Genomic DNA, 115,343 nt, shown 5'->3' with positions numbered 1-115,343 from the left:
AGGGAAGCAAGGCGTTTATGGGGTTCTTCAAGTCATTGCTCCAAATACGCTCGTATTTCCAAAAAATGAAGTTGAATTTATCACGCTGCTTGCGAATACGGCAGGAAGTGCCCTTGAAAACGCTCAGTTATATCAGCAGTCGAAACGGTTAATATCTGATTTGCAGCTGATTAATGAAACTTCCCATCGATTAAATTCAAATTTACGATTAACCGAAACAATGACTTATATGGCAGAGCAAATTTGCTCATCTTTTGGTGCAGAAGAAGTAGGATTCATCTTGATTTCTCAAGAGCATAGAAAGGTAAGTGTAATAAAAGGAAGCACTAGTTTCTTTCATACGGAGGACTCTACGGTCTATGTGTCCTATATTCGAGATAAAATTGTGAAAGAAAAGGATGCTCTTTTTATAGGGGACCTAAGCTTGAAGGATCAACAACCTGAAGTTATCTTTAAGTCGATTATGGCAGTACCGATGGTTCAAACAGGTACATTAAAGGGATTTGCATTAGTCATGCACAAACAACCCTATCATTTTTCCTTTGAAGCCTTTAAATTACTACAATCCTTAATTCATCACTCTACTCTAGCATTTACAAATTCTATGCTACGTGAAGAACTAGAAACAATGGTTGTTACGGATCATTTAACTAAACTCTATTCGCGAAATTTCTTAGATGAGAGAGTTCATCGCTCAATGGAAGCGGATTCTCAAGGGACATTTATCCTGCTTGATATCGATAATTTTAAATCAGTCAACGATACATATGGACATCAAGTAGGTGACGATGTTCTAATCCAAGTAGCAGAGTTAATTAAAGGGAGTATTCGCGGAACTGATATTGGAGCTAGGTGGGGGGGAGAAGAACTAGCAGTGTATCTCCCAAAGGTGCCGTTGGATGTTGGTGTAACAATTGCTAAAAGAATTGTTAAGAAAGTAGCAGAACATACTAACCCAAGAGTAACGATATCCTGTGGAGTTTCTTACTGGGAAAAAACAGATAATGATACGTTCTTAGGATTATTTAAACGAGCGGACCAAGCGTTATATGTAGCAAAAGAAACAGGGAAAAATAAAGTAATTATCCAAAAGGATTTAGAACCACCCATTTCTTGACTTATAAAACTTGCATAATTAGCTTACGGTTGTAAGCTATGGGAAAAGAAGAGACTATACACTATTATGTGTAGTCTCTTCTTTTTTTGCATTAGAAAGAAAACCTCCACTTTCTAGAAGGAGTATTAAATAGATCAATTGTTGATAAGCCCTTCGACATCCAGCAACAGTGTCAAACCCAATCCCTCAAAGTCAAAAGAAAATATAATATGGAAGTCAAAGAATGTCTTCTATTCTAAACTGTCGTATGCTTGCTTTAGCCTAACCAAGGTGCGAAACGCTTTTGTTCATCTGTTTGATTACACATTATTTCTGCTAGTTTATGAGGAATCTTGCAATAAAGTAAAACAAATAGGTTTCAATCTATTCAGAATTATCATATTCTATAGATGTAAGCGTTTGCAATTTTGCTCTGTTATTTCAGTTTCAGAGCCGTTATCTCAAAGGGGGAGAAAAAATGAAAGAGAATAAACAGTTTAGATTTGAAACGGAAGTCATTCATAAAGGCTATTCTTCGAGCGACTACCAAGGTAGCTTAACTCCGCCAATCTTTCAAACATCAACTTTTACTTTTGCCAATGCAGAACAAGGGGAAAAACGATTTGCAGGGGAAGAGAATGGGTATATTTATTCTCGATTAGGGAATCCAACCGTACGTATGCTAGAAGAACGTATGGCTAGCCTTGAAAAAGGAGAAGCAGCATTAGCGTTTGGCTCGGGAATGGCAGCAGTCTCAGCTATTCTTTTCGCTTTGACTAAAACAGGCGACCATATTGTTTGTTCACAGGGTGTATATGGATGTACATTTGGATTGCTTCAAATGATGGAAGAAAAATATCATATCTCACATGATTTCTCCGCGATGGCATCGAAAGAAGATCTTATTGAAGCAATTCGTCCAGAAACAACGTGTATATATGTTGAAACACCTATAAACCCTACGATGAAACTCGTAGATCTAGAAATGGTCGTTGAAGTTGCTAAAGAAAAAGGGATTACTGTTGTAGTGGACAACACATTCTGTTCTCCTTATTTGCAAAATCCTCTAGCTATTGGATGTGATGTTGTCATTCATAGTGCAACCAAATATATTTGTGGACATGGAGATGTGATTGCAGGAATGGCAGTAGGAAAGAAGGATTTTATGGAAGAAGTAGCCATGACCACACAAAAAGATATAGGAGGCGTTATGTCTCCATTTGATGCATGGCTATTATTAAGAGGCTTAAAAACACTCTCGGTACGTATGGATCGACATTGTGATAACGCCCAAAAACTAGTTTCATTTCTTGCAAACCATCCAATGGTTGATGAAGTATACTACCCTGGAGATGAAAAAAATCGTGATTATGAAATCTGTAAGAAACAGATGAAACAGCCAGGCGGGCTAATATCCTTTAGCATTAAAGGGACAAAAGAAACGGCGCAACAATTTATGAACGAACTACAGTTAGTAAAAATTGCGGTTAGCTTAGGAGACGCTGAAACGCTAATTCAACATCCAGCCACAATGACCCATGCAGTCGTTCCACAGGAATCACGTGAAAAGATGGGAATCAGTGATACGTTACTTAGATTATCGGTCGGTCTTGAGGCATGGCAGGACATTCAAGATGATCTAAAATACGCTTTAGATAAGCTATAAAAGAAAGGCGTCTCTACTATGAGGCGCCTAGGTCTTTCTATAAGAACGGAACAAGTGCTTTCACAAAATCCTCTAGCTTTTGTTGATCTAGTTCATCAAACCGATTCTTTTCAGGTGAGTCAATGTCTAACACTCCAAGAAGGACGCCATCTTTTATCAGTGGAATGACAATCTCCGATTGGGAGGCTGCATCACAAGCAATGTGCCCAGGGAATTGATGAACATCCTCAACACGAATGGTTTTCTGTTCTTTTGCAGAAGTTCCACAAACACCTCTACCTAATGGAATTCTTACACAAGCTGGCAATCCTTGAAATGGACCAAGAACGAGCTCGCTATCTTCCATCAAGTAAAAACCTACCCAATTGACGCGATCTAGGAACTGGTTTAATAATGCAGAAGCATTGCTTAGATTTGCAATTTGATTGGATTCCCCTTCTAATAAGGCCTTGATCTGTTTAATGACTAATTCATAATTTTTTTCTCGAGATTGGTTGTATGATTCGACTTGAAACAAGATAATTCCCCCTAATAATGTATAATTTTCATAAATCCTAGCAAATAGAGCAGAAAAAGTAGAGACTTTGTCGATATTTTTATAAAGGAAAATCGTCCCCAAGCAAAGAAGCTTAATTCATACGCTTGCTTTCCATGAAAGAAGAAGCAAATAAGGAGGCGATGTCCATGAGAAAAAACGCAAAGGAAGCTATTGTTGAAGCGGCGATTTCCCTGTTTAATACAAAGGGATTCAATGGTACCTCAATCCGAGATATTGCTTCAAAGGCAAATGTTAATATTGCTAATATAGCTTATTATTTTCAGAATAAGAACGGCCTGCTTGAATATTGCTTAACCACCTTTTACGAGAGCTATATAAAAGCTATTGAGGATGGAATATCCTTTTTAGACAAAGGAGCAACCTTCACGCTGCATCGGATTGTTGAGAATATTTTAGTCTATCAATGTGATCATCTTCAACTCACAAGATTTATCCTTCGCGAAATGTCTTTAGATTCTCAAATCGTTCGCGAAATTATGTCTACTTACTTTGTAAAAGAACGTTATTATTTACGAAAGGTATTTGAGCATGGAATGCAGACGGGTGAATTTAAGAAATTATCAATTAATTATGTGATTTTGCAACTAAAGAGTCTTCTATCCATGCCATTTCTTAATGCCCAATATATGACCGAGGTTCTTTATATTTTCCCAAGTGAACGTTATTTTGTTGACAAGTATTTACAAGAGCTACAGGATTGGTTTGAGCAAATCAATCAAGTTCAAAATCAATCTATTTTAATATAAGCTAAGACCTTTATCATTGATTAAATAACAATTGTTTGCCTTGGTTTAATTCTTTTGCTTGGTGTGCATCTGAACCATAAATAATAGGAATCCCTAATTGGATGGCTTTTTCGATAATATCATTAGGAGGATATGGCTCTTTGCATAGCGGTTTTGCAATGCCTGCTCCATTATAATCAAGCTCATAACCGTACATTTTGACAGCTCCAAGAATAGCCATCATCTCGTTGTTGAAACGATCCTCTATAGGGAATTTTTTTTGGAATTTTCTAACTAACGTCATGTGACCAATTCTTTTTGGTTTGAACGTTCCTAAATCGGATTGTATAGACAATAAGACGGTTTCGAAGTATCTCTGATAAACCTGATGAATGGAACCATACCTCTTTACCATGGCTTCAAATTGATCTGGGCTATAATCTAAGCAATCATATTTTTCATCGTACTTTAAAAAATGGACGGAAAGAATGGAATCATCTAATCGAGAACCTACTAAATCAAGGATTTTCTTCGTTTCTTCTTCAAACCCTTCAATATAATCTACTTCGAGGCCTGCATTTATCTTAATCGTATTCCCATATTCAGTTTTCAGTTCATTAATATCAGCAAAATAAGCTTCAAGTTGAGATGAATCCATGCAGCTATCTTTACTTGGAGTTGTGTCGATAAACCCGTTTGGAAGGGGGGCATGTTCAGTAAAAGATATTTCCTTATAACCAAGCTCAATGGCTCTTTCGACATATTGGTAAAAAGAGTCTTTTGTTCCGTGTGGACAATAGGGAGTATGAATATGTCCATCTCTAATCAATGAAAACACCTCCAAATTAAAGCGTTATAGATATTTTAGGTACAAAGACATACAAAACGTTATTTTTCAATTATTTCTATAAAAATATTGAATTTAATAGTCAAAAAATGTCGTTTACATGGTATCATAAATACATTGAAAAGAACATTTTAAACGTTTTTTGTATAGGCAGAGTTAATACATAGAAGTTGATTAGGAACGATGCCAGTGAAAGGGAAATTTCTACTGATATTGAATAACTAATCGAGAAACTTATGAGAAATTTAACAGAGCCTTTTCATAATAAAATAAATTCAGCTCGGTTTTTGAACAGGGGGCTTACGATGGAATACATAATTGCAGGAATTGCTTTACTCATAGTCTTGTTTCTAACAGGATATGTACTAAAGAAGAAACACTATAAAGAAATAGATCGATTAGAAGCTTGGAAGATCGATATTACCAATCGTCCAGTACTCGATGAAATGTCAAAGGTCAAGCAGCTAAATATGACTGGACAAACAGAGGAACTATTTGAGCGCTGGCGAAATGAATGGGACGAAATTGTAACCGTGCAATTACCAGACCTTGAAGAGCTCCTATTTGATGCTGAAGAGTGTATTGATAAATATCGTTTTTCTAAAGCAAAGCAAGTTCAGCTTGCTTTAGAAAAACAGTTAACCGAAACGGAAGAGAAAATAAAAAATATCATACTAGAACTGAATGAGTTAGTCGGAAGTGAAGAAAAAAACCGCACTGAAATTGAAGAGCTGAAAGAAGCTTATCGAGAGTTGAAAAAGACCTTGCTTGCCCATCGTCATTCCTTTGGAAAAGCAGAAGCAAGGATTGAGGCGGAGTTAGAGCAAGTTGCGACTAAATTTCAAGCTTTCGAGGATCATACAGCGAATGGAAATTATTTAGAGGCGAGAGAAATTGTTTTCTCTATTCAGGAGCTTCTTGGGAAAATTGAAGACAAAATGGATACCATTCCAGAATTTTTAGTGGAATGCCAATCGAAAATTCCAAATCAAATTAATGAGCTGAAAGATGGCTATCGGGAAATGCTAGACCAAGGCTATCTATTAGACCACATACAACTAGAAAAAGAGATCGAACAATTAGAGAAAGAGCTTTCCACATATCTGGACTATGTGGAAAAGGCGATACTCGATGATGTTAGCAAAGGGTTAGAAGACATCAAAGAAAGTGTCGAATTACTCTATGACCTACTTGAGAAAGAAGTTCATGCTAAACACTATGTTAACAAGCATGAGGAGCAAGCGATATCCAATCTTCACTTAACGAAAGTGGAAAATGAAAAGCTAAAACATGAGATCTATGACGTTCAACAAGGGTATCATTTGCCTGACAGTGAACTAGAAGGTCAAAAGCAACTAGATAAAAAGATTACACAGCTTTCGAAAAGGTTTGAACTGTTGCAGCACAAGGTTGTGAATGAAGGCTCTGCTCATACGCTTCTAAGTGAAGAGTTACAAGAAATTGAAGGAGAGATTCAAACGATTCAAAATGAGCAAATGAATCTTTCTGAGAAACTGCAAGCGTTAAGAAAGGATGAGCTTACGGCTCGAGAATCCATTCAAGATCTTTCAAAGCAGATTACTGAAACGATCCGACTTGTGTCAAAAAGTAATATACCTGGACTTCCAAAAGATTATAAGTATTTGATGGATGATGCAAGGGAAAGTATTCAAAACGTAAAAGCACGTCTTGATGAAAAGCCAATCGACATCCCATCGGTTCAAAAATATTTAGAAATCGCAGAGATGACGGTAGAAAAAGTAGTCACCCTAACAACGGAAATGATTGAAAATGTAGTTCTAGCTGAAAAATTGATTCAATACGGAAATCGTTACCGTAGCAAATATACGAGTATTGATGAAGGCTTAAGAGAAGCAGAGCAAGCATTTAGAAGTTATGATTATCATACAGCTCTAGAACAAGCAGCAAGTGCGATTGAACAAGTAGAGCCTGGAGCGCTAAAGAAAATAGAGTCGATGCTTTGATATATTTGATTGGAATAGCCGTTTTTCAATTACAGATAGTCGACAAATGGGTTCGGAGTAATCTTATTCCGAACCCATTTTTTTTCTTTAGAAAGGAACAATTAATTATTTGTGGCTAAGCGCTTCGAGATCATAAGCCAATTAAGAATGAAGGAAAAGAACTGCTTCTATTCTAAATTGGCGTATGCTTGCCCAAAACTGACCAAGTCACACTAAGTTTTTGTTCACATAAAGTGTGGGGTGCTACTATTGATTGGGGTAGAAATCGAGTACCTTTTAGGAAATGACCCGACCTTCGTGTTGTTATTACGAACATTCTCATAAAAAAGACAGTAGACAAACTGATACGTTCAAGTTTGTCTACTGTCTTTCGATTTCGTTTCTTTCAAATGGATTTTGTTCTAATTAATCTCAACTGGCTTTTTTGCAAAACCAAATGCAGATGCGATCACATATCCAATGAGCGCTCCAAGTAAAGCAGGTACAATCCAGCCAATCCCCTTATCGAATAATGGTAAGAAATTTAGCGCATTTGTGACCGCCTCTACATTAACCCCTGCTACTTTTAATCCATCAATGAAGCTAATAATTCCAGTTGGAATTAATGCTCCAATATAAACAACTGAATATCCTCCGAATTGATTATGGAAGAATGATACTAGAATCAACACAATTGCTAATGGATAGATCATAATTAAGATTGGTAGAGAAACCGTAATTAATTGAGTTAACCCTACATTTGCAATTACCATACTGAAAATAGATAAAATTACTACAATCTTTTTATATGACAATGCTGGAATTAATTTAGAGAAATACTGTGCACAAGATGAAACAAGTCCAACAGATGTAGTTAAACATGCAAAAGTAATAGCAAGCCCTAAAATAACAGCACCAGAAGATCCGTATAGGAAATTAGCAGCAGCCGATAAAAGAGCTCCTCCATTTGCATGCTCACCAATCGAATCAAACCCAGTCGCTCCAATGAATGCAAGCGAGAGGTACACAAGAGCTAATCCTGCTGCAGCGATAACCCCAGCGTATATACACGCTTTTGTAATTACTGATTTGCTCGTAATTCCACGATCCTGAATGGCACTAATTACAACAATTCCGAAAACAAGTGCTGCAATGGTGTCCATTGTTAAATAACCTTCAATGAATCCTTTAAAGAATGCCCCATCTATATACTCACCTTTAGGAGCTTGAGTTTCTCCCATAGGAGTAATAAAGCTTTTTACTACTAATACAGTTAAAATAATTAATAAAGCAGGTGTGAATATTTTGCCAATTCGGTCTACAAGTTTCGATGGATTCATGGAAAGCCAGATGGTTATTCCAAAGAATACAATCGTATATAGGAATAACGGAAGACCATACTTGGAAACGTTTTCAGGAAGGAACGGAGTAACCCCTATTTCATAAGCAACCGTCCCTGTTCTTGGAATTCCGAAAAATGGTCCAATAGCAAGATACATAATAATCGTAAAAATAACTCCATATACAGGATGAACTCGACTTGCTAGTGTCTGTAAGTCACCGTTTCTTGCAATCGCAATTACCCCTAATAACGGAAGCCCTACGCCTGTAATTAAGAATCCAATTACAGCAATCCATACATTATGTCCAGCCTCTTGACCTAAGAATGGTGGGAAGATCATGTTCCCAGCACCTAAAAATAGAGCAAAGAGCATTAGTCCGATGGCTAATATTTCTTTTCCTTGTAGATTTTTCTTTACCATATTTATCCCCCTGGTGTAAATCAAAATGTTTAGAACATTTAACATATTACCACAGATGTTAAAAAAATTGTCGAATTTTTTAAAAGTCGAAATTTTCAATATTCTAATATAGTTATAATGTAAAAATCCACTGTGATAATGGTGTTATTTAAGGTTATTATAAGAGGATTTGTATAAGTTAAACATATTAAAATCAAGTAATTTATGATAATATTTATAGCTAGCAAAATGGGTAAATACGGAGGGATAAGAAATGATTTATTTTGATAATAGTGCAACAACCAAACCATATACGGAAGTATTAGATTCATTTTTAAAAGTCGCATCTGATTACTTTGGAAACCCATCATCACTGCATGAAATTGGTGGTCAAGCAGAGAGATTGTTAACTCAAGCACGCATGCAAATGGCACAATTACTCCAAGTAAGATCGAATGAAATATATTTTACTTCAGGTGGAACAGAAAGCAATAATTTAGCGATTAAAGGGGCAGCACTTCAACATAAAGGTAGAGGTAGACATATTCTTACATCCTCCGTTGAGCACGCGTCTGTCAGACAATCAATGGAACAATTGGCTGAGCTTGGTTTTCGAATAACGTATGTTCCGGTCGATTCAAATGGGCGAATTGATCCTAAGAATTTAGAAGCTTTAATAGAGGAAGATACCATTTTAGTATCCTTGATACATGTAAATAATGAGGTTGGTACGATTCAACCGATACAAGAAATTGGAGAAATCCTGCAAAAATATCCAAAGATTCTTTTCCATGTTGACCATGTCCAAGGAATCGGAAAGGTTCCATTAAACTTCAAAGAAGCTCATGTTGATCTTTGCTCCATTTCCGCACATAAATTTCATGGATTAAAAGGAACTGGTGCCTTATATATAAGAGAAGGCACTGCTTTATCTCCAATAATGACCGGAGGAAACCAAGAGCTAAAGCTTAGAAGTGGTACAGAAAATGTAGCTGGTATGGTTTCGATGGCTAAAGCTTTAAGGTTGACACTGGAAAAAAGAGAATTAGAATTAACAAAGTTGGAACAAATTAAACAATATATTAGGGATGAATTAGAAAGAATAGATGAAATTGTAATTCACACACCAAAGAGTCAGGCTGCACCACATATACTAAATTTTTCGGTTAAAGGGTTTAAATCAGAAGTATTCGTTCATGCTCTTGAAGAAAACAAAGTATATGTGTCGACGACTAGTGCTTGTTCTTCGAAAAAGAGTGCAACAAGCCAGTCACTTCTCTCAATGGGAGTCCCGCATGAACTAGCTCAAAGTGCGATTCGAATGAGTTTTTCTTTTGAAAATACGATGATAGAAGCTGAGACAGCTCTAAATGTAATGAAAGAAAAAATAACCGAGTTAAGAAAGGTAATGAAATGATGAAGTATGATCGTATATTAATCCGCTACGGAGAAATCTCTACAAAAGGAAGAAATCGAAAACTGTTTGTCGATAAGCTTAGACGAAGCATCATAAAAGCAATCGCGGATTTTCCACAAGCAAAAGTTGATGGCCAACGTGATCGGATGTACGTGCTACTAAATGGAGAAAACGGACATGCAATTGTGGAAAGGTTAAAGGGGATATTTGGTATTCAATCCTTTAGCCCTGCCGTTAAAGTAGCTAAAGAAATTGACAGCGTAAAGGAAGCGGCGCTAAGTCTTTTTCAAAAGGTATATCATGAAGGAAATACATTTAAAATTACTGCAAAAAGAGCAGATAAAGACTACCATCTTGATACAGGAGAGATCAATTATACACTTGGTTCCCATTTGCTTCAAAATGTACCGAACTTGAAGGTAGATGTGAAAAAACCGGACATAAATCTATCTGTTGAAGTGAGAAAAGAAGCAGTCTATTTATCTTGTGAGACAATTCCTGGAGCAGGGGGATTACCAGTAGGTTCAAGTGGAAAGGCGATGCTGATGTTATCTGGAGGAATTGATAGCCCTGTAGCAGGATATTTAGCTATGAAACGTGGAGTTGCGGTTGAAGCCGTACATTTTTACAGTCCTCCATTCACTAGTGAACGCTCAAAACAAAAGGTAATTGACTTAGCGGAAAAGCTTGCTGGTATGGTAGGTTCAATTGTCCTCCACATTGTCCCTTTTACAGAGGTTCAACAGCTGGTTCATAAACAGGTTCCAGAAAATTATACAATGACAACTACTAGACGTATGATGCTACGGATAACAGACGCAATTAGAGAAAAAAATGAAGGTCTGGCAATTGTTACAGGGGAAAGTCTGGGTCAGGTAGCTAGTCAAACCCTTGAGAGTATGTACGCCATCAATGATGTAACGAACACACCAATTCTCCGACCACTGATTACAATGGATAAGTCTGATATCATTGAAATTGCACAAGAAATTGATACGCATGATATTTCCATACGTCCTTTTGAGGATTGCTGTACGGTATTTGTCCCAGCTTCTCCAAAAACAAAACCGAAACGGGACAAAGTTCGACATTTTGAAAGCTATGTTGATTTCGAACCTTACATTCAAAAGGCAGTTGAAGGGGTAGAAACATTAATTATTGATGCTTATCAATCAAAGAAAGCAAATGAATTAACAGATTTATTTTAAGTGATGCTGTCGATTGACTGCTACGTGTAAGTGCATGCTCAATAAATAAAAAGGCTGTGAACAATTACCATTTTGATTTTTGCATGAACCTTGTGAGGTCTACACATTATATACTCACAAGGAGGTGATATCACATGGCAAACAACAACAGCTCAAATCAAATTTTAGTTGCAGGTGCTCAACAAGCTATCGACCAAATGAAATATGAAATCGCTAACGAGTTTGGCGTAAATCTTGGTGGAGAAACTACTTCTCGTGCTAACGGTTCAGTTGGTGGTGAGATCACTAAGCGTTTAGTTTCATTAGCTCAACAACAAATGGGCGGAATGCAACAGTACTAAAAAAACTATATAAAAATGGCTATAAGGGTGGGAATTTTCCCACCCTTTTTCTTTTGAATGAATAATAATTTCGTACAATATTTAACCAGCCAGAATGAAGAGACCGGGATGTAACAAGGAAAAAGGAACGAATATGGAAATAAAATAAAAAACAATAAAAATAAACAATTTAAAATTTTTGGATAATTTAGTATAATAATTATATGAACAACTAGAAGCCACAACCGAAAGCATCTATCATATTCGAGGGGGAATCTAGATGAAACGAGAAGATCTTATTGCACCAAAAAGCTATAACTTAGTATCTGAAATGGAAAAGTTCGCAAAAGATACAAGCAAAGTAGCGATTAAATGGGAAAATGAAGCGGGGGAAACGAAAGAGATTACATATTCTTCATTATTGAGAAATGCGAACCGTATTGGAAACGTATTCATGAATAAGGGTCTTCAAAAGGGAGATGTAGTCCTAATTATTATCCCTCGTCTTATTGAAGCATATCAAGTATATTTAGCTGCACTTAAAGCGGGACTAGTTGTCATTCCAAGTTCAGAGATGCTTCGAACGAAAGATCTTCAATATCGGATTACTCATGGAGATGTAAAAGGTGTTATTAGCTATGCTCCTTATGTCAATCAATTTGAACAAGTAAGTGAGATAGATGCCCTTCCAAAGTTTGTTATAGGAGAAGCAGCTGACGGCTGGCTTCATCTAGATGAAGAAATGAAAACCGTCTCGGATATAATGGAAGTTGCGGATACTGACAGTGAGGCTATGGCTTTTCTTTCGTATACATCAGGAACGACTGGTAATCCAAAAGGAGTTGTACACACTCATGGATGGGCTTACGCTCATCTACGAACTGCTGCTCCGAATTGGCTATGTATTGAAGAAGGGGATACGGTCTGGGCAACAGCAGGTCCTGGTTGGCAAAAATGGATTTGGAGTCCTTTCCTATCTGTTCTTGGATCAGGTGCAACAGGTTTTGTATATCAAGGGAAATTTGAACCAGAAAAATATCTACAGCTCCTGCAAAAATACAATGTGAACGTCCTGTGCTGCACTCCTACAGAATACCGCTTGATGGCAAAGGTAGATCATATTCATGAATATCACCTGCCGAATCTGCATAGTGCTGTATCTGCTGGAGAGCCATTAAATAGGGAAGTGATTGATGTATTTAAGAAACATTTCCAGGTGGATGTTAGAGATGGATATGGTCAAACAGAAAATACGTTACTCGTTGGGGTTACAAAAGGAATGGAGCTAAAAGCAGGCTCGATGGGGAAACCTACTCCAGGCAATCGTGTTGAAATAATAGATGAAGATGGAAAGCCTTGTAAAGTCGGCGAAGTCGGCGATATTGCTGTTCACGTAGAAACCCCAGCCTTATTTAAAAACTATTATAAAGATCCAGAGAGAACGGCTATGCAGTTCCGTGGTGACTATTATATTACTGGTGATAAAGCGAAGAAGGACGAAGAAGGTTATTTTTGGTTTGAGGGACGTGGAGATGACATTATCATAAGCTCTGGTTATACGATTGGGCCATTCGAAGTTGAAGATGCGCTTGTAAAACATTCTGCCGTTAAAGAATGTGCAGTTGTTGGTAGTCCTGATGAAATAAGAGGCTTCGTTGTAAAAGCCTTCATCGTTTTACGAGACGATGTTAACGTTGACCAAGATCTTATAAAGAACATTCAAGAGCATGTGAAAGAGCTAACGGCTCCATATAAATATCCTAGAAAAATTGAATTTGTAGAGGAATTACCGAAAACAACGTCTGGTAAAATTAGACGCATAGAGTTAAGAAAAATGGAAATGGCAAAGCAAAAATAAGGACTATAAACAAATGCAGGCACCTGAGCCTGCATTTGTTCTGTTACTAGCTATTTCTTGTAAGGCTTTAACAGGTAAAGAGGCTTTGCATTTGTTATACTGAGTGAAATCAATCGTTTAAAAGGAGTAAGTGGAATGGGAACATTATGGTTTGGAGGAACTATTTACACCTTACAGTATGAAGGTCACCATGTAGAAGCGGTGCTATCAGAAGAGCAAAAAATTATCGACGTTGGGACGGTCGAAGAGCTAGAGAGAAAATATCCTACGATCATTACCGAAAAGAGAGACCTAAAAGGTAATACAATGATTCCTGGCTTTGTAGATAGTCACTTGCACCTAATTGGCCACGGCGAAAAATTAATTCGGCTTGATTTGTCGCAAATGACTTCAAAACATGAGGCACTAGATGCAGTAGAGAAGTATGCTTCTACTTTTCCGAAAGGAGAGTGGATTATAGGTGAGGGGTGGAATGAAAATCTTTGGGACGAACCAGTACCTATCACTAGAAAGGAGCTAGATCAAGTAGTAAAGGACCATCCCGTATTATTGAAGCGAGTGTGTCGTCATGCCATAGTTGCTAATACATATGCTTTAGAGCTAGCGGGTATTACAAATGAGGTAGTGAGTCCTCCAGGTGGTGTAATTGAAACGTACGAAGATGGAAGCTTAAGTGGGCTGTTAAAGGACCAAGCACAAGAGCTATTGTTGTCCGTAGTTCCTGGAGTGTCTGCTGAGTATTTAAAAACCGCTTTGCGAGCTGCTATTCAAAATGCTTATGAGCTAGGCTTAACGGGTGCTCATTCTGAAGACTTAAATTACTATGGAGGCTTTGAACAGACTTACAACACCTTTAAGGAGGTAATTGAGGGGGAAGGCTACAAATTTCGAGCACACTTGCTTGTTCATCATGGGGTATCGAAGGATTTTACGAAATCAGGAGGAGCCTATCAATCAGGTTCAGAATGGATTGAGTTTGGTGCAATCAAGATTTTTGCAGATGGAGCATTAGGAGGAAGAACAGCCCTTTTAAGTCATCCTTATAACGATGATCCTTCAACAAATGGAGTAGCCATTTTTACACAAAAGCAGTTAGACGATCTTATTCAAAATGCAAGAACTATAGGGATGCCCGTTGCGATTCATACAATCGGGGACTTAGCCTTTGAAATGGCCCTAACCTCAATTGAAGATCATCCGTTAAATGGTCCAGGTAGAGACCGCCTTATTCATGCTCAAATATTAAGAAAAGAACTGATTGATCGTGCTAAAAAACTTCCGCTTATTCTAGATATTCAGCCACGGTTTTTAGCTGCCGATTTTCCTTGGGTCATTGATCGAGTGGGAGAAGAGAATATGACCTATTGTTATGCTTGGAGGACGCTGTTAAATGAGGGGATTCCGTGTGCTGGGGGATCTGACGCACCTATTGAACCTCTAGACCCTCTATTAGGTATACATGCTGCTGTAACGAGATCAAACTTGGATGATCCTGATCAAATCATTTATAAACCTGAAGAAGCATTATCTATATATGAAGCCACCTCCTTATTTACAAAGGGCAGTGCATATGCGATTTGCCACGAGCATGATAGAGGACTTATACAACCTGGTTTTTTGGCTGATTTTACGATATTAGATCAAGATATTTTCCAGATAAAAGAAGAGCTAATTCCGCAAATAAAGGTCAATCAAACTGTAATTGGTGGAACAACTGTATTTGAAAGGGAAATATTGAATCAATAAACTTCTAATCCTGTGAGGCTGGGGCATAACTAAATGACTCTTTCTCAAAGACGAACAATGACTTTATTCAAATAGTTAGGTTGTAAAAACAAGTTCGTTCCATCTGCACTGCAGACACTCGCTTTTCGCGGGGAGGAATCTGAGCCTCCTCGCTGCGCTTTGGTGTCTTAGCCTTTCCTCTATTTCCCTAAGTAGTCGGGTGTCTTCCGCTCCATTCCACTATATTAAAAAAATTGTTTTCCGAATAAACAAAAACCCAAACTAGTAAAAGGAGATCACTCCTGATCGTTCGGATATACCATTGACTGAAATACGTATGTCCCAGCTTATCTTTTTTATTGCTTCGGAAGGTATAAAATTTATCAATTATTGATATGCGCTTCTACCTCCAGCTCATAGCCCTTGGAAATGAGCTGGCACTAGTATGCCAAATCGTCTGACCTTTGTTCTGGCTCGATTAATAGCTGAATTTGTCACTTTAAAATAAATATATGGCGGCATGATTGATTCCCTATTATAATGAAATTATTTCGAAAACAGAAAGAATTGGGGAAAAGACATGAATGAAAAAAATGAGATTCGGCTAGGTGCGTTGTCTGCTGGGTTTGCCTATTTTATTTGGGGACTGTTACCGATCTATTGGAAATGGCTTGGACACGTTGAAGCGGATGAAATATTAGCAAATCGTGTGTTCTGGTCATTTATCTTTATGTTGATTGTTTTGTTTTCAACTAAGAAGATGGGGGTGTTTTTTCAAACACTGAAACAGCTCAAAGAGCGGAAGAAGCAGCTTGCAGCACTAACAATTGCTTCGCTATTAGTGACAAGTAATTGGTTTATCTATATTTTTGCTGTTAATAGCAATCAAATGGTAGAAGCAAGCTTAGGATATTATATTAACCCACTTGTAAGTGTTCTTTTAGGAATGCTCGTTTTAAAAGAAAAGCTGACAACTGCACAGTATATTTCTTTTGGATTTGCAACAGCTGGAGTCCTAATCTTGACGCTATCATACGGACAATTCCCATGGATTGCTCTGGCACTCGCGTTTTCTTTTGGTTTATATGGGTTAGCAAAAAAATTAATTAAAGTCGATTCTGCGATTGGCTTAACATTAGAAACAATGGTTGTTACTCCAGTTGCTCTAGGCTATATGATCGTGCTCTTCCTGCGAGGGGACCATGCCTTCTTAGCAAGCACAATAAATTCAGATCTATTATTGGTTGGAGCAGGTGCTGCCACTGCGATTCCCCTTCTTTATTTTGCCAAAGGGGCACAGATAATACCTTTATCCATGCTAGGGTTCCTGCAGTATATCGCACCAACATTAACTTTAATATTAGGTGTATTTGTCTACGGAGAAGAATTCTCCTCCGTTCATCTCCTATCCTTTATGTTTATTTGGCTAGCGCTTACGATATATTCGATTTCGCGAACGAAACTGTTTGCGAAATGGGAATTGCAGTGGAAAAGAAGAAAAGGATTTGAAATGTAGAAAAAAGCGATTCGCTTTCTTGCTAGCGAATCGCTTTTTGTTTTGGCTATTTCCTATAATAATGTTGTTTTATACTAGGTAAGTTTCCCTTCTTTATACGTAGGCTAGCAGCTAGGAGCGGAAGGTAAGACCCCGCAGGCGGAGACGAGGAGGCTCACCGCCCTGCCCGCGGCAAGCGAGTATCCTGGTACGGAAAGTTGCCCTAGTTCAAAAGCAACAATGTATATAAATAAAGCCTAGTTTTTTTAAAAAATCAATTGGAATCTATAAAAAAGTTCTCTTTACCTTATCCCAAAAGGCATTATCTTTTAGTTTAACCGTTTTGATTTTACCAGCACTAAGCTTGATGTTAACCTTACTTACATGCTGAATACTAAGTGCTTCATTGTCCATTCCCATTGTTGGATAATCATTTCCATCTGCTATGACATGTAACGTTAATTGACGTTCACCACTTAAAATAAACGATGTACCAAGTGTACGATAGGAATTGTTATTTAATGAAGCAAGCTCTGAAACCTGCATACATGGAAGCATTGGATCAACAACAGCTCCGCGAACCGATTTATTGTATGCAGTACTGCCGGTTGGCGTAGATACAATCATTCCGTCCCCTCTAAATGTTTCAAACAATGTATCATCAATCTGAACGTCCATCACAAATGTCTTAATAATATTGGAACGGATGCTAAACTCATTTAAACACTTAAAGGAGACTTGGTCATCAATTGTCACCTCAATCGTAGGATAGCGGCGAACCTCAATATTTTCAGTCAGCATTGCTTGAATCATTTTATTTACATCATCTAAGTGAAAATCACAATACATATTTAAATTACCTGTTATAGAGATACCGCAATATAAGGAATCGTCTCTAAAGCCTGTTTTACGTACAGCTTGAAGAAAAGTTCCATCATCTCCGATACTGACGATGATATTTGCTTTTTTATAATCTGTAACAATGGAAAAGTCGTTCGACTTTGCAAGTTCATATAGTGGTGCAACCTTTTCTAGCATTTCCTGATCTTTTTTATGAAAGAAGTACAAGTTTTTACGAGTAGCCATATACGATTCCTCCAAACGATTTTTTTAGCCCTTCAATAGATTTCCCTAAATACTTGATAATTTGCTAAAATGTTGTAGTGGGTTTAAGGTGTTTTCTTTAAGAAATAATTGAAGTTTAATAATGAGGAATGTACCTAGCATTTTAAACATTGCGAAAACACCCATTTGAATAGCCCATTTTTGGTCACGTTTAACGGTTTCTAAGTAGAGAGGTGTTATATAGTCCAAGGATTGATAGAGCGTCACGGATGTGCCCCTTATTAATTATTCTACATGTTTATGAAACATTTTAAAAGTTCGACCGTATTAAAAGAGGGACTAGAAAAAGGAGGATTACACAATGAATGGTAAACGCTGGGCAGCACTTGGAATTGCTGCAGGATTATTTGTTTGTTCAATCATTATGAATTTCGCGACTTCTTTCATGTTTAATGATATGGAGTCGACATTTACTGACATGCTTGATGTAGGTGACGAAATGTTTATGGAAGAAGTAATTGAAGAAGGAAGCAATCTAAAGAAAATTGCTGTACTTGAAGTGAATGGTGTGATTCAAGATTCAGGAGACGTTGGCTCATTCTTCGAGAGTGCTGGCTATAATCATAAACTATTTATGGAGAATTTGGAGTATGTCAAAGAGGATGACGCGGTAAAAGGAATTGTCATTCGGGTAAATACACCAGGTGGAGGTGTTGTTGAAAGCGCTGAAATTCATGACAAGATTATCGAAATACAAAAGGAAGCGAAGAAGCCAGTTTACATTTCAATGGGTTCGATGGCGGCTTCTGGAGGTTATTATATATCCGCACCAGCAGACAAGGTGTTTGCTAGTCCAGAAACACTTACAGGCTCTTTAGGTGTTATTATGCAAGGTTATAATTATGCCGAGCTTGCTGAAAAATATGGTGTTAAATTTAACACAATCAAAAGTGGCCCATATAAGGATATTATGAGTCCTACTCGCGAGATGACTGAAGAGGAACGAAATATTTTACAATCAATGATTAATAACTCATATGAGGGATTTGTAAAGGTAATATCTGAAGGTAGGAATATTCCGGCAGACCAAGTAAGAAAGATTGCTGATGGTAGAATATATGATGGTCGTCAAGCAAAGGAATTAAATTTAATAGACGGATTTGGCTATTTAGATGACGTGACTAGTCAAATGAAGAAGGATCATGACCTTAAGGGAGCCCAAGTGGTTAGCTATTCCGAAAATTACGGATTTGGTTCACTCTTTAGCATGGGGGCTCAAAAAATCATGATGGGGAAAGATTTTGAAATGGCGGGTATGATGAAGCTATTGTCTCAGCCAAACTCACCACGCTTAATGTATCTATATGCTGAATAAGGAGGTGCACTTAAATGAATACAAATGATTCTTTGCAACATGATCAGAATGAACAGCAAGGAACGATTGAAACACAAGAAATTCATGAACATGTGCTCACACCTTCTGAACCAATCGAAGAAAAGGAAGAACCTGTTGTTCCTTTGAGATTTGCAGGATTTTGGATGCGTTTTTGGGCATATTTAGTAGATTTGATTGTCATTGGTAGTATCGACCGATTAATTATTAATCCAATTTTCAGGGCACTTGATATTCCTTTATTTGAAACTGATTTCTTTGCACCAATCTCGATTGCTACTGCTATTACTTTCTATGGTTACTTTGTGCTAATGACAAAGTTCATGGGGCAAACATTAGGAAAAATGGTGTTTGGTTTAAAAGTAGTTCATTTAAAAGGAGATCAACTCTCATGGGGAACCGTCCTCTTTAGAGAGTGGATTGGAAGATTCATATCAGCAACTGTTGTCGTTGGTTATATCATCGTTGGTTTTTTGCCAAAGAAACAAGGATTGCATGATCTGTTTACAGATACAACGGTTGTTCATGAAAAATAACAGCAAACCCGCCATTGGCGGGTTTATTTTTTTGTGTTTTTGTCGATAATGAGGGGCTGAAGGGTGTGAACGAATGATGAAATGGCTCCTTGTCGTAGGAATTGTTTTACTAGTATTACTATTCATCTTAGTCCTATCGAAATTGAAAATTTCGGTTGATTACTTTCATGGCCAAGATAATGACCATTTACATATTGTTTTTAAGATTTGGTTTGGGTTGATTCGATATAAAATAGATGTGCCCGTGATTAAAGTAGATGAGGATTCTCCAAGTATAGTTGTGAAAGAAGAAACGGAGACAGAGGCTGGTACAGAGGGCACAACGAAAAAGAAGGATACTAAAAAGTTCACCCCTGAAGAATTATTAAAGAGTTTTAGTGATATGAACCAATTACTCAAGCATGTAATCGGGTTACATCGGATTATTCGATCTTTTTTAGGAAAGGTACAAATTACAGAACTTGAATGGCATAGTGTCATAGGGATAGGAGATGCTGCATATACGGGAATGCTAACAGGGGCATTTTGGGCGGTTAAGGGATCTATAATTGGTGCTCTAAGTCACTATATGAAACTGAAAAAAAGTCCAAAGCTTTCAATTACTCCACACTTTCAGCTTCCAATCTCGCAAACGAGATTAACATGTATGATTCAATTTCGAATCGGGCATGCTATGTTAGCAGGAATTAAGTTAGTTAAATTTTGGAAAGGTGGTCGTCCTAAATTTAAGTCACAACCGCTTTCCCAATTATCTAATAGCAAAACAAAATCTCTATAGAGGAGGAAGAACAACATGTCTGATCATCCAATACAAGGTTTAATGACAACTGCGATGGAAAGTCTGAAGGAAATGATTGATGTAAATACAATTATTGGTGATCCTGTTGAAACTCCAGATGGGAGTGTCATATTAACCGTTTCAAAGGTTGGGTTCGGATTCGCCGCAGGTGGAAGTGAGTTTGTCACAGACAGCGGACATTCATCTGGAGAGCAGCAAAATCAAAGCTCTAAACATCCTTTTGGAGGAGGTAGTGGTGGTGGAGTATCCATTACACCAATCGCTTTTCTAATTGTGAATTCGCAAGGTGTGAAAATGATCCACTTAGATGAAAGCACTCACTTATATGAAAAGCTACTAGACTTAGCTCCACAAGCAGTAGATAAAATTCAGCAAATGTTTTCAAAGAAAAATGAAGAAAAATCCCAACCAAGTGATCAGAAAAAAGCAGAAGAATACAATGGCCCAAAGCAAGACCTAGATATTTAATAGGCAAGAACAAGTTAACTTTCATCTATAGGAAGTTAGCTTTTTTCTTGCTTCATAAGAGGGAATGAAATTTATCAATTGTTGATAAGCGCTTCGACCTCCTGCTGCTACCCTTCGTGGTCATAAGCCCATTTAGAATAGGGGTAAAGAATGCCTTCTATTCTAACCTGTCAAACTTGTCCTAGCCTGATTAAGGCACTTTGCGCTTTTTATAGCCAAATTCCGTACAGACTAGCAAATTTAATTTAATAGTTCAGTTTAAAAAGTAGTAAATAATTGCAAAAAAGATTCTGAAAAGATAAGATTACACTGTACATATAAGGTTAAAGGAGGAAGTTCAGATGGCATCAATTACGTTTAAAGGAAACCCTGTTACTTTACTTGGAAAAGAGGTAAAGGTTGGAGACCATGCTCCTGATTTTACCGTACTAGCAAACGATTTATCTCAAGTAACACTTGCTGACTCAAAAGGAAGCGTACGCTTAATTAGTGTAGTACCATCTATTGATACAGGTGTATGTGATGCACAAACACGACGTTTTAATGAAGAAGCTGCTAAGTTAGACAATGTGAAAATTCTAACAGTAAGTGTAGATTTACCATTTGCACAAAAGCGCTGGTGTGCAGCTGCAGGAATCGAACAAGTTCAAACTTTATCAGATCATCGCGACCTTTCATTTGGTGAAGCTTATGGAGTTGCAATTAAAGAACTTCGTCTATTAGCTCGCGCAGTATTCGTTGTAGACTCGAATGATCAAGTAACATATGTGGAATATGTTAGTGAAGCAACTGATCATCCAAACTATGAAGCGGCAATTGAAGCCATTCAGCAAGCGAAATAAATAAAAATTAACGGGGCCTGGCTATATGCTGTGGCCTCTTTTCTAGTCGAATGTCTCCTCAAATCGTCTCCTCCTTTTTGTGTTCTTTGTGTTTCCCCATACCTATTACTTGTGCATGTGAACAAACCTCGTTACAATAGGAAAATAGAATAATGTTCGGGAGGAAAATAATGGTGAATATCTCTCCGGTCGAGGATTTATTTACAGTTTTTAATGAAACAGCAGTTCTTTTACAGGAAGAACTTGGGTGTACATATTTAGAGGCTTTAGCAGAAACTGGTGAAAACATCTTTCAGCAATCAATTCTGCAAAAGGAACTTAGTGAACTGACCGTAAGGCGACTAAAAAAAAGCTATGAGGCAAATCAATTAACCCACCATACGAAAGAACAAATTCGTAAAGCTTTTCAGCTGGCGATTTTGAAAGGGATGAAGGAGCATACACAACCAAATCATCAAATGACTCCAGATTCTGTGGGGATGTTAATTGGTTATTTAGTTAATAAATTTGTTCCTGCTGATCATTATCGGTTGCTGGACCCAGCTGTAGGGACAGGGAATTTACTGACTACTGTTTTAAACCAGCAAGAGAATAAACGTGTTGAAGCAATAGGCTCAGAGGTGGATGATCTGCTGATTAAGCTCGCTTATATTAATGCAAATCTTCAAGAGCATCCCATTCAGTTTTATAATCAGGATAGCTTAGAGCCTTTGTTTATTGAGCCTGTTGATGTCGTGGTAAGTGATTTGCCAGTGGGGTATTATCCAAATGATCTAAGAGCTGCAGATTATGAAATGAAAGCAGACGAAGGTCACTCTTATGCTCATCACTTATTTATTGAACAAAGCATGCGACATGTGCGTGATGGGGGGTATTTATTTTTGATGGTACCGAATGGGTTATTCGAAAGTACTGAAGCTCCCAAACTAAATGAATATTTGAAAAATCATGCAGTTATCCAAGGCTTATTGCAATTACCACTCACAATGTTTAAAAATAGTAGTACAGCAAAAAGCATTTTCATCATTCAGAAAAAAGGAAAAAATGTAGTTCCGCCAAAGCAAGTACTCTTAGCTGAATTACCTAGTTTGTCCAAAGCGGTAGAACTTGAAAAAATTCTTATGAAAATTGATAACTGGATCTCAGAGAATAAAAAATAATCGGATATATTATTTATAGAAGAGTGTGTTTGGGTGATTTCATCCAAGCACTTTTTTTATGAAGAAGGCGTTCTTGTGAAAAATGAATAGAAACTGAAAAATCGGAAAATATTTAATTTAAGCTGAAAGCGATATCATTATAAGATGCGTCTTGATAATTGATGTATTCAGTGATTAAATGGGGAATTGAGAGATAGAATTGATGGCGGTTGTACAAAATAATGTTATGTCATGCTACAACAACCATTATGAGCGTTTTTAATATATTAGTTGGTATCTGAAATGAATAAGCAGATTACATAAAAAGGAGCGGAACACATTATGGCAAAAATGATCGCAATCAATGCGGGTAGTTCATCATTGAAATTCCAATTATTCGAAATGCCAAGTGAAGATGTTATTACAAAGGGGCTAATTGAGCGAATTGGATTGGAAGATTCAGTTTTCAACATTTCCTTTAATGGTGAAAAAATTAAAGAAATTTCAAATATCCCAAACCATTCAGTAGCAGTGAAAATGCTATTAGATAAGCTAATTAGCCTAGGGGTTATCAAGTCTTTTGATGAAATTGAAGGAGTTGGTCACCGTGTCGTTCATGGCGGAGAAGCTTTCAATGATTCGATCGTCATTACGGATGAGGTAATTGAAAAAATTGATGAGTTATCAGAACTTGCTCCATTGCATAACCCAGCTAATATTACAGGGATTAAGGCTTTCCAAGAAATCATGCCAAATGTTCCAGCAGTTGCTGTATTTGACACAGCGTTTCATCAAACAATGCCAGAAAGCTCGTTTCTATATAGCTTACCTTATGAATATTATGAGAAGTATGGAATTCGTAAATATGGTTTCCATGGAACATCCCATAAGTATGTTTCAGAACGTGCAGCAGAAATGCTTGGTCGCCCATTAGAGCAGCTTCGTCTGATTTCTTGCCACTTAGGAAATGGAGCAAGTATTGCTGCAATCGAAGGCGGAAAGTCTATTGATACATCAATGGGCTTTACACCGCTTGCAGGAGTTACAATGGGGACTCGCTCTGGGAACATTGATCCAGCACTTATTCCATTTATTATGGAAAAAACAGATAAGAGTGCAGATGAAGTATTAGACGTTCTTAATAAGAAAAGTGGAATGCTAGGTGTGTCTGGCTTCTCAAGTGACCTTCGTGACATTGAGGTACAGGCAGAAGAGGGAAATGAGAGAGCTGAGCTAGCTTTAGAGGTATTTGCTAATCGTATTCATAAGTATATCGGTTCTTATGCATCTCGTATGTTCGGGGTTGATGCGATTATCTTCACAGCTGGAATTGGTGAAAACAGTGACGTCATTCGTGAGCGTGTATTAAAAGGCTTAGAGTTCATGGGCGTATACTGGGATCCTTCATTAAATAAAGTGCGCGGAGAGGAAGCATTTATTAGCCACCCACACTCACCAGTTAAGGTTATGATTATTCCAACAAATGAAGAAGTCATGATTGCAAGAGATATCGTACGTTTAACAAAATAATAAATGTAGTTCATATAAAAAAGGGATTCAGAAGATTTTTTCTGATCCCTTTTTTTGTTGCTAGTTCATTCCTTCTACAGCATCCTTTTCCTCTATGCAAGATTTGGCAATGTGTATGTGCTATACTGAAAGTAAATGAAGACGAAGCAGGAGGATTTCTACAATGCCATTAACTGAGCGTGAAAAAAGTGCATTTCTGAAATTGAAAGAGTGGGAAAATCATCTCTACGATTACGAACCGAATGATTTACAGTTGACCTTCGATAAATATCTAGATCGTTCCTTTTCACTTTTACCTGAAGAAACGCAGCAACAGTTTTTTTCTGTTCTAGATAATTGGTTGTTTTACCTTCATGCCTTAATTCAAGGTTCACAGCTACAAATGGATGCAAAAGATCGGATTATAACCGCAGGTAGAGTCTTCAATCCAGAAATTGAAGAAATTGAAAATTTAGGTTCTTTATCCATTGAGCAATTACAATATATCGCACAGCAACAAATTGCACGTCATCGTTTATATTCATTTGCACAAGGTGGAATGGCTGGAACCGGTGAAGCCTTATTAATCGGTTCAGATATTCCTGCGATGGCTGTTATTAATTTACGTGTTGTTCAATTAATTGCCATGACTTACGGCTTTGAAGTAAACACCCCCTTCGAAATGATGACATCCTTAAAGGTATTTCATTGCGCTACGATGCCATCACGCATGCAGGCAATCGGATGGAATGAGCTAATGGAAGAGCTAAAGGATACAAACGAACGGTATTTTTATGAAGGGAACGAAGATCTAACAGACATAACCTGGTTAGAACAGCCAATAAAACAACTTTTTAAAGCAATGGTAATAGTGCTTCTTAAAAGAAAATCAATACAAGGGATCCCGCTATTTAGCATGGCTGTAGGTGCTGGTTCTAACTACCAACTAACAAAGAAAGTAACAAATTTTACTCATAATTATTATCAGTATCGATATTTATTAGAGAAGAAAGGTGAACATTCGTGAGTACAATTGAACACAAGAAAGCCTCACCACGAGTAATACATTGTAAGATTATTACCGTTAGCGATACAAGGAATCAAGACACAGATAAAAGTGGGAAAATGATGATTGAATTACTTCAAGAAGCAGGACATATCGTATCGGACTATGTCATTGTAAAAGATGACAAAGAGCCTATTCGTCATGAAATAATAAAAGGAAGCGAAGATCCAGCTATTGATGTGATTCTTACAAATGGTGGGACAGGGATTGCTTTAAGAGATGTGACAATAGAAACTGCAAGGGAAATATTTCAAAAGGAAATGAGTGGATTCGGAGAACTCTTTCGGTTTCTGAGCTATCAAGAGGATATTGGCTCTGCTGCAATTTTATCGAGAGCGATAGCGGGTGTGATAAATAACAAAGCTGTCTTCTGTACCCCAGGCTCAACAGGGGCTGTTAAACTAGCTATGAACAAGCTTATCTTACCAGAAATCGGCCATGTAGTCAGAGAATTAAGAAAAGACTTGCCATAATATATAAAAAACTCGCTAATGAGCGAGTTTTTTAATTGTGCATCTTCCCTGCCATTTCTTGATTGGAACGATACCATAACCAAAGGTCATTAATGATTGAAGCGAGGTCCGCAATTTCACTATTTAGTTGACATGAACGAGCGAAATCACTTTCGTCAGATAGCTGAGCCTGCTTTTGATTAATGACTTCTTCAAGGTCTGTAATTCGATCAGGAATTTTCCCCCGTACTTTTTCCCAATAAAGGAGAATGGCTTGCTGAGTATATTTAGAATATTCATCCCATTCTTTTTTTAAGTCGGGGATAGGTATTCCTAGTCTAGTATCAATTGAGAAATGTTCCTCCATGCTTCTGCCCCCAAATGCCATATTACTCTCATTCTACTATATCCTATATAATGCTGCTATTGAAAGTAAAATACTGTCATTAAACAATAATTTATTTTTATACATTTTTGTTAATAAGTATTGAAAAATTTTAATTGAATTGGTAAAGTGATAATTGTATAAAAAAACTATGTATTGTATTTTTATTCAGATATATTGGAGGAGTTCAAATGGATAATCAAAAGGTTGTATTGGCATACTCTGGTGGATTAGATACATCAGTTGCAATTAAATGGCTACAGGAGCAAGGTTACTCAGTAGTAGCTTGTTGCTTAGATGTAGGAGAGGGAAAAGATCTGGAATTTATTCAACAAAAAGCGTTACTAGTCGGAGCTGCTGAATCAATTGTAATTGATGCAAAAGAGGAGTTTGCTCAAGATTATGCACGATTAGCTATGCAGGCTCATGCGCTATATGAAGGGAAATATCCCCTTGTATCTGCATTATCTCGTCCCTTAATCGCTCAAAAACTTGTAGAAGTAGCTGAGAAGGTAGGAGCCATTGCCGTTGCACATGGTTGTACAGGGAAAGGGAATGACCAGGTGCGTTTCGAAGTATCTATCCAAGCCTTAAATCCTGGGCTTCAAGTGTTAGCTCCTGTACGGGAATGGAGCTGGTCACGTGAAGAGGAAATACAATATGCGAAAGAAAAAGGGATTCCGATTCCTATCAATGTAGATAGTCCGTTTTCAATTGATCAAAATTTATGGGGACGCAGCAATGAATGTGGTGTGCTAGAGGACCCTTGGGCGGCACCACCTGAAGAAGCATATGATTTAACAGTGAGTATTGAAAAGGCACCAGACACACCAGATGTTGTTGAAATTGAATTTAAGGAAGGGGTTCCTGTAAAGCTAGATGGTCAGTCTTACTCATTATCAAATCTGATTTTAAAGCTGAATGAAACGGCTGGAAAGCATGGGGTTGGCCGAATTGATCACGTTGAAAACAGACTAGTTGGAATAAAATCTCGCGAGGTATACGAGTGTCCTGGTGCGATCACATTAATTAAGGCACATAAAGAATTAGAAGATATTACACTTGTAAAAGAGGTTGCTCATTTTAAACCAGTCATTGAGAAGAAATTAACTGAACTGATCTATGAAGGTCTTTGGTTCTCTCCATTGAAACTTGCTCTTACTGCATTTCTAAGTGAAACTCAAAAGCATGTAACTGGGACTGTAAGAGTGAAGCTATTTAAAGGTCATGCCATTGTTGAAGGAAGAAAATCTCCAAATTCTTTATATGACGAAAAACTAGCCACCTATACATCAGAGGATGAATTCGATCACTCGGCTGCAATTGGGTTTATTCAATTATGGGGACTACCGACAAAGGTTCATAGCATGGTTCAAAATAAGAAGGTGAATGTGTGAATAAGCTTTGGAGCGGACGTTTTACAAAAACATCAGAAGAATGGGTAGATGAATTTGGAGCATCTATCTCATTTGATCAAGAGTTAGTTCTTGAGGATTTGCAGGGAAGTGTTGCACACGTAGATATGCTTGGCAAGTGCCAAATAATTAGCGAGGAAGAGGCGCAAAGGATTCTAGAAGGTCTAGAAATACTAAAGAAGAAGGCGACCAACGATGAACTCTCTTTTTCGGTAAAGCTCGAAGATATCCATTTGAATTTAGAAAGCAAGCTAACGGAATTAATTGGTCCAGTTGGTGGGAAGCTTCATACAGGCCGTAGCCGAAATGATCAAGTGGCAACAGATATGCATCTATATTTACGCACCCATGTGAAGGAAATCATTCTACTAATAGAGGAATTACAAACGGCGATTCTCAAGAAAGCAGAACAGAATATTGAAACCATTATGCCAGGATATACACATTTGCAAAGAGCACAGCCGATCTCTTTTGCCCATCATTTTATGGCTTATTTTTGGATGCTAGAAAGAGATAAACAAAGGTTTATAGAAAGCTTAAAAAGAATTAACCTTTCCCCTTTAGGTTCAGGTGCTTTAGCTGGAACTACTTTTCCGATTGATCGCTCATTAACTGCGGATCTTTTAGGATTTGAGGGAATCTATGAAAATAGTATGGATGCAGTTAGCGATCGTGATTTTATTCTTGAGTTTCTATCTGGCAGTTCTATCTTGATGATGCATTTATCCAGACTGAGTGAGGAAATTATCCTTTGGTCTAGTCATGAATTTCAATTTATTGAGCTAGATGATTGCTATGCGACAGGCAGTAGTATCATGCCTCAGAAAAAAAATCCTGATATGGCAGAGCTAATTAGAGGGAAAACAGGACGAGTGTATGGAAACTTAATGGGTCTATTAACCGTTCTAAAGGGATTGCCATTAGCCTACAATAAAGATATGCAAGAAGACAAAGAGGGCATGTTCGATACAGTGAAGACGGTGACAGGATCTGTGAAAATATTTGCTGGTATGATTGAATCGATGAAGGTAAATCAAGAGCGTATGGAAAATTCAACCAAACAAGATTTCTCCAATGCAACAGAACTGGCAGATTATTTATCCAGTAAAGGAGTTCCATTTCGAGAAGCACATGAAGTGGTTGGGAAGCTTGTCCTTAAATGCATTCAACATCGTTGCTATCTAATGGATTTAAGCTTAGAAGAATATAAAAAAGCGAATGAAAAGTTTGAAGAAGATATATATAAGTATCTAGACCCACGGACAGCTGTGAAAAGGCGTACGAGCGCTGGTGGAACGGGCTTTGAACAAGTCGAGCTCGCCATTAAGAAAGCAAAGCTTCTGTTAGGTAAGGATATAGTGAAAAGCACGCTATAAATAGCGTGCTTCTTTGCTAATTATTCATCTTTTTCAGTGCGAACGACTAATACGTCACAAGGAGCATAACGAGTAATGTGCTCAGAAACACTTCCAATAAAGAAGCGTTCAACTGCGTTTAAGCCTGTTGCCCCGCAGATAATTAAGTCGATATCATGTTTAATGGCGATATCCTTAGGCACCTTTACTTTTGGAGATCCGTAATCAATATCATATTTTACTTCTGTAACGCCTGCTTCTTCTGCTTGCTTCTTATAGTTTTCCATCAGCTCTTCGGCAAATCGGTTAGCTCTTTCAGCTATTGTACGGTCATACGCTTCCACTGTCGCGAAAGTACGAGTATCAATAATATGAGCTAACACAAGCTTAGCATGATTTCTCTTAGCGATTTCAATTGCCTTCTTAAATGCCCATTCAGCTTCCTTCGAACCATCTACAGCTACCAAAATGTTCTGATAAGTGAGTCCCATGTTATATCTCCTCCTTTACCTATATTATACATTTTAATATCGTGAATATCTGTAACAGAATTTCGAAAAATTAAGAAGGTGGTAAAAACTAAAAAGGAGTTGATCGAAAGTGAAAAAGAAAGAGCCAAAAGGGCAGTCTCACTATGAGTATGACCAATCAGGTGAAAGTGAAGTTAGTCAGCAAATCATGAATGCCTATAACAGTGGGGTGATTGATCAACAAAATGGTCAATATCAGAATGTAGAGGAGCCAACAGAAGGTCAAATCGATTAATCAACTGATTGGAGGAGGCTCCTAAAAGAAGGAGTCTCCTCTAGTCATTTTATGAATTTTGATAAACGAACAAGCGCTAGGTACATTCCCAGCGTCACTATAAAGGAAAAGAAGCCAGGTGATAGCGGATCTGGCAAGACCGAATAGATACTAGCACCAAAACACAGAGCAGTGAAACCAACCTGATTCCATTTGTATTTATTTTGAATAATATCCTCCATATGACGCTCATCTAAATTCAACTTTTTCACAAATAGAAAATCTGCTACGATTACTGCAGAAATCGGAATGATTAATGTTCCGAGTAGCGATATATAGCTTTTCGCCTGGTCTACAATGGTTGGAAAGCAGCTTAATGTAATGGCGGTTATTCCAAAGAAAATGGAGCTTTTTACACGTCCAATAGACGGTAAGATGTTTAATAAGCTAAATCCTCCTGTATACGCATTATTTAAGTTTATTGAAATCATCGACACCATTGAACAGAGCAAAATAAGAAATAACGTAAACATGGAAGATGTCAAAGAGCTTACAGCAACAAATGGATTCCATTCACCAAGTAGTGCTGCTGATAACGCTCCTAATGATGCGGTAATGATAAAACCAAAAGTGTTTCCTGAGTACAGACCCCAAAAAGCACCTCGAACTGATTTTGCATATCTTGCCATATCCGCTGATGAACTTACCCCTGAAATATATTGAACAAAAGCGAGACTAGCATAGAAAAAGAACGAAGATAGCTTAAAGTCATGGTGGAATAGCTGGGTTGTTCCCGCTGAGGATGCTTCTTTAATCAATAAGGTAAATAACACCACTTGGCCAATAAATAAGAACGGAATAAAATACTTGACGACTTTTTTTACTACTTCAAATCCGACTAATGCTAATACACTCATAAGGGTTGCAAGCGAAATGGCAACCGGGAGAAAAGGTATCTGAATACCTACCAGTTTTTTTGCTAATTCAATTAAAACAAGGGTACCTCCAATGGTTTGAACAGAAAACCAATAGAGTGAAGTGAGTGATCGGACCGGGGAAGCAATATAACGTGCCATAAATATCCCTAACATACTTCGAAGGGCATATTGGGCAGGAATCCCATTTTTTGATCCAGGACTCGTTAGTAAAGATACAAATATGAATGCTACAGCAGCGCCTAGCACGGTTGAGAGTACTGCAGCGTAAAAGGAGAGACCGCCCGATAACACAGCTAATGCTGGAACGAGGAAATTTCCTGAATTGACGGAGAAACCTACTTGTAAAATAAAATAATCAACCCATTTTGTTGTTTTGAGCTCAGATGGAACGGCTTCTAAACCGTATCTCTCCACGGTTATGGAGCTTGTATATGAAGCCTTTGCTATGGAAGTCATATTACTTTCCTTTCTCTTTTAGACTACATATCTATTCTATATGACAAAGGCATACTATAGGCGTTATTTTTTCAATATTTATTTTATTTATTTTTAGTAGAAATCATAGAGCAGGTTTTGTTATTATGAAAGTGCTTTCAGCCGAATTCGATATTTTTCTTTCATCTATACTTGTAAAGGTGTTATATTTATTACGGCTTTTCCTTTTTGTATTGATTCATTTAAATATAGATTTTGTTCATTCTATGTTTAAAGACTGATGATTTTAGGCATGAATAGAGCTTTGAAATATTATTATAGGAGGTATGCAAAATGCGTATCGGAGTACCTAGAGAGATAAAGAATAATGAAAATCGTGTCGCAATGACTCCCGCTGGTGTAGTTAATTTAATTAATTTTGGGCATGAGGTATACATAGAGAAGAATGCTGGTGTAGGTTCTGGCTTTAACGATGCAGACTATGTAAACGCAGGTGCAAACATTGTTGATACAGCTGCAGAAGCATGGTCAATGGAAATGGTTATGAAGGTAAAAGAGCCATTGGAAGAAGAGTATCAATATTTTCGTGAAGGACTCATTTTATTTACTTATTTACACTTAGCTCCAGAGCCAGAATTAACAAAAGCTCTTATTGAAAATAAAGTGGTTGGAATCGCTTATGAAACGGTTCAACTTCCAAACCACACGCTTCCACTATTAACACCAATGAGTGAAGTAGCTGGAAGAATGGCTACGCAAATAGGTGCTCAATTCTTAGAAAAGGTACATGGTGGTAAAGGAATTTTACTTGCTGGTGTTCCTGGGGTAAAAAGAGGCAAAGTCACGATCATTGGTGGGGGAGTTGCTGGTACAAATGCTGCGAAGATGGCAATTGGTCTAGGTGCTAACGTAACCATCATCGACTTAAGTCCAGATCGTCTACGTCAGTTAGATGATATTTTTGGAAGTGACGTAACTACTTTAATGTCGAATCCATATAACATCGCTGAAGCTGTTAAAGATTCAGATCTAGTTATTGGAGCGGTTCTAATTCCTGGAGCAAAAGCACCAAAGCTTGTAACAGAAGAAATGATTGTTTCTATGACTCCCGGTTCAGTTGTAGTTGATATTGCTATTGACCAAGGTGGAATTTTCGAAACAACTGACCGTATCACTACACATGATAACCCAACATATGAAAAGCACGGTGTTGTTCACTATGCGGTAGCTAATATGCCAGGAGCTGTTCCTCGTACATCTACTATTGCTTTAACAAATGTAACGGTTCCTTATGCAGTGCAAATTGCTAATAAAGGGTACAAGCAAGCATGCTTAGATAACGAAGCATTATTAAAAGGAATCAACACGTTAGAAGGATATGTAACTTACAAAGCTGTTGCAGAAGCTCATAATGTAGATTATTCAGATGCGAAGACACTTTTGAATAACTAATCTTGATTTTATAACTGTAGTTAACTTTGCTCAAATGAGCGGTTGGCTACAGTTTTTTGTTGTTAGCTGATTTTTGATATGAAATACAGATTTATGTGTGAAAGTTACGGATATTTGATGCAAACCGGTGGATATATCGGCTATGCTGGCGGATTTCTGATCAAAACTGACGGATTTTATTTAAAATAGAGCTAAACTATTATCGCTGATATAATGCAATTTTTTCTGATAAATGAAAAAAACGCTGATACATTTAATTTATCGGTGATAAATCTGAAAAATAGCAGGTGTCGTCTTTTCACCCCCTCATTCCCTTGACTTTTCCAAGCCAATGAAACGAAAAGGAGCTCGGTTGAATACCTTACCGAGCTCCTTTTTTAAAAAAATAAGACTATTTAATCGTTTGTAATTCTTTTGGGAATTTCGTTAATACTTCCACACCATCTTTTGTTAAATAGAGATCATCTTCTATACGCACTCCTGCAACATTTGGAACGTAAATTCCTGGTTCGATCGTAAAGACCATGCCCTCTTCAAGCAATAATGAGTTCGTTTCCGTTAAGGAAGGATACTCATGAACGCTAATTCCTAGACCATGGCCAAGACGATGAGGGAAATATTCTCCGTACCCAGCTTCGCGAATATGATTTCTAGCAATCAGATCAATTTCTGAACAAGGTACTCCAGGTTTGCATGCTTCTAACGCCTTTAGTTGAGCTTGCAGTACTGTGTCATAAATTTCTTTCTGCTTATCATCCATGTCACCGAATGCGACAGTTCGTGTAATATCTGAACAGTAACCATCAACAACTACACCTAAGTCAAAAAGAACGAGGTCTCCCTTTTTGATTTTTGTAAGTCCGGGTGTACCGTGTGGAGAAGCGGCATTTGCGCCTGTTAATACCATTGTTGAAAAGGACATTTCATTAACGCCTTTTTTCTTTAATGCATATTCAACTGCTGCTAGCACATCTAGCTCAGTTTTCCCTTCAGCAATCTCTTCACAGCCAACTTGGATGGCGTAATCTGCCAGTTCGCATGCTCGGCGGATTGTTTTTAATTCATACTCATCCTTCACCATACGAAGCTTTCTTAGCTTTTCTTCAGCTGGCACGAAAGTAGCACCATTAAACAAATATGTGATGGCTTCATAACGCTCAACATTCATATGTTCTTTTTCAATAGCAACTTTTTGAACGTGGCTTAATCGTTTGTTAATGGAGTTATGTATCAATTCCCAAGGCTGGTCTATATCGCTATACCCGATAATCTCATAGTTCCAGCCAGCATTCTTGGCATCTTGAACTTCCATGCTTGGACAAACGAGGAACGGTTCTTCGTCTTGAAATATTGCTAATCCTAGTAAACGCTCATGTGGATCACTAAGAAATCCACTTAAATAAAAGACATTCTCAGGTGAAGTGATAAAGCTTACCTGAATATCATTTTCCTTCATCCATTGGGATACCTTTTGGAGTTTATGATTCATTTGTTGTTCCCTCCTATAATGAGTCTATAATGAGATTAGCAATTTAGTTAAGAATTGTAAACTTTTATAATACAATAAATAAGGGTATAAAGGTAATAGATGATTGTCCGCTTAACTAAGTAGGTTTGAATGCAATATTTATATTTCAAGAATATATAGGGGTGTTCAAAGCGTCCCACAGTAAAAATCAACAAAAAGATAGGAGATGAGAGAATGAAGGTTTCATATCATGGGCATGCAGTTGTGAAAATTGAACATAGGGATTATACAATTTTGATAGATCCGTTTATATCTGGTAATTCTCTAACAGACTTACAGGTAGACAGTGTAAAGCCGGACGTAATCATTATTACTCACGGCCATGATGATCATATTGGTGATACGGTAGAATTGGCAAAGAAAAACAATTCACTCGTCATTGCAAATTACGAATTAGCGACATATTTAAGCTGGCAAGGGTTGAATACTCACGCTATGCATATTGGAGGGAGCTATTCATTCGATTTTGGTCGAGTAAAATTAACGCAAGCGTTTCATGGAACAGGCTATGAGACGGAAAACAAAGAACTCATCTATCTAGGAATGCCTGCAGGAGTATTAGTAATGATTGATGATAAAACTATTTATCATGCAGGAGATACGGGATTGTTTTCAGACATGAAGCTGATAGGCGAACGTCACCCAATTGATATTGCCTTCCTGCCGATAGGAGATAATTTTACAATGGGACCTGAGGATGCAGCTTATGCAGCAAATCTTTTAAATGCTAAAATAGTGGTGCCAATTCACTATAATACATTTCCCCCAATTAAGCAGGATCCCTATCAATTTATAGAGCTTCTTGAGTCAGGTAAAGGAAAAGTGTTAGACCCTGGTGAAGGAATCGAGCTGTGAGGATAGATTGGCTATAGGTATAGTCCTCACTCTGCCTGAACCGAACAACAAATTCCATTAATTTTCTCTAGCGTGTCCGCATATATATGGATAGATAGGATGACAAGGGGGAAGGTTCAATGAATAAAAATCGCTATTTACTATGCTTACTTGTATGCGGACTTCTACTGTATTATGCAGCTCCAAGGCTTTCAATATTTAGTGAGGGGGCTGAAGGGATGTTTGCGATTACATGGCTTCTTTTCGCTTTATTCGTCATTGCAGGCAATTTGTCAGCACTCCTCTATGCTCCAAAGCAAGTGAAAACGGAAGTTCTTCAGAAAAGGAATCAAACAAGGAAAAAAGTTCGATCCTACCAATAAGTTTCTTTTCCGTACGATATCGAATTGAATTCCTGTCAAGCTTCACCTTATAATAAGAAAGAAGTAAATTTTTCTAGGGGCTGTGTAGAAAATTCTTTGCAGCCTTCATTGAATCGTATGTTGCATGCGATTTTCGAAAAATAGAAAAGAGCGAACAAAGTTAGAGGGTGAAGTTCTTGGCTACAAAGCATGAACAAATATTAGAATATATTGATAGTCTACCTGTTGGGGAAAAAATCTCTGTTAGACAAATTGCCAAGGCGTTAAATGTGAGCGAGGGTACTGCTTATCGCGCGATTAAAGATGCTGAAAATAAAGGGTATGTAAGTACAATAGAGCGTGTCGGAACCATTCGGATTGAGAGAAAAAAGAAGGAAAATATCGAGAAGCTGACATTTGCTGAAGTGGTTAATATTGTCGATGGACAAGTATTAGGCGGGCGAGCTGGATTACATAAAACGTTAAATAAATTTGTAATCGGTGCTATGAAGCTAGACGCGATGATGCGTTATACAGGTGCTGGCAATCTGTTAATTGTCGGAAATCGAACGAAAGCACACGAACAAGCACTAAAGGCTGGTGCTGCTGTGTTAATTACAGGTGGATTTGATAGTGAGGACGAAGTAAAGAAGCTTGCAGATGAACTACAAATGCCGATTATATCAACAAGTTATGATACATTTACAGTCGCAACGATGATAAACCGGGCAATTTATGACCAGCTCATTAAGAAAGAAATCGTTCTTGTAGAGGATATACTTACTCCTCTTAGCGAAACCATTTATCTTAACACGACCGATGTCGTAGGAACATGGCATGAGCATAACAGAGAGTCCTTGCACAGCCGGTTTCCTGTAGTTGACAATAATTTAAAGCTACAAGGGATGGTTACTTCAAAGGATGTCATGGGGAATGATCCAGAAATGCCGATTGAGAAAATCATGACAAAGAACCCAATGACAGTAATGGAAAAGACAAGTGTCGCTTCTGCTGCCCATATGATGGTATGGGAAGGAATTGAAGTACTCCCTGTTGTGGATGAAGGCAATAAATTAATGGGGATTATTAGTAGGCAGGATGTTCTAAAAGCGTTACAAATGATTCAACGTCAACCACAGGTTGGTGAAACACTTGATGATATTGTAACGAATCAACTTGTCCTGATGAAAGGAAAGACAAAGAGCGAAGATGTGTATCGTTGTGAAGTTACTCCGCAAATGACGAACCATATTGGAACGATTTCTTATGGAGTATTTACAACGATCGTATCAGAAGCAGCTAATCGAGTACTGCGAGATTATAAAAAAGGTGACTTGGTTGTCGAGAATATGACGATTTACTTTATAAAACCTGTTCAAATTGATAGCACGCTTGAAATTTGCCCTCGCGTCCTTGAAGTCGGACGTAAGTTTGGTAAAGTAGATGTAGAGGTGTTTAACGAAGGAATGTTAGTAGGAAAAGCAATGATGATGTGTCAGCTTATTGATCGTCAATAAATTATTCGTCTTCATTAGCTGTAGACGATAGATTTCTTAGGACCTATTGTTCGTCTTCATTCTATTAAGATATTTACAGTACAGATAATGGAAAAGGGCTGTTTTCTATAATCATTTTAATCAACAAAGCACAATAGCATCATAAAAAAAACGCCGTTTCATAAAAGAAACGGCTTTCTTTACAATCGAATATATGACTAGTTTGCTTGTTTTGCCTCGTCAATAGCAAGGGGGAGGTAGTACTTATACGCACGAATTCCACCTATGATATTCGCGATTCCTAAAACAATAAATATTGCGGCTACAATATAGGTAACTGTCGTTTGATAAAGGAATAATTGGTTTAACCCAAATAATCCGACAAATGAACCAAGAGCGACACTGGATTTTGCAGAAATCCATTTCTTCTCTACAGGACGGTTGCAGCGGAAAAACTTCACTTTATAAAAGACATAAAAAGAAAGTGAGAATATAATTAAGATAGCAAAGATTGGCATGATAACTTCCTCCATATAAACAATCTCCTATCATTTTAACGGGAATTAGGTGGAAATGCTAGAAATGTTTCTTTGGCAATAAGAATTTACTAACAAATGCAAGCCAATCAGAAGGAGCAGATAATGAGACAGGAAATCTTAAATGAAATAAAGCAATATGACACGATTATTATCCACCGCCATGTTAGGCCAGACCCAGATGCATATGGCTCACAGGGAGGGTTAGCAGAAATTTTGAAAGCATCCTTTCCAGAAAAAACAATTTATACTGTTGGCAAAGAGGAGCCTTCTTTAAATTATCTTCGTCGGTTAGACCAAATAGAGGACGAGGCCTATAAAGGGGCGCTTGTGATTGTATGTGATACGGCAAACGCAGAGAGAATCTGTGATGAGCGTTATCATTTAGGCCAAAAGCTGATAAAAATTGACCATCATCCAAATGAGGACCCGTATGGAGACCTTCTTTGGGTAGATACAACGGCAAGTTCTGTAAGCGAGATGATCTATGATTTTTTCTTGTATGGGAAAGACAAAGGGCTAAAAATGTCTGATGAAGCAGCCCGCTTATTATTTGCAGGAATTGTAGGGGACACTGGAAGATTTTTATATCCAAGTACCTCTGATAAAACATTCTCTCATGCAGGTGAGTTAATTCATTATCATTTCTCTAGAACAGAGTTATTTGATCAAATGTATGAGCTTCCTATGAATGTTGTTAAACTACATGGGTATGTGCTTCAAGGGTTTGAGATGCAAGATGACGGTGTAGCCAAGGTAACGCTCACGAAAGAGCAGCTTAGTGAATTTGGTGTTTCTCCCTCTGAAGCTTCTTTATTAGTTAGTGCCTTAGGGCATATTGCTGGCATTAAAGCATGGGTGTTTTTCATTGAAGAAGACGATCAAATTCGCGTTCGATTACGTTCAAAAGGTCCAGTAATTAATGGGATTGCTCGCAAGTATAGAGGCGGAGGGCATCCACTAGCTGCAGGTGCATCGATTCATTCATGGGATGAAGTAGATACGGTGATACAGGATCTAATCGCAGCTTGTCAGGACTAAGATAGAATGGCGCTTGACCATGTGTCGAGCGCCTAATCTGCTAAAGATATTTTTAATTGAATTGATAACGTTGTGAATATGACGATTTCACTTACTTCAAGCTTGTACCGTTTGTCGTTCACTTTAAAGGTCTTATTCTCAATTACTCTTCTAATGAGATCTCTACTTTTAAAAACAGTATTAATATCTTTTGCATTCATCACACTAATATCGTCTTTCACTTCTTCTTCAATTTCAAAGACGCTTAATGTATCCAGGTCATATTTTTCACTGTTTATGATTTTTACCTTTATTTCCTGTACAGTGAGTTGCTCCTTATTTCTCTTATTTAGCTCTTTGAATTCCTCTTGCCAAATTTTTTTGTCATTGTTAAGTTTTTCAATTTCTTCTTCTTGTTTTTTGATTTGGGTACTATATTCCTCCTGCCATACGCCAAAAATATACAGAAAAATGAACCAGCTTATAAAGCCCCCAATCGCCATTCCAGCAAGAAGACGTTGCCAAGAAGGAAGTCTGTAATAGGGGGGGATTCTCATGAGGATATATGCTCCTGTGTTAGCCAATTTATAAGCAAAGCCCCGGTTTGTGCGCCTCCTAAGGCAGCCACAATTAAGAGGAATTGCTTAAACAGCCCTTTTGTATCCCCATCTAAAAGTCCTCTTTCAAAGCTATATACTGTATCGAATGTTCCTCCAATGGCTGCTACAATTGCCCAAATGCGAATCATGTTCGAAATTCGAAAAACTTCTGTTAATGGTGGTTTTCCAGTTAAAAATGCAGCAAGCCCTCCGATGATAGACCCACCAATTAAGACACCTAATGCAATAAAATAGCTTTCAATCAGGGAAGCAAAAAAAGGCTGTTCTTTCATATATCAACCGTCCTAACATTAAAGATAAACTCTCTATTCCATCTTATGGACAAACTTCTGCGAATATGCTTATCTAGAAAGAACAGTCGCAATGGTGGAATGAATTTATTAAGTAAAAAAGAGAACATATTTTCTTTTTGAAAAGTAGCGTTCTATAATGTTAGTAGAGAGAAAGTTTGTAAAGGTGTGAAACGAAATGTCATATATTCACCTTCATGTTCAAAGTGCATATAGCTTGCTTTCGAGTACAGCAACGGTCGAACAGCTCGTTTCAAGTGCAAAGCAAAAAGGATTCACCGCTATTGCCTTGACCGATCGAAATGTCATGTACGGTGCAATTTCATTTTATAAAGAATGCTTAAAGCAATCGATTAAACCTATATTAGGATTAACGGTTGATGTGATTAGTGAAATGGACGAAGAAAAGGCATACCCATTGGTATTGCTAGCAAATAATCAAAAAGGGTTTAAAAACCTTCTAAAAATTACAAGTGTGGTACAAACAAAGTCTCCTCTTGGAATTCCAATTAAATGGTTAAAGCACTATTCAGAAGGAATTACGGCTATCTCACCAGGACTAGATGGAGAAATCGAACGTTTTTTATTAGACGAGGATGAGAATACTGCTATGAAAATAGTAGAAATCTATAAACAAACGTTCGAGCCAAACCAATTTTATCTTGCTATTCAAAACCTAGGAATAACTGAACAGGAAAAAATGAATTCACAACTACAAAAGCTTGGCTCAGCTTATGGCGTGGAGCTTGTTGCAACCAATCCAGTCTATTATCTTGCCCGTGAAGATTCCTTTGCCCATGAGTGTGTATTAAGTATAAAAAATGGAGATAAGCTTCAAGATGAGCTTAGAGAACGCTTGCCTAGTGATCAATATTATTTAAAGGACACGAATGAAGTGGTAGAAGGGATGTCTGCCTATCCAGATGCTTTAGAAAATACGCTAGCGATTGCTGAACGCTGTAATGTCATGCTTGAATTAAACCAGCAGCATCTGCCAAAATATCCAGTTTCTGAAGGAGAGAGCGCGGCTTCATTATTAGAAAAAATCTGCTGGAAAGGTCTTCAAGAGCGATTCTCTGAAGTGGGAATTGAGCATAAGCAAAGGTTACAATACGAGCTTAGTGTGATTCAAAAAATGAATTTCAGTGATTATTTTCTTATTGTATGGGACTTTATGAGATTTGCTCGGGAACGAGAAATCCTGACGGGACCTGGACGTGGATCAGCGGCTGGATCAATAGTTGCTTATGTACTTTATATTACAGATGTAGACCCGATAAAGCATGAGCTTTTATTTGAACGATTTTTGAACCCAGAGCGTATATCCATGCCTGATATTGACATCGATTTTCCAGATAACCGAAGAGATGAAGTAATTGATTATGTTGTACACAAGTACGGTGAATTACATGTAGCTCAAATTATTACATTTGGTACTTTAGCTGCAAAGGCTGCGATTCGTGATGTTGGGAGAGTATTTGGCTTAAATCCGAAAGAGCTTGATACAGTTTCAAAATATATTCCTTCTAGACTAGGCATTACCTTAAAGGAAGCTTATCAAGAATCGGAGTCTTTACGAAATTTTATTAGGCAATCGGATATGAATAAACGATTATTTGAAACTGCATTAAAGCTTGAGGGGTTGCCGCGACATACTTCCACACATGCGGCAGGGGTTATTATTAGTGAACAGCCTTTAATTCAAATGGTTCCAATTCAGGAGGGGCATAATCATGTCTATTTAACTCAGTATTCAATGGAGCATCTTGAATCGGTTGGACTTTTGAAAATGGACTTCCTTGGTCTAAGAAATTTGTCTTTAATTGAAAATATCGTGGCATCCATTCAGAGAGCAACAGGGAAGAAGCTTGAGATTCAGAAGATTCCACTGGAAGATGAGAAGACATTTGCTTTATTGAGTAAGGGGAACACTACAGGGGTATTTCAGCTGGAATCAGATGGGATGCGAAGTGTCCTTAAACGATTAAGACCAAATCAATTTGAAGATATTGTCGCGGTTAATGCTCTATATCGACCAGGTCCAATGGAAAATATTCCGCTGTATATAAATCGAAAGCATGGGAAGGAACTTGTGTCCTATCCTCATGCAGATTTGCAAGCCATTTTGCAAAATACGTACGGTGTCATTGTATATCAAGAGCAGATCATGCAAATCGCCTCCAAAATGGCAGGGTTTTCCCTGGGTGAAGCGGATCTACTTCGTCGTGCAGTAGGGAAAAAACAAAAGCATGTTTTAGATAAGGAAAGAGCTCATTTTGTCCGAGGATCAGTCCAAAAAGGATATAGTGAAGAAACGGCAAACTCTATATATGACCTAATTGTTCGCTTTGCTAATTATGGGTTTAACCGTTCACATGCAGTTGCATACAGCTTTATAGCGTACCAGCTTGCCTACTTAAAAGCGCACTATCCACAGCATTTTATGGCTGCGCTGTTAACGTCTGCTATAGGGAATGAAGGAAAGCTATCACAATATATACGAGAGCTGAAACAAATGGACTTTCCTATACTCCCCCCTTCAATTAATTACAGCGGCTATACTTTTATGGTGGATAAACAAGGGATTCGGTATAGTTTATCAGCAATTAAAGGAATTGGAATGACGGTGTTAAAAGAAATATTTCAAGCGAGAAAAAACAAAAAATTTGCAGACTTGTTTGATTTTTGCATCCGAGTTTCCAAAAAAGCCATTAATCGTAAAACAATGGAAATACTTGTTCATTCAGGAAGCTTTGATGAGTTTGGCGAAGATCGTGCAGTTCTTTTAGCAAGTCTAGATGTTGCTTTAGATCACGCGCAATTAGTGAAGCCAGATGATTCAGACCAAGGTGATCTTTTTTCCGAAGAAGATTTTATGCTTAAACCAAAATACGTAAATGTTGACCCGATTCAAATCGAGGATAAGTTACAGCTAGAAAAAGAAGCGCTCGGCTTATATTTATCTGACCATCCTGTTTCTGTTTATGAATCATCCTTTCTAACATTAGGAGCGAAGCCTTTAGTAGACTTAGCTGGAAAAGCTACTACAGTTGCTTATGTTTCTGAGATCAAAAAGATTCGAACCAAAAAGGGAGATGCCATGGCATTCTTAACGATAAGCGATCAAAGTGGAGAAATGGAAGCTGTTGTTTTTCCAACCGTGTTTAAACGAATATCCCATCTGCTTGCAAAAGGCGTAGTCCTTTATTTACAAGGGAAGATAGAGGAAAAGGATGGAAGAAGTCAATTTATAGTACAATTGGGAGAAGTTTTAGAAAGTGTGTTAGAAAGAGCAACCCCAAATGAAGCAACCCTATATCTGAAGATTGAGCAAGAAGTTGAAACAGAAGAACAGCTAACTATCCTAAAGGCATTATTACGACAGCATCAAGGGAACATTCCATGTATCCTTTATTATGCAAGTTCAAAAAGAATGGTTCGTCTCAGTCAAGACGACCGAATAGTCCCATCTCCTCAATTATTAGATCAGCTTAAGGAGATATTAGGAGACTCGAACGTTATTCTCAAATCGTAAGCTCTTTACAACCCATAAAGATATGGTATATTGATTAATAGAAAATGTGGTCAGACCACTAATACAAATCTTGGAAGTGTAACTTCTTTCGGATAATTAGAGGGAGTGAACAAACTTGACACTACGCGAAGAAGCATTACATATGCATCGTGTCCATAAAGGAAAGTTAGAATCAACATCTAAAGTACAAGTCAGAAATGCTAAGGATTTAAGCTTAGCATATTCGCCAGGAGTAGCAGAGCCTTGTAAAGAAATTTATGATAAGCCCGAAACGGTTTATGAGTATACAATGAAGGGCAATATGGTTGCCGTTGTTTCAGATGGTACAGCTGTATTAGGTCTTGGAAACATTGGGCCTGAAGCGGCATTACCTGTTATGGAAGGAAAGGCTGTTCTATTTAAAAGCTTTGCAGGAGTAGATGCTTTTCCAATCTGTTTAAATACAACAGATGTTGATAAAATTGTCGAGACAGTTAAGCTGTTAGAACCAACATTTGGCGGTGTGAATCTAGAGGATATTGCAGCACCTAATTGCTTTGAAATCGAAGAGCGTCTAAAAAAGGAAACAAATATTCCAATTTTTCATGATGATCAGCATGGGACGGCAATTGTAACGGTAGCTGGCTTAGTTAATGCGTTAAAGCTTGTTGGTAAGAAAATGAATGAAATTAAAGTGGTTGCGAACGGGGCAGGAGCAGCTGGAATTGCCATCATTAAGCTACTTTATAGCTATGGTGTGCGGGATATCATCATGTGTGATTCCAAGGGAGCAATTTATGAAGGACGTCCGGTTGGGATGAATGCCATTAAGCATGAGGTTGCCAAGTATACAAATCGTGAAAATAAACAAGGGAGCTTGGCAGATGTCATTAATGGGGCAGATGTATTTATTGGTGTATCGGTTGCTGGAGCATTAACTGCAGAAATGATTCAAACGATGAACACAGATGCTATTATTTTTGCTATGGCAAACCCTACTCCAGAGATTATGCCAGAAGAGGCAAAAGTCGCAGGTGCAAAGGTAGTTGGAACAGGACGTTCTGATTTTCCTAACCAGGTGAACAATGTTTTAGCTTTCCCAGGAATATTTAGAGGAGCACTTGATGTAAGAGCTACACATATAAATGAGAAAATGAAGGTAGCGGCTGTAGAGGCAATTGCAAGCCTTATTGAAGGATCTGAGCTGCATGCAGACTATGTAATCCCTGCTCCATTTGATCCAAGAGTTGCTCCAGCTGTAGCTGCAGCTGTTGCTAAAGCTGCTATGGAGACAGGTGTTGCTCGCATTAAGGTAGATCCAGATGAAGTGAGACAAAGAACAAGTAGCTTAGCAGTCATCGGGAAAAGTGAGTGAGTGGTGAAGGTGAATCCTACATCTTCTGGACAATCAAAGGTATATTTAGAGATTGTCAAGCAATTAAGAGCTATGATTGAACAGGACGGCCTTAAACCTGGAGATAAAATTCCATCAGAACGAGAACTTTGTGAGCGCTTAAATGTGGGGCGCTCCTCAGTTCGTGAAGCTTTGCGCGCACTCGAGCTTCTTGGACTTATTGAGACAAGAAGGGGAGAAGGTACGTTTATTAGAGATTTTCGAGACCATCAGCTCGTTCAGCTTCTAAGTACATTTATTCTTCAAGATAAAAAGGTCATCCGTGATGTTAAAGAAACGAAATATTTAATTGAATTGGATTGTTTGAGACTAATTGTCCATCGGAAAATTGATGATGAACTTAATCGACTAATCCATTGGGTTCAGTCGAAAGAAATCTTAGATGATGAATTTTTCTTACGCATTGTTGAACTAGCTGACAATCGATTATTTCTAAGAATATGGATTATATTAAAAGACTACTATAATGCATTGAAGCTAAGGCAAAACGAAGAGTCAAAAGAAAAGTATTTATTCCTTATTACAGCGTTGAAAAGCCAAGATGAACAGCAATTAATTGACGCCTATCGACAGCTTAGAAATTTGTCGAAGAGTTGACGACAATTTTTTGCAAATTTTGTAGTACTCATCCTCTATTATGAATAAGGACAAGTAAAAAAATGCCTAACACCATTAGGCGTTCATTATTCGTATAGTGGTCAGACCACTAAGGGATTGACTATGATTGATATGACAGGGAGGGTAAACCTTGCTTAAAGATATTTTTACGAAAACAAAAAAGAAGAAATATGCGACAATTCCTTCTGAAGCCTCAAAACAGGATGTTCCAGAAGGAATCATGACAAAATGTCCAAACTGTAGAAAAATCATGTATACAAAGGAACTTGTAAAAAATTTAAAGGTATGCTTTCACTGTGATTATCACCATCCAATGAATGCAAAAGAACGAATTAACAGCGTGATTGATGGAAATCATTTTGAAGAATTGAATGCTGGAATGATTTCAGGAAACCCATTAGATTTTCCAGATTATGAAGAAAAGCTGGAGAAAGATAGAAAAAAAACAAAGATTAACGAGGCAGTAGTAACAGGAATTGGGACTATAAACGAACAACAAGTAGTCCTTGCTGTGATGGATTCCACTTTCCGAATGGGAAGTATGGGCTCTGTTGTTGGGGAGAAAATCACTCGAGCTATTGAAAAGGCTGGAGAACTTAGGGTTCCGTTTATTATCTTTACTGCATCAGGCGGTGCTAGGATGCAGGAAGGGGTACTTAGTCTGATGCAAATGGCAAAGACAAGTGTCGCTTTAAAGAAATTTAGTGATGAGGGCGGGCTTATACTATCAATTATGACACATCCGACAACAGGAGGTGTATCTGCTAGTTTTGCTTCTCTTGGAGATTTCAATCTTGCAGAGCCTGGAGCATTAATCGGATTTGCAGGACGTAGAATAATCGAACAAACGATTCGAGAAGAATTACCAGAGGATTTTCAGACGGCAGAATTTTTATTAAAACACGGTCAATTGGATGCCGTAATATCTAGATTAGATTTGAAAGATAAGCTTTCAACCATTATCAATATACATCAGCCTGGGGGTGACCTCGAATGGTAGGAGAATTAGAGTTCGAAAAACCAGTAACAGAACTGAGAAAGAAGATTGCCGAATTACGAGAGTTTACAAAAACAGCCGATGTTGATCTTAGTTCAGAAATTGAGACACTAGAGAGCCGCTTAGAAAAATTAGAAAAAGAAATATATGAAAATATGAAGCCATGGGATCGGGTTCAAATTGCACGTCATCCAAGTCGTCCTACTACACTTGACTATATTTCATACTTGTTTACAGATTTCTTTGAGTGTCATGGGGACCGTACTTATGGGGACGATGAAGCAATTGTAAGTGGAATAGCGAAATTCAAAGGCTTACCTGTAACTGTAATTGGACACCAAAGAGGTAAGGATACGAAAGAGAACATTCGTCGCAACTTTGGTATGCCTCATCCAGAGGGTTATCGGAAGGCACTACGCCTAATGAAACAAGCAGAAAAGTTCCGCCGTCCGATCATCTGTTTCATTGATACGAAGGGAGCATACCCAGGAAAAGCAGCAGAAGAAAGAGGTCAAAGCGAAGCAATCGCTCGTAATCTTTTCGAGATGGCAAGCCTGAAGGTTCCAGTAGTTTGTATTGTTATTGGAGAAGGTGGAAGTGGTGGAGCGCTTGCATTAGGGGTTGGAAACCATATTCACATGCTTGAAAATTCAACGTATTCGGTTATTTCACCCGAAGGAGCAGCTGCTTTGTTATGGAAGGATTCAACACAAGCGAAACGAGCAGCAGAAACAATGAAAATTACAGCACCAGATTTAAAAGAACTTGGAGTCGTAGATGAAATTGTCCCAGAAGTCAAAGGCGGAGCACATAAAGATGTAGAAGCCCAATCATTTTTCATACAAGATACTCTCTTTAACTCATTAAAGGATTTAAGAAAGCTTTCAGAAGAAGACCTTGTAGCTCATCGATATGAAAAATACAAATCTATTGGCGATTATTCCTTCTTAAATGATTATATCGGAGTAAATTAACACTGTTTTTAAGAGGTGGACCTAGAAAAAAATTTTTGTGAGAATTACTGGAAACTTGCTTCCTCATAGTGAGTGAGCTTCTTTAGCGAACAATTTTTCTATTAGTACCTATTACTGAAACGAAAAAAGCAAGTATAGTAAAAAAAGGGGTTCGGAGGGAATAAATCCGAACCCCTTTAAATTGTATGTAAAAAAATGTTCACAAAATCAAAGAGATTTAGTAGCTTTATTACTAATGTGAATATAGTAGAATCAACAAGGAAACGCTTTCTTTATTAAGTGAAACGCTTCCATTTTATCGACTATTTCGACTTTTGCTTAATTCGTAAGGATTAAGTTGAGAAGCGATATTCTTCATGGTATTTTAGAGTTATTCCCAAGTATTTTGTTTATAATAAAAGAATGACAGCATAGTCAAAGGTGCTTTTAAAAAAGGATTTTTCAGTATATTCTTACATATTCTTCCTAAATTATACAATGAGGTGACGAGATGAAAAGAATAGGTGTATTAACAAGTGGTGGAGATGCTCCAGGTATGAACGCTGCCGTTCGTGCGGTAGTTCGTAAAGCTATTTATCATAATGTAGAGGTATATGGAATATTTGGTGGGTATGCAGGCTTAATGAGTGGAAATATTCAGAAGCTTGAGCTCGGCTCAGTTGGTGACATTATTCATCGCGGAGGTACCATTCTATATTCTGCAAGATGTGAAGAGTTCAAGACGAAGGAAGGTCAACAACAAGGAATTGAACAGTTAAGGAAGCATGGAATTGAAGGGCTTGTTGTAATCGGAGGAGACGGTTCATACCGTGGGGCAAAAGCTTTAACAGAGCAAGGATTCCCATGTGTAGGTGTACCTGGAACAATCGATAATGATATTCCTGGTACAGAGTTCACCATTGGGTTTGATACAGCATTAAATACAGTTATTGACGCAATTGATAAAATTAGAGATACAGCAACTTCTCACGAGAGAACTTTTATTATTGAGGTAATGGGTCGTGATGCGGGAGACATTGCTTTATGGGCTGGATTAGCTGGTGGTGCTGAAACCATTCTAATTCCTGAAGAGAAGTACAATATGGAAGAAATTGCTCAGCGTTTGAAGAAGGGACATGAGCGTGGAAAACGTCATAGTATAATCATGGTTGCCGAAGGTGTTTGCAGTGGCGTCGAGTTCGGGAAAGAGCTAGAAGAAGCAACTAACTTTGATACGCGTGTATCAGTACTTGGTCACATTCAACGTGGTGGTTCTCCAACAGCCTTTGACCGTGTACTAGCAAGTCGTTTAGGTGCACGAGCAGTTGAACTATTAATTAATGATCAAGGTGGACGTGCAGTTGGAGTTGAAAAGAATCACTTAGTAGATTACGATATCATTGAAGCTCTAGCAAAGAAGCACACGATCGACCTGCACTTATATAAATTATCGAAAGAACTATCTATCTAATTTGGCTTCAAATTATGGGAGGTTTCTAAAAATGATGCGTAAAACAAAAATCGTATGTACTATTGGACCAGCTAGTGAAAGTGTTGAAAAGTTAACTCAGCTTATTGAAGCTGGGATGAATGTATCGAGACTTAATTTTTCACATGGTAACTTTGAAGAACATGGACAAAGAATACAAAATATCCGTGAGGCTGCAAATAAGACGGGGAAAACAGTTGCGATTCTACTCGATACAAAAGGGCCAGAAATCCGTACACACAACATGGAAAATGATTCAATTGAACTGAAAGAGGGTCAATCAATCATTGTATCTATGGACGAGGTTTTAGGTACAAGTGAAAAGTTTTCCATTACATACCCTGGATTAATGGAAGATGTTCAAAAAGGATCTAGAATCCTTTTAGATGATGGACTTATTGGATTAGAAGTAGTTGAAGTTGACCAAGTAAATAAAGAAATCTTAACGAAGGTATTAAATAGCGGCACATTGAAAAATAAAAAAGGGGTTAATGTTCCTGGTGTTTCTGTAAACCTACCTGGTATTACAGAAAAAGATGCACAGGATATTCTTTTTGGAATTGAACAAGGTGTTGACTTTATTGCGGCTTCATTTGTTAGAAGAGCATCTGATGTACTTGAGATTAAGCAGTTATTAGAAGATAACCAAGCATCGCATATTCAAATTATTCCTAAAATCGAAAACCAAGAGGGTGTCGATAATATCGACGAAATTCTTGAAGTATCAGATGGATTAATGGTAGCTCGTGGAGATCTTGGTGTTGAAATTCCAGCTGAAGAAGTACCACTTGTTCAAAAAGAGCTAATCAAAAAGTGTAATGCATTAGGAAAACCAGTCATTACTGCTACTCAAATGCTTGATTCTATGCAACGTAACCCGAGACCGACTCGTGCAGAAGCAAGTGACGTAGCAAATGCTATTTTTGATGGGACAGATGCTATCATGCTTTCTGGTGAAACAGCTGCAGGTACTTACCCAGTAGAAGCAGTACAAACGATGAATAACATTGCATCAAGAGCTGAAACTGCTTTAAAGCATAAAGAAATTTTATCTAACCTTAGTAAAGATACAGATCACAATATTACAGATGCTATTGGACAATCGGTTGCACATACTGCGCTTAACTTAGATGTGAATGCTATTATTACGCCAACAGAGAGCGGACATACAGCTCGAATGATTTCTAAATATCGCCCGAAGGCGCCAATTATTGCAGTAACAGCAAACGAGTCTGTATCACGTCGCTTAGCTTTAGTTTGGGGAGTTTATCCTCAAATGGGGCATCAAGCAAGCACGACAGATGAAATGCTTGATGTAGCTGTACAAGAAAGCTTAAATAGTGGTATTGTGAAGCATGGTGATTTAGTTGTCATCACAGCTGGAGTTCCTGTTGGTGAATCTGGAACAACAAACCTAATGAAGATTCATGTGGTATGCGATATCGTTGCGAAAGCTCAAGGAATTGGTCGCAAGTCAGCTTATGGTAGAGTGGTTGTTGCGAAAAACGCAGAAGAAGCATTAGCAAAAGTTACAGAAGGTTCTATTCTGGTTACAATTGGATCTGATCGTGAAATGGTACCAGCTATTGAAAAGTGCGCGGCATTAATCACTGAAGAAGGTGGTTTAACTAGCCATGCGGCAGTAGTTGGATTAAACGTAGGAATTCCAGTCATTGTAGGAGTAGAAGGAGCTACTAGCCTTTTCAATGAAGGTCAAGAGATTACTGTAGATGCTCAGCGTGGTGTGATCTATAACGGTCATGCGAATGTACTTTAATTAGAAGTCTTAAAATAAATATACCCCCAAATGAAAACATATTATTTGTTTCACATTTGGGGGGTTTTTTTGTTGCTTAGGGAAATATACATTTTTTTGTTTGCTGCTAAGCGGTTCGACATCCTGCTTCAACGCTTTGCACCTCGAGGCCATATACCAGCTTTGAATTGAAGGCAAAGAGTGCTTTCTGTTCCAAACTCGCATACTCGCCCCTAGCCTGACCAATGCCCTTGAGCCTTTGTTGGCCCCATTGTGCTAGTAAATACCTGTAACCCTTCTTTCAATAAAGCTCTCTTCAAATACTTCTTGCTTATCCCCAACTAAATAAGAGCAGAACTTTTTATATAGTAGGTTTATCTCTTCCTCTTCATGTATTAACCTCAAACATTTATGATACTCCTTCTCATCTGGGTATTTTGCAATTTCCATCCATTTTGTAAGGTCTTTCTGGCTCTGAAGATAGATGGATTTATGTTCTATATATTTGCAATAAATAGTAGATGTCTTTTCTTGGAGTTCCAAATAGTCAGCCACTTTATCTTCTTGAATATGGTATTGATAAATCTTTACAAACATTGATATCTCTCCCGTTAAATTAATGCTCACAATATACATCAAGCTATTAGAAAAAATCTAAATGAAGTACGATTCCTAATTGATATTGTTTCTGTTTTTGTGCGAAAGAACATATAATAAGGACAAGGCATATGTCATTTGGAGGTAGCATGAGATATTTACTATTACTTCTTATCATTATCCCAGCTTCTGAGATTGGAATACTACTTTTGTCTGGAAAAACCATTGGAGTTTGGCCGACATTATTGATGATTATTTTTACAGGAATTCTAGGAGCGTATTTAGCAAAGAAGCAAGGATTAGAAACCATAAGAAAGGCACAGGAGCAAATGCAATATGGACAAATCCCTGGTGATGCCATCCTTGATGGGATTTGTATATTAATTGGGGGAACCGTGTTACTAACACCAGGGTTTATAACGGATGCACTAGGATTTTTGTTACTTGCACCGCCTACTAGGAAATTCTTCAAAATGTTACTAATCAAAGGCTTAAAAAACTGGATGAATCGTGGAAGAATTACGATAATACGCTAAGAAAAAAAGACAAGGCTACTCGATTATAGAGTAGTCTTGTTTTTTTCGTGTGCTAACTACTTTCTTTCCCTTTAATAAATGACCAAAGGTCTCTAAATACGTTGGCTTTATGGAGGGTAGTGATGATAACTAGAGTAACAGGACCTACAATAAGACCTAAAAATCCAATGAGCTTAAAACCAACAAATAACGAAACAAGGGTGGCAAGCGGATCAAGACCAATGCTTGAGGAAAGAACTTTAGGCTCCATCACCTGGCGTTGTACAATAACCACAATGTAGAGAACTGTAAGTCCAACTGCTAACGACGTTTCTCCTGCAATAAGCTCATAAATAATCCAAGGGACAAAGACAGCTCCCGTTCCTAGATATGGAATGATATCGACAATACCTGTCACAAGTGCAATTGTAATAGCATAGTCGACACGTAAGATTAACAGTCCGACTAAAATAATTACAGTAGTAATTGAAATTAACGTAAGCTGGGCTTTCACGAATCCAAATAGTGCTTTTTTCAAATCTGCGACAACGGTTTTGCTACTTGACTTTGCTCGGTTTGGTAGTATTTTTCCTCCGATTGTAGATAAGCGATACCAGTCTTTACTAATAAAGAAGGTTGCAAGGAGGGAGAAAATGATAACAGTTGCTGCGTTTGGGAACCATGATAAAATGTTTGGGATGTTTAAGAAGAAATTTTGAATAAAATCTCCTACAGTTGTTCCAATATTTTTTCCAACGTCTTCAATATTGGATAAAATCGTATCCTTTTGTCCTGAATCGAGGTTATTAAACAAGCTAGTTAGTTGGTTATAAAGTGGGATAATCTGTCCTGCAATAAATTGCTCGATGTAATCAATTAGTGTTTCTATATGAGTAGGTACAACCTTGGCTAAATACTCTGCTCCTGAGACAATTTCAGCAACAAGTAATGTAATCAACCCAGCAAATACGGCAAAGATAATAATTAAAGCAACAAAAACTGCGAGAGCTCTTGGCATCTTCCCTTTATTTGTAAGTAAATTGACTAGCGGATTGATTAAAAAGGCAATTGCTAATCCAATCAAAAAGGGATAAGTTACTTTCGATAAATAAAAAAATCCAATTAGAGTAAGAAGAACGACGGCGACTACAAAGATCAACCGAAGCGTTCGATTTAGGTAGATTTGATTCAAACAAAAGCCTCCTTTTTTTGATTTATACGTATAGTTTATCACCATTATGGAAAAACTTCATTTTTTTGTCAGCAGATTATCTAGTTAGCTACCTAATTCAACAATAGGATGTACACATCTAACTGAACACATCGTAACAAGTCTTCAGAACAAGAATAATAATTCATCACATTCGTTAACTTCAAATAGCTATGTTAGTATAATGAATGAAACGGGAGGGAGTAGGACAATTGTTTTCTCAATCACTCATTTTTTTAGCACTTTTACTAGGTATTGCTTTTTTAGCGAAAAATAACTCGTTAATTATCGCGGTTATTGTACTCATTGGGATGAAACTAGTTGGTGTTGACTCTAAGACATTTGCTTATATTCAGTCTAAAGGGATTAACTGGGGAGTTATCATTATCACGATTGCTGTGTTAGCCCCCATTGCAACCGGAGATATTGGGTTCAAGGATTTAACTGGTGCATTTAAGTCTGTATATGCATGGATAGCACTTATATCAGGTATTGCCGTAGCTTTACTAGCTAAAGGAGGATTAGTGCTGTTAGCAGATGATCCCCATATTACTACAGCGCTTGTTTTAGGTACAATAATAGCGGTTGCTTTATTTAAAGGGGTTGCGGTTGGGCCGCTAATAGGAGCAGGAATTGCTTATGCAGCAATGAAGTTAATTGAGCTATTTAAGTAAGTAGATCACATTAAAAATTGACTGGGGGTTAACCATCTCTAGTCAATTTTTAATCACAATAATGGATCTATCATTCCATCGTTGAACGGGATGTTATTTGCGTTCTTACAGGAATAGCAAGTGTTTGAAGAAAAAATGAAAAAACGTGTCTCCTTAATACCAATTTGATTGCAAAAATTCGTCAAGATAATAACGTATCTTGTATTTTATTAATTCTAAGTTTTTTTAATAAAATAATAAATTTTTCACATTTTAAGCTCTTTGCATTCACAAAAGTCTGATAATTGTTTATAATAGGACTTGTAAGCGCATCCTTTTTTGATTGTTACTTACACTTAGTTCTAATTCACTAGATTTAATAAAGGGATTTCTGAGATTGTTTTGTTTTTTAATTCTAGGTTGATTGTAATGGTGGATAACACTGAAGCTGAAGCTTGATATGAATATCCACATAAGACAATGCCATCTTCTTAAATAATGAGAGCATTTACTTTCTAGAAACGAATTTGGATCTATATGAAGAGGAATAAATTTCTTTCTTTTTTTTATCATTTCTGAGCAGTCGCTCAATCATTGAATATTTATTTGAGCGAAAACATATGATTGCTTATATTAGTTAGCCGTTAGGGGCATATTTTCATAGCCTCTTAGATTAATAAAACCTAATTTATGAAATTTAGAAAGAATGTTTTGAATCACGGGGCAAGGGGAAACTATTTTGTGAAGGAGAGATTTGGTATGACAGTAACACGTGGTCTTGAAGGGGTAGTTGCAACAACATCCTCTATTAGTTCTATCATCGACGATACACTTACTTATGCAGGCTATAATATTGATGACTTAGCAAAAAATGCAAGTTTCGAAGAGGTCATCTATCTACTATGGCACCGAAAACTACCAACTCAGCCTGAATTACAAGAATTAAATAAGCAATTAGCAGAAAACGCTGAGCTTCCTAAAGAAGTGTTAGATCATTTTAAAATGTATCCAATTGATCAAGTACATCCAATGGCAGCATTACGTTCAGCGGTATCATTATTAGGCTTATATGATGAAGATGCTGATCTAATGGATGAAACGGCAAATTACCATAAGGCAATTCGTTTGCAAGCAAAAATGCCTACTATTGTTACAGCATTTGCTCGAGTAAGAAAAGGATTAGAACCTGTTGCTCCACGAACGGATCTAAGCTTTGCAGCAAATTTCTTGTATATGTTAACTGGAAAAGAGCCAGAACCTATCGCAATCGAAGCGTTCAATAAAGCATTAGTATTACACGCTGATCATGAATTAAATGCGTCTACGTTTACTGCACGTGTATGTGTGGCTACGTTATCGGATGTATATTCAGGTATTACAGCTGCGATCGGTGCTTTAAAAGGACCTCTTCATGGTGGAGCAAACGAAGCCGTAATGAAAATGCTAACAGAAATTGGTTCCGTAGAAAAGGTAGATACGTATATTAATGAAAAACTTCAAAATAAAGAAAAAATCATGGGCTTTGGTCACCGCGTCTATCGTCTAGGCGATCCTCGTGCAAAGCATTTGAAAGAAATGTCTGAAAAGCTGACAAAATTAACTGGTGAGCCCCAATGGTATGAAATGTCTACCAAAATTGAAAGCATCGTGACTGGTCAGAAGAATTTACCACCTAATGTGGACTTCTATTCTGCATCTGTGTATCACAGCTTAGGAATTGACCATGATTTATTTACGCCAATTTTTGCAGTAAGCCGAGTTTCTGGTTGGTTAGCTCACATTTTAGAACAATATGATAATAACCGCTTAATTCGCCCACGAGCTGAATATACAGGACCAGGAATGCAATCGTATATTCCAATCGAGCAAAGAGGTTAATGAAATAAGTTGATTTTTTAAATTTAGCTAAATTTTTTAAAAAATTATGCCGCAACATTTTACTTTTTAGTGAAAAATTGCTGTAATAGTATAGGGTAGGTAAAAGGTTAGAAGGAGATCCTTTCTAACCTTGCTTCCTGTATATGAAGGAATATAGTTTTTCTCTATATCTGCTTCAATCTAGATGTAGCCTATTCACTTTAGTTTTCGAATTTGGAGGGAGAAAAAAATGCAAGGTGAAAAAATCACAGTTAACAATGGAGTACTAAATGTTCCAAATAACCCAATTGTTCCTTATATCGAAGGAGATGGAATTGGTCCTGATATCTGGGCTTCAGCTTCTAAGGTTCTAGATGCTGCTGTAGATAAAGCTTATAAAGGTGAGCGCAAAATTGAATGGAAAGAAGTTTTAGCAGGTGAAAAAGCTTATAACCAAACAGGTGAGTGGCTTCCAACTGAAACGTTAGATCTTATTAAGGAATATTTAATTGCGATTAAAGGCCCATTAACAACTCCAATCGGTGGAGGGATTCGCTCTCTTAATGTAGCTTTACGCCAAGAATTAGATCTATACGTATGCTTACGCCCAGTACGTTGGTTTGAAGGGGTACCATCACCAGTTAAACGTCCACAAGATACAGATATGGTTATCTTCCGTGAAAACACAGAAGATATTTATGCTGGTATCGAATATTCAAAAGGATCAGAAGAAGTGAAAAAGCTAATTTCATTCTTAAAGAATGAAATGGGAGTTAACAAGATTCGTTTCCCAGAAACCTCTGGTATCGGAATTAAGCCAGTATCTGAAGAAGGTACATCACGTCTTGTTCGCGCAGCAATTGAGTATGCAATTAAAGAAGGACGTAAATCTGTTACACTTGTACATAAAGGGAACATCATGAAGTTCACTGAAGGTGCATTCAAAAACTGGGGTTATGAGCTTGCAGAAAAAGAATACGGTGATAAAGTATTCACTTGGGCTCAATACGATCGCATTAAAGATGAGCAAGGTTCAGAAGCTGCAAATAAAGCTCAGGCAGATGCAGAAGCTGCTGGTAAGATCATCGTAAAGGATGCGATTGCTGACATCTTCCTACAACAAATTTTAACTCGTCCAAAAGAGTTTGATGTTGTTGCTACGATGAACTTAAACGGAGATTATATTTCTGATGCCCTAGCTGCTCAAGTTGGTGGTATTGGTATCGCTCCAGGAGCTAACATCAACTATGAAACTGGTCACGCAATCTTTGAAGCAACTCATGGTACTGCTCCTAAGTATGCTGGTCTTGATAAAGTGAACCCATCATCTGTGCTACTTTCTGGTGTTTTAATGCTTGAGCATTTAGGCTGGAATGAAGCGGCGAATATGATCATCAAATCAGTAGAAAAAACAATCGCTTCTAAAGTTGTCACATATGACTTCGCTCGTCTAATGGAAGGTGCAACTGAAGTGAAATGTTCTGAGTTCGGTGACGAGCTAATTAAGAACATGGAATAACTTGTGTAACTAAAAGCTGTCTTCACATCTTAGTCGAACCCCTTGGTGATCGAGCATACTAGGCGTGAAGATAGCTTTTTTTAAAATGTCTTTACAATTCCTCTATAATCTCAATTGAAACTTGAAGGGAGAATGAACGATGACAATCAAGCGCAAGAAGATTTCGGTAATCGGTGGAGGCTTTACTGGAGCAACAACAGCATTCTTATTGGCTCAAAAAGAACTGGGGGATGTAGTGTTAGTAGATGTTCCACAAATGGAAAATCCGACAAAAGGAAAAGCATTGGATATGCTTGAAGCAAGCCCTGTTCAAGGCTTTGATGCTAATATCACTGGAACGTCAAGCTATGAAGACACTAAGGACTCAGATATAGTTGTCATTACAGCAGGTATTGCTAGAAAACCTGGTATGAGCCGCGACGATTTAGTTCAAACCAATCAAAAAATCATGAAGAGTGTAACTCAAGAGATTGTAAAGTATTCACCGAACTGTTATATTATTGTGTTAACGAACCCAGTAGATGCAATGACATACACTGTTTATAAGGAGTCAGGTTTTCCGAAAAATCGTGTAATCGGACAATCAGGTGTGTTGGATACTGCTCGTTTCAGAACATTTGTAGCTCAAGAGTTAAACATATCTGTTAAAGATATCACTGGCTTCGTATTAGGAGGGCATGGAGATGATATGGTTCCATTAGTCCGCTATTCCTATGCGGGTGGAATTCCACTAGAGTCACTTATTTCAAAGGATCGTCTTGATGCTATCGTGGAGCGTACGCGTAAAGGCGGCGGTGAAATTGTGAATTTACTAGGTAACGGTAGTGCCTATTATGCACCTGCTGCCGCGCTGGTCGAAATGTGTGAAGCCATTTTAAAAGATCAACGCCGAGTACTTCCTTCAATTGCTTATTTAGAGGGAGAATATGGATACGAAGGGATCTATTTAGGTGTACCGACGATCCTTGGTGCAAAAGGAATTGAAAAGGTAATTGAGTTAGAATTAACGGAACAAGAAAAGACTGCATTAGATCAGTCAGCTTCATCAGTGCGCCAGGTCATGTCAATATTAGCATAATCAACATTTTAAAGGGGTTCGGTTATATTCCGATCCCTTTTTTTATGAATGAATAAAAAGGAATAATATTGAAATCATAAGGAATAAGTCAATATAACAGTTTTTTTCTGCGAAACTTTATGCTATGATAGAGTAAATAGACAGAAAAGAAAGAATTTTCGTTCAGTCAATTGAAATCCATTCTTCTATAGTCTATCTTCTATTGAAGAATTTATTTTATTCAATTATATTGCAATCGCTTACATACTTTTGGGGGTGCAGATATGCTATTAGGGAAAAAGAGAAAACTTGGGAGACAAATGAATGAAATTACTGTAGGTGAAAAGCTTACACTAACGGAAAAGATTGAAGACAAAGACCTCTTGCTCTATTTAGGATTAACAAACGATGCTAATCCATTATATATTCAGCATGATTATGCATCTCAGACACCATTTAAGAAGCCCATTGTACCGAGTATTATGTTAACTGGTATCATCACTGCGGCAGTTTCAAAGTACTTACCAGGACCTGGAAGTCACATCGTGAAGCAGGATATAGAATTTCTGAAGCCGGTCTTTCATTATGGAACAATCCAATTTTTATTTGAAGTAGTCGAAGTGAATAAAGGATCGCATACGATTCAAGTGAAAGTACATGGAACAAATGAAGAGGAAGAAGTTGTGATTACAGGAATGTTAACCGTTTGTCCTCCACACCAATTAGAGGCAATGGATGGAAAGGCGTTAGATAATTTCTAATATATTGAATTTAGAGGAGAGATCAGGCGGTCTCTCCTTTTTTGACTAAAAAAATACTCATCCATCCCAGCATAATTGGTAGCGTGCGTTCTACTTTCCTTACTCTAGAATCACGTTCTTCGTATTGCCCAGTGTACTCACCCGACTTTCACAAAAATATCATTCTTTTGGTGATTTATATTATAATAAGGATAAGGTTCTTTGATGATGATGAAAAAATAGGGGAATTTTTTATAACGGAGGATTTTATGGATAAAAAAGTGCTTGTAGTTGATGATGAACAATCTATTGCAACTTTACTTCAATATAATTTGCAGCAAGCTGGTTTCGAAGTAATTACAGCTGAGGACGGGGAAGAAGGGAAGAATCTTGCTCTTTCAGAAAAACCGGACCTTATTGTATTGGATCTTATGCTTCCTAAGCTTGATGGAATTGAAGTTTGCAAACAACTTCGCCAGCAGAAGGTGACAACACCTATTCTAATGTTAACAGCAAAAGATGATGAGTTTGATAAAGTGCTTGGACTTGAACTAGGTGCAGATGATTATATGACGAAGCCATTTAGTCCTCGTGAAGTCATTGCTCGTGTGAAAGCAATCTTAAGAAGAACTCAACTTCAAACAAGCGTTATTGGAGCAGTTGAGGAAGAAAAGGATTATATTCAAATTGCAGAGCTAAAAGTGCTTCCAGAGCATTATGAAGCCTACTTTAATGAAGATCTACTAGAACTTACTCCGAAAGAATTTGAACTCCTATTATATCTTGTAAAGAATAAAGGGCGTGTATTAACTCGTGATCAACTGTTAAGTGCGGTTTGGAATTACGATTTTGCTGGGGATACTCGAATTGTAGATGTACACATAAGCCATTTACGTGAAAAAATTGAGCAAAACACAAAAAAACCTACCTATATAAAAACGATTCGTGGATTAGGGTATAAGCTGGAGGAACCTAAAGGGGAATGACCAAATTTAGGACAAGATTATTATTTGGGCTAATTACCCTTATCTTCGGCGTATTAATTGGTTTGGGTCTCCTTCTCGGCCAATTATTTAAATCCTATTACTTAAATGCTTTTGATGAGCGGTTGGAGAAAGAAAGTGAGATTGTTTCATTCTATATTGAAGACAAAGGTGGCATAAAAGCTATTTCAGAAAAAGATACGGGAACAATAAGTGACTTGCTAAGTGCTAGGGTTACAGTTGTTAATTCGGAGGGAGAAATTATACTAGATTCTACCACTGAGGAAAGTGATATAACCCGGCATCATCTGATTATAGAAGATATTATTAGTGGAAAGTCTAAAGGAAATGATCGCCTTGAAGTGGGTGGAGGCTATAATTTACGCTACTACTGGAAGCCAATACAATACAATGACCGAGAGCAAGGATATGTGTTTATTAGCGCAAAAATGAACGAGATTAATCAAGCTTATCGGCAGATTTGGTGGTTGCTAATTGTCAGCTTAGGCTCTGCCCTTATTGTGATCTTATTATTAGCCACTCGGATTACCGCTCGGTATACGAAGCCTGTTGAATCTGCAACCCAAGTTGCTATAGAGCTTGCCAAAGGGAACTATCGAGCTCGGACGTATGAAGATCATATAGATGAGACTGGAATGCTGAGTTCTTCCATAAATATATTAGCTAGAAACCTTCAAGAGCTGATGAAATCACAAGAAATTCAACAAGACCGTCTTCGTACGCTTATTGAAAATATGGGGAGTGGTTTATTACTTATTGATAGTAGGGGTTATATTAACCTGATTAATCGAGCATATAAGGAGTTTTTCCATATAGACCCAGATGCTTACGTCAACCAACTATATTATGATGTCATTGAGCATAGAGAAGTGACTAGTCTTGTTGAAGATATCTTTATGACAGAAGAAAAAAATAAGAAGCAGCTACGTTTACCTATTGGAATTGAGCGTAGGCATTTTGAAGTATATGGAATTCCAATTATCGGTACAAACGATGAATGGAAAGGTGTACTATTAGTATTCCATGATATAACAGAGTTAAAGAAGCTCGAGCAAATGCGAAAAGACTTTGTCGCAAATGTGTCACATGAATTAAAGACACCTGTTACATCCATAAAAGGGTTTTCAGAAACATTGCTTGATGGGGCAATGAATGATGAAAAGACTCTAGTCGCTTTTCTAAATATTATTCTTAAGGAAAGTGACCGTCTGCAATCGTTAATACAGGACTTATTAGATCTATCAAAAATAGAAAAGCAAGGGTTTGCCCTTTCTGTCCAGCCTTTTAACATTGCTGAATCTCTCCATGAGGTTATCACCATTATTGAAGGAAAAGCAAGCGAAAAAAGCATAGACTTAGAGTTTCGTTCAAGCTCTGAACAAGTTGTAGTTGAAGCGGACGTTTATCGCGTGAAGCAAATATTTATTAATTTAATTTCAAATGCAATATCCTATACACCAAATGGTGGAAAAGTGAGCATATTGGTTAATGAACAAGAGGATCAAGTTACGGTAACTGTATCTGATACAGGGATCGGTATAGAAAAAAAGGAAATTCCAAGAATTTTCGAGCGTTTCTATCGAATTGATAAAGCAAGAAGTCGGAACTCAGGCGGAACGGGATTAGGGTTAGCGATTGTAAAGCATTTAGTAGAGGCTCACCACGGAAATATCTCAGTGGAAAGTGAAGTTGGGAAGGGAACTAGTTTCTCAATTGTTCTTTATAAAAAATTTCCTCAAGGGCTTTTCTACTAGAGTTTGGATGAGTTTACATTTTCTTTACAACTGGTTCATTCTATCTTAACAATCTATTGCTAGAATGGAAAATGCAAACCCCTTCATCCAAGGAGCCAAAAAGAAAAAGGTGAAAGCAGACCCCGCTTTCACCTTTTTCTTTTTTCAATTTATTAATATTTAACCTTTAAAGAAGAAAAGCACAGAGGAATAGTAGAATAGTAAATGAACTTTATACATGAAAAAATTGAGAAGTTTACCTTGGTATCTAAAATAAAATTAAAATTTCTGGGAACCTTTTTAACAGATAATCGTAAATAATGATACACACAAAGAATCTTGTTCATCTCTCTAATAGCTGTTACCATGATGAAGTCATTTGGGGGAACAAGTATTCAGACTAAAATGAAGAGAAGGAAGTGAGACGGTGGTTAGTTTAAAGAGGATTTATACCATTGTAGGTCTAATTTTTCTTATTATTATTTTAAGTATTGTAGCGTTTACTACCTGGTACACGGTCGATGAGTCCGAGCAAGCAGTTATTCTAACCTTTGGGGAAGTAGAAGACGGTATTACTGAGCCGGGTTTACACTTTAAATTACCTTGGCCAATTCAAAGTGTTGAAAAGCTATCAAAGGAAACATTTAGTTTACAGTTTGGTTATGAACAAGCAGATGGAGAAATCAAAGACTTTCCTGATGAAACGAAAATGATTACGGGGGATGAAAATATCGTCCTAGCCGATCTTGTCGTACAGTGGAAAATCACAAACCCATCTAAATACTTATACAATGCGGACTCACCGAAAGAGATTCTTTATGATGCAACATCTGCTTCATTAAGAAGTATTATCGGAAGTTCAAAAATCGATGATGCATTAACCTCTGGTAAAGCAGAAATCGAAGCACAGGTAAGAGACCTGCTTTCCGAGCTAGTTGATAAATACGATATTGGAATTTCCATCCTAGCTGTAAAATTGCAGGATGTAGAGCTTCCAAATGAAGAGGTGCGTAAGGCATTTACCAATGTTACGGATGCTCGTGAAACAATGAATACGAAAATTAATGAAGCGAAGAAATATCGAAACAAACGTACAAATGAAGCCCAAGGGGAAAAAGACGCTATGATTTCTCAAGCCCAAGGGGATAAAGCGGCTCGTATTGAAACGGCACGTGGAGATGTGGCTGTATTTAATAAGCTATATGAAGAATATCGCAAAAGCCCAGATATTACGAAGCAGCGTCTTGTGTTAGAAACAATTGAACAAGTCTTACCAGGTGCTGAAATTTATATTATGAATGATGATGGGAACACGCTTAAGTACTTTCCAATTCGTCCGTTAGAGAAAGAGCAACCGAAGACACAGAAAGAAGGAAGTGAAAATAATGAGTGATCAAAACGTCATTAATATGAAAGAAAAAGGCAATGGCTTTCAATGGCGCAACTACACGAAAATTGGGATTTTCTTCATTATTCTCATTGCTGTATTGGTGTTGATTTTTAGTAACTTGTTTATTGTAAAAGAAGGCGAGTATAAAGTTATACGTCAGTTTGGAGAAGTCGTTCGAATTGACAAGGATCCAGGTCTAGGATATAAAATTCCGTTCATCCAAAGTGTCACGACATTACCAAAGTTTCAAATGACGTATGATGTGTCAGAAGCTGAGATTAATACAAAAGATAAAAAGCGGATGATTATAGATAACTATGCGGTTTGGCGGATTGAAGATCCAAAGAAAATGATTGCCAATGCTCGTACTGTAATTGGTGCTGAATCAAGGATGGAAGAATTTATATACTCTGTCGTCCGTGCGGAGCTTGGTCAATTAGATTATGATGAGATTATCAATGACGAAAAATCTTCTAGAGGTTCACTAAATGATCGTGTAACGGAGAAGGTAAATGAGCTATTAGCGAGAGATAATTATGGAATTGTTGTGACGGATGTTCGTATGAAACGTACGGATTTACCTGCTGAAAATGAACAATCTGTTTATACGAGAATGATTTCAGAGCGTGAGTCGAAAGCCCAGGAGTATTTATCAAAAGGGGATGCCGATAAAAATCGAATCGTTGCTGAAACCGATCGTGAAGTAAAAGAGCTTCTTGCTAAGGCAAAAGCAGAAGCTGAGACAATCCGAGGTGAAGGAGAAGGGGAAGCAGCTAAAATATACAATCAGGCCTTCTCAAAGGACCAAAGCTTTTATTCTATGTTCCGTACATTAGAATCATATAAACGTACGATTGATGGTGATACGGTCGTTGTTTTACCTTCTGATTCTCCATATGCTCGCCTCTTAATGGGCTATACGGACTAAAGAGTCAAACATTTAAAGAATAGTTTCACTTAATTTTATAGACCGTTATTTTCCTTTCTAAATCTAGTCATGATAAAATAAAGGGAAATAACGGTTTTTTGCTTTTCGCATAGTCACGGATTGTTACATATCGTTAAAATTAGAGGAGGATACCCTTTGAAAAAGCTTGTATTAATAGATGGAAACAGTATTGCTTACCGGGCGTTTTTTGCATTGCCATTACTTAATAATGATAAAGGAATACATACAAATGCAGTTTACGGGTTTACGATGATCCTAAATAAAATATTGGAGGATGAAAAGCCTTCACATATTCTTGTTGCGTTTGATGCTGGGAAAACGACTTTTCGTCATAAAACCTTCAGTGAATATAAAGGAGGAAGGCAAAAAACGCCACCTGAGCTTTCAGAGCAATTCCCTTTTATTAGAGAGTTGCTAGATGCCTTTCAAGTTTCAAGGTACGAGCTTGTAAACTACGAAGCCGATGATATCATTGGTACCTTATCTCTTCAAGCTGAAAAAGATGGCTATGAAGTAAAAGTCATTTCAGGCGATAAGGATTTAACTCAACTAAGCTCAGAAAAAACAACTGTAAATATTACAAAAAAAGGAATTACCGATATTGAAGAGTATACTCCTGCACATATTCAAGAAAAGTACGGCCTTACTCCTGAACAAATCATAGATATGAAAGGGTTAATGGGAGACAGCTCTGATAATATTCCAGGCGTTCCGGGTGTAGGAGAAAAGACAGCAATAAAGCTGCTTAAAGAGTTTCAGACATTAGAAAACCTCTTACACTCGATTGATCAAGTAAGTGGTAAAAAGCTAAAAGAAAAGCTAGAAGAATTTAGAGACCAAGCCGTGATGAGCAAGCAATTAGCTACCATTACAAGAGAAGCACCTGTAGAAGTCCAAATTAGTGAAACTGCATATGAGGGGATTAACTTGGACAAGCTGATTCCTCTTTATAAAGAGTTGGGCTTTCATTCACTTTTAGAAAAGCTAGACGGCGTAGAACAAGATGTCGATCAGCCGCTAGAAGAAATTGCATTTGAAATGATGAGTGACGTGAAAGAGGATATGTTAACAGATGAGAGCTCTCTCTATGTAGAGGTTTTAGAAGATAACTATCACTATGCTAAAATCATTGGATTTTCGATTGTGAATAAAAACGGGAGCTATTATATTCCGACTGAAACTGCAATTTCCTCGGCCGCATTTAAAATATGGGCAGAAGACGAGGAGAAGAAAAAAATTGTCTATGATGCGAAGCGCTCTGAAGTATCCTTAAGGCATCATAACATCCATTTAAAGGGTGTCGAATTTGATATGTTGCTCGCATCCTATATATTAAACCCAGCTGAAACAATTGAAGACGTTTCATCTATTGCAAAGCGCTTTGGCTTCCAAGCTATTCAATCAGATGAAGCTTTTTATGGAAAAGGGGCTAAGCGACACGTACCAGAAGAAGAGAAGCTTGCTGAGCATCTAGTAAGAAAAGGTATGGTTTTATCTGATCTAAAAAATAAGCTTGAAAAAGATCTAAAAGAAAATCAGCAGTATGAGCTCTTTCATGAGTTAGAAATGCCACTGTCACTTATTCTTGCTGATATGGAATCGACCGGTGTCAAAATGGATATTGCTCGCTTGAAAAAGATGGGTGAGGACTTACAAGGACAATTGAAAGATATGGAGCAGCGTATCTATGAATTAGCTGGAGAGTCCTTTAATATCAACTCACCTAAACAGCTTGGAGTAATATTATTTGAAAAGTTAGAGCTACCAGTCATTAAGAAAACGAAAACAGGATATTCTACTTCCGCTGACGTACTAGAAAAATTAGAATCTGAACATGCAATTATTAAAGAAATTCTTCATTATCGCCAGCTAGGAAAGCTCCAGTCGACCTATATTGAAGGGTTATTAAAAGTGGTGAACCCTGAGAATGATAAAGTGCATACACGGTTTAATCAAGCTCTAACTCAAACAGGCAGATTAAGTTCAACCGACCCGAACCTTCAAAATATCCCAATTCGTTTAGAAGAGGGTAGAAGAATTAGACAAGCCTTTATTCCCTCGGAGAAGGACTGGGTAATCTTTGCAGCGGACTATTCTCAAATTGAATTAAGGGTTCTAGCTCATATTGCAAAGGATGAGAAGTTAATTTCTGCATTTAGAGAAGATCTTGATATCCATACGAAAACCGCAATGGAAGTCTTTCATGTAACAGCAGACGAAGTAACCTCTAATATGCGACGCCATGCGAAGGCAGTTAACTTTGGGATTGTTTACGGAATTAGCGACTATGGCCTCTCGCAAAGTCTTGGTATAACAAGGAAAGAAGCAGGCAAATTCATTGATCGCTATTTGGAAAGTTACCCTGGGGTAAAAGAATATATGGAAGATATCGTTCAAGACGCGAAGCAAAAAGGGTATGTAGCAACCTTGTTACAAAGACGTCGTTACATCCCTGAGATTACAAGTCGTAACTTTAATGTACGAAGTTTTGCTGAACGAACAGCTATGAATACACCGATCCAAGGTAGCGCAGCAGATATTATTAAAAAGGCTATGATCGATATGGCAGACCGTTTAGTAGCAGAGAAATTACAGACGCGTTTATTACTTCAAGTTCATGATGAACTTATATTTGAAGCACCAAAAGAAGAAATTGACATACTAAAGAAGATTGTACCTGATGTAATGGAGAACGCAGTAGAATTAGTAGTTCCATTAAAGGTAGACTTCTCTTACGGTCCGACTTGGTTCGATGCAAAATAAATTGGAAAGGGAGTGAAGAAGGATGCCAGAGCTTCCAGAGGTAGAAACGGTCCGAAGAACGCTTGAAGCTCTCGTTCTTCACAAGACCATAGAACATGTTTCTGTTCATTGGCCAAAGATGATTAAACACCCTGATGAAATGGACCAATTTACAGATGCGCTGAAGGGGCAAAGTATTGTAGCAATTGGTAGAAGAGGAAAGTTTTTGATCATCTATACAACCGACTATGCGCTCGTGTCACATCTTCGCATGGAAGGTAGATATGGCCTTTTTCAAAAGGAGGATGAAACGGAGAAGCATACACATGTTATTTTCTATTTTTCCGATGGCACAGAGCTTCGCTATAAAGATGTGCGTAAATTTGGAACGATGCATTTATTTACAAAGGGAGAAGAACGTAACGAACTCCCTCTTTCACAACTTGGACCTGAGCCACTAGCTGAACAATTTACTTTAGACGAGCTCAAACAAAAGCTCCTTAAAACTACACGAAATATTAAGAGTGCATTGCTTGATCAACGTCTAGTAGTCGGTTTAGGAAATATTTATGTTGATGAAGCTCTTTTTCGTGCTAGAATTCATCCAGAAAGAAGCGCTCAATCTCTCACAGACCGTGAATTTGAGGTGCTTCATCAAGAAATCATTGCTACATTAACAGAGGCTGTTGAGCAAGGAGGAAGCACAATTCGTTCCTACGTCAATTCGCAAGGACAAATTGGAATGTTCCAGCTTCAGCTCTTCGTTTATGGTCGAAAAGGTGAACCTTGCCGGGTTTGTGGAGCAACTCTAGAAAAAACGGTTGTCGGCGGCCGTGGAACTGTCTTTTGTCCCAATTGTCAGAAGATGAAGTGAAAATTTAACCATTAACAATGGATGGGCTCCTTCCATATACTATCGTAGCGATGATAGGAAGGAGCTCTAATACATGGTACACACACTTTCACTTCTCTTACTAGCGCTTGCTGTAAGCTTAGATAGCTTTAGTGTCGGACTAACATATGGTTTAAGGAAGATGAAAATTCCTTTTAAATCGATTGCTGTAATAGCGTGCTGTTCAGCTTTGACGTTGATGGTGGCGATGTTAATTGGTAATTTCATTGAAAAGTTTATTTCCACAGAACTAGCAGAGAGTCTTGGTGGAGTCATTTTGATTCTAATTGGAGCATGGGTATTATATCAGTTTTTTCGTCCGGAAAAGACAAAGGAAATTCTTCCCCATGAAAAAATCATTGTAAATTTTGAAATCAAATCATTAGGTATTGTTATTAACATTTTGAAAAAGCCAATGTCTGCCGATTTTGATCAATCTGGAACGATTACAGGAATAGAAGCCGTTATGCTTGGCCTAGCATTATCTTTAGATGCATTTGGTGCTGGGATAGGTGCGGCTATGCTTGGGTTATCACCAATATACTTAGCTTTTACTGTAGCTCTAATGAGCTCTTTATTCGTATTTATCGGAATAAAAGTAGGTGCCATATTTTCTAAAAATAGTTGGATACAAAAAATATCTTTTTTACCAGGAATTTTATTAATATTCATAGGTGTTTGGAAAATGTAGGAGGAAGGGACATACTATGGCAATTGTGATTGGATTAACAGGGGGAATTGCTAGCGGAAAAAGCACTGTATCTGCCATGCTTCATGAGATGGGAATTTTTATTATTGATGCCGATGTAGAAGCCAAACTAGCGGTTGGGGTAGGTGAACAAGCCTATCATGATATTGTATTGAATTTTGGAAAAGACATTTTACTTGAAAATGGAGAAATTGATCGCGGAAAATTAGGTTCTATCATATTTCATGACAAAGAAAAGCGGCTTGAGCTGAATCGAATAGTCCATCCTGCCGTTCGAAAGAGGATGCTATTAAAAAAAGAGCGAGCAATTCTTGAGGGGGCTGAGATAATTGTCATGGATATCCCTTTGTTATTTGAAAGTGAGCTAACATACATGGTGGATAAAGTACTACTAGTGTATGTCGATGAAGCGACACAACTGCGACGTCTGATCGATCGAAATCATCTTTCGAAAGAAGAAGCTATTGCTCGAATACAGTCTCAAATGCCACTTAAAGAAAAAGTAGCTCAAGCCGATTATGTGATTGATAACAATGGAACCATTGAAGAAACAAAAGAACAGCTGTTCAAGTTTTTGAATAATTGGAGTTAGGTTTCTACCCGCTGAATTTATGAGAGGCCGGGACATGAGTATATCAGTCAATGATCTATCCGAACGATCAGGAGTTATCTCCTTTTACTAGTTCGGATATTTTTGTTTGTTCGGAAAACAATTTTTTAAAAATAGTGGAATGGAGCGGAAGACACTCGACTACTAAGGGAAATAGAGGCAAGGCTGAGACACCAAAGCGCATCTAGGAGGCTCAGATCAGATTCCTCCCCGCGGAAAGCGAGTGTCTGCAGGGCAATGGACCGAACTTGTTTTTACAACTTAACTATTTTAATAAAGTTATTGTTCGTCTTTGAGAAGGAGTCATTTAGTTATGTCCCAACCTCTTTTTCCTAATTTTTTTGTTTTTGATAATGATGAGAATTATACATTTAATAAAAGCGAAAAGAGTTATCATATGGGTGTTGAAGGAGATATTGATGTTGAAAATTGGGAATAGAGGTCATCATTTTGAATTAAGTTAGAATGTCCAGCCAACCGATCAGGATCAGCTTCAATCCCATCTACCATAATATTTCAATCAATTAAGTTATTAATAATAACAAGTGAATTAACATAAGTATGGTTATAATATTTCTGAATTATAAAACATTTCGAATTCCGCATTTTAATTATCACAAATATAAATTAATATGCTATACTAATTACAACAATAACACACATAAAGTATAACATTAATGTGGAAGGGGCCATAATATGAAGGCGAGAGTTGCGATTAACGGGTTTGGTAGAATTGGGAGAATGGTTTTTAGAAAAGCCATTTTAGAAGATAGTTTAGAAGTAGTTGCAATTAATGCGAGCTATCCTGCTGAAACGTTAGCTCATTTAATAAAGTATGACACAAATCATGGTCAATTTAATGGTGAGGTTGTACCAGAGAATAACGCAATTGTTGTAAATGGGAAACGCGTTCAATTATTAAGCAATCGTAATCCACAGGAACTTCCTTGGAAGGACTTAAATATAGATATCGTCATTGAAGCGACAGGGAAATTTAATTCTCGTGAAAAAGCAGCACTTCATTTAGAAGCTGGAGCGAAAAAAGTAATTTTAACGGCTCCAGGAAAAAATGAAGATGTAACAATTGTCATGGGAGTAAATGAAAGCGCATTAAATATAGAAGAGCATGCTGTTATTTCAAATGCTTCATGTACGACAAATTGTCTTGCACCAGTTGCAAAAGTGTTAGATGAGCAATTCGGAATCGAGAATGGCCTTATGACAACGGTTCATGCTTATACAAACGATCAAAAGAACATTGATAATCCACATAAGGACTTACGTCGAGCTCGTGCATGTGGTCAATCAATAATCCCTACAACAACTGGTGCTGCAAAAGCACTGTCATTAGTATTACCTCAATTAAAAGGAAAATTACATGGTATGGCTCTTCGTGTACCTACCCCAAATGTTTCCTTAGTTGACTTAGTTGTAGACCTAAAACGTGAAGTAACTGTTGATGAAATTAATGATGCATTTGAAGCAGCAGCTAAAGGATCTCTACATGGTGTTTTAGATATTACAGATGAACCACTTGTATCCATTGACTTTAATACAAATGAACACTCAGCGATTATTGATGGATTATCTACAATGGTTATGGATGCCAAGAAAGTAAAAATATTAGCTTGGTACGATAATGAGTGGGGTTATTCTTGCAGAGTGGTTGACTTAACGAAATATGTAGCTGAAGCATTAGTGCAATCAACAGAAGTAAATGTATAATAATCATAAAAGACAATATAGCAATTTCCAAGCCTGCTAATGCAATTTAGCGGGCTTCTTTCCGTTAACCAATTCTTTAAGTCTTTAGTGGAAATCTTACAGCTGGAGCGAACACAAGTCGCACCGATTAGTAACAGATAATCAATAAAAGAAACGACATTACACATCCAATTATTAACAAGAATAAGCATAATATTCTCTTCAAAGGCAATAGTAAAGAACGTGGCCCTTTCAACTATTTTAAAAAAGTACTCAACTTGTATTGCAAAACAAAAATAAACAAAGTATACTATTCCTCGTGAACTCTTGAGTTTTGGTTAATTTAGCTACTTAAAGGGTTAGGACCTCTTTGGACTAACTTTCCCCCGTGGTAGTTATAAACCAAATAATTAGGGAAATTCATTTATAACGAGTAACAAATTAGTTTAAAGGGGGAAATTTGAATATGGAAACAATGGGACGTCACGTAATCTCTGAATTATGGGGTTGTGATTTTGAGAAGTTAAATGATTTACAACAAATTGAAAAGATTTTTGCAGATGCAGCTCTTAAGTCAGGTGCTGAAATTAGAGAGGTTGCATTCCACAAATTTGCTCCACAAGGAGTAAGTGGAGTTGTAATTATTTCTGAATCACATTTAACGATTCACAGCTTCCCAGAACATGGATATGCAAGCATTGATGTATATACTTGTGGAGAAATGGATCCTAATATTGCAGCAGATTATATTGCTGAAGCACTAGGTGCACAAACTCGTGAAAATATTGAACTTCCACGAGGCATGGGACCAATTCAAGTACCACAAACAAACTCAAAAGCACTATAATATTGGACTTTGACGAGAGGTGTATCGATTACACCTCTTTTTTGATGCCTTAAATTCCCTCTATGTAAAAACTTTTGCTTTAAGGGGATAAAAGGTAAAATGGAATGACAACTAGGTCTTTTTGGAGGTAAAACAGATGTCGTTTTTTCAAGCCTTAAGAGGACGTTATGAAAATCATTGTGAAACATTTGAGGACCATTCTGACAATGAATTAAAAACAAGATACTATCAAGTTGGATTCTCAGATGCTTTTCAAATCATTGCAGAGATCTTGCACCAGGATAGCCGGGCTACCCTTCTAGATGTTTCAGAAGATCGTGGAGAGATCGCAGTTGAGCTTCGTTCTGAATTAAAGTTGATGTTATCGATTACAGTTATAACGGTGAGAGAACTAGAAACGGCAATTGATTTTGCTGCTTCGACAGATCATGTGAAAATCTCTGGTAGTTATCCTATATTAAAAAAAGAGATTACCCAAATGTATAGTAAACTGGATAAGGAACTTACATATATTGGTTCGGGTTTGAATGGGAATCCATAAAACACACTTGTACAAACAACTAAATCTTTTATAAAATAGAAATAAGACAAAGGTCGACATTAAACTATCCTGTTAGGATGCGGAGCTGATTAAATGAAATGCCCATCATGTCAAAATAATAGTACTCGTGTACTTGACTCTCGTCCGGTCGATGAAGGGCGCTCCATACGTCGTAGGCGTGAATGTGAGAAGTGTAGTTATCGATTCACTACTTTCGAGAAAGTGGAGGAAATTCCTTTAATTGTTGTGAAGAAAGAAGGCACACGAGAAGAATTTAACAGAGATAAAATTTTGCGTGGATTAATAAAGGCTTGTGAAAAACGTCCCGTAGCACTTAAAGAGCTCGAAGCCATTACGTCCGAAGTAGAAAAGGAATTGCGCAGTCAAGGAGTTTCAGAAATAAATAGTGATCGAGTTGGAGAAATGGTAATGGATCGCCTTTCTCAGATAGATGAGGTTGCATACGTCCGATTTGCATCAGTTTATAGACAGTTCAAAGATTTGAATGTGTTCATTGAAGAATTAAAAGAGTTAATTAAAAAAGAACAATCATAAGTGAGCTAAGGGAGGATATCTTTAGCTCTTTTTTGTACTTACGTGTGATTTGGAAAGAAAGGTTGAACAAAAAATGGCGCAGTACTGGCAAGAAATGGTTCCTGTTGATCGTTATAAAGTAGCTTCAAATGGGTTAATACATGAATATGATCGGAAAATTTTAACGTATTTATATCAGCCATTAATTGGTTCTTCTTGTTTTAGCTTATATATGACGCTTTGGGGAGAGTTAGAAGATAATCGTCTTTGGTCTGAGTCAAATTCTCACCATAGCATTATGAGTATTATGGATATGAATATGAAAGAAATCTATGAGGCTCGCTTAAAGCTCGAGGGCATTGGATTATTAAAAACTTATACGCACAAAGAAGAGGATGCCCGTTCATTTATTTATGAACTTCAGCCGCCACTTACTCCTGAACAATTCTTTCTAGATGGGATGTTAAATATTTATTTGTATCGAAAAGTGGGGAAAAATCAATTTTTACGATTAAAGCGGTTTTTTAGTGACGCTATTTTGGATAGAAATGATGAATTTCAAGATGTGACCAGGTCCTTCCAGGAGGTGTTCATGTCTGCAACTCCTACTCATTTAAGCTCTAATAAAGAGATGAAGGAAGATTTGGGAGGTCTCTCAGGCCAGCGTTTTGTAGGAAGAGCAGAGACAAAGGAAATAAAAATCATATCGACAGACTTTAACTTTGATTTGCTTCTTGCCGGGTTGAAGGAATCGCTTATCCCAAAAGATGCTTTAACAGATAAAGTAAGAGAAGCCATTAGTAAGCTTGCTTTTTTATATACCATTGATCCAATTCAAATGAAAAATATTTTATTAAGTGCAGTTACCCCAGATAACTCAATTGACATTGAAGAATTGAGAAAAGCTGCGAGAGACTGGTTTCAATTAGAACACAATGATCAGCTGCCTAGTCTAACCGATCGTGTGCAGCCTCAATTGTACGTGTCACAAAGTGAGGGTCCCCCTCAAACGAAAGAAGAAGAGCTCGTCCATTATCTGGAGAAGACGTCACCTCGTCAATTACTAGTAGACATATCGGGCGGTAGTGAGCCATCTAAAAGTGACTTGCAGATTATTGAAGAAGTCATGTTTCAACAAAAACTATTACCTGGTGTAATAAATGTATTAATTCAATATGTTATGCTCAAAACAGATATGAAGCTTACAAAAGGGTATGTAGAAAAAATAGCGAGCCACTGGGCAAGGAAGAAAATCACACATGTGAAAGAAGCGATGGAGCTTGCGAAGAGAGAACATCGCCAATACTTGGATTGGGCTGAAGGGAAAAATTCACCCAAACCACGAGTATCAAACAGAAAGAAGCCAGTTCGAACAGAACAATTGCCAGATTGGTTTAATGAACAAGAAACAGTCAAAACAGATCAAGGTTCTACTGCTGATCTTGAAGCCAAGAAAAAAGAACTGGAAGAAAGATTAAAAAAATATCGGAATTAGGAGGTGGGACAGATGGAAAAAATTAATAAAACCATTAAACGATTAGCCAAGAGTACAAATTTTCAAGAGCGTTATGAACAAATGCGAAAACAAATTATGACACATCCGGAAGTTAGAGCATTTTTAATCAAGCACAAACATGAATTGACAGAGGAAATTGTGGAAAAAAACCTTATGAAGCTCTATGAGTATTCGAAACAAAGCAAAGAATGTAACCAATGTCCCTCCCTAGATGGTTGCATAAATTTAATGAAGGGCTACGATCCAGAACTCGTTCTTCAAAGAGGGGCGATTACGATTCAATATCACGAGTGCCCTAGAAAAGTGATGCATGATGAGCGGAAGAAAAATGAGAAGCTTATCCAAAGTTTATATATCCCGAAAGATATCCTGCAAGCATCTTTTGGTGATATTCGGATTCAAGAAGAAACGCCAGAAAGAATAGAGGCTGTTTCTCAAGCAATGGCTTTTGTAGAGGATTACGAAGTAGGAAAAAAACAAAAAGGTTTGTATTTACATGGGAAATTCGGTGTTGGAAAATCCTACCTGTTAGGTGCTGTTGCAAATGAACTCGCAAAGAAGAAGGTTTCAACTATGATCATCTATGTACCAGAGCTACTCCGTGAGATGAAGAGTTCAATTGCAGATTCCACTCTTAATACGAAAATCGAAACAATCAAAAAAGTACCAGTAATCATGTTTGATGATATCGGGGCAGAAACGATGTCCAGTTGGTCAAGGGATGAAGTTCTTGGCCCAATCCTCCAATTCAGAATGCTCGAAAATCTACCTACTTTCTTTAGCTCCAATTTTGACTATCAAGAGTTAGAGCACCATTTGACCTATAGCCAGCGCGGTGAAGAAGAAAAGATGAAGGCAAGAAGAATTATGGAGAGAATCAAATATTTAACTACTCCGATTAAAGTAGACGGACCAAACAGACGAATGATGTAGGACGAGGGGACTGAATGAAAGATGTCAGTCTCTTTTTATTGCTTAGTGCGTAAGGTAATAAACCATACTTAAGCTGTTATAAAAAAGTGAGATGTATTTTCTTTAAGACCTGCTTCTATTTTGGCCAAGTTCCCCATATACATGAATGAGAGATTTCTATATAAGGGGGGATTTGGTTGATCAAGATCATCTTCCAAAATAAAGATGATGCAAAAAAGCTTCATCAACATCTTCATAACGAGTTGGGTTCATCCAATCATTTAAACAACACTCTTCTAATTGAAGATCAACATATAGTGAGCATTCAACTAGATCGAAGCAATACGGAGAATTTAGAAAGCTATAAATCTGCCTTTTACGATTTCATTTTTTATACGAAACAGGATGATTGGTTTTTAGACCTATTGGAAAACCAGTATTTTTTCCGAGAAGAAGAGGAACAAAGACAAATCCTTGACATCATTCATTCGATTTTAGAAGGCCAAAGGGAAGAGCTAATGGTATTTATTAATGAATTTGAAAGAGAACACCATTTAAAGCAGGCAATTGATCAAATATTTGAGGATCAGAACACTTTTTCGTTTGATTCCTTTGTTAAATTTCGATTACGTCCGTTTATGGAGCGATTAGAGAAATATGTGGAAATCTCCATTGATGAATATAAAATGGAACAGGAATACCAGATGTTCATAGAAACATTACGGCAATTTTTATTTAACAGACAGGCAAAGCTTCAACACCTTCATTTAATGATTGATGATGGAATTACGTTTTTTGATGCTCAATATTATGAAATGAAACGAGCAGAATTGATGCGAATGATTGATCGCAAACTGCTTGTAAACCACCCTGTTTATGTGGATTCTTTAACGATAGCTCCTTTATTATCAATAGCTCCTCAAATTATTTATCTCTACAGCGATGATGAGGATCAACCGCTCGTACGGACGATTCACAATATTTTTGAAGAACGAGTGATCTTACTGCCAGTTAGTCAATTTTATGAGGAGAAAAGGCAATTTCCGTTTACCGCTGATGAAAAAATGTAGCATGTCCTCTTGATTTTCAGAAAATAACATTTTATAATAACGTACATACTAAAGTTGAAAATCAATGAACAAGTGATGATGAGGACAACAGTATCTTTTTTACGGTTTGAAGAGAGGGAAGACTAGGCTGAAAGCTTCCTAACACGAAATGGATACTTACCACCTTGTAGCTTCAACCAGGAAATGAGTAATCAAGTATTGGTTGACGGTAGCAGCCGTTATCTGCTTCTAAAGCCGAGTTGGTTAAAGAATGTCGATTCGGGAATTTAGGGTGGAACCACGTGTATATGTATATTAACTCGTCCCTTTCTATAGGGACGAGTTTTTTTTATTTTCATTGCTATATTATAGCTTGAATTAAAAATGTTGAGGAGGAAGAAAAATGTCAGACATGATTAAAGTTGTTTTTCCAGATGGTTCGTTAAAGGAGTTTGCTAAAGGAACAACAACAGAAGAAATTGCCGCTTCTATTAGTCCTGGACTAAAGAAAAAAGCAATAGCTGGTAAATTTAACGGTCAAATGTATGACCTTCGCCGTCCAATCGTAGAAGATGGATCGATAGAAATCATTACTCAAGATGGCCAAGATGCATTGGAAGTTTTGCGTCATAGCTCTGCCCATTTAATGGCACAAGCTATTAAACGTCTATACAAAAATGTCAAACTAGGTGTAGGGCCAGTCATTGAAGGCGGATTTTATTATGATATCGATATAGAAGAATCCTTATCTCCAGAAGACCTGCCAGTTATTGAGAAAGAAATGAAGAAAATTATTAACGAAAATTTAGAAATTGTACGAAAAGAAGTTAGCCGCGAAGAAGCGATTCAACTCTTTAAAGAAATGGGAGATGAATACAAGCTTGAGTTAATCGAGGCAATTCCAAATGATGAAGCTGTGACACTTTATGAGCAAGGTGAATTTGTTGATCTTTGCCGTGGTGTTCATGTTCCATCAACTGGAAAGCTGAAAGAGTTCAAGCTTCTAAGCATTGCTGGAGCTTACTGGCGTGGAGATAGTGACAATAAAATGCTACAACGTATTTACGGAACAGCTTTCTTTAAAAAGGAAGACTTGCAAGAGCATTTACGTCTTCTAGAAGAAGCTAAAGAGCGTGACCACCGTAAAATTGGAAAAGAATTAAACCTATTTATGAATTCTTTAAAAGTCGGTCAAGGATTGCCAATGTGGCTTCCTAAGGGAGCGACTATTCGCCGAATTATTGAACGTTACATTGTTGATAAAGAGGAACGTCTAGGTTATCAACATGTCTATACACCTGTTATGGGAAGTGTGGATCTTTACAAAACTTCAGGGCACTGGGATCATTACCAAGAAAACATGTTCCCAGTCATGGACATGGATAATGAGCAGCTAGTACTTCGTCCAATGAACTGTCCGCATCATATGATGGTTTATAAGAATGGTATTCACAGCTATCGTGAATTACCAATTCGTATTGCGGAGCTAGGAACCATGCATCGCTATGAAATGTCAGGGGCTTTATCAGGCTTACAACGAGTACGTGGAATGACATTGAATGATGCTCATTTATTCGTTCGACCTGACCAAATTAAAGAAGAATTCAAGCGAGTCGTTCGTCTCGTTTTAGAAGTATATAAAGACTTTGATCTAAATGATTATTCTTTCCGCCTCTCCTACCGTGATCCACAAGATACAGAGAAGTATTTTGATGATGATGATATGTGGGAAAAAGCACAAGGGATGTTAAAAGAAGCAATGGATGAACTTGAGTTAGATTACTTTGAAGCAGAGGGAGAAGCAGCATTCTATGGTCCGAAGCTGGACGTTCAAGTGAAAACAGCTCTTGGCAAAGAAGAAACACTTTCAACGGTTCAATTAGATTTCTTATTACCAGAACGCTTTGACTTAACTTATGTAGGTGAAGACGGAAAGCAACATCGCCCTGTTGTTATTCATCGCGGTGTTGTATCAACGATGGAACGTTTTGTTGCTTTCTTAATTGAAGAATACAAAGGAGCTTTCCCAACATGGTTAGCACCTGTACAGGTTCAAGTTATCCCAGTTTCACCTGATGTTCATTTTGAATATGCGAAACAAGTACAAGAGCAGCTTCGCGAAGAAGGCTTCCGTGTAGAGTTAGATGATCGTAACGAAAAAATCGGCTACAAAATCCGCGAAGCTCAAATGCAAAAGACTCCATACATGCTTGTCGTAGGAGATCAAGAAGTAGAAGGCAACGCAGTAAATGTTCGTAAATATGGTGAGCAAAAGTCAGAAACAATTCCATTCAGTGATTTTATGACAGCACTTAAAGCTGAAGTAAAACGTAATTAACTATTATCTCAATACATTGTGGACAAAAGGGATGAGAGGACACTCTTAGTCCCTTTTGTTTCTAATTGGGATAGATAGATGTTTCCCATTTTTTTAGAAAATACATAAAACCTATTGCAAGTTTCAAGTATATTTGTTACAATTCATTTCGTTGTTATAAAAATTGTTCGTTTGACATGCAATATGACTTGTGATATAGTTTTAAGGTAATTGAATACGACTTTGAGGAAAAGAAGAAGCACCCGCTTCTCACCTGGTTGACGCAAATAGCAGTTAGCAGGTTTTACGTGAACATTTCTTTTTAATTTCGTTCTGTAAGTGTGGGTGTTTTGCATCCACACTTTTTTAATTGAAAAAAATAATGTTTGGTATACTTGCGATTCAACTTTGAGTCATTAAATTCTTATCAGGTGCAAGTGTTTTCTTGTCGTTTGACAGTGATTCTTGACCCAAAGCTTGTGTTCGTATAAAACCTTGGAGGTGTCTAACTATTAGCAAAGACATGTTGTTAAACGAGGGTATTCGCGCCCGCGAAATTCGTCTGATTGACCAAAATGGCGAGCAATTAGGAATTAAAACCAAAAACGAAGCGCTTGAAATCGCATCTCGCGTCAACCTTGATCTTGTACTAGTTGCGCCGAATGCAAAGCCTCCAGTAGGCCGTATTATGGACTACGGAAAATTTAAGTTCGAGCAACAAAAGAAAGAAAAAGAAGCGCGCAAAAATCAAAAGATTATCAATGTGAAAGAAGTTCGTTTGAGCCCAACAATTGAGGAGCACGACTTTAATACAAAGCTTCGCAATGCTATTAAATTCCTTGAAAAAGGCGATAAAGTAAAAGCATCGATTCGATTCAAGGGACGTGCAATTACACATAAAGAAATTGGTCAACGTGTTTTAGTCCGTTTCGCGGAAGCTTGCAATGAAATTGCAACGATTGAATCACATCCGAAGATGGACGGTCGAAGCATGTTTATGGTATTAGCACCTAAAAACGACAAGTAAGAGGAGGAATTCCACATGCCAAAAATGAAAACTCACCGCGGCGCTGCAAAGCGTTTCAAGAGAACAGGATCTGGTAAATTAAAACGTTCTCATGCTTACAGAAGCCATTTATTTGCAAACAAATCAACTAAGCAAAAGCGTAAACTTCGTAAAGGAACTGTTGTTTCTGCAGGAGATTTCAAACGTATCCGTAACTTATTAGTAAACCTTAAGTAATATCCATATAGGAGGGAAATAACATGCCACGTGTAAAAGGCGGTACAGTTACTCGCAAACGTCGTAAAAAAGTTCTTAAATTAGCCAAAGGTTATTACGGTTCAAAACATACATTATACAAAGTTGCTAACCAACAAGTAATGAAATCATTAATGTATGCTTACCGTGACCGTCGCCAGAAAAAGCGCGACTTCCGTAAGCTTTGGATTACTCGTATCAATGCAGCTGCTCGTATGAACGGTCTTTCTTATAGCCGTTTAATGCATGGCTTAAAGCTTGCTGGTATCGAAGTAAACCGCAAAATGCTTGCTGAATTAGCAATCGCTGACGAAAAAGCATTTGCTGAATTAGCAACAGTAGCAAAGCAAAACTTAAAATAATTATGTAAGACGCCTCGATAAACCCCGTATGGTTTTGGCGTAAAACATAACTAAACCATTCTCTGAGGAGGATGGTTTTTTATTTAGGAAGAAGAGAGAGGAGAATAATAATGTTCGGACTATGGATAGGTATCATTCTACTCGTCAATGTAGCAGCTTTTTCTGTCATGAGAATGGATAAACGAAAAGCCAAGAAGAAGGAATACCGAATTTCAGAGCGAACTTTGTGGCTGTTGGCTTTGTTAGGAGGAGCGACTGGCATGTATTTAGCTATGCATATTTTTCGTCATAAAACAAAGCATTTTAGCTTTCAGATGGGGCTGCCAACTTTAAGTGTGATTGAATTGCTATTTTTTTATTTACTAATTAACCACCTAACATAATTTTTTGACTTCTTGTCATAACAGCTTGTCTGTTTTTATATGCTGTAATAACACCAAGTTATTCAGCTAAAGAAGGTGATTACATGGACGAACAGTTTTCCATGCTATTTGTTTTGGTTGAAGCAGGAGGTATTTTAGCCCCCATTCTGTTTATTCTAGTCCATTTTCTCAGACAGTTTTTGTTCATTCCTGTAGCCATCATTTGCATTGCTGGCGGTGTGCTATTTGGAACTGTTTTTGGGACAGTTTATTCCTTGTTTGGACTTATGCTCAGTAGTTTATTATTTTTTATGCTTATTCACCGAATGCCAAAAACCCATCAAAAGCTATCCACGATAAAAAAACGCTGGTTTGGGGAGTATCGAAATTTAACGGTTGCTCAAATTGCAATTTTGAGATTAATTCCTTTTGTTCATTATCATTTGCTTAGCTTTTGTTTATTGGAGAGAAAGAAAAGCTTCAAGGAGTATATGAAGGGATCTTGGCTAACCAACTTTCCTCTTGCCTTCTTTTATACAACCTTTGGAGAATTCATTAGCCGCTTTACACCAACCATCTTAGTCATCATCTTATTTTCCCTATCCATCCTTGTATATCTTTTGAGAGAAAAAATGGCAGTCATTAAATGGAACGAATTTTTTAATGCAGCTTAATTGAAAAAAACCGTTCAAAATCTGAAACGATTATTATTTCGTTCAAGAACGGTCTCCTGAAAGCATAGACTTGGAGCGGAAGTGACCCTATTCGGCTATACCATAAGAATGAAATAAGATTGAGAGCATGCTAGCAATCTCCTTTCTCCACACACAGAAAACACCGTTCAAAAATGAGCGGTGTTTTCTGTGTATTTAAAATCAATTAATGAATGGATAAAAGACATTCCGGTTTTACACTTCCCCATTTTTTAAAAACTCCTTGATAGGGCTCTTCCAATCAATTTTGGCATTAGGGTAGATGGAACGTATATTTTTTTCGATTGTATAAAAATCTTCTTTCCCTAATCCTTTTAAAGCACTTGTACTCCGTGGCCAAATGAATATAGATACAACTTCGAACGCATTTTCAGTCGTTCCTAAATATTTTTCGCCTTCGAATAAAACACCGTTATATGTGAGTAAGAAATTTTTTCGCACATTGGATTGATCATCTAATAGGTAATACTTCTTCTGCTCATGGGCAAGTTCTAGCTTACGCTTCGGATTAAGGATATATTTAATTGTGCTGTAAATGAGAAAGAGGATAAGAGCAAATAAGAGCAAGCGAAATAGCCACATCATATGAAGCCCTCCAAAATATTTTTGATATATATACGAATGAGATTGAAAAAAGTTTCAAATTTTTTTTAGATTGTTTATTATTTTTTAAGGCTGTTTACTAAAATATTGTTGTTACACCAGGTAAAATTCCCATCTTCATAGAGAGCTAGCAGTTTGGAGTGGAAGGATGCGAGACGCCTGCGGGAGCAGTTGGACAGGTGAGAACCAGGCGACACCGAGGATACTCACCTCACGCATAACGGGAAGCGAGAATCCTGTAGCGGAAAACCGCTCATGTTTCAAAACAACAACGAAAACAGCCTTTATATAAAAGAAAAGAAAGGATAAAATTAAACTTAGAAAATTGTCCAGCGCAAGCGCCCTGCACTTTTCTTAATACATACAACTAATTGAGGCTGGTGAATTATGAATTTAGTTAAGTTATTTGAAATGCAGCGAGGATTAGATAAACATATTGAAACAAAGCATAACCTAATGGATGAAGATCTCTTTAATCGAAAAGCATTGGCGCTTCTTGTTGAGATTGGAGAACTAGCAAACGAAACGCGTTGCTTTAAGTTTTGGAGTGTGAAACCTTCATCCTCAAACGAGGTTATTTTAGAAGAATTTGTTGATGGAATCCATTTTATATTGTCTCTTGGTATAGAATGCGGATACGAAAGGCTGGAATTTACTAAACGTGAGTTCAATAAAGATGTAGCTCTTACCGATCAATTTTTACAAGTATATTCCCTGATTCATCAATTTGGGAAGTCTCGCTTAATAGAAGACTACCAAAAGCTATTTCAAAATTATCTTTACCTTGCCATGTTACTTGGATTCACAGAAGATGATATTGAGCAGGCATATATTAAGAAAAATGAAGTAAATTATGAAAGGCAGCAACAAGGCTATTAGGGAGACTTTTGTTTATTTTACAAAATTTCTGTATAATTAAAGTGAAAATACATACATAGGGGTGTCGAAGCAATGACAAAATTAGATGGAACATTACAGATGCTTAAGGATCTTACAGATGCAAAAGGGATCCCTGGGAATGAACGTGAGCCTCGTGAAGTGATGAAGCAATACATAACTCCATTTGCTGATGAAGTTACAACAGATGGGCTTGGGAGCTTAATTGCTAAAAAAGTAGGGAATGCGGACGGTCCAAAGATTATGGTAGCTGGTCACTTAGATGAAGTAGGCTTTATGGTTACTCAAATTGATGATAAAGGGTTTATCCGTTTCCAAACAGTTGGAGGCTGGTGGTCACAAGTAATGCTTGCACAGCGTGTTACAATTGTGACTCGTAAGGGAGATGTGACAGGAGTCATTGGCTCAAAGCCACCTCATATCCTTTCTCCAGAAGCTCGCAAGAAACCAGTAGAAATTAAAGATATGTTCATAGATATCGGGGCTTCAAGCCGTGAAGAAGTAGTAGAATGGGGCGTAAAGCCAGGAGACATGGTTGTACCTTATTTCGAGTTCACTGTTATGAACAATGAAAAAATGCTTTTAGCAAAGGCATGGGATAACCGTATTGGGTGTGCAATTGCAATTGATGTATTAAGGCAATTAAAAGGTGAAAATCACCCGAATGTTGTTTACGGTGTAGGAACGGTTCAAGAAGAAGTAGGCCTTCGTGGCGCGCGTACTTCCGCACAAACAATTGAACCAGACATTGCTTTCGGCGTAGATGTAGGAATTGCTGGAGATACACCAGGCGTTTCTGACAAGGAAGCACAAGGTAAAATGGGAGATGGCCCACAAATTATTCTATATGATGCTTCAATGGTTTCCCATAAAGGCTTACGTGACTTTGTAACGGATCTAGCAGATGAACTGAACATTCCATATCAATACGATGCCATTGCTGGTGGTGGAACAGATTCAGGTGCCATACATTTAACGCATAAAGGGGTTCCAGCTCTTTCAATTACAATAGCTACACGCTATATTCATTCTCATGCTGCGATGCTACATCGTGATGATTATGAAAATGCTGTAAAGCTTATTGTAGAAGTAATTAAGCGCTTAGATCGTGAAACGGTTAACCAAATTACATTTGATTGATCCATAACAAAAAGGGTACCGAATGTGAGGTACCCTTTTTGTATAGAAGCTATTCATTACTTTAGTGTGTTAGTTAGTACATCAAGCATTTCATCTTTTTCTTGTGTAGAGGAGTTTTGCCAAATGACTTCAAAAAGGACCCCTAATCCAGGTAGCATTTTTTCTGCTCCATTTTGAATCGCGTCATCAATAGTGTCTTGAAATTGCTCTTTTGAATTTCCTGTGACATTGTGAATAACGGCATTTCGAAGGTTAAGGTTCAATGTAAGCACTCCTTTCTTATTTTCTTTTTTATCATTTCTAATTACCGTTTTATTATGTATAGAAGTTACGTTATAATAAGAAAATTGAATGAAAGAACAAAAGCGCAAGCGCCTTGGTTTTATCATTTCCTAAACAAAAATAAAGGAGAGTCCGTGTTGAAGCACATTCACTCTGTCAAAAATACGCAAGTTAAGCAGTGGAAAAAATTAGTAACCAAAAAAGAAAGAGATAAAACGAATACCTTTCTAGTTGAAGGCTATCATTTAGTAGAAGAGGCTTTTCAAGCCAACCGTGTAGCTGAATTGATTATTAGTGAAAATATTGATCTTCCTTCATGGGATTATGGATCCATCCCTGTTACACTAGTAACAGAAGAAGTAATGAAGGCACTTTCTGATACCGAAACGCCTCAAGGGATTATCGCTGTTTGTTATGAAGAGCCTCTAAAGGAATCAGAATTAATCGGGAAGACCTTCCTCTTAATTGATGCTGTTCAAGACCCAGGGAACCTAGGGACGATGATTCGTACGGCAGATGCTGCAGGAATTGATGTGGTTGTAATTGGTGAAGGGAGTGTAGACCATTACAATCCAAAGGTTCTTCGCTCTGCTCAAGGAAGCCACTTTCACCTTCCTGTTGTAAAGGGGAGTCTTTCTGAATGGATGGAAAAGTTGAGAGACCAGCAAATCCCGGTTTTTGGTACGTCTCTAGAAAATGGGCAGAATTATTTAGAAACTAAAGCATCAGAAGCATTTGCGCTTTTAGTGGGTAATGAGGGAAGTGGCGTGAGCAAAGAGCTTTTAGCCAAAACGACAAGTAACTTATACATACCGATTTATGGGAAAAGTGAGTCGCTTAATGTCGCTGTTGCTACAGGGATTTTGCTTTATTATTTGGGGTCTTTAAGAACATAATCACTGCAGACTAAATAAATATGACCGATTTTTTCAAAACTATTTGAAACGGGAATCAGAATATACTATAATAACAGCAAATTGTATACATAAAGACGATGACGGAGAAAAGTAACTAATCCTCATTTATGGTAGGGAGAAAATGCCTAGACTGAAAGCATTTTTATAAATGAGACTAGTGAAGTTCACCTCCGTAGTTGGCATCGGGACCATGCTCATGTAAAGATGCACCGGCAGGAAAAGCCGTTATCCAGAATGAAGAGAACTCAATTTTTTCATATGATTGAGTTAAAAAGGGTGGTACCGCGATATCAAAACCTCGTCCCTTTATGGGATGGGGTTTTTTATTTTGGAAAAATTCAACAAACAGTCAAGGATCTAAAAGGAGGAATTTTCATGCAAGAGCGTTTGAAGGAATTGCAACAAGAAGCATTAGAAGGCGTTAACAAGGCAACTGGTTTAAAACAATTAAATGACATTCGGGTTTCGTATTTAGGGAAAAAAGGTCCGATTACAGAAGTGTTAAAAGGGATGGGGAAATTATCTGCAGAAGAACGTCCAGTTATGGGTGCTTTAGCAAATGAAGTACGAGATGCGATATCTGCTGCCATTGAAGAAAAACAAAAATTACTAGAGCAAGCAGAAATTGAAGAAAAGTTAGCTAAAGAAACAATCGATGTGACGCTTCCAGGTCGCCCAATTACTCAAGGGAACCATCATCCACTCACAAGTTTAATTGAAGAGATTGAGGACTTATTCATTGGAATGGGCTATACCATTGCGGAAGGTCCTGAGGTAGAGCAGGATTATTATAATTTCGAAGCGCTTAATTTGCCGAAGGGGCACCCAGCTCGTGATATGCAAGACTCCTTCTATATAACGGAAGAAACGCTACTTCGCACACATACTTCACCTGTTCAAGCTCGCACAATGGAGAGGAATGAAGAAAAGGGACCTATTAAAATCATTTGTCCTGGTAAAGTTTATCGACGTGACAACGACGATGCGACACACTCACATCAATTTATGCAAATTGAAGGTTTAGTGATAGATGAAAACATTCGCATGAGCGATCTAAAAGGGACACTAGATGTGTTTGCTAAGAAAATATTTGGAGAAGATCGTGAAATCCGTTTGCGCCCTAGCTTTTTCCCATTTACAGAGCCTTCTGTCGAAATGGACATTTCCTGTAAGATATGTGGAGGGGCAGGCTGTAGCGTTTGTAAAGGAACGGGGTGGATTGAGATTTTAGGAGCTGGAATGGTTCATCCCAATGTTCTAGAGATGGCTGGCTACGACTCAAAAAAATATACTGGCTTTGCTTTTGGAATGGGCCCGGAAAGAATTGCGATGCTGAAATATGGAGTAGATGACATTCGTCATTTCTATACAAATGATATTCGTTTCTTAAAACAGTTTGCTAAGCATGAATAATTTTGGCTATTTTCTAGAAGGTTGTTGTTTTAACGAGTGAAGCTATAACCTTCTAAATATGAAGGTTAGCAGTTTGGGAGCGGAAGGATGTGAGGCTCCTGCGGGTGCAGTGGGACAGGTGAGACCTATCAGGGCGCCATTTGCTCTGAGGAACCTCACCGTACCTCCCGCAGAAAGCAACCGTCCAAATTAATAAAGCGATTATTCTTTATGGGTATTTCAGTGACTTTAAGAGAGTACCACTGGAGAGTGGAAAACTGCCCATGTTCTAATATCAACATTGTATACGAAAACAGCCATCATTTTTATTACGAGGAGGAGCAATCCATGTTTGTTTCATATAAATGGTTACAAGATTATATCGACTTAGCAGGTGTAACAGCAGATGAGCTTGCTGAGAAAATTACGAAGAGCGGTATTGAGGTTGAAGGTGTAGAAGTACTTAACGAAGGCATTAAAGGGGTGGTCGTTGGGCATGTCCTTGAGTGTGAGCAACATCCAAATGCCGACAAATTAAATAAATGTTTAGTTGATCTTGGGGCGGAAGAACCTGTTCAAATCATTTGCGGGGCAGCCAATGTAGGAAAAGGTCAAAAGGTTGCTGTTGCAACGGTTGGGGCAATACTCCCAGGTAATTTCAAAATCAAACGTGCTAAGCTTCGAGGGGAAGAATCAAACGGAATGATTTGTTCACTCCAAGAGTTAGGGATCGAGGCAAAGCTTGTAGCGAAGGAATACTCAGAAGGAATCTTTAATTTCCCGCAAGATACTCCAGTCGGAGAAGATGCAATGGCACTATTAAACCGTGATGATCAAGTGTTAGAGCTTGGTTTAACACCAAATCGTGCTGATTGCTTAAGTATGATCGGGGTAGCTTATGAGGTGGCAGCTATTCTTGGAAAAGAAGTAAAGCTTCCTAGTCCAGAAGCCTCTAATGCAGAAGAAACAGCTGCAGATTATATTTCCGTTACAGTTGAAGCGAAAGAAGATAATCCACTGTATGTAGCTAAGGTTATTAAGGGTGTTAAAGTAGGACCCTCCCCATTATGGATGCAAACTAGATTGATGAGTGCAGGCATTCGCCCTCACAATAATGTAGTTGATATTACGAACTATGTGTTATTAGAATATGGTCAGCCGCTACATGCTTTTGATTACGATCGTTTCGGATCAAAGGAAATCTTAGTACGCCGTGCAACAGAAGGCGAGATGATTGAAACATTAGATGATGTAAAAAGAGAGCTAACGTCAAATCACTTGGTAGTTACAAATGGTCAAGAGCCTGTTGCACTTGCCGGTGTGATGGGCGGGGCTAATTCTGAAGTGCAATCAGATACGACGACTGTTCTTTTAGAATCTGCTTATTTTGCTGGGGTGAGCATTCGAAAGGCATCTAAGGATCATGGCTTGCGAAGTGAAGCAAGTGCTCGCTTTGAAAAAGGTGTTGATCCAAATCGTGTAAGAATAGCAGCAGAGCGAGCAGCGGAGCTTTTAGAAAAATATGCTGATGGAAATGTGTTAGTAGGCTCTGTTGAAGCTGATACATTAGCTGTTGAACCTGCGATTGTTTCTATTTCATTAAACAAAATCAACCGAGTTCTTGGTACGGAATTATCAGAAGAACAGGTCAAAGAAATTTTTGAGCGTTTGCAATTTGAAGTGCTCGTAGATAACGGGCAAATTACCGTAACTGTACCAACACGTCGCGGGGATATTACAATTGAAGAGGATCTAATCGAAGAAGTGGCACGCTTGTTTGGGTATGATAACCTGCTCAAAACCTTACCCGTTGGTTCTTCTACTCCAGGTCACTTAACACCATATCAACAAAAGCGTCGCTTAGTTCGTCAGTACCTTGAAGGTGCAGGTTTATATCAAGCAATCACTTATTCATTAACTAACGTAGAGAAGGCGACACAATTTGCATTAGACCAACGCGAGCCTGTTCGTTTGGCAATGCCGATGAGTGAAGATAGAAGTCTTCTTCGCTTAAGCATCGCACCACAGCTTCTTGAGGTGTTAAAGTATAATGTAGCTCGTCAAATGGATCATTTATCTGTTTACGAAATTGGCTCCGTATTCTTAAGCAACGGTTCAGACGTCCTTCCAGAAGAACGAGAGCATTTAGCAGCAGCCATTACGGGTTTATGGCAGCTTCATCCATGGCAAGGGGAAAAGAAACCGGTTGATTTCTTTGTTCTCAAAGGCATTCTCGAAGGACTTTTCGCGAAGCTAGGATTAGAAAAAGACGTTCAATACCGTCAAGCAAAAGTAGATGGCATGCATCCTGGCAGAACAGCTGAAGTACATTTAAATGGTGAAAAGATAGGGATTATTGGTCAAGTTCATCCGTCTGTTCAGAAAGATTTAGATCTTAAGGAAACTTATATGTTCGAGCTTTCTTTAAAAGCTATTCTTGAAGCAGCGGTTGAGCCTCTTCAATACCAAGCGATTCCGCGCTACCCTTCCATTACTCGTGATATTGCCCTTGTAGTGGATCAAGAGAAGGTAGCGGGAGACCTTCAAACGATTATCGTAGAAGCTGGAGGAACATTATTGAAGGAAGTGCTTGTCTTTGACCTTTATGAAGGAGAGCGCATGGAAGCAGGTAAAAAATCCATTGCCTTCTCTTTAAAATACTTTGATCCAGAAAAAACACTCACAGATGAAGATGTAACAAAAGCACATGAAAAGGTGTTAACAGCGCTTGAAGAAATAGCAGGTGCTGTATTAAGAGGCTAATAAGGCATAAACTTAAAAAAGACGCTCCAACTAAAGGAGCGTCTTTTGCTGTCTATTTTTGCTTGTGTGAATCCGATTTTTATTAACGCTTTACCCGTTTTCTCGCTTTTTCCGTGTTTGCGAAGTGGAGCTTAACAAAGCTTGGGAGGATGCTTTCTCCTTTTTGCCTTATGAGGCGTGCAGCTGCTTCGTCTACTTGTGAGCCTGCACCTTTTGGAAGAGTGAAGCCAGCCCGATCACTTAATTTTTCGAAATGACGGACGAATGCATAGCGTGCTAGAATGGATGCTGCTGCAACAGATAAGTGAATTCCTTCTGCTTTTGTACTGAAAAATACATTTTGTTTCCTAACATTTTTTTGTCCCTTTAAATAATTAAAATAGATGTCTTCTTTGGCAAATTGATCGATTAAAATACCCTCTGGTTGCTCGGGGGCGATTTTATTCAAAACATGATTGATCGCTTGATTATGCAATAATGCCTTAAGTTTTCCTTGAGACATACCACTTTGCTGAAGTTCGTTATATTTTTCATTATGTAATGTGAGTAAGCTATGAGGAACAATATCCTTAATTTGCTTCGCAATATGGACAATCTTCTCATCAGTTAGGTTTTTTGAATCCTTTACACCTAGCTCTTTTAGAAGAGCAATATTCTCTTTATTTACATATGCCGCCACAACTGTAATCGGGCCGAAATAATCACCTGTTCCAACCTCGTCAGAACCTACAAGTGACATTGAAGCGATTTGTGTAGGAAGCTGACTCCCCATAGGAGTGGAGGTCTTAGCTTTCTCCTTTTTCGGAAGAGCGGTCCCCCATCTACTAGCCTCTTGCTCGCTGTTCGCTCCTTGAAATAGAACTTTTCCAGATTTATAGGCTGTGATTGTACAACTGGCTATTCGAGCGGAAAATACACTTCCAGGAGGCAGTTTTTCTACTAGATTCCGGTTATAAAAAGCTTTCATGTCATTCATTTCAGATGGAGATTTTATTAATACAACATTTCCCAAATCATACACTCCTTTAATAGACAAAATATTCCTTCTTGTGACGCTTATTGACAGTGTTTGACTTCCCACTATAATAGGTTCATGTTATTATATAGAATAGGATTCTTAGAATGGGGGCAATCATGTTGTCAGAGATAGAAAAAAAGCGCACAACAGTTGATATATATGGACAGCAATATGTCATTGTAGGGACTGAAAGCTCAGGTCACGTTCGACTGGTCTCTTCACTTGTTGATGAGAAAATGCGTGAAATTAGCTCAAAGAATCCATCCCTTGATATAAGTAAGTTAGCCGTTTTGACTGCTGTAAACACAATGAATGATTACATAAAAATTAAGGATCGTCTAGAACGGCTCGAGGCAGAATTAAAAAGAGTAAAGGACTGAATAAGTCATGCTAGACTTAGCTATTTTGATTATTTTAATCCTCGGATTTTTCGTTGGGCTGCGGAGGGGATTCATCTTACAGCTCATTCACTTAACTGGCTTCATTATTGCGTTTATCGTGGCGCATATGTATTATGCAGATTTAGCACCAAAGTTAAACCTATGGGTGCCATATCCAAGCTTTGGAGATCAAACAGCCATACAAATGTTACTGAATAATGGGAACCTTGAAGATGCCTATTATCGTGCCATAGCATTCGTCGTTATTTTCTTTGTGGTAAAAATCACCTTACAGATTATTGGAAGCATGCTTGATTTTGTTGCGAACCTCCCAGTATTAAAAACAATGAATATATGGGCAGGAGGAGCATTAGGACTTATTGAAGTATATCTTATCACGTTTATCTTATTATACATAGCAGCATTACTTCCAATTGAATTTATTCAAAATCCATTGAATCATTCCATAATAGCGAAAACGATGGTGAACCATACCCCTGTTTTTTCAGAATATATTAAACAACTATGGATTGAATACATGGCTCTTTAACTTCTCTAGAAAGAGAAGTTTTCTTTTTATTAGCTACCTAAAGGTTGATGTTATAGGATAATAACGGAGACACTATTTAGAGATGGTCAAAAGAAAGGTGTCGGAAGAGATGATCAATAAAAAAGATGTAATAAAGGTCCTTGAAACAATCGCTATATACATGGAGCTTAAAGGAGACAACCCATTTAAAATATCTGCTTTTCGCAAGGCTGCAGCTGCTATAGAGAATGATGATCGTAGTTTAGCAATGATTACCGATTTTACATCTCTTCCGGGAATTGGAAAAGGGACAGCGGCTGTGATTGACGATTATTTGCAAACAGGAATTTCGTCTACACTAGAAGAACTAAAGCAAGAAGTACCAAGTGGTCTTATCCCGCTATTACAGCTTCCTGGCCTCGGTGGTAAGAAGATTGCGAAGCTCTATCAAGAGCTTGGAGTAGAGGATATCCACACGTTGGAAGAGGCGTGTAAAGCAGGGAAGGTTCAAGGGCTTGCAGGCTTTGGAAAAAAAACAGAGGAAAAAATTATGGCTGCGATTGAAAATGTTGGGAAACGTCCTGAAAGACTTCCTTTATCCTATATGCTGCCAATTGCCGAACAAATAGAGGCTGCATTAGAACAGATGACGGCGATTGATACATATTCAAGAGCAGGCAGCCTACGAAGAATGAAAGAAACCATTAAGGACTTGGACTTTATTGTATCAACTAACAATCCATCAGCTGTTAAACAGCAATTGCTAGAGCTTCCAGGTATTAAAGAAATAATTGCAGCTGGTGAGACGAAGGTATCTGTAACCTTCCAATATAGCTATGATGTTTCTGTTGATTTCCGAATAGTAAAGCAGGTTGAATTTGCAACGACTCTTCACCACTTCACTGGTTCAAAGGATCATAATGTGAGAATGCGCCAACTTGCAAAAGAGCGAGGCGAGAAAATAAGTGAGTACGGTGTAGAGAATAATGAAACGGGAGAAATCAAGACCTTTGAAACGGAAGCTGATTTCTACCATTACTTTAATCTTCCATGGATTCCACCTGAGCTCAGAGAAAGCGGTGAAGAAGTAGAGAAGTATTCTACCACGCTCGAATTAATTGAGAGTGACGATATAAATGGAGATCTTCATATGCATTCAACATGGAGTGACGGTGCTCAAACCATTGAAGAAATGGTAGAAGCTTGTAGAGCCAAAGGATATAAATATATGGCTATTACCGATCATTCACAATATTTAAAAGTGGCAAATGGCTTAACACCTAATAAGTTAAGGAAACAAATTCAAGAAATCAGACAATTAAATGACCAATATGATGATTTCACCATCTTAGCTGGAATTGAAATGGATATTTTACCAGACGGAACACTAGATTATGATGATGACATCTTAAGTGAATTAGATATCGTCATCGCCTCTATTCACTCCGCATTTTCACAGCCGAAGGAAACCATTATGGAGAGACTAAAAACGGCTTTAATAAATGCTCATGTTGATATTATTGCACATCCGACAGGAAGACTTATCGGAAGAAGAGAAGGCTACCAAGTAGATATCGACATGTTGATTGAGTTAGCAAAGGAAACCAATACGGCATTGGAATTAAATGCGAACCCACATCGCTTAGATCTAGCTCCTGAATATTTGGAGAAAGCGCAGGAAGCTGGCGTAATGTTAGTCATTAACACAGATGCACATAATTATGAAATGCTTTCACACATGGATATTGGTATATCGACAGCCAAAAAGGGATGGATTCGAAAAAAGAGTGTATTAAATGCATGGCCAATCAATGAACTTCAAAAGTTTTTACATGAAAGAAATCAAAAGTAGTAGCTAAAGGAGGAATTACTCCATGCAGGAACGAGTATTAAAGGTATTAGAGTTTACGAAAATAAAAGAGCATCTATTAGAGCATGTTTCATCTAGCTTAGGTAAGGAAAAAGCCATTAGCTTAAAGCCGTTAACCAATCTAGAAGAAGTCATGAAAGCTCAGGAAGAAACAGATGAAGCAGTAAAAGTCCTAAGATTAAAGGGAAATGTCCCGTTATCGGGCATCTTTGATATTCGCCCCCATATCAAGCGAGCGGTAATCGGTGGTATGCTCAGTCCTCAAGAGCTCACACAGGTTGGAAGTACAATTCATGCGAGTAGACAAATGAGAAGATTTATCGAGGATTTAACAGAGGAAGAAATTGAAATTCCCATTCTTGCTCAGCTCTCATTAGAAATGATTCCTTTGGTTGAGTTGCATGAAGCCATCCGAATGGCTATTGATGAGAATGGAGAGGTGCTAGACAGTGCAAGTGATGCTCTAAGAACACTTCGTAATCAATTAAGAACAAGAGAATCTCGTGTTAGAGAAAAACTAGAAAGTATGATTCGCTCGTCCAATGCTCAGAAAATGCTGTCTGACGCCATTATTACCATCCGAAATGATCGATTTGTTATTCCTGTGAAGCAAGAATACCGCGGTCATTACGGGGGGATTATCCATGATCAGAGTTCATCGGGCCAAACTCTTTTTATCGAGCCGCAAACGATCGTCCAACTAAATAATGAACTACAAGGGATACGAGTAAAAGAGCAGCAGGAAATTGAACGAATATTAATCGAATTGTCAGCCCAAGTTGGAGAGTATCATGCAGAATTAGATGTAATCGTTAAAGTGCTGTCTGACCTTGATTTTATGTTTGCCAAAGCACGCTACGGAAAAAAAATTAAGGCAACGAAGCCGAAAATGAATGACGAAGGCAGAATTTCTTTATTTAAAGCACGTCACCCCCTGATTTCCGCTGACGAGGTCGTGCCGAATGATATTATGTTAGGGAAGAATTACTCAACTATAGTTATTACTGGTCCAAATACAGGGGGAAAAACAGTTACATTAAAAACGGTAGGGCTTTGCACGTTAATGGCTCAATCGGGATTGCAAATTCCAGCTCTAGATGGGTCTGAGATGGCTGTGTTTGGTTCAGTATTTGCGGACATCGGTGATGAACAATCAATTGAGCAGAGTTTAAGTACTTTTTCATCCCATATGGTCAATATAGTCGATATCTTAAATCATGTATCCTATGATAGCCTTGTCTTATTTGATGAGCTTGGAGCAGGTACAGACCCGGGAGAAGGGGCTGCACTTGCGATTTCCATCTTAGATGAAGTATATAAATGTGGTGCACGAGTAATTGCCACTACTCATTATCCAGAGCTTAAAGCGTACGGGTATAATAGGGAAGGCGTCATGAATGCAAGCGTTGAATTTGATGTGGAGACACTTAGTCCAACTTATCGTTTGTTAATGGGTGTTCCAGGGCGAAGTAATGCATTTGAGATTTCTAAAAGACTTGGCTTAAAGGAAGCTGTGATTGATACGGCACGTACACATGTGAGTGCAGATAGCAACCAAGTGGAAAATATGATAGCTTCATTAGAAGAAAGTAAAAGGCAAGCAGAAGTAGAACGGGACGAAGCAAATGAGCTTCTAAAACAAGCAGAGAAGCTTCATAAGGATCTTCAAAAGCAAGTTATGGAATATTATGAGCAAAAGGATGAATTAGAGGAGAAAGCAAAAGAAAAGGCATCTGATATTATCGAGTCTGCTAAGAAGGAAGCGGAGCAAATCATTAAAGAGCTTCGAAAGCTGCGAATTGAGAAACAGGCTGAAGTAAAAGAGCATGAGCTAATTGACGCAAGAAAAAGACTCGAGGATGCGACACCAATACTTAGTAAAAAGAAGAAAAAAAATGTTCAAAATACGCAAAAGCATTCGTTCCAACCGGGTGATGAAGTTAAGGTTCTCACTTTTGGTCAAGTAGGAAGTTTAATCAAAAAGTCAGCTGATAAAGAATGGCACGTTCAAATTGGAATTCTCAAAATGAAGGTGTCTGAAGAGGATATGGAATTTATTAAAAGTCCAAAGGCCGTGGAAACAAAACCAGTTGCAACTGTTAAAGGCAAGGATTTTCATGTGAAATTAGAGCTAGACTTAAGAGGCGAACGCTTTGAAGATGCGTTATCTAGGGTTGAGAAATATATAGATGATGCACTTCTTGCTGGATATCCGAGAGTTTCTATTATTCATGGAAAAGGTACTGGGGCATTGAGACAAGGAGTACAGGAATATTTGAAAAATCATCGTTCCGTCAAAAACTTTCGGTTTGGGGATGCTGGAGAAGGCGGAACAGGTATTACAGTTGTTGAGTTAAAATAGTAATTTATTCAACAGGATAGATTAGTAGGTCTTTATAAGACTTTTTGTTGTGGTTAAACTAGCTTAAAAGTAGTGAAGATACTCGATTCCATTGGGGAGCTTGAAGGACATGTAATAGAGCTAGAAATAAAAGGGCGAGGGGAATCATAGATGAGCCATTTTTGGGAAAATGAATATGTACATACGGCTGCCTACTGCAGCGTCGTAATTTTATGTATGATTGTTTTTCTAGCGATATTTGAGTTAGTCACTAAATATCGGAACTGGGAGGAAATTAAGAAGGGCAATCTAGCAGTGGCAATGGCAACAGGCGGAAAAATCTTCGGAATAGCGAATATTTTTAGGCATTCCATCATGCAGCATGATACCTTGTTTACTATGATTGGCTGGGGGATTTTTGGTTTCTTTTTATTATTAGTTGGTTATTTTATTTTTGAATTTCTAACTCCAAAATTTAAGATTGACGACGAAATTGAACAAGACAATCGAGCGGTTGGGTTTATTTCAATGATTATTTCGATTGGGTTGTCTTTTGTTATAGGTGCAGGTATTTCATAAGGGAGCGAGTACAGTTGGAGAAGTTAGCGAAGATATTAATTGGGTTATGTGGTGTATTCATAGCTGTTGGTTTTATTTATTTAGTGTTTTTTGCTTAAAATAAAGAACCATAATATTTAACTGGTAGATATAAAGGATCAGGGATTTTATTCTTGGTCCTTTTTTTATTGGACTGGTGGAGTAAGGGTGATTTCCGCTGCAGGCGCTTGCTTTCCGGGGGGCGTTCGCCAAGCCTCCTCGTCCTTCGTCCTGTGGGGTCTTGGCTGAAACGCAAATCCCCCAGGAGTCAAGCACCTTCCGCTCCAATCACCTAGTTTGAATTCCGAAAAAACGTTCAATCCAATTCCTTTTTATGCAAAGCTAAAATACCAGTTCTGTCATCTTTTAATCTAAGTTAAGGACTGGTGGAGTAAGGGGGATTTCCGCTGCAGGCGCTTGCTTTCCGGGGGGCGTTCGCCAAGCCTCCTCGTCCTTCGTCCTGTGGGGTCTTGGCTGAAACGCAAATCCCCCAGGAGTCAAGCACCTTCCGCTCCAATCACCTAGTTTGAATTCCGAAAAAACGTTCAATCCAATTCCTTTTTATGCAAAGCTAAAATACCAGTTCTGTCATCTTTTAATCTAAGTTAAGGACTGGTGGAGTAAGGGGGATTTCCGCTGCAGGCGCTTGCTTTCCGGGGGGGCGTTCGCCAAGCCTCCTCGTCCTTCGTCCTGTGGGGTCTTGGCTGAAACGCAAATCCCCCAGGAGTCAAGCACCTTCCGCTGTAATAATTCAGTTTGGTATTGAAAACTTTAGGGTAAAAGCTACGAAGGCCTATTTGAATGAGAAAAATTCATCTTTTTCTTCCCCAAAGAATTCTAATTGTCATGCTAAGTACATTATACTATAATAAAAAAGAACAATTATAATCTTCTGAAAATTCTTTTATGACGATGGGAGGGATTTTTTTATGGTGGAGCAAAAACCATGGTTACAGCATTATCCAAGTGAAATTCCGGGTATTTTAAACTACAAGGAAGAGCCCCTGCAGCAGTACTTGACCAATGCAGCTGAGGAATTTCCGAATAAAATAGCCATTCATTTTATGGGGAAAGAGATTTCGTACAAAGAACTATTGGATGCTTCCGTAAAGGTAGCTGGGTATTTGCAGGACATTGGGATTGAAAAAGGGGACAGAGTAGCGATTATGCTACCGAATAGTCCCCAATCGGTGATTAGCTACTTTGGGATCTTAATGGCAGGCGGTGTTGTTGTTCAAACCAATCCACTATATATGGAACGTGAACTAGAATATCAAATGAAGGATTCTGGAGCTAAAGCGATCATAACTTTAGATTTGCTTTTCCCACGCGTTTCAAAGGTAAAGAGTCAAACAGAACTTAAACATATTATTGTAACCGCTATCAAGGACTTTTTGCCATTTCCAAAAAACATGGTGTACCCTTTTATTCAGAAAAAACAACATGGAATAGTTGTTAAAGTTAAGCATGAAGGTAATCAGCATCTATTATCAGAAATATTAAAGCAGCCACAACGACCTTTAACAATGCATACATTTGATTATGAAGAAGACCTTGCTCTCCTTCAGTACACAGGTGGAACGACTGGATTTCCAAAGGGTGTGATGCTTTCACATAAAAATCTTGTCGCAAATGCATCGATGTGCCAGGCTTGGCTTTATAAGTGCAAACGAGGAGAAGAGGTAGTTTTAGGATTGCTTCCATTTTTCCATGTGTACGGGATGACGACTGTTATGATATTATCCGTAATGCAAGGGTATAAAATGGTGCTACTACCAAAATTTGATGCTGAAACAACTTTGAAAACGATTCAAAAACAACGTCCTACTCTATTTCCAGGTGCACCGACCATCTATATTGGTCTTCTAAACCACCCTGATTTGAAAAAATACGACTTATCCTCAATTGATTCGTGTATAAGTGGTTCTGCACCACTTCCAGTTGAAGTTCAACAGAAATTTGAGGAGGTAACAGGTGGAAAGCTAGTTGAAGGTTATGGACTAACGGAAACATCTCCTGTTACACATGCAAACTTCCTTTGGGATCGAGAAAGAGTTAAAGGCAGTATTGGAGTTCCATGGCCAAATACAGATGCCGCTATTTTTTCATTAGAAACTGGAGAGGTTCTACCTTCAGGAGAAGTAGGGGAGCTTGCCATTAAGGGCCCACAAGTAATGAAAGGGTATTGGAATCGTCCTGAGGATACCGAACAAACCCTTAGAAATGATTGGTTATTAACGGGAGATCTTGGATATATGGACGATAATGGCTATTTTTATGTAGTTGATAGAAAGAAAGATATGATTATAGCAGGCGGGTTTAATATTTATCCTCGGGAAATAGAAGAAGTATTATACGAGCATCCAGATGTGCAGGAGGCAGTAGCAGCCGGAATCCCTGATCCATATCGAGGAGAAACCGTAAAGGCATACGTAGTGCTAAAAGAAGGGGCAAGGGTTACAGAAGAAGAGTTAAACAGCTATGTACGAAAGCATTTAGCTGCATATAAGGTACCTAGAATTTATGAATTTAGAGAAGAGCTTCCTAAAACAGCCGTTGGAAAAATCTTACGAAGAGCTTTAGTAGATGAAGAGAAGAAAAAGCTCCTGGAAGAAGATGAAAAACACGCGTAAATTTTAGAGCCGACTCTCTCGGCTTTTTATTTTTGACGACAAGCTTCATTGCTTGAATGTAGCACTATACACAAATATAATTTCTATGCTACATGAAAGAAACTATTTGAAATCTTGACAGAATTAGATTGTGGGACTATTATAAAAATATGAATGATGATTCATTCATTTTATCAACTATCTAAAAGAGGATAGTTAGAATCAACAATAGTAATAGAATGTTTTGAACATGCTTAAGAAATAATTTAGAAAAGTATAACAACAGTCTAGGTTTAAAAGTATATTAGAATATAAATTAGCAAGGCTTTTCTTGAAAGGAGGTTAAAAGATAAATGAGAAAGAATAAACCTAAGTATCGGCAAATTATTGATGCAGCCGTTATTGTAATTGCTGAAAATGGTTATCATCAAGCACAGGTTTCGAAGATTGCTAGACAAGCTGGCGTTGCAGATGGAACTATTTACCTATATTTTAAAAACAAAGAAGACATCCTCATTTCTCTCTTTCAAGAAAAGATGGGTTATTTTGTTGAAAAAATTGAAGAAAATATTGCAGGAAAATCTACAGCTGCGGAGAAGTTATTTAAGATGGTAGAAATGCATTTTCAAATGCTATCTGAAGATCATCACTTAGCGATTGTAACTCAGCTAGAGCTGCGCCAATCAAATAAAGAGCTTCGCTTAAAAATAAACGATGTGCTAAGAAGGTATTTAAAGGTAGTCGATCAAATCCTAGTAGAAGGAAAAGATAGCGGTGATTTTTCTTCGATGCTAGATGTTCGGCTAGCTAGGCAAATGATATTTGGAACAATGGATGAAACGGTTACGACCTGGGTAATGAATGAACAAAAATATGATTTGCCTGCATTAGCGAATCCTGTAAGCAAGCTTCTTATTAATGGGTGTAAGGGATAATGTTTGAAAAATCGACTCTACCGAAAGCGAGGAGGGAATGAAATGGAACATTTATCATGGTCCTTTCAGGATAGGATTGCTACAATCAAAATAAACCGTCCACCAGCGAACGCTCTTTCTTCAGGACTACTAAAAGAAATATCAGCAGTTCTAGACGAAGTCGAGCATCATGCTGACATTCGTGTCATATTAATCCATGGTGAAGGACGCTTTTTTTCTGCAGGTGCAGATATTAAGGAATTTACCACGATTGAAAGTGGCACGGAATTCTCAAAGCTTGCTAGCTATGGGCAAGAGTTGTTTGAGCGAATGGAGAATTTCTCCAAGCCAATCATTGCAGCCATTCATGGAGCAGCGCTTGGTGGAGGCTTAGAGCTTGCTATGGCTTGTCATATTCGACTTGTTACAGAAAAGGCGAAATTAGGTTTACCAGAACTGCAACTGGGCTTAGTACCTGGATTTGCCGGCACGCAAAGATTGCCACGATTTGTTGGTTTTGCACGTGCAGCTGAGATGCTTTTCACAAGTGATCCAATTACAGGGGCTGAAGCAGTTCAATATGGACTAGCTAATCGAGCATACTCTGATGAAGAACTACTAGAACAGGCCTATAGCATGGCAAAAAAAATAGCGAAAAAGAGTCCTGTTTCTGTTAAAGCAACTATTGAACTATTAAACTATTCAAAAACAGCAGAATTTCATCAAGGTGTAAAAAAGGAAGCTGAATTATTCGGTGAAGTTTTCGTTTCCGAAGATGGAAAAGAAGGAATCACAGCTTTTATTGAAAAACGTGAGCCTAGTTTTAAGGGAAATTAATTAAGAAGATCACCTTTTAACTGTTTACTCAGAAGAAGGGTTTTCTATAAACTAAATTTTTTCAATCTTTCGAACTGAAGAAATGTTTGAATACTTAGGAGGGAAATCATGAACATCTATGTATTATTGAAAAGAACTTTCGATACGGAAGAGAAGATTACGATTTCAGGTGGAGCAATTAATGAAGATGGGGCTGAATTTATCATTAACCCATACGATGAATATGCCGTTGAAGAGGCGATTCAAGTTCGTGATGAACATGGCGGTGAAGTAACAGTCCTGTCAGTGGGTGGTGAAGAATCAGAGAAGCAATTACGCACAGCGTTAGCAATGGGTGCTGATAAAGCAGTATTAATCAATACAGAAGATGACCTTGATTATGGTGATCAATTTACAACTGCAAAAATTATTGCTGAGTACTTAAAAGATAAAAAAGCAGATTTAATTATCGCTGGTAATGTTGCAATTGATGGTGGTTCTGGTCAAGTAGGTCCACGCGTAGCAGAACTATTAGAAATTCCTTATGTAACGACAATTACGAAGCTTGATATTGACGGAACGAGCGCAACTGTTGTACGTGATGTAGAGGGAGATTCAGAGGTAATTGAAACAACATTACCATTATTAGTAACGGCTCAACAAGGCTTAAATGAACCACGATATCCTTCTTTACCAGGAATTATGAAAGCGAAGAAAAAACCTCTTGAAGAGCTAGAATTAGATGACTTGGATCTTGAAGAAGATGATGTGGAAGCAAAGACAAAAACGATTGAAATCTTCTTACCACCTCAAAAAGAAGCTGGAAGAGTTCTTGAAGGTGAATTAGCTGATCAAGTAAAAGAACTAGTAAATCTTCTTCATTCAGAAGCAAAAGTGGTCTAATACGGGATTCTTAGAATATAACGTAGGAGGTAACGCGAAATGACTAGAAAAGTATTGGTTTTAGGTGAAGTGCGTGATGGTGCATTACGTAATGTATCGTTCGAGGCAATTGGGGCTGCGAAGACGGTTGCTGAAGGTGGCGAAGTAGTAGGTGTACTTATTGGTGAAGCTGTAAGCGCTTTAGGTCAAGAGTTAATTCAATATGGTGCAGATCGGGTAGTAGTTGTAGAGAATGATAAGTTATCCCAATATACATCTGATGGATACTCTCAAGCTCTATTAGCAGTTATTGATTCTGAGAAGCCTGAAGGATTAGTTATGGGGCATACAGCATTAGGGAAGGATTTATCACCTCGACTTGCTGGAAAGCTTCAATCAGGATTAATATCAGATGCAACAACTGTTGAAGTTGCTGGAGGAAATTTAGTATTCACTCGCCCAATCTACTCTGGTAAAGCATTTGAGAAGAAAATTGTAACGGACGGTCTAGTTTTTGCAACGGTTCGTCCAAATAACATTGAAGCTTTAGCGAAGGATGACTCTAGGTCAGGTGAAGTCTCTAGCTTGTCAGTTGATGTGAAGGATCTACGTGCAGTAATTAAAGAAGTTGTTCGTAAAGCGAGTGAAGGTGTAGACTTGTCTGAAGCGAAAGTTGTTATTGCAGGTGGACGCGGTGTCAAGAGCGAAGACGGCTTCCAACCATTAAAAGAGCTTGCAGATGTATTAGGTGGTGCAGTAGGTGCGTCTCGTGGAGCTTGTGATGCTGAATACTGTGACTACTCCTTGCAAATTGGTCAAACGGGTAAAGTAGTAACCCCTGACCTATATATTGCATGCGGGATCTCTGGAGCAATCCAGCACTTAGCGGGGATGTCTAACTCAAAAGTGATTGTTGCTATTAATAAAGACCCAGAGGCAAACATTTTTAAAGTAGCTGATTATGGAATTGTTGGCGACTTATTTGAAGTAGTACCAATGTTAACGGAAGAATTCAAGAAATTAAAGGTTAATGCATAATAACATGCGAGCGGGTTCATATCCCGCTCGTTTCCTTTTTACTTAAGGAAAAGGAGTGAAGCAGTTATTACTTGCTTTCCTCCCTCGTAGAAAGCAAGTACGTAGATGGATCTTGGAGGGACCACTTCTTCGAAGAATAGGATAAGGAAAACAACGCTCAAAAAATACATAAAAAAGCTGTGTATATAAGGATAGGTACAGGGTATATTACGGACGAAACATATTATTAGCATGATAAGATATCCCCATGATATACTGACGTTAGTATTTTAAGAAAATCAATTAGGAGGCTATAAAATGGCTATTTCACATGTAACAGATCAAAATTTCACAACAGAAACAGGTTCGGGTTTAGTACTTGCTGACTTCTGGGCACCATGGTGTGGACCTTGTAAAATGATTGCACCTGTTCTTGAAGAACTTGATTCAGAAATGGGCGATAAAGTAAAAATTGTTAAAATTGATGTGGATGAGAATCAAGAAACAGCTGGTAAATTCGGCATTATGAGTATCCCTACGCTTCTTATCATGAAAGATGGAGAAGTGATTGATAAAGTAGTTGGATTCCAACCTAAAGAAGCATTAGCTGAGCGTTTAAACTCTCACCTATAATATTCAGAAAATCCTGTTCCAAATGGAACGGGATTTTTTTACGTCCAAATGAACTAAAAAATATCATTGACAGTGAGAATCATTATCGAATATAATCACTATTGTGAATGAGTTTCATTATCATAAATATAAAGCTTATATACATATGGGGGTTGACTACTTATGAAAAAGAGAGATTTAAGAAGAATTTTTGCTGGGTTCATGCTAGCTGGAACAGTATTAGTAGGGTGTTCAGCAAACGAAACAAATCAAACAGAAGAACCAAAAGAGCAAACAGAAGAGGCAGAAAAGAAAGAAGAAGTTGTTGAATTTGATATTGAAGCAACTGCTGCTGCTCAGCAAGTAAAGGCATATGCAGATATGAAAGCAGAGCTTGAAAAGATGAAAGAAGACAAAGAGGTTGATTGGGAGCTTGTATCGAAAACTTACTCAGGCTCTTTACAAGCTGCTGTAAATGAATTAGATGGTGAGTTTGATCAAACGATTCAAGCAGCTATTGAAGCTGGTACTTCTGGTGAAATCGACCAAAATATCGCTCGTCAGCTTATTGATAAAACAACTCAATCCTATCTATATCAAAAGCAGAAATCACTTCACAAGGACGTCATTGCTGCATTAGAGGCGGACAATAAAGAAGAAGCAACTGCTGCGTTTGAGCAAATAAAATATATGGCAAATGAAGTATTTATTCCAACTGCAACAAAACGTGATGAATATTATGAATTAACTGGTGAAAAGAGCTTAGTTGAAAATATTAATAGCGGTATTGAAGCCCAAGGTACAGCACTTGAAGCAGGAAACCTTGATGATTTTAAAGTATACATTCAATTAACAGATAAAAGCATTTACCGTAGCTACTACTTAGCATCTAATTCTTATGCTGAGAAAATTGCTGTAGGAGTTGCAGAAGGGAAAACTGAGCTAGAACTTCAGCAAATGCAAGCAGAAGCATTCGGGTTCCTACAAGCGATTAAAGGTTCTCTTTCAGGTGGGGATGAAGCAGCAGCGACTAAGTTAAATGAACTGTTTTCTCTTGATCAAACGAAAGCAGCTGACATTAATGTGGATGAAGTGAATGCATTATTTGTACAAGCACTAGTAGGAAAGATTAAGAGCTATCATGAAAAAGCACCTGCTTCTCTTGATGAAGGAAATGTTACAGATGCACGTATATCTGCATTGGAAGGAAATATGTTCTTAAAAGCAATTGAACTGAAGCTAATTGAGGCAGTCGGAGAAGAAAAAGCGATCGAAACATTTACTACTGCAGAAGCATGGTTAGAAGCAGTCTCTTCTGAGAATGTAGAAGAAGCGAAAAAACACAGTGATGCGGTATTATCCGTAGTAAATGGACTTTAATATGTGAGAAAAGCCGCAGATAATGCGGCTTTTCTATTTATAGTTGGATGTTCAAACATAGATGTAGCTAGTGAAATGAAAGGTAGAACCACATAGGGCAATTGACCAAACATCTTCTAAACCTGCCATTGTTGCAGTTTAGCCTTTTTCTTATATGCTCTAAGTTACCCGTCGCTTTTCATCTTATAGGGTGAGTGGTAAAATGTAACTTGTTTTCTTTTTTCAATTTTAATTTATGGGGGGCTTCAACTTGAAGGTTGTCATTACTGGCGGAGCAGGTTTTATCGGCAGTCATTTAGCAAAGAAATGGATACAGTTAGGACACGACGTGCATCTTGTTGACTGCTTGCATCCTTACTATTCCCCCAAACGTAAAAAACAACATTTAGAAGAATTAACGAAAATCGGTCCTTTTTCTTTCTACCATTTGAACTTACTTGATCAAGTAGAAACAGAGAAGTTAATTATTAAGCTTCAACCGGAGGTAGTTGTCCATTTAGCAGCATTACCTGGAGTAGCCTATTCTATTGAACAACCTCTTAAATATGTAGATTATGATATAAAAGCTACAATTCACGTTTTAGAGGGCAGTAGGAAAGCTAATGTGGAAAAGGTGATTTTTGCTTCTTCATCTTCTGTTTATGGAGAGCTAGGATGTTCAGGTGGTGTTTCGGAGGAAAAAGCAAATGGTAACGTATTATCTCCATACGCTGCTTCGAAATATAGTGCCGAATCATTTTGCCATGTTTATCGAAATCTATATGATATGGATATAAAAATTCTTCGTTTTTTTACCGTTTATGGTCCTTGGGGAAGGCCGGATATGGCAATTGCTCATTTTATTGGGAAACTTTTAAAGGGAGAGAGGCTACCTGTCTTCGGTATAGAAAATTCAAGAGACTATACGTATATTGATGATATCATTGAGGGAATTGATTTGACTGTACATAGTCGAACAAAGCATTTTATTTTTAACATTGGTAATGGCAAACCGAAGTCGATGAGTGAACTCTTAAGTGAATTACGAAAGCACTTTAAAGCTTTAGAGGTAGAGTTAATGAGTCGGCGGGCAGGAGATGTATATGCCACATGGGCAGATATATCTATCGCAGAGCGGGAACTTGGCTATTACCCAAGAGTATCCTTTTCTGAAGGAATTTCTAGAACAGTTGAGTGGGCAAAGAACTATGAAGAATGGACTTAAGCCTGTTCTGTTTTGGAGTGTTCGCATAGGACTCGTAAGTGGATTTCTATATATTATTTGGAATGAATTCCAATGGGAGAGGTTTGTTCAAGCTGGTGCACAAATGCTCCATCATCCTATCCTTTTATGTTTGATATTTGTTGGTTATTTTGTGTCGTTCTATTTAAAAGCATGGGCGTGGAAACTATATTTCAAGGGACAGATCTCAATTTCTACTGCTTTATATGGAATTTTTTATAGCCTCTTGATCAATCATTTGGCTCCAATAAAGGTAGGAGATGTGGTTCGAGCAATGGTCCTTTCTACTAGAGAGCAACAGGTCCATATGGAGAAGTCCTTCCACTCAGTTTTTGTGTTACGTCTTCTTGATATTGCTAGTTTATTGCTGTTAAGTAGCATAGGTGTGTTTATGATTGGAAAGAACCTGACTATTCCAGTAGGTACTTTTCTAACAGTAGGCATACTAGGAGTAATAACTCTTTTAATAGTAATATGGAAATCCCCTCGCTTCATTAAGAGAAATGTCCAGTTTTTATGCGATGCTGTCAAAGGATGGAATGGACTAATGATTGCATCCCTCGTCCTATTAAGCTGGATTCTCGAAGGTGCCGTTTTATTAGGGATGGCTCAAATACTGATGGTAGAAATGGGGATTCTGGAAGGGATTTGGGCGAATAGTATAACGATTATAGGACAATCCTTTCAATTTACCCCTGGAGGGCTTACAACCTATGAAGCAATCATGACCTATGCTTTAAGTATCCTTGATATTTCTACGGAAACTGGACTTATGATTGCCATCTTTAGTCACGGCTTTAAATTTATGTTTGCGTATTTATTAGGGATCATCGTATATATTCTCTATCCATTAAGACTTAACAAACTTAAAGGGTGGGTCCGACTGAAAGGAGTGAAACAAAATGAAAAGCGCATCAAAATTTGAAAAAACGGCTGCTCGCTGCTGGAACTTATTAAATGAAGGAAAGCCATTCACACCTATTTTCGTCTTCGGTGCAATGGTTGTTTTTCACATAGAAGGATTGCTTTCAGGAGATTTCGTTCCGTTTTTACTCAGTTTTTTAATGACTTTGCCTTTGTTTATTATCTATTTTCATTATGATTTTCCATTATTTTTAAGAAATTATTTATGGGTACCTGTAGTTGCCTATTTGTTCATATGGGAAACACCAAGTATTTCCTTACTCCTATGGGGAGTTGGTCTTTATTTTTTCTTTACCGTCTTCTTTTGGGGAACACTATACTACCATTTGAGAATCGGTACGTCTTGGCTGAACTTTACTCGTTTTTGGAAACTAGTATTGAAGAATAGTGATTCTACGAGCGGAAATGCCCAGGAGCAGCTGCCTAAAGTGATTTTGCTATTATCTGTATGGAATGGTATTTATCTTTCATTAGTTGGGGAAGAAGTCTTTTCATTGTTCCAATATTTTATATTCTATGCATGTATCTTTTTATTTACCTTTATTCTTCATCACTTTTTATTCGACTGGAAGCCAGTTCCTTATGATTCTTTCACAAGTAACATTGACCCTAGAAACGATGCTTTAAGTGAGCGTGTGATTGTTTTGGTAATTGATGGTATGAGGAAAGAACGTTTCTATGAAGCGAATACGCCTTTTTTAGATCGATTAAGAGAAGAAGGCACCGAGTATATGAATATGGAAACGGTCTATCCAGCTAGAACGGTCGTCTGTTTTTCATCGATGTTCACAGGTACTTATCCGTTTGAACATGGGATGAAATCCAATATGGTTTGGAAACTTGGATTAAGAGTAGAAAGTATCTTTGATTCTCTAAGAAAGGTCGGGAAGAACGGAAGAATGCTAGGGATCGCTCATTTAGTAGATTCATTTGGAAAAGATGTAGATACGGTTACAGCTGTAATGCATAAGGATCTAGCGGATCGGAATATAATTAATAAAGCGAAACAAATTATGAAAGAGAAAGATCCAGATTTATTTGTTGTTCAGCTAATTGGGACAGATCAAATAGGTCACAGCCGTGGAGTTTTATATGAGGAGTATATTGAAAAAATCCAAGAAGCAGATACTCTCTTAGAAGAGTTTGTATCAGAACTTATTCGAGATGGAAAAATGGAAAATACGACTTTGATTGTTTGTGCGGATCATGGACAAGCAGATGGGATCGGTGGGCATGGGCACTTAGATGAAGGTGAACGGTACGTACCATTCTTTATGACTGGTCCACATATTCAAAAAGGAAAAAAGATTGAGGAGAAACACAGTCTCGTCTCACTTGCACCAACAATCGCTTATTTAATGGGTGCGCCTTATCCGGATCATAGCCGCGGACTAGTTCTAACAGAAGCGTTAACAGAAGCAGGTGATCAACATGGATAAGAAAAAGGTGGTTGTTTTTTTACCAGCATACAATGAGGAAGAGGTCATTAGTGAAGTGATCCAAGCTGTGCCTCGATCTTTTCATCCTGATATTGCAGTACAAGTCATTGTCATTGATGATGGATCAACTGATCGTACCGTTGAAGTTTCAAAAGCTGCTGGTGCTGATCTAATTGTTTCAATGGGGGAAAACCAAGGGTTAGGGGCAGCAGTCCGTCAAGGGATGAAAAGCTGTTATGAACTTGGAGCAGATGTAGGAGTGATGATCGATGCAGATGGAGAATATCCACCAGATCAAATTCCAGATATCGTCTGGCCCATTTTAAGAAATGAAGTCGATTACACAATGGGTTCTCGTTTTCTAGGGACGATTAAAGGGATGAAGCTTCATCGGAGATTAGGAAATTATTGCTTTACGCTTTTACAGGCAATTCTCCTAAGAAAGTGGATCTATGATGGCCAATCAGGCATGCGTGCATTTAGCCGCCCAGCATTACAACATGGCGAAATTATTCATGATTATAACTATGCTCAAGTCTTGACACTAAATCTTGTTCGAAAAGGGTTTCGAGTAAAGGAAATCCCTATTCAATATCGAGTTCGAACGACAGGTGAATCATTTATTAAATTTCGAGCGTATATGACCTCTGTCTTACCAGCAATTTGGAAAGAAATGAGTAGACCAGTCAATAGAGTAGCTGTTCCTGAACAAGAGGAATTTATTAAAATCGAGAAAAGAGTAAATACGTAATGGTGTGGATGTAGTTGAATCCCTTTCAGATTGTCGACCAAAAGGACTGAGAGCAGCAAGTTCTCGGTCCTTTTTCTGTGGAAAAAAGGATAGTATCCATAATTCCTCCGTGTATTGTTAGTTGCCAAAATCTTCTGATTTGACTATGTAATGTGTATCCAAAAAAGAAATCTTAAGTCACTCCATGTCCAAAAAAAAAATCTATAAGCATTAAAAGTGACAAACCACCGAAAATAGCAGATTTCTCGTTGACAACAACATTGATAATTATTATCATTATCAATGTGGAGGTCGAATATGAAAAAACTAATCTTAATTCTTACAGCGATTACATTCATCTTAAATTTACTACCAATAAATACATTTGCTTATTCGTATGGTGATCCTGGCGAAGAAGCAATGGCTGAAGCATATAAAGAACTGACCAACTATCTAAATGATGGAGATTGGGAAAGTGCAAATAAAATTTATGAAACATACCAAAAAGATTTTGATCTTTATTTTACAAAAGTAAAACCGGATATTGAACGAGGACTAAAAGATCAAAACAAGGAATTAGTCTTACAAAGCTATGAGGCAGCCTTACGATTAAACATCGAACGTCGCCTCCATTTCGCAGAAGATAGCTTCGATGATTACGGGCAAGCAAAGCTACTCTTAGCAAAAGCAAGAGGGACATTTACCGTCCTGGAACCGCTCATGGTGGAGAAGAAAGACCAAGGAGCAGTAGACCAAATCTATCTTGCATTTGACAATGCATTAGTTGCACTTGGAAATCCTGGTTTGTTCGGAATAGGTAGTCAAGAAAATGATCCGGAAAAGTTTACGGAAGATGTAAACTACATAATTAATGAGCTACAACCTCTCTTTCCGCTTCCTTCAGAAATAGATGACGAAGAAAGCCACTTAACAGAAGAGAATTTAGAGATTGGATTTGGCAGTGACGAAATCGGTTCATCTACCTTTTGGTTATGGTTTACGATTGGTTTAGTTGCGCTGCTAGCCTTATTAATTGTCATTAACAAACTAAAGAAAAATAAGCAATAGGTAGGACATCGGCTAAGGGGGATGCTGTATATGGATTTTCAAGCATTTTTAATCACATTACGGGAGGCATTAGAAGCCATTTTAATCGTCGGCTTAATCCTGTCATATTTAACTCGATTAAATGCAGATAAATATAAGAAATGGGTATATGTAGGAGTTATATTAGCGCTTGCAACGAGCTTTGTCGTAGCGCTTATATTCCAAGTTATATTTACCGGCTTTGCTTCATTTGGTTCTGAGGTTTACTTAAAGACAGGAATCATGTTTGCTTCCGTTTTTCTCCTTACTCATATGGTGTTATGGATGAAGAAGCAATCTAAAGATATAAATGGAGACATGCAAAAGAAAATTAACGCAGCCATTACAGCTGGTAGCATTTCTGCTATGATTTTACATTCTTACTTAATAGTTGTACGAGAAGGTGTTGAGACAGTCTTTTTCTTTGCAGCGATTAGTAGTGGAGATGTAACGAAGGTGTTTCAAAGCTTCGGAGCACTTAGCGGGCTATTGCTGGCATTAGTCATTGGATACTTGTTCTTTACGGGTACAATGAAAATTTCCTTGAAAGCCTTCTTTAATGTTACGGGAATATTGATTATGTTTATTGCTGCTGGATTACTAGTTCAAGGAATCGGAGTTCTCCAGGATCTTGGTAAGCTTGGATCGTTATACACGACTGCTGAAGGAAAGCCCGCAGAAGTGTACAACATTGTTCATATTATGCCAGAACATTATCAGGATGAAGCACACTACCAACGTGATACTGGCAATGATGTGATGATCAGTGGACAAATTGGCTTGTTTATGGCAGCAATGTTCGGATACAGTCATAATCCTTCTATGGAACAAATATTGGCCTATATCGGATATTTTGCTCTTGTATTTATATGGATGAGACTCATTCAGTCCGGAAAGATCTTTAGACAAAAAGAAGATAAACTTCCAGCGTTTTCAAAAAAAACGCCTGTAAATAATTAATATAAAAGAAAAGACTCGCGAAAATGCGAGTCTTTTCTTTTGCATGGGAAGCGGAATTGATAGAATAGAAATACGTACCATATTGAATGAAAACATGAGGCTTTTTTATGAACAATAACACATTTAATTTTCGAAAATATGTGCCTGTCTTTAGTATCATGCTAGCCATATTTCTCATTTATAGCCGTTTTTCGAGCTTATATCCTTTTGCAGCCACTTGGGATCAAGTGGATTTTGTTTTAGCAGTTAGGGATTTTGATGTGCTAAATATGCAGCCACATTTCCCAGGTTATCCATTCTTTATTCTTGGTGGCAGAATGATAGGGGCAGGATTATATGACGGACCAAAGGCACTTTCTTTCTTCAATCAGCTATTGATCTTATCAAGTTGTATTCCGATTTTCCTACTTGCAAGAAAATGGTTGTCACCCTTAAGTAGTTTAATGACCGTTTTCGTTGTTCAATCGCTGAGCTACCCAGCTGTTATAGGGTTGCAGCCGATGTCAGAGGGTGCTGCTGTAGCAATTGTCTTCTGGTATTTATGGAGCATTAATCTTGCAATAGAAAAGCAGAGGTTAATTTTTGATATACTACCATTAGTGTTCTTTAGCTTCTTACTTGGGATTCGTCTATCCTACATTTCCTATGGTGTAGGTTTGTTGTATCTTCTTTATCGGATTTGGAAGCGAAATGAACCATATCGGAGGATTCAGCTATTTATTCTTGTTCTGTTTGCAGCCCTATTGCAGTTTTTGTGGATTGGAGCTATTGCAGTAAATGTTGGGGGCTTTTCAACATTATGGAGCATAGCATTTGGATTTTCTGAAGGTCATTTTTCTGATTGGGGAGGAACGGCAGAAGCAGAAGGGTTTATTTTACGTATAGGAAAGCTTATCTTCTTCAATATCATTTGGGTTGGGATTCTGTCTGAAAGCATATGGCTATTGATAGCTTTTCTTGGTTTAATTGCTTCTATTTGCTGGAAGAGTTCTGAGAAGCTAGAATCACTTAGCTTTTATCGATTTTTAGTGGTTTGTACAGGTTGTTATTTTATATGGGCACTTTTTGCTCAGAATATCGATAAGCCACGACATATCCTGCCGATTGCCTTATGGGTCATTTTTTTACTAGTTATAAAGGCATTGCAAAAAAAGAGCAGAGTAATTTCCTTGATGGTTATCGTCTGGATTGTTGGTCATACATTCATTGGTTATCATCTACAAAAGCTACAGGCAAGTGAGCAGCCTGCTGTTTATCAGCTTGCAGAATACGTATCAAGTTTAGAGAAGGATTGGGTTTTATTTACTTGGGAAGAAACACGCTCTCTTTCATATTTGAATGTACCAATAAAACATAAACGGGTTTTTGATTATCAGCTGTTTCTAAGTGACATTCTTCTGAACAAAAATCAAAGAATTTTAATTACCAATCATGTTTTGGAAGGGTTCAAACAACAGGGAATAAAAATTGAAGGAAAAGTGAAAGAACTCCAAACCTTTTCTTCTAACCCGCTTTTTGACCCAATTTATTCAAACATTGTTTTATATGAATGGGTGGAATGAAATGAACGATAATATACGAAATAAATTAACACTACTGCCAGATCAGCCTGGCTGTTATTTAATGAAGGATCGCCAAGGTACGGTCATCTATGTTGGAAAAGCGAAAATATTAAAGAATCGTGTACGTTCTTATTTCACAGGATCACATGATGGGAAAACGCAACGATTAGTTAGTGAAATTGAGGATTTTGAATATATCATGACCTCATCAGATATTGAGGCTCTTATATTAGAGATGAATTTAATCAAGAAATATGACCCTAAATATAATGTCATGCTAAAGGACGACAAAAGCTATCCTTTTATTAAATTAACAGCGGAACGTCACCCTCGGTTAATTACTACGCGTAAAGTAAAAAGGGATAAAGGGAAATATTTTGGTCCATACCCAAATGTTCAAGCTGCAAATGAAACGAAGAAACTGCTTGATCGTATATATCCCCTTCGAAAATGCTCAACTCTGCCCGATCGAGTTTGTTTATATTATCATCTGGGACAGTGTCTCGCTCCTTGTATTCAAGAGGTTTCTGATGCCCAATATAAAGAACTTACAGACGAGATTACCAGATTTTTAAACGGTGGCTATAAAGAAATCAAAAACGATCTGACGGGAAAAATGATGTCAGCTGCAGAACAGCTAGACTTTGAAAGAGCGAAGGAATATAGAGACCAAATTGCTCATATCGAAGCGACGATGGAAAAGCAAAAAATGAATATGGCTGATTTCATTGATCGAGATGTTTTTGGGTATTCGGTTGATAAAGGGTGGATGTGTGTCCAAGTATTCTTTGTTCGACAAGGTAAGCTAATTGAACGAGAAGTGTCTATGTTTCCCATCTATCAGGAACCTGAAGAAGAAATTCTAACGTTTTTAGGACAGTTTTATACAAAAGCGAATCATTTTAAGCCAAAAGAAATTTTGGCTCCAGATTCTATTGATACAGACTTAGCTGAAGAGCTGCTGCAAGTGAAGGTGTTAAAGCCTCAGCGAGGACAAAAAAAAGAGCTTGTAAAGCTGGCTTACAAAAATGCAAAAGTGGCACTTCAAGAAAAATTTTCACTTATTGAGCGAGACGAAGACCGAACAATTAAAGCAGTGGAGCAGCTTGGTAGTCAACTAGGAATATACACCCCCCATCGGATTGAAGCTTTTGATAACTCTAATATCCAAGGAACTAATCCAGTTTCTGCTATGGTTGTATTTATTGATGGTAAGGCAAATAAGAAGGAATACCGAAAATATAAAATTAAATCTGTTCAAGGACCTGATGATTATGAATCGATGAGAGAGGTTGTTCGAAGAAGGTATACCAGAGTGCTCAAGGAAGAGTTAGCACTTCCAGATTTAATCATTATCGATGGTGGAAAGGGACATGTGGAAGCTGTTAGAGATGTGATTGAGAATGAGCTTGGGTTAAATATTCCTATTTCAGGACTTGTCAAAGATGATAAGCATCGCACTTCACAACTATTGTTTGGCGATCCACTACAAATTGTGTCACTCGGAAGGAATAGCCAAGAGTTTTATTTATTACAGCGAATTCAGGATGAAGTGCATCGCTTTGCTATCACATTCCATCGTCAACTTAGAGGAAAAAATGCCTTTCAATCTGTTCTAGATGATATCGAAGGAATTGGAGAGAAACGAAAGAAGCTGTTATTAAAATCATTTGGTTCAATTAAAAAAATGAAGGAAGCAAGCTTAACTGATTTTACAGGGTTAGGAATCCCTATGAGAGCAGCTGAAGAGCTTATGAGAAAATTGCAACAATAGCATTGTCATGGTTATTGTGCTGTGCTATAATTGGTTCAACTTTTAAATGAATATCACTTTAGAGTGTTAAAGTGAAGGTAGAGGTGCAAGCTTCAAAAGTAGAAGTATCGAGAACAATGAGGTTCGAAGACATACTTTGAAAGGGGAGATTGCCGAAGTGAAAGAAGACTCATTATCTTCTTTTGCTGGTTCTGCATTGAATAAATGTAGAATTGTCAAGACTGACCGTCTTGGAGAGCTATCTCACTGTTTTACGTATCCGTACCTATTTTACGTAATGACAGTTAAGCAATGAGATAGCAGTTGGATCTCATTGCTTTTTTTTATGACTCAAATAGGAAGATAGCTTACCTGATAATGGGTAAGCTTTGATTTGAGTCACTTATTAGAGATACATATGGCGGTCAAATTAACCAAGAGATTGATGTATTTGAGATTCAAAGCAATTGAAAAAGGTGGGGAAAACAATGGGGTTAATTGTACAAAAGTTTGGCGGTACATCTGTTGGGAGTGTAGAAAGAATCTTACATGTGGCAGATCGAGTGATTGAAGAGAAGAACAATGGAAATGGTGTAGTGGTTGTCGTTTCAGCTATGGGGAAAACAACTGATGAACTTGTAGCGTTAGCGAAAGAGATGTCAGCACAACCGAGTAAGCGGGAAATGGATATGCTACTAACAACAGGTGAACAAGTAACGATTTCATTATTATCGATGGCATTGATTGAAAAAGGGTATGAGGCCATTTCATTCACAGGGTGGCAAGCAGGAATTCAAACGGAATCTATTCATGGGAATGCACGTATTTTAAACATAGAGACAGATCGTATTCAGCAACAGCTAAATGAAGGAAGAATCGTTGTAGTTGCAGGCTTTCAAGGGAGTACAGAAGAAGGAGCTATTTCTACATTAGGAAGAGGTGGTTCAGATACTACTGCTGTTGCACTAGCTGCGGCATTAAAAGCAGACAAATGTGATATTTATACAGATGTCACAGGTGTCTATACAACAGATCCACGTTATGTAAAAGAAGCTCGAAAGTTATTATCTGTTTCATATGATGAAATGCTAGAGCTCGCTAATTTAGGAGCGGGGGTATTACATCCACGAGCAGTAGAATTTGCCAAAAATTATCAAGTCCCGTTAGAAGTACGATCAAGTATACAGAGAGAAGAAGGAACTAGGATTGAGGAGGAAGTGTCAATGGAACAAAATTTAGTCGTTCGTGGGGTAGCATTTGAAAATGAGATTACGAGAGTGTCGGTACTTGGGCTCCCAAATTCTTTAACAGGGCTGTCTACGATTTTTACAACATTAGCGAAGAATCATATTAATGTGGATATCATCATTCAGAGTATGACTCAAGAGCATACAACGAATGTTTCTTTTTCAATTAAAAGTGGAGATTTAACCGATACGATGAAAGTTTTAGAAGATAATAAACAATTGTTAAATTATCAAGGGGTTGAAGCAGAAAGTGGATTGGCGAAGGTGTCCATTGTTGGGTCAGGGATGATTTCAAATCCAGGTGTGGCCGCAGAAATGTTTGATGTGCTGGCAAAAAATCAAATCCAAGTCAAAATGGTCAGTACATCTGAAATTAAAGTATCAACAGTGGTTGAAGAAGCAAAGATGGTTCAAGCGGTGGAGACACTTCATGAGGCGTTTGAATTAGCAGGGACTACGATAAAGCTCTAAACAATTCAAAAATAAATAATCAAAAGCTTTCTAAAGGAAAAAGTTCTTTAAGAAAGCTTTTGATTGATTGAGGCTTATTTGTCTGTAGTTACATCCTTTTTATCCCATTTGATCGTAAACATAATTTTGCCACCGCGTTTTCGAGGGTGTTCATACGCTTCAGAGATGACCCCATTCATTTGCTCCATTTGTTGTGCTAAAAATCCAGCTTCAAGCTGAAAACTACATTCGTTATTTGTTTTAAGTCTCTCTGTAATAATCCGACTGGTTAATTCAAGATCAAGCTCATTTTTCGCTTCCTTTTTGATAACAAGCGTACCCCATCCAGCTGATTGGAAGAAGGAGAAGATTTCTTCCATTGATTGAAGTGGGTATTTTCGAGCTATTCTTTTGCCAGCCCAATATAAAATTTCTGAAGTTTCTTTCCCTAATAGTTCTGGAATTAGAACCTCACGAAGTAATTCATATCCGAAAACAGGTACATGATGGGATTCATCTGTTATCGTTTGTTTCTCTGTTGAAATATCACTCAATTGTCTCCCCTCTTTCTATGATTCTATTATATACAATTTAAGCAAAAATTAATCCTCGTTTCGTTAAATAACATACATAATATCTCTTTGTAAAAAATGTTATTTTGATATATTTGT

General features: G+C 37.8%; 105 protein-coding genes, 1 riboswitch and 3 other annotated features (1 of these 109 running past the window's edge). Of the genes, 88 read left to right on the top strand and 17 right to left on the bottom strand.

Annotated features, from left to right (window positions below):
• Both LS684_RS16280 and megL read left to right on the top strand, forming a co-directional pair.
• Nucleotides 1–1,117 carry the 3' portion of a sensor domain-containing diguanylate cyclase gene (locus LS684_RS16280; RefSeq protein ID WP_233807481.1) on the top strand. 776 nt of this gene lie to the left of the window's left edge, so 1,117 of the gene's 1,893 nt are visible here — the last part of the coding sequence; its start codon lies beyond the left edge, outside the window; the stop codon is at nt 1,115–1,117.
• Between the two features lie 457 nt (nt 1,118–1,574).
• A complete protein-coding gene (megL, locus tag LS684_RS16275; RefSeq protein ID WP_233807480.1) occupies nt 1,575–2,762 on the top strand; it encodes a methionine gamma-lyase in 1,188 nt (395 codons plus the stop codon).
• Between the two features lie 37 nt (nt 2,763–2,799).
• Here megL and LS684_RS16270 read toward each other — a convergent pair whose 3' ends face one another.
• Entirely contained in the window at nt 2,800–3,279 is a 480-nt protein-coding gene (locus LS684_RS16270) for a GAF domain-containing protein (protein ID WP_233807478.1), read from the bottom strand.
• Between the two features lie 167 nt (nt 3,280–3,446).
• On the opposite strand from LS684_RS16270, the gene refZ reads away from it, so the two are divergent.
• Nucleotides 3,447–4,067: a forespore capture DNA-binding protein RefZ gene (refZ, locus tag LS684_RS16265; RefSeq protein WP_233807476.1), complete on the top strand. Its 621-nt coding sequence runs from the start codon at nt 3,447–3,449 to the stop codon at nt 4,065–4,067.
• A gap of 13 nt (nt 4,068–4,080) precedes the next feature.
• On the opposite strand, the gene hisJ is transcribed toward refZ, so the two are convergent.
• Nucleotides 4,081–4,875 carry a histidinol-phosphatase HisJ gene (hisJ, locus tag LS684_RS16260; protein WP_233807474.1) on the bottom strand — a complete coding sequence of 265 codons (795 nt, stop codon included), beginning with the start codon at nt 4,873–4,875 and terminating at the stop codon, nt 4,081–4,083.
• Nucleotides 4,876–5,198: 323 nt separating this feature from the next.
• On the opposite strand from hisJ, the gene ezrA reads away from it, so the two are divergent.
• Nucleotides 5,199–6,878: a septation ring formation regulator EzrA gene (gene ezrA, locus LS684_RS16255; protein WP_233807472.1), complete on the top strand. Its 1,680-nt coding sequence runs from the start codon at nt 5,199–5,201 to the stop codon at nt 6,876–6,878.
• A 401-nt stretch (nt 6,879–7,279) separates the two neighbouring features.
• On the opposite strand, the gene brnQ is transcribed toward ezrA, so the two are convergent.
• On the bottom strand, nt 7,280–8,620 hold the full coding sequence (gene brnQ / locus LS684_RS16250) for a branched-chain amino acid transport system II carrier protein (RefSeq protein ID WP_233807470.1): 1,341 nt from the start codon (nt 8,618–8,620) through the stop codon (nt 7,280–7,282).
• Between the two features lie 253 nt (nt 8,621–8,873).
• On the opposite strand from brnQ, the gene LS684_RS16245 reads away from it, so the two are divergent.
• From LS684_RS16245 to rarD, 6 genes are all read left to right on the top strand, one after another.
• Nucleotides 8,874–10,016 (top strand): cysteine desulfurase family protein, encoded by a 1,143-nt coding sequence (locus LS684_RS16245; RefSeq protein WP_233807468.1) that lies wholly within the window; start codon nt 8,874–8,876, stop codon nt 10,014–10,016.
• On the top strand, nt 10,016–11,224 hold the full coding sequence (gene thiI / locus LS684_RS16240) for a tRNA uracil 4-sulfurtransferase ThiI (RefSeq protein ID WP_233811687.1): 1,209 nt from the start codon (nt 10,016–10,018) through the stop codon (nt 11,222–11,224). The genes LS684_RS16245 and thiI overlap by 1 nt, the downstream gene beginning before the upstream one ends.
• Before the next feature lie 134 nt (nt 11,225–11,358).
• Nucleotides 11,359–11,565, top strand: coding sequence for an alpha/beta-type small acid-soluble spore protein (locus LS684_RS16235; protein WP_233807466.1), 207 nt, complete (start codon nt 11,359–11,361; stop codon nt 11,563–11,565).
• 259 nt (nt 11,566–11,824) lie between these two features.
• Nucleotides 11,825–13,402, top strand: a complete 1,578-nt coding sequence (mbcS, locus tag LS684_RS16230) for an acyl-CoA synthetase MbcS (RefSeq protein ID WP_233807464.1) — start codon at nt 11,825–11,827, stop codon at nt 13,400–13,402.
• A gap of 135 nt (nt 13,403–13,537) precedes the next feature.
• Entirely contained in the window at nt 13,538–15,148 is a 1,611-nt protein-coding gene (locus LS684_RS16225; protein WP_233807462.1) for an amidohydrolase, read from the top strand.
• 559 nt (nt 15,149–15,707) lie between these two features.
• Nucleotides 15,708–16,643 carry an EamA family transporter RarD gene (gene rarD / locus LS684_RS16220; RefSeq protein WP_233807460.1) on the top strand — a complete coding sequence of 312 codons (936 nt, stop codon included), beginning with the start codon at nt 15,708–15,710 and terminating at the stop codon, nt 16,641–16,643.
• A 264-nt stretch (nt 16,644–16,907) separates the two neighbouring features.
• Here rarD and LS684_RS16215 read toward each other — a convergent pair whose 3' ends face one another.
• Nucleotides 16,908–17,708, bottom strand: a complete 801-nt coding sequence (locus tag LS684_RS16215) for an NAD kinase (RefSeq protein ID WP_233807458.1) — start codon at nt 17,706–17,708, stop codon at nt 16,908–16,910.
• Between the two features lie 340 nt (nt 17,709–18,048).
• Between LS684_RS16215 and sppA the strand changes: the two genes are divergently transcribed.
• The 9 genes from sppA (at nt 18,049) to LS684_RS16170 (ending at nt 25,912) form a co-directional block, all read left to right on the top strand.
• Entirely contained in the window at nt 18,049–19,062 is a 1,014-nt protein-coding gene (sppA, locus tag LS684_RS16210) for a signal peptide peptidase SppA (RefSeq protein ID WP_233807456.1), read from the top strand.
• A gap of 164 nt (nt 19,063–19,226) precedes the next feature.
• Nucleotides 19,227–19,616: an RDD family protein gene (locus tag LS684_RS16205; RefSeq protein WP_432418831.1), complete on the top strand. Its 390-nt coding sequence runs from the start codon at nt 19,227–19,229 to the stop codon at nt 19,614–19,616.
• 73 nt (nt 19,617–19,689) lie between these two features.
• Nucleotides 19,690–20,394 carry a DUF2953 domain-containing protein gene (locus LS684_RS16200; protein WP_349293070.1) on the top strand — a complete coding sequence of 235 codons (705 nt, stop codon included), beginning with the start codon at nt 19,690–19,692 and terminating at the stop codon, nt 20,392–20,394.
• A gap of 15 nt (nt 20,395–20,409) precedes the next feature.
• Nucleotides 20,410–20,883, top strand: a complete 474-nt coding sequence (gene ytfJ, locus LS684_RS16195; protein WP_233807452.1) for a GerW family sporulation protein — start codon at nt 20,410–20,412, stop codon at nt 20,881–20,883.
• 341 nt (nt 20,884–21,224) lie between these two features.
• On the top strand, nt 21,225–21,725 hold the full coding sequence (gene tpx / locus LS684_RS16190) for a thiol peroxidase (RefSeq protein WP_233807450.1): 501 nt from the start codon (nt 21,225–21,227) through the stop codon (nt 21,723–21,725).
• Nucleotides 21,726–21,898: 173 nt separating this feature from the next.
• Complete coding sequence (locus LS684_RS16185; protein ID WP_233811685.1) at nt 21,899–22,885, top strand: class I SAM-dependent methyltransferase; 987 nt, start codon at nt 21,899–21,901, stop codon at nt 22,883–22,885.
• 321 nt (nt 22,886–23,206) lie between these two features.
• Nucleotides 23,207–24,394 (top strand): acetate kinase, encoded by a 1,188-nt coding sequence (locus LS684_RS16180; RefSeq protein WP_233807449.1) that lies wholly within the window; start codon nt 23,207–23,209, stop codon nt 24,392–24,394.
• Nucleotides 24,395–24,557: 163 nt separating this feature from the next.
• Nucleotides 24,558–25,400, top strand: a complete 843-nt coding sequence (locus LS684_RS16175) for an EcsC family protein (protein ID WP_233807448.1) — start codon at nt 24,558–24,560, stop codon at nt 25,398–25,400.
• Nucleotides 25,397–25,912 carry a MogA/MoaB family molybdenum cofactor biosynthesis protein gene (locus tag LS684_RS16170; RefSeq protein ID WP_233807447.1) on the top strand — a complete coding sequence of 172 codons (516 nt, stop codon included), beginning with the start codon at nt 25,397–25,399 and terminating at the stop codon, nt 25,910–25,912. The genes LS684_RS16175 and LS684_RS16170 overlap by 4 nt, the downstream gene beginning before the upstream one ends.
• 31 nt (nt 25,913–25,943) lie before the next feature.
• Here the strand turns inward: LS684_RS16170 and LS684_RS16165 are convergent, their stop codons facing one another.
• Nucleotides 25,944–26,258 carry a hypothetical protein gene (locus LS684_RS16165; protein WP_233807446.1) on the bottom strand — a complete coding sequence of 105 codons (315 nt, stop codon included), beginning with the start codon at nt 26,256–26,258 and terminating at the stop codon, nt 25,944–25,946.
• A gap of 209 nt (nt 26,259–26,467) precedes the next feature.
• Here LS684_RS16165 and LS684_RS16160 point away from each other — a divergent pair, with 209 nt between their 5' ends.
• On the top strand, nt 26,468–27,673 hold the full coding sequence (locus tag LS684_RS16160; RefSeq protein WP_233807445.1) for an argininosuccinate synthase: 1,206 nt from the start codon (nt 26,468–26,470) through the stop codon (nt 27,671–27,673).
• Nucleotides 27,670–29,067 carry an argininosuccinate lyase gene (gene argH, locus LS684_RS16155; protein ID WP_233807444.1) on the top strand — a complete coding sequence of 466 codons (1,398 nt, stop codon included), beginning with the start codon at nt 27,670–27,672 and terminating at the stop codon, nt 29,065–29,067. Before LS684_RS16160 ends, argH begins: the two co-directional genes overlap by 4 nt.
• Nucleotides 29,068–29,087: 20 nt before the next feature.
• On the opposite strand, the gene LS684_RS16150 is transcribed toward argH, so the two are convergent.
• Nucleotides 29,088–29,537, bottom strand: coding sequence for a universal stress protein (locus LS684_RS16150; protein WP_233807442.1), 450 nt, complete (start codon nt 29,535–29,537; stop codon nt 29,088–29,090).
• Between the two features lie 109 nt (nt 29,538–29,646).
• Between LS684_RS16150 and LS684_RS16145 the strand changes: the two genes are divergently transcribed.
• On the top strand, nt 29,647–29,811 hold the full coding sequence (locus tag LS684_RS16145; protein WP_233807440.1) for a hypothetical protein: 165 nt from the start codon (nt 29,647–29,649) through the stop codon (nt 29,809–29,811).
• A 44-nt stretch (nt 29,812–29,855) separates the two neighbouring features.
• On the opposite strand, the gene LS684_RS16140 is transcribed toward LS684_RS16145, so the two are convergent.
• Complete coding sequence (locus tag LS684_RS16140; RefSeq protein WP_233807438.1) at nt 29,856–31,184, bottom strand: purine-cytosine permease family protein; 1,329 nt, start codon at nt 31,182–31,184, stop codon at nt 29,856–29,858.
• A gap of 312 nt (nt 31,185–31,496) precedes the next feature.
• Here LS684_RS16140 and ald point away from each other — a divergent pair, with 312 nt between their 5' ends.
• Entirely contained in the window at nt 31,497–32,615 is a 1,119-nt protein-coding gene (gene ald, locus LS684_RS16135; protein ID WP_233807436.1) for an alanine dehydrogenase, read from the top strand.
• Between the two features lie 391 nt (nt 32,616–33,006).
• On the opposite strand, the gene LS684_RS16130 is transcribed toward ald, so the two are convergent.
• Nucleotides 33,007–34,104, bottom strand: coding sequence for a M24 family metallopeptidase (locus LS684_RS16130; protein ID WP_233807434.1), 1,098 nt, complete (start codon nt 34,102–34,104; stop codon nt 33,007–33,009).
• Nucleotides 34,105–34,317: 213 nt separating this feature from the next.
• Between LS684_RS16130 and LS684_RS16125 the strand changes: the two genes are divergently transcribed.
• The 3 genes from LS684_RS16125 (at nt 34,318) to LS684_RS16115 (ending at nt 36,856) form a co-directional block, all read left to right on the top strand.
• Complete coding sequence (locus LS684_RS16125) at nt 34,318–34,998, top strand: metal-dependent hydrolase (RefSeq protein WP_233807432.1); 681 nt, start codon at nt 34,318–34,320, stop codon at nt 34,996–34,998.
• A gap of 119 nt (nt 34,999–35,117) precedes the next feature.
• On the top strand, nt 35,118–35,360 hold the full coding sequence (locus LS684_RS16120; RefSeq protein WP_233807430.1) for a hypothetical protein: 243 nt from the start codon (nt 35,118–35,120) through the stop codon (nt 35,358–35,360).
• Nucleotides 35,361–35,536: 176 nt separating this feature from the next.
• Nucleotides 35,537–36,856 (top strand): CBS domain-containing protein, encoded by a 1,320-nt coding sequence (locus LS684_RS16115; RefSeq protein ID WP_233807428.1) that lies wholly within the window; start codon nt 35,537–35,539, stop codon nt 36,854–36,856.
• Nucleotides 36,857–37,053: 197 nt separating this feature from the next.
• On the opposite strand, the gene LS684_RS16110 is transcribed toward LS684_RS16115, so the two are convergent.
• A complete protein-coding gene (locus LS684_RS16110; protein ID WP_233811684.1) occupies nt 37,054–37,353 on the bottom strand; it encodes a YtpI family protein in 300 nt (99 codons plus the stop codon).
• 123 nt (nt 37,354–37,476) lie between these two features.
• Here LS684_RS16110 and LS684_RS16105 point away from each other — a divergent pair, with 123 nt between their 5' ends.
• Complete coding sequence (locus tag LS684_RS16105; RefSeq protein ID WP_233807427.1) at nt 37,477–38,412, top strand: DHH family phosphoesterase; 936 nt, start codon at nt 37,477–37,479, stop codon at nt 38,410–38,412.
• A gap of 32 nt (nt 38,413–38,444) precedes the next feature.
• Here the strand turns inward: LS684_RS16105 and ytrI are convergent, their stop codons facing one another.
• Nucleotides 38,445–38,948: a sporulation membrane protein YtrI gene (ytrI, locus tag LS684_RS16100; protein WP_233807426.1), complete on the bottom strand. Its 504-nt coding sequence runs from the start codon at nt 38,946–38,948 to the stop codon at nt 38,445–38,447.
• Complete coding sequence (gene ytrH / locus LS684_RS16095) at nt 38,945–39,283, bottom strand: sporulation membrane protein YtrH (RefSeq protein WP_233807425.1); 339 nt, start codon at nt 39,281–39,283, stop codon at nt 38,945–38,947. Before ytrH ends, ytrI begins: the two co-directional genes overlap by 4 nt.
• Before the next feature lie 196 nt (nt 39,284–39,479).
• Here ytrH and dnaE point away from each other — a divergent pair, with 196 nt between their 5' ends.
• From dnaE to pyk, 7 genes are all read left to right on the top strand, one after another.
• Nucleotides 39,480–42,836 carry a DNA polymerase III subunit alpha gene (dnaE, locus tag LS684_RS16090; protein ID WP_233807424.1) on the top strand — a complete coding sequence of 1,119 codons (3,357 nt, stop codon included), beginning with the start codon at nt 39,480–39,482 and terminating at the stop codon, nt 42,834–42,836.
• A gap of 115 nt (nt 42,837–42,951) precedes the next feature.
• Nucleotides 42,952–44,190 (top strand): NADP-dependent malic enzyme, encoded by a 1,239-nt coding sequence (gene ystJ, locus LS684_RS16085; protein WP_233807423.1) that lies wholly within the window; start codon nt 42,952–42,954, stop codon nt 44,188–44,190.
• Nucleotides 44,191–44,262: 72 nt separating this feature from the next.
• Complete coding sequence (locus LS684_RS16080) at nt 44,263–44,826, top strand: FadR/GntR family transcriptional regulator (protein ID WP_432418830.1); 564 nt, start codon at nt 44,263–44,265, stop codon at nt 44,824–44,826.
• Nucleotides 44,827–44,977: 151 nt separating this feature from the next.
• Entirely contained in the window at nt 44,978–45,847 is an 870-nt protein-coding gene (gene accD, locus LS684_RS16075; protein ID WP_233807422.1) for an acetyl-CoA carboxylase, carboxyltransferase subunit beta, read from the top strand.
• Nucleotides 45,841–46,818 carry an acetyl-CoA carboxylase carboxyl transferase subunit alpha gene (gene accA, locus LS684_RS16070; protein ID WP_233807421.1) on the top strand — a complete coding sequence of 326 codons (978 nt, stop codon included), beginning with the start codon at nt 45,841–45,843 and terminating at the stop codon, nt 46,816–46,818. Before accD ends, accA begins: the two co-directional genes overlap by 7 nt.
• A 490-nt stretch (nt 46,819–47,308) precedes the next feature.
• A complete protein-coding gene (gene pfkA, locus LS684_RS16065; protein ID WP_233807420.1) occupies nt 47,309–48,268 on the top strand; it encodes a 6-phosphofructokinase in 960 nt (319 codons plus the stop codon).
• A 34-nt stretch (nt 48,269–48,302) separates the two neighbouring features.
• Nucleotides 48,303–50,063: a pyruvate kinase gene (gene pyk / locus LS684_RS16060; RefSeq protein ID WP_233811682.1), complete on the top strand. Its 1,761-nt coding sequence runs from the start codon at nt 48,303–48,305 to the stop codon at nt 50,061–50,063.
• Between the two features lie 255 nt (nt 50,064–50,318).
• Here the strand turns inward: pyk and LS684_RS16055 are convergent, their stop codons facing one another.
• Entirely contained in the window at nt 50,319–50,639 is a 321-nt protein-coding gene (locus tag LS684_RS16055; RefSeq protein WP_233807419.1) for a hypothetical protein, read from the bottom strand.
• 149 nt (nt 50,640–50,788) lie between these two features.
• Between LS684_RS16055 and LS684_RS16050 the strand changes: the two genes are divergently transcribed.
• Nucleotides 50,789–51,175, top strand: coding sequence for an FxsA family protein (locus LS684_RS16050; RefSeq protein ID WP_233807418.1), 387 nt, complete (start codon nt 50,789–50,791; stop codon nt 51,173–51,175).
• A 52-nt stretch (nt 51,176–51,227) separates the two neighbouring features.
• On the opposite strand, the gene ytvI is transcribed toward LS684_RS16050, so the two are convergent.
• Entirely contained in the window at nt 51,228–52,346 is a 1,119-nt protein-coding gene (gene ytvI / locus LS684_RS16045) for a sporulation integral membrane protein YtvI (protein WP_233807417.1), read from the bottom strand.
• Between the two features lie 206 nt (nt 52,347–52,552).
• Between ytvI and LS684_RS16040 the strand changes: the two genes are divergently transcribed.
• The 27 genes from LS684_RS16040 (at nt 52,553) to LS684_RS15915 (ending at nt 80,298) form a co-directional block, all read left to right on the top strand.
• Entirely contained in the window at nt 52,553–53,038 is a 486-nt protein-coding gene (locus LS684_RS16040; RefSeq protein WP_432418779.1) for a DUF441 domain-containing protein, read from the top strand.
• Nucleotides 53,039–53,776: 738 nt separating this feature from the next.
• Nucleotides 53,777–54,895, top strand: coding sequence for a citrate synthase (gene citZ, locus LS684_RS16035; protein ID WP_233807414.1), 1,119 nt, complete (start codon nt 53,777–53,779; stop codon nt 54,893–54,895).
• A 229-nt stretch (nt 54,896–55,124) separates the two neighbouring features.
• Nucleotides 55,125–56,393, top strand: coding sequence for an NADP-dependent isocitrate dehydrogenase (gene icd / locus LS684_RS16030; protein WP_233807412.1), 1,269 nt, complete (start codon nt 55,125–55,127; stop codon nt 56,391–56,393).
• A gap of 139 nt (nt 56,394–56,532) precedes the next feature.
• Nucleotides 56,533–57,471, top strand: a complete 939-nt coding sequence (mdh, locus tag LS684_RS16025) for a malate dehydrogenase (RefSeq protein WP_233807410.1) — start codon at nt 56,533–56,535, stop codon at nt 57,469–57,471.
• A gap of 263 nt (nt 57,472–57,734) precedes the next feature.
• Nucleotides 57,735–58,211, top strand: coding sequence for a MaoC/PaaZ C-terminal domain-containing protein (locus LS684_RS16020; RefSeq protein WP_233807408.1), 477 nt, complete (start codon nt 57,735–57,737; stop codon nt 58,209–58,211).
• Nucleotides 58,212–58,459: 248 nt separating this feature from the next.
• Nucleotides 58,460–59,176: a response regulator transcription factor gene (locus LS684_RS16015; protein ID WP_233807406.1), complete on the top strand. Its 717-nt coding sequence runs from the start codon at nt 58,460–58,462 to the stop codon at nt 59,174–59,176.
• Entirely contained in the window at nt 59,173–60,948 is a 1,776-nt protein-coding gene (gene pnpS / locus LS684_RS16010) for a two-component system histidine kinase PnpS (RefSeq protein ID WP_233807404.1), read from the top strand. The genes LS684_RS16015 and pnpS overlap by 4 nt, the downstream gene beginning before the upstream one ends.
• A 406-nt stretch (nt 60,949–61,354) precedes the next feature.
• Nucleotides 61,355–62,320 (top strand): FtsH protease activity modulator HflK, encoded by a 966-nt coding sequence (gene hflK / locus LS684_RS16005; protein ID WP_233807402.1) that lies wholly within the window; start codon nt 61,355–61,357, stop codon nt 62,318–62,320.
• Nucleotides 62,313–63,245, top strand: a complete 933-nt coding sequence (hflC, locus tag LS684_RS16000) for a protease modulator HflC (protein WP_233807400.1) — start codon at nt 62,313–62,315, stop codon at nt 63,243–63,245. The genes hflK and hflC overlap by 8 nt, the downstream gene beginning before the upstream one ends.
• 156 nt (nt 63,246–63,401) lie before the next feature.
• Entirely contained in the window at nt 63,402–66,029 is a 2,628-nt protein-coding gene (polA, locus tag LS684_RS15995) for a DNA polymerase I (RefSeq protein WP_233807399.1), read from the top strand.
• A 22-nt stretch (nt 66,030–66,051) separates the two neighbouring features.
• Nucleotides 66,052–66,882: a DNA-formamidopyrimidine glycosylase gene (gene mutM / locus LS684_RS15990; protein WP_233807397.1), complete on the top strand. Its 831-nt coding sequence runs from the start codon at nt 66,052–66,054 to the stop codon at nt 66,880–66,882.
• A gap of 73 nt (nt 66,883–66,955) precedes the next feature.
• Nucleotides 66,956–67,591 (top strand): sporulation membrane protein YtaF, encoded by a 636-nt coding sequence (gene ytaF, locus LS684_RS15985; RefSeq protein ID WP_233807395.1) that lies wholly within the window; start codon nt 66,956–66,958, stop codon nt 67,589–67,591.
• A gap of 16 nt (nt 67,592–67,607) precedes the next feature.
• Nucleotides 67,608–68,201: a dephospho-CoA kinase gene (gene coaE, locus LS684_RS15980; RefSeq protein WP_233807392.1), complete on the top strand. Its 594-nt coding sequence runs from the start codon at nt 67,608–67,610 to the stop codon at nt 68,199–68,201.
• Nucleotides 68,202–68,532: 331 nt separating this feature from the next.
• Nucleotides 68,533–68,658: a hypothetical protein gene (locus LS684_RS24150; RefSeq protein ID WP_267930285.1), complete on the top strand. Its 126-nt coding sequence runs from the start codon at nt 68,533–68,535 to the stop codon at nt 68,656–68,658.
• Between the two features lie 257 nt (nt 68,659–68,915).
• A complete protein-coding gene (locus LS684_RS15975; protein WP_233807390.1) occupies nt 68,916–69,944 on the top strand; it encodes a glyceraldehyde-3-phosphate dehydrogenase in 1,029 nt (342 codons plus the stop codon).
• A 445-nt stretch (nt 69,945–70,389) separates the two neighbouring features.
• The gene (speD, locus tag LS684_RS15970) at nt 70,390–70,770 is read left to right on the top strand and encodes an adenosylmethionine decarboxylase (protein ID WP_233807388.1); all 381 of its coding nucleotides are present in this window, start codon (nt 70,390–70,392) and stop codon (nt 70,768–70,770) included.
• Nucleotides 70,771–70,906: 136 nt separating this feature from the next.
• Nucleotides 70,907–71,311 (top strand): hypothetical protein, encoded by a 405-nt coding sequence (locus LS684_RS15965; protein WP_233807386.1) that lies wholly within the window; start codon nt 70,907–70,909, stop codon nt 71,309–71,311.
• Between the two features lie 93 nt (nt 71,312–71,404).
• A complete protein-coding gene (gene nrdR / locus LS684_RS15960) occupies nt 71,405–71,866 on the top strand; it encodes a transcriptional regulator NrdR (protein ID WP_233807384.1) in 462 nt (153 codons plus the stop codon).
• A gap of 73 nt (nt 71,867–71,939) precedes the next feature.
• Nucleotides 71,940–73,340, top strand: a complete 1,401-nt coding sequence (locus tag LS684_RS15955) for a replication initiation and membrane attachment family protein (protein ID WP_233807382.1) — start codon at nt 71,940–71,942, stop codon at nt 73,338–73,340.
• A gap of 12 nt (nt 73,341–73,352) precedes the next feature.
• The gene (dnaI, locus tag LS684_RS15950; RefSeq protein WP_233807380.1) at nt 73,353–74,294 is read left to right on the top strand and encodes a primosomal protein DnaI; all 942 of its coding nucleotides are present in this window, start codon (nt 73,353–73,355) and stop codon (nt 74,292–74,294) included.
• A 176-nt stretch (nt 74,295–74,470) separates the two neighbouring features.
• Nucleotides 74,471–75,343, top strand: coding sequence for a putative sporulation protein YtxC (gene ytxC / locus LS684_RS15945; protein ID WP_233807379.1), 873 nt, complete (start codon nt 74,471–74,473; stop codon nt 75,341–75,343).
• A gap of 66 nt (nt 75,344–75,409) precedes the next feature.
• Nucleotides 75,410–75,653: a binding site (T-box leader), on the top strand.
• Between the two features lie 72 nt (nt 75,654–75,725).
• Nucleotides 75,726–77,660: a threonine--tRNA ligase gene (gene thrS, locus LS684_RS15940; RefSeq protein WP_233807378.1), complete on the top strand. Its 1,935-nt coding sequence runs from the start codon at nt 75,726–75,728 to the stop codon at nt 77,658–77,660.
• A 224-nt stretch (nt 77,661–77,884) separates the two neighbouring features.
• Nucleotides 77,885–78,013 (top strand) — a sequence feature (ribosomal protein L20 leader region).
• 149 nt (nt 78,014–78,162) lie between these two features.
• Nucleotides 78,163–78,666 carry a translation initiation factor IF-3 gene (infC, locus tag LS684_RS15935; RefSeq protein WP_233807377.1) on the top strand — a complete coding sequence of 168 codons (504 nt, stop codon included), beginning with the start codon at nt 78,163–78,165 and terminating at the stop codon, nt 78,664–78,666.
• A gap of 15 nt (nt 78,667–78,681) precedes the next feature.
• Nucleotides 78,682–78,882: a 50S ribosomal protein L35 gene (gene rpmI, locus LS684_RS15930; protein ID WP_233807376.1), complete on the top strand. Its 201-nt coding sequence runs from the start codon at nt 78,682–78,684 to the stop codon at nt 78,880–78,882.
• A 23-nt stretch (nt 78,883–78,905) separates the two neighbouring features.
• On the top strand, nt 78,906–79,262 hold the full coding sequence (gene rplT / locus LS684_RS15925; RefSeq protein ID WP_233807375.1) for a 50S ribosomal protein L20: 357 nt from the start codon (nt 78,906–78,908) through the stop codon (nt 79,260–79,262).
• A gap of 110 nt (nt 79,263–79,372) precedes the next feature.
• Complete coding sequence (locus LS684_RS15920; RefSeq protein ID WP_233807374.1) at nt 79,373–79,645, top strand: DUF1294 domain-containing protein; 273 nt, start codon at nt 79,373–79,375, stop codon at nt 79,643–79,645.
• A gap of 83 nt (nt 79,646–79,728) precedes the next feature.
• Nucleotides 79,729–80,298, top strand: a complete 570-nt coding sequence (locus tag LS684_RS15915) for a TVP38/TMEM64 family protein (RefSeq protein ID WP_233807373.1) — start codon at nt 79,729–79,731, stop codon at nt 80,296–80,298.
• Nucleotides 80,299–80,532: 234 nt separating this feature from the next.
• Here LS684_RS15915 and LS684_RS15910 read toward each other — a convergent pair whose 3' ends face one another.
• Nucleotides 80,533–80,922, bottom strand: coding sequence for a sigma-w pathway protein ysdB (locus LS684_RS15910; RefSeq protein ID WP_233807372.1), 390 nt, complete (start codon nt 80,920–80,922; stop codon nt 80,533–80,535).
• Nucleotides 80,923–81,327: 405 nt separating this feature from the next.
• On the opposite strand from LS684_RS15910, the gene LS684_RS15905 reads away from it, so the two are divergent.
• Nucleotides 81,328–81,819, top strand: a complete 492-nt coding sequence (locus LS684_RS15905) for a dUTP diphosphatase (RefSeq protein WP_233807371.1) — start codon at nt 81,328–81,330, stop codon at nt 81,817–81,819.
• 72 nt (nt 81,820–81,891) lie between these two features.
• Nucleotides 81,892–82,977, top strand: a complete 1,086-nt coding sequence (locus tag LS684_RS15900) for a M42 family metallopeptidase (RefSeq protein ID WP_233807370.1) — start codon at nt 81,892–81,894, stop codon at nt 82,975–82,977.
• 56 nt (nt 82,978–83,033) lie between these two features.
• Here the strand turns inward: LS684_RS15900 and sspI are convergent, their stop codons facing one another.
• A complete protein-coding gene (sspI, locus tag LS684_RS15895; RefSeq protein WP_233807369.1) occupies nt 83,034–83,240 on the bottom strand; it encodes a small acid-soluble spore protein SspI in 207 nt (68 codons plus the stop codon).
• A 156-nt stretch (nt 83,241–83,396) separates the two neighbouring features.
• Here sspI and LS684_RS15890 point away from each other — a divergent pair, with 156 nt between their 5' ends.
• From LS684_RS15890 to pheT, 3 genes are all read left to right on the top strand, one after another.
• Nucleotides 83,397–84,155 (top strand): TrmH family RNA methyltransferase, encoded by a 759-nt coding sequence (locus LS684_RS15890; RefSeq protein WP_233807368.1) that lies wholly within the window; start codon nt 83,397–83,399, stop codon nt 84,153–84,155.
• 89 nt (nt 84,156–84,244) lie between these two features.
• Nucleotides 84,245–84,485 (top strand) — a binding site (T-box leader).
• A gap of 66 nt (nt 84,486–84,551) precedes the next feature.
• On the top strand, nt 84,552–85,589 hold the full coding sequence (pheS, locus tag LS684_RS15885) for a phenylalanine--tRNA ligase subunit alpha (protein ID WP_233807367.1): 1,038 nt from the start codon (nt 84,552–84,554) through the stop codon (nt 85,587–85,589).
• A 327-nt stretch (nt 85,590–85,916) separates the two neighbouring features.
• Nucleotides 85,917–88,331, top strand: coding sequence for a phenylalanine--tRNA ligase subunit beta (gene pheT / locus LS684_RS15880; RefSeq protein WP_233807366.1), 2,415 nt, complete (start codon nt 85,917–85,919; stop codon nt 88,329–88,331).
• Nucleotides 88,332–88,413: 82 nt separating this feature from the next.
• Here the strand turns inward: pheT and rnhC are convergent, their stop codons facing one another.
• Complete coding sequence (gene rnhC / locus LS684_RS15875; protein WP_233807364.1) at nt 88,414–89,343, bottom strand: ribonuclease HIII; 930 nt, start codon at nt 89,341–89,343, stop codon at nt 88,414–88,416.
• Nucleotides 89,344–89,465: 122 nt separating this feature from the next.
• On the opposite strand from rnhC, the gene zapA reads away from it, so the two are divergent.
• From zapA to LS684_RS15765, 21 genes are all read left to right on the top strand, one after another.
• Nucleotides 89,466–89,729 carry a cell division protein ZapA gene (gene zapA, locus LS684_RS15870; RefSeq protein WP_432418778.1) on the top strand — a complete coding sequence of 88 codons (264 nt, stop codon included), beginning with the start codon at nt 89,466–89,468 and terminating at the stop codon, nt 89,727–89,729.
• Nucleotides 89,730–89,736: 7 nt separating this feature from the next.
• A complete protein-coding gene (locus LS684_RS15865; protein ID WP_233807362.1) occupies nt 89,737–90,279 on the top strand; it encodes a CvpA family protein in 543 nt (180 codons plus the stop codon).
• A 109-nt stretch (nt 90,280–90,388) separates the two neighbouring features.
• Nucleotides 90,389–92,110 carry a DNA polymerase/3'-5' exonuclease PolX gene (polX, locus tag LS684_RS15860; protein WP_233807360.1) on the top strand — a complete coding sequence of 574 codons (1,722 nt, stop codon included), beginning with the start codon at nt 90,389–90,391 and terminating at the stop codon, nt 92,108–92,110.
• Nucleotides 92,111–92,132: 22 nt separating this feature from the next.
• Nucleotides 92,133–94,490: an endonuclease MutS2 gene (locus tag LS684_RS15855; RefSeq protein ID WP_233807358.1), complete on the top strand. Its 2,358-nt coding sequence runs from the start codon at nt 92,133–92,135 to the stop codon at nt 94,488–94,490.
• A gap of 150 nt (nt 94,491–94,640) precedes the next feature.
• Entirely contained in the window at nt 94,641–95,048 is a 408-nt protein-coding gene (locus LS684_RS15850; protein ID WP_233807356.1) for a DUF350 domain-containing protein, read from the top strand.
• A 947-nt stretch (nt 95,049–95,995) separates the two neighbouring features.
• Nucleotides 95,996–97,699, top strand: coding sequence for a long-chain-fatty-acid--CoA ligase (locus LS684_RS15845; protein ID WP_233807354.1), 1,704 nt, complete (start codon nt 95,996–95,998; stop codon nt 97,697–97,699).
• A gap of 332 nt (nt 97,700–98,031) precedes the next feature.
• On the top strand, nt 98,032–98,613 hold the full coding sequence (gene fadR, locus LS684_RS15840; RefSeq protein ID WP_233807353.1) for a fatty acid metabolism transcriptional regulator FadR: 582 nt from the start codon (nt 98,032–98,034) through the stop codon (nt 98,611–98,613).
• A 42-nt stretch (nt 98,614–98,655) separates the two neighbouring features.
• Nucleotides 98,656–99,429, top strand: a complete 774-nt coding sequence (locus LS684_RS15835) for an enoyl-CoA hydratase (protein ID WP_233807352.1) — start codon at nt 98,656–98,658, stop codon at nt 99,427–99,429.
• A 108-nt stretch (nt 99,430–99,537) separates the two neighbouring features.
• A complete protein-coding gene (locus LS684_RS15830; protein WP_233807351.1) occupies nt 99,538–100,311 on the top strand; it encodes an electron transfer flavoprotein subunit beta/FixA family protein in 774 nt (257 codons plus the stop codon).
• Nucleotides 100,312–100,350: 39 nt separating this feature from the next.
• Nucleotides 100,351–101,328, top strand: coding sequence for an electron transfer flavoprotein subunit alpha/FixB family protein (locus LS684_RS15825; protein WP_233807350.1), 978 nt, complete (start codon nt 100,351–100,353; stop codon nt 101,326–101,328).
• Between the two features lie 297 nt (nt 101,329–101,625).
• On the top strand, nt 101,626–101,940 hold the full coding sequence (gene trxA, locus LS684_RS15820; RefSeq protein WP_233807349.1) for a thioredoxin: 315 nt from the start codon (nt 101,626–101,628) through the stop codon (nt 101,938–101,940).
• 162 nt (nt 101,941–102,102) lie between these two features.
• The gene (locus LS684_RS15815) at nt 102,103–103,299 is read left to right on the top strand and encodes a hypothetical protein (protein ID WP_233807347.1); all 1,197 of its coding nucleotides are present in this window, start codon (nt 102,103–102,105) and stop codon (nt 103,297–103,299) included.
• A 250-nt stretch (nt 103,300–103,549) separates the two neighbouring features.
• Nucleotides 103,550–104,503 (top strand): NAD-dependent epimerase/dehydratase family protein, encoded by a 954-nt coding sequence (locus LS684_RS15810; RefSeq protein WP_233807345.1) that lies wholly within the window; start codon nt 103,550–103,552, stop codon nt 104,501–104,503.
• Nucleotides 104,487–105,446: a lysylphosphatidylglycerol synthase transmembrane domain-containing protein gene (locus LS684_RS15805; protein WP_233807343.1), complete on the top strand. Its 960-nt coding sequence runs from the start codon at nt 104,487–104,489 to the stop codon at nt 105,444–105,446. The genes LS684_RS15810 and LS684_RS15805 overlap by 17 nt, the downstream gene beginning before the upstream one ends.
• The gene (locus tag LS684_RS15800) at nt 105,424–106,884 is read left to right on the top strand and encodes an alkaline phosphatase family protein (protein ID WP_233807341.1); all 1,461 of its coding nucleotides are present in this window, start codon (nt 105,424–105,426) and stop codon (nt 106,882–106,884) included. Before LS684_RS15805 ends, LS684_RS15800 begins: the two co-directional genes overlap by 23 nt.
• On the top strand, nt 106,877–107,635 hold the full coding sequence (locus tag LS684_RS15795) for a glycosyltransferase family 2 protein (RefSeq protein ID WP_233807339.1): 759 nt from the start codon (nt 106,877–106,879) through the stop codon (nt 107,633–107,635). The genes LS684_RS15800 and LS684_RS15795 overlap by 8 nt, the downstream gene beginning before the upstream one ends.
• A 297-nt stretch (nt 107,636–107,932) precedes the next feature.
• A complete protein-coding gene (locus LS684_RS15790; protein ID WP_233807337.1) occupies nt 107,933–108,682 on the top strand; it encodes a hypothetical protein in 750 nt (249 codons plus the stop codon).
• Between the two features lie 30 nt (nt 108,683–108,712).
• The gene (locus tag LS684_RS15785) at nt 108,713–109,660 is read left to right on the top strand and encodes an FTR1 family iron permease (protein WP_233807335.1); all 948 of its coding nucleotides are present in this window, start codon (nt 108,713–108,715) and stop codon (nt 109,658–109,660) included.
• A gap of 107 nt (nt 109,661–109,767) precedes the next feature.
• Nucleotides 109,768–111,222: a nucleoporin-interacting protein gene (locus LS684_RS15780; protein WP_233807333.1), complete on the top strand. Its 1,455-nt coding sequence runs from the start codon at nt 109,768–109,770 to the stop codon at nt 111,220–111,222.
• A gap of 1 nt (nt 111,223) precedes the next feature.
• Complete coding sequence (gene uvrC / locus LS684_RS15775) at nt 111,224–112,996, top strand: excinuclease ABC subunit UvrC (protein ID WP_233807331.1); 1,773 nt, start codon at nt 111,224–111,226, stop codon at nt 112,994–112,996.
• Nucleotides 112,997–113,066: 70 nt separating this feature from the next.
• A riboswitch (Lysine riboswitch) is annotated at nt 113,067–113,245 on the top strand.
• A gap of 218 nt (nt 113,246–113,463) precedes the next feature.
• The gene (locus LS684_RS15765; RefSeq protein ID WP_233807329.1) at nt 113,464–114,693 is read left to right on the top strand and encodes an aspartate kinase; all 1,230 of its coding nucleotides are present in this window, start codon (nt 113,464–113,466) and stop codon (nt 114,691–114,693) included.
• Between the two features lie 74 nt (nt 114,694–114,767).
• On the opposite strand, the gene LS684_RS15760 is transcribed toward LS684_RS15765, so the two are convergent.
• The gene (locus LS684_RS15760; RefSeq protein ID WP_233807328.1) at nt 114,768–115,226 is read right to left on the bottom strand and encodes a YslB family protein; all 459 of its coding nucleotides are present in this window, start codon (nt 115,224–115,226) and stop codon (nt 114,768–114,770) included.
• Between the last annotated feature and the right edge of the window lie 117 nt (nt 115,227–115,343).

This window comes from Cytobacillus spongiae (assembly GCF_021390075.1).
This window is presented reverse-complemented; position numbering and strand designations above follow the sequence as displayed.

Excerpts from the sequence above, each read along its gene's own strand:
- refZ (WP_233807476.1), top strand. The coding sequence starts at position 3,447 with ATGAGAAAAAACGCAAAGGAAGCTATTGTTGAAGCGGCGATTTCCCTG.
- mdh (WP_233807410.1), top strand. The coding sequence starts at position 56,533 with ATGACAATCAAGCGCAAGAAGATTTCGGTAATCGGTGGAGGCTTTACT.
- ald (WP_233807436.1), top strand. The coding sequence starts at position 31,497 with ATGCGTATCGGAGTACCTAGAGAGATAAAGAATAATGAAAATCGTGTC.
- accA (WP_233807421.1), top strand. The coding sequence starts at position 45,841 with ATGGTAGGAGAATTAGAGTTCGAAAAACCAGTAACAGAACTGAGAAAG.
- citZ (WP_233807414.1), top strand. The coding sequence starts at position 53,777 with ATGACAGTAACACGTGGTCTTGAAGGGGTAGTTGCAACAACATCCTCT.
- zapA (WP_432418778.1), top strand. The coding sequence starts at position 89,466 with ATGTTGTCAGAGATAGAAAAAAAGCGCACAACAGTTGATATATATGGA.
- nrdR (WP_233807384.1), top strand. The coding sequence starts at position 71,405 with ATGAAATGCCCATCATGTCAAAATAATAGTACTCGTGTACTTGACTCT.
- rpmI (WP_233807376.1), top strand. The coding sequence starts at position 78,682 with ATGCCAAAAATGAAAACTCACCGCGGCGCTGCAAAGCGTTTCAAGAGA.
- LS684_RS15805 (WP_233807343.1), top strand. The coding sequence starts at position 104,487 with ATGAAGAATGGACTTAAGCCTGTTCTGTTTTGGAGTGTTCGCATAGGA.
- LS684_RS15765 (WP_233807329.1), top strand. The coding sequence starts at position 113,464 with ATGGGGTTAATTGTACAAAAGTTTGGCGGTACATCTGTTGGGAGTGTA.
- LS684_RS15850 (WP_233807356.1), top strand. The coding sequence starts at position 94,641 with ATGAGCCATTTTTGGGAAAATGAATATGTACATACGGCTGCCTACTGC.
- ytaF (WP_233807395.1), top strand. The coding sequence starts at position 66,956 with ATGGTACACACACTTTCACTTCTCTTACTAGCGCTTGCTGTAAGCTTA.
- LS684_RS16165 (WP_233807446.1), bottom strand. The coding sequence starts at position 26,258 with ATGGAGGAACATTTCTCAATTGATACTAGACTAGGAATACCTATCCCC.
- LS684_RS16110 (WP_233811684.1), bottom strand. The coding sequence starts at position 37,353 with ATGCCAATCTTTGCTATCTTAATTATATTCTCACTTTCTTTTTATGTC.
- LS684_RS15955 (WP_233807382.1), top strand. The coding sequence starts at position 71,940 with ATGGCGCAGTACTGGCAAGAAATGGTTCCTGTTGATCGTTATAAAGTA.
- tpx (WP_233807450.1), top strand. The coding sequence starts at position 21,225 with ATGGCATCAATTACGTTTAAAGGAAACCCTGTTACTTTACTTGGAAAA.
- LS684_RS15865 (WP_233807362.1), top strand. The coding sequence starts at position 89,737 with ATGCTAGACTTAGCTATTTTGATTATTTTAATCCTCGGATTTTTCGTT.
- LS684_RS15795 (WP_233807339.1), top strand. The coding sequence starts at position 106,877 with ATGGATAAGAAAAAGGTGGTTGTTTTTTTACCAGCATACAATGAGGAA.
- coaE (WP_233807392.1), top strand. The coding sequence starts at position 67,608 with ATGGCAATTGTGATTGGATTAACAGGGGGAATTGCTAGCGGAAAAAGC.
- LS684_RS16015 (WP_233807406.1), top strand. The coding sequence starts at position 58,460 with ATGGATAAAAAAGTGCTTGTAGTTGATGATGAACAATCTATTGCAACT.
- LS684_RS16175 (WP_233807448.1), top strand. The coding sequence starts at position 24,558 with ATGCCATTAACTGAGCGTGAAAAAAGTGCATTTCTGAAATTGAAAGAG.
- LS684_RS16050 (WP_233807418.1), top strand. The coding sequence starts at position 50,789 with ATGAGATATTTACTATTACTTCTTATCATTATCCCAGCTTCTGAGATT.
- LS684_RS16160 (WP_233807445.1), top strand. The coding sequence starts at position 26,468 with ATGGATAATCAAAAGGTTGTATTGGCATACTCTGGTGGATTAGATACA.
- LS684_RS15905 (WP_233807371.1), top strand. The coding sequence starts at position 81,328 with ATGAATTTAGTTAAGTTATTTGAAATGCAGCGAGGATTAGATAAACAT.
- icd (WP_233807412.1), top strand. The coding sequence starts at position 55,125 with ATGCAAGGTGAAAAAATCACAGTTAACAATGGAGTACTAAATGTTCCA.
- thiI (WP_233811687.1), top strand. The coding sequence starts at position 10,016 with ATGAAGTATGATCGTATATTAATCCGCTACGGAGAAATCTCTACAAAA.
- ytrH (WP_233807425.1), bottom strand. The coding sequence starts at position 39,283 with ATGAAAGAACAGCCTTTTTTTGCTTCCCTGATTGAAAGCTATTTTATT.
- LS684_RS15965 (WP_233807386.1), top strand. The coding sequence starts at position 70,907 with ATGTCGTTTTTTCAAGCCTTAAGAGGACGTTATGAAAATCATTGTGAA.
- trxA (WP_233807349.1), top strand. The coding sequence starts at position 101,626 with ATGGCTATTTCACATGTAACAGATCAAAATTTCACAACAGAAACAGGT.
- LS684_RS16020 (WP_233807408.1), top strand. The coding sequence starts at position 57,735 with ATGCTATTAGGGAAAAAGAGAAAACTTGGGAGACAAATGAATGAAATT.
- LS684_RS15825 (WP_233807350.1), top strand. The coding sequence starts at position 100,351 with ATGACTAGAAAAGTATTGGTTTTAGGTGAAGTGCGTGATGGTGCATTA.
- LS684_RS16125 (WP_233807432.1), top strand. The coding sequence starts at position 34,318 with ATGAAGGTTTCATATCATGGGCATGCAGTTGTGAAAATTGAACATAGG.
- LS684_RS15845 (WP_233807354.1), top strand. The coding sequence starts at position 95,996 with ATGGTGGAGCAAAAACCATGGTTACAGCATTATCCAAGTGAAATTCCG.
- polX (WP_233807360.1), top strand. The coding sequence starts at position 90,389 with ATGATCAATAAAAAAGATGTAATAAAGGTCCTTGAAACAATCGCTATA.
- pheT (WP_233807366.1), top strand. The coding sequence starts at position 85,917 with ATGTTTGTTTCATATAAATGGTTACAAGATTATATCGACTTAGCAGGT.
- LS684_RS16105 (WP_233807427.1), top strand. The coding sequence starts at position 37,477 with ATGAGACAGGAAATCTTAAATGAAATAAAGCAATATGACACGATTATT.
- LS684_RS15855 (WP_233807358.1), top strand. The coding sequence starts at position 92,133 with ATGCAGGAACGAGTATTAAAGGTATTAGAGTTTACGAAAATAAAAGAG.
- infC (WP_233807377.1), top strand. The coding sequence starts at position 78,163 with ATGTTGTTAAACGAGGGTATTCGCGCCCGCGAAATTCGTCTGATTGAC.
- megL (WP_233807480.1), top strand. The coding sequence starts at position 1,575 with ATGAAAGAGAATAAACAGTTTAGATTTGAAACGGAAGTCATTCATAAA.
- LS684_RS15800 (WP_233807341.1), top strand. The coding sequence starts at position 105,424 with ATGAAAAGCGCATCAAAATTTGAAAAAACGGCTGCTCGCTGCTGGAAC.
- LS684_RS16205 (WP_432418831.1), top strand. The coding sequence starts at position 19,227 with ATGCGTTTTTGGGCATATTTAGTAGATTTGATTGTCATTGGTAGTATC.
- LS684_RS16130 (WP_233807434.1), bottom strand. The coding sequence starts at position 34,104 with ATGAATCATAAACTCCAAAAGGTATCCCAATGGATGAAGGAAAATGAT.
- LS684_RS15790 (WP_233807337.1), top strand. The coding sequence starts at position 107,933 with ATGAAAAAACTAATCTTAATTCTTACAGCGATTACATTCATCTTAAAT.
- LS684_RS16120 (WP_233807430.1), top strand. The coding sequence starts at position 35,118 with ATGAATAAAAATCGCTATTTACTATGCTTACTTGTATGCGGACTTCTA.
- ytrI (WP_233807426.1), bottom strand. The coding sequence starts at position 38,948 with ATGAGAATCCCCCCCTATTACAGACTTCCTTCTTGGCAACGTCTTCTT.
- LS684_RS15785 (WP_233807335.1), top strand. The coding sequence starts at position 108,713 with ATGGATTTTCAAGCATTTTTAATCACATTACGGGAGGCATTAGAAGCC.
- dnaI (WP_233807380.1), top strand. The coding sequence starts at position 73,353 with ATGGAAAAAATTAATAAAACCATTAAACGATTAGCCAAGAGTACAAAT.
- LS684_RS15815 (WP_233807347.1), top strand. The coding sequence starts at position 102,103 with ATGAAAAAGAGAGATTTAAGAAGAATTTTTGCTGGGTTCATGCTAGCT.
- dnaE (WP_233807424.1), top strand. The coding sequence starts at position 39,480 with ATGTCATATATTCACCTTCATGTTCAAAGTGCATATAGCTTGCTTTCG.
- LS684_RS16225 (WP_233807462.1), top strand. The coding sequence starts at position 13,538 with ATGGGAACATTATGGTTTGGAGGAACTATTTACACCTTACAGTATGAA.
- LS684_RS15900 (WP_233807370.1), top strand. The coding sequence starts at position 81,892 with ATGACAAAATTAGATGGAACATTACAGATGCTTAAGGATCTTACAGAT.
- LS684_RS15975 (WP_233807390.1), top strand. The coding sequence starts at position 68,916 with ATGAAGGCGAGAGTTGCGATTAACGGGTTTGGTAGAATTGGGAGAATG.
- LS684_RS16140 (WP_233807438.1), bottom strand. The coding sequence starts at position 31,184 with ATGACTTCCATAGCAAAGGCTTCATATACAAGCTCCATAACCGTGGAG.
- speD (WP_233807388.1), top strand. The coding sequence starts at position 70,390 with ATGGAAACAATGGGACGTCACGTAATCTCTGAATTATGGGGTTGTGAT.
- LS684_RS15910 (WP_233807372.1), bottom strand. The coding sequence starts at position 80,922 with ATGATGTGGCTATTTCGCTTGCTCTTATTTGCTCTTATCCTCTTTCTC.
- brnQ (WP_233807470.1), bottom strand. The coding sequence starts at position 8,620 with ATGGTAAAGAAAAATCTACAAGGAAAAGAAATATTAGCCATCGGACTA.
- rplT (WP_233807375.1), top strand. The coding sequence starts at position 78,906 with ATGCCACGTGTAAAAGGCGGTACAGTTACTCGCAAACGTCGTAAAAAA.
- LS684_RS15780 (WP_233807333.1), top strand. The coding sequence starts at position 109,768 with ATGAACAATAACACATTTAATTTTCGAAAATATGTGCCTGTCTTTAGT.
- LS684_RS16040 (WP_432418779.1), top strand. The coding sequence starts at position 52,553 with ATGAAACGGGAGGGAGTAGGACAATTGTTTTCTCAATCACTCATTTTT.
- pfkA (WP_233807420.1), top strand. The coding sequence starts at position 47,309 with ATGAAAAGAATAGGTGTATTAACAAGTGGTGGAGATGCTCCAGGTATG.
- uvrC (WP_233807331.1), top strand. The coding sequence starts at position 111,224 with ATGAACGATAATATACGAAATAAATTAACACTACTGCCAGATCAGCCT.
- hflC (WP_233807400.1), top strand. The coding sequence starts at position 62,313 with ATGAGTGATCAAAACGTCATTAATATGAAAGAAAAAGGCAATGGCTTT.
- rarD (WP_233807460.1), top strand. The coding sequence starts at position 15,708 with ATGAATGAAAAAAATGAGATTCGGCTAGGTGCGTTGTCTGCTGGGTTT.
- LS684_RS16235 (WP_233807466.1), top strand. The coding sequence starts at position 11,359 with ATGGCAAACAACAACAGCTCAAATCAAATTTTAGTTGCAGGTGCTCAA.
- LS684_RS15920 (WP_233807374.1), top strand. The coding sequence starts at position 79,373 with ATGTTCGGACTATGGATAGGTATCATTCTACTCGTCAATGTAGCAGCT.
- LS684_RS16150 (WP_233807442.1), bottom strand. The coding sequence starts at position 29,537 with ATGGGACTCACTTATCAGAACATTTTGGTAGCTGTAGATGGTTCGAAG.
- LS684_RS16080 (WP_432418830.1), top strand. The coding sequence starts at position 44,263 with ATGATTGAACAGGACGGCCTTAAACCTGGAGATAAAATTCCATCAGAA.
- sppA (WP_233807456.1), top strand. The coding sequence starts at position 18,049 with ATGAATGGTAAACGCTGGGCAGCACTTGGAATTGCTGCAGGATTATTT.
- pnpS (WP_233807404.1), top strand. The coding sequence starts at position 59,173 with ATGACCAAATTTAGGACAAGATTATTATTTGGGCTAATTACCCTTATC.
- mutM (WP_233807397.1), top strand. The coding sequence starts at position 66,052 with ATGCCAGAGCTTCCAGAGGTAGAAACGGTCCGAAGAACGCTTGAAGCT.
- mbcS (WP_233807464.1), top strand. The coding sequence starts at position 11,825 with ATGAAACGAGAAGATCTTATTGCACCAAAAAGCTATAACTTAGTATCT.
- LS684_RS24150 (WP_267930285.1), top strand. The coding sequence starts at position 68,533 with ATGTCCCAACCTCTTTTTCCTAATTTTTTTGTTTTTGATAATGATGAG.
- fadR (WP_233807353.1), top strand. The coding sequence starts at position 98,032 with ATGAGAAAGAATAAACCTAAGTATCGGCAAATTATTGATGCAGCCGTT.
- ytfJ (WP_233807452.1), top strand. The coding sequence starts at position 20,410 with ATGTCTGATCATCCAATACAAGGTTTAATGACAACTGCGATGGAAAGT.
- pheS (WP_233807367.1), top strand. The coding sequence starts at position 84,552 with ATGCAAGAGCGTTTGAAGGAATTGCAACAAGAAGCATTAGAAGGCGTT.
- LS684_RS16200 (WP_349293070.1), top strand. The coding sequence starts at position 19,690 with ATGATGAAATGGCTCCTTGTCGTAGGAATTGTTTTACTAGTATTACTA.
- pyk (WP_233811682.1), top strand. The coding sequence starts at position 48,303 with ATGCGTAAAACAAAAATCGTATGTACTATTGGACCAGCTAGTGAAAGT.
- ezrA (WP_233807472.1), top strand. The coding sequence starts at position 5,199 with ATGGAATACATAATTGCAGGAATTGCTTTACTCATAGTCTTGTTTCTA.
- LS684_RS16055 (WP_233807419.1), bottom strand. The coding sequence starts at position 50,639 with ATGTTTGTAAAGATTTATCAATACCATATTCAAGAAGATAAAGTGGCT.
- LS684_RS16180 (WP_233807449.1), top strand. The coding sequence starts at position 23,207 with ATGGCAAAAATGATCGCAATCAATGCGGGTAGTTCATCATTGAAATTC.
- LS684_RS15915 (WP_233807373.1), top strand. The coding sequence starts at position 79,729 with ATGGACGAACAGTTTTCCATGCTATTTGTTTTGGTTGAAGCAGGAGGT.
- LS684_RS15830 (WP_233807351.1), top strand. The coding sequence starts at position 99,538 with ATGAACATCTATGTATTATTGAAAAGAACTTTCGATACGGAAGAGAAG.
- thrS (WP_233807378.1), top strand. The coding sequence starts at position 75,726 with ATGTCAGACATGATTAAAGTTGTTTTTCCAGATGGTTCGTTAAAGGAG.
- LS684_RS15835 (WP_233807352.1), top strand. The coding sequence starts at position 98,656 with ATGGAACATTTATCATGGTCCTTTCAGGATAGGATTGCTACAATCAAA.
- LS684_RS16245 (WP_233807468.1), top strand. The coding sequence starts at position 8,874 with ATGATTTATTTTGATAATAGTGCAACAACCAAACCATATACGGAAGTA.
- LS684_RS16215 (WP_233807458.1), bottom strand. The coding sequence starts at position 17,708 with ATGGCTACTCGTAAAAACTTGTACTTCTTTCATAAAAAAGATCAGGAA.